Source organism: Dechloromonas sp. A34, assembly GCF_026261605.1.
Lineage (GTDB): Bacteria > Pseudomonadota > Gammaproteobacteria > Burkholderiales > Rhodocyclaceae > Azonexus.
The window spans coordinates 2362646-2477988 of sequence record NZ_CP102486.1; the positions used below are offsets into that span (position 1 = coordinate 2362646).

Genomic DNA, 115343 nt, shown 5'->3' on the forward strand with positions numbered 1-115343 from the left:
GGAGCCTCCGGCCAGTCGGCGGCCAGGGCCGTCTCGGCGTCCTCGATAATCATGTCGCCCATCGGGCAGGCCGGCGAGGTCATGGTCATCGCGATATGCAGCTTTTCGGGGCTGACCTGCACGTCGTAGATCAGGCCGAGGTCGACAATATTGACGCCAACTTCAGGATCGACCACCTTCCGCAAGCTGGTGCGGACCTGTTCAGGGGAGGGCAAGGCGGATGGGGTAAGCGGAGGATTCATGTCGGCTTTAAGATGCAAATGTTGTGCATGTTCAAGTTATCATTCGCTACCTTCAAAAGCAATATTATTTCTACTGCTTATAGCGCATGCATCTCACCACCTTTACTGATTACACGCTACGCGTTCTGATTTATCTGGCGCTCGAACCTGAGCGTCTGGCGACCATTCCCGAAATGGCGAGCGCTTATGGGATTTCCGAAAATCACCTGATGAAGGTTGTGCATCGACTGGCGCGCAGCGGCACCATTGAATCGGTGCGCGGCAAGGGCGGCGGCGTCCGCCTGGCTCGTCCCCCTGCCGAGATCCGGCTGGGCGAGGTGATTCGCGCCAGCGAGGGCGACTCGGCCATCGTCGAGTGCTTTTCCGGCACGGCGAATAGCTGTCGCATCGCTCCGGTTTGCCGGCTGACCAAAATACTCGGCGACGCCTTCGCAGGCCTTTACCAGTCCCTCGATGCCTTCACATTGGCCGATCTGTGCACCAATGACGGCGAAATTCGCGGCCGCTTTCCGGCCAGGGGTAGCCTGGCAATAAAGCAACGGGCGAGCTAGCCGTCATGGCCAACCCATACTGGAAACGATTCAGTCAATTCATCGGCTTGCCACACGCCGGCTACCACGCCAATGAGCAGGTGCTGGCTGGTTTGGGCGGCATGCTCAGCATCCTGCTCATCCTGCTGCTTACCGGCAGCATTGTCGGGCAGCAGGCAGCGCTACTGATCATCCCGTCGCTTGGGGCGTCGGCGGTCCTGATCTTTGCGGTCCCGCACAGTCCGCTGACCCAGCCGTGGTCGGTGCTCGGCGGCCATCTGCTCTCGGCGCTGATCGGCGTCACGTGCTACAAGCTGATCCCGGTGCCGATCCTGGCCGCGGCACTGGCCGTCGGTCTCGCCATCGGCGGCATGCACCTCGCCCGCTGCATTCATCCGCCCGGTGGCGCGACAGCGCTGACCGCGGTGATCGGCGGCAGCTCGGTACATAGCCTGGGCTATTCCTATGCCTTGAGTCCGGTTGCCATCAATTGCTTGATCATCCTGCTCACCGGCTTCGTGTTCAATTACGCCTTCCCCTGGCGACGCTATCCGGCCAGTCTGATGCATTACGCGGTGCCGGTCAGAAAGTCCGATGCCTGGCCGGTCCTCTCGGAGGAGCAGATCGAGGCCGCCATGGATCGGCTGAATGTCGTGATCGACATCAGCCCGGCCGAACTCGGCCAGGTCGTCGAACAGGCGATGCAGATCGCCCGCCAGGGCCGTCAGCACGGCCTGCCGGACGTACAACTCGGCCATATCTACTGCAATGACCAGCCTGGTCCGCAATGGTCGGTGCGCCAGATCGTCGATGAGCGGCCATCGGCCAACCCGGAATTCGATCTGGTGGTTTATCAGGTTCTGGAAGGGGCGGGCAAAAACCGCTTCGGCAGTTGTCCGCGCAGCGAATTCGCCCACTGGGCGAACAGCGAATTGAAGCCTGAGCGTAGCCGCGGGTAGGTGAGATGGCCGCCGGCGCGGGTGACCATTCGATCAGTGGCTGGTGGTGAGGACGCAGCGGGCCGCTCGCAGTCCGCTGCGCACGGCGCCTTCCAGCGTCGCCGGGTATTCGCTCCAGGTGTAATCGCCGGCCAGAAAGAGTCGCCGGCTGGTCGTCGCCGTGCCCGGTCGTTGCAGGCCGGGGTGGCAGGCAAAAGTGGCGCGTTTCTCGCGAATGACCTTGTGCCAGACTACGGCGCCGGGCAGCGCCAATTCCGCCTGCAGGGTGGCGGTCAGCGCTGCGTCATCCAACCTCTCCCAGGCGCCGTGGCCGCTCTGTATGCAGGCGAGCAGGCCGTTGCCGCGGTCGACCACCCATTGGCCGAATTTTCCGCCGAGATTGAGCAGCGGGAAGGGCAGCGCGGTGTCCGGCGCGTATTGCAGGTAGACCGTGGCGATCGGTTCGTAGGCGTCGGCGATGGCGGCGGCCGGCCACAGCCCGGCGGCGTGTTGCGGGGCGGTGGCGAGGATGGCGGCATCGTAGGGCTCGCCGTCGATGCCAATGCCGGCCTCCGACGGCACGATGCTTTTCACCCGGTGGCCGGTGCGTAGCTGGGCGCCATTGGCGGCCAACCAGCGGCCGGCCGGTTCGGGCAGCACGCGGCCGAGGTCGCCTTTGGGCAACAGTAGGTCGGTATCGGCCCGTCGCGAACTGCCCAGGCTGTCGCGCAGCACGTTGGCGAATAGTTGCGCCGAAGCGCGTTCGGCCGGCGTGTTGAGGGCGGCCAGGCAAAGCGGCTCCCACAGATGGCGGCGCAGGCATCCGGTCTGCCCGGCGACATCCAGCCAGTGGGCGACCGTGGTGTCCCGGGGCAGTTGAAAGTGCTGTCGTTTGACGCTTTCCATCCAGCGGGCGGTCGCCAATTTTTCGCCGAGGCCGACGCCCTGTGCGGTCAGCAGACCCCAGGCAACATTGAGTGGGGCGGGCAGTTTCGGCAGGGCCAGCCGGAAACCGTTTCGGCCGCGCACCTGCAGTGGCCGGCGGTCGAGCAGATGGTCGGGGTCGGCGCCGACCCGGTCCATCAGGGCCAGGGTTTCGCGATAGGCGCCGAGCAGGATGTGCTGGCCGTTGTCCAGCGTCCGGCCATCGATGCCGACTGAACGGGCGCGGCCGCCGAGTACGCGGCCGGCTTCAAAGAGGGTGGTCTGCGCCCCGCCTGCCGTCAGTTCGACCGCGGCGGCGATTCCCGCCCAGCCGCCGCCGATGACGGCAATCTTCACGCAAAGGCCCAGGTCTTGCAGGCGATCCAGATCTTGCGGACCGGGGTCAGTGCGATGCGCTGGTGCAGCACCTGGAAGTTCTCGCGCTTGATCTCGTCGAGCAGGGTACGGTAGATCGCCGCCATGATCAGGCCGGGGCGCTGGCTCTTGCGGTCGACGGCCGGCAACTGGGCGAAGGCCTGCTCGTAATACTTCTCGGCGCGCTCGGCCTGGAACTGCATTAGGGCCGTGAAATTGTCGGAGTACTTGGCATTCAGGATGTCGGCGGCCGGGACGTTGAACTGCTTCAACTCGTCCATCGGGATGTAGATGCGGCCGCGCCGGGCATCCTCGCCGATGTCGCGGATGATGTTGGTGAGCTGGAAGGCCATGCCGAGATCGTGGGCGTACTTCTGCGTCTGCCGGTCCTTGAAGCCGAAAATCTCGGCGGCGAGTAGGCCGACGACGCTGGCGACGCGGTAGCAGTAGAGCGACAGACCCTTGAAATCGAGATAGCGCGACTGCTGGAGATCCATTTCCATGCCGTCGATGATTTCCAGCAACTGTTCCTTGGGCAGGCTGAACTGGCCGCCGACACCCTTCAGCGCCAGGCCGACGGGATGCGTCGGGTCGCCGCTGGCGACGCGCTCGACTTCCTGGCGCCACCAGGCGAGCTTGGTCGAGGCGATCGAAATGTCGTGGCATTCGTCGACCACGTCATCGACTTCGCGGCAGAAGGCGTAGAGCGCCATGATGGCGCGGCGGCGCTCGGCGGGCAGGAACAGGAAGCTGTAATAGAAGGAGGAGCCGCTGGCAGCGCACTTCTCCTGGCAGTAGAGGTCGGGATTCATGGGGTCACATTGTAAGGGAACGGCCGGCCAGGACCAGCCAGTCCCATTTGCCGAGCTTGGGACGATATTCGAACATGTTGCCGCGCACCCGGCGCAGGCGCTCGAGAATGCGCAGCCCGCCCTGGACGGTCAAACGGATTTCCCAGCCGAGGCGGCCGGGCAGGGCGCGGACGAGCGGGGCGCCGCGCTGCATCAGGGCCTCGGTGCGATCGATCTCGAAATCCATCAGCGCCGCCCAGTTGGCCGACCAGCGCTGTTGCGCGATGTCGCGTTCGCCGACCTTGAAGTGCGGGAAATCGGTTTGCGGGATATAGACGCGATCCTTCCGCCAGTCGATGGCAACGTCCTGCCAGAAGTTGATCAGTTGCAGGGCGGTGCAGATGCAATCGGATTGCTCCAGATGTTCCGCTTCGGTTCGTCCGAACAGGTGCAGCACCAGCCGGCCGACCGGATTGGCCGAGCGGCGGCAGTAATCGAGCAGTTCCGGGTAGTCGGCGTAGCGCTTCTTGACGACATCCTGGGCGAAGGCGTCGAGCAGATCGCGGAACAACTGGATCGGCAGGGCGTACTGGCCAACGATCTCGGCCAGCGCGACGAAAAGCGGTGTCTGCGGCGGAGTGCCGGCTTCGATGCGGTCCAGTTCCGCCTGATAGTCGGCTAGCGCGGCCAGGCGTTCTTCCGGCGCGGCGTCCCCTTCGTCGGCGATATCGTCAGCGCTGCGGGCAAAACGGTAGATTACCTCGATCGGTCGGCGCAGTATGGCCGGCACGAGCAGGGAGGCTACCGGAAAATTTTCGTAATGTTCGACGGGCATGGGGCGGCAAGTATAGGGTGGAAGGCCGGAGAGTGGTAGAATGCGCGCCGCCTGCCCAGGTGGCGAAATTGGTAGACGCACCAGATTTAGGTTCTGGCGCCGAAAGGTGTGGGGGTTCGAGTCCCTTCCTGGGCACCATCAAGTACAGACAAGGCTTTCAGCGATGGAAGCCTTTTTTGTTTTTAGCCCCGGATATTCATTGTGGAATTCCGACCGCCATCACGTCCCCGGTGGCTAATTCCATAACGCCAGATTCGACCTGGCTGTGGAATATTTAATTATTCATATTGCAAGTTATCCATGCTGCGTTTATGTTTGGGACATAACCAGCGGGAGTGAATATGGGAATCGAGCGCAGAATACGGGTAGAACGGCGGCAATTCGATTTTGGTCCGCCCTGTAATTGTCTCGAACGGCGCAAACGTACCGAACGGCGTTTGCCGATCGCCGAGGAAACAGAGGTTTCGGCCGCTGACTTTGCGGCGTATTTCGGAACAGCCGCCAAGGTATCGACCGCCAACGACTATCTGCTTGACCAGGCCGCAGAAGTCCTGGATCGGGTCCGCGACCGCGATTAGGGGGAGTGATGACATTCGGCGAATCTATCCAGACCTGCTTTACCAAGTATGCCGACTTCTCGGGGCGTGCGTCCCGTTCCGAATACTGGTGGTGGGTCCTGTTCGTGTTTCTGGCGACGATGGTGACCGGCGTCATCAGCGACAAGTTATCCGCACTATTTTCCTTGGCAGTATTGCTGCCTGGACTGGCTGTGGGCGCCCGGCGACTTCATGATATCGACAAGAGCGGCTGGTTACAGTTGCTCTATTTCATCCCGCTGTTGGGCTGGGCGATTCTGGTTTATTGGGCGGTGCAGGAGTGCAAGGAGCCCAACCGGTTCTGAATGGCCTGGCGTTCGGTGATTAGTCGGGTTGCTGGCCGAGCACTTCAGCAATGAATTGCTTGATCGGCATCCGGAAACCGGCAGCATTGCGGTGTCCGCCGCCACCATAGCGAACGGCAATGCTGGCGACGTCAAAGTCCCCCTTCGAGCGCAACGAGGCTTTGACCTCGCCGTTGGCAGCCATCTGCCAGACCAAGGCAAAGGAGCCGCTTTGTTCAGCGAGTAGGTTGCCGAGTTCCGAGGCGAAAAGGACGTTGGCATTGATCGCCACCCCTTTGACGGCCAGCCAAGCCAGGTCGTCATTGACGATGGTCGATTGACCGTGACGCAAGGCTTGCAGGGCATCGACCGGCTCGCCCCGCAATACGGCAGGCGTCTGCAGTTGGCTGTTGGCCAGGCGGTCGACCTCCTTACGGAAGAAAGCCTCGATGGTTTCCCCCTGCTCAAGCATTTCGCGGTAGCGTGATGTGCATAATGTCGGCGCCTGCGCAACGAGTTCGTTCCAGATCAGAAAATCGAAAGGCAGCAGGCGCAATGCGCGACAGAAGGCACGCGTGCCGGGCAAGGCAAAGCGCCACAGATCCTGGTCCTCGATGTGTCGGAGGGTTAGCGGAACGGGTTGTTCCGGCTGAAAATGTTCCCAGGCAAGGCGGGCGCCGGATTTTTCCAGGTCAAAGATGACGGTCAGTGGCAGCCTGGGGTGGGTATGCATTGCCAAGCCGTCGCCGCGGTTCGCCAATTTGCCTTTCCAGGCTTGCTGAGCAGAGGCGTGGTGATCTAGCTGGGTAACCGACTTCGCGCTCGACGCAATGACTTCCAGAGTTTCAGGGGCGAAGGAGAAGTCGAGGATAAAGACATCATGGTTAGCAATTTCCGCGACTTCCCACGCTTCGCCGTGATGCAAAGGACGATAGCTGGCATTGTCGCCGAAGCGACGCCACGCGGCATAGGCGGAACCGAAGCCGTCGAGGCAGTCAGCGTGGTAGAGAACACTGATAGACGAACTTGCGGTCAAGAGGGGCTCTCAGTAATGCGGCGGAATCTCGTCGCGCAAGTCCCGCTGTTCGAGCGGCTCGGCACTCCGTACCTGTTCGCGCAAGATATGGAACTCGGCGATCAGCCGGTCGATCTGCAACTGCTGACGATAGATTGTGCGATTCAGTTCATCCACTAAATCTTCGGTATAGCTGATCTTGATTTCAAGATCGGTCAGGCGTGAATCCACGGTGTTCTTCCTATCGTTGATCATTGCGCCAGTCGCGAAGGGTTTCCTTGGCTGGCGGTAGCGGGGTATTCGAAGGGTGGTCCCGGCGCAGTAGCGGAAGCGCTGCGCCAAGTACAAAAATTACGATGATCCCCAATACTATCCAGCCGTCGTTCATGCTGCTCTCCTCTTTACAGAGCCGAATCTTACTTGCTCGGGCGAGTGATGTCCCGTTGCGTGCTGAAGGCCTGTCTTTGTCTGCCTTTTCAGTGAAAGGGTGTTGACAAGCATTTTTGCATCCTTATAATGCGCGCTTCTTCAGGCGGTTAGCTCAGTTGGTTAGAGCGCCACGTTGACATCGTGGAGGTCGTTGGTTCGATTCCAATACCGCCTACCAAATACCTGACGGAGCTGATTTGAACTCTTTCCGAACTTGCTTTGCAGTTCAGAGACACTAACCGAGTCAGCTTTCGTTCGACCAAAAAAGTGCGGCTCACCCCGCACTTTTTTTTTGCCCAGAGATCCGCCATGCCTGATATCAAACTGCCAGATGGTTCCGTCCGCTCCTTTGAACAGCCGGTGACGATCGCCGAGGTTGCTGCCAGTATCGGCGCCGGTCTGGCTCGCGCGGCGCTGGCCGGCAAGGTCAATGGCGTGCTGGTCGATACCTCTTTTTTGATTGAGGAAAACGTCGATCTGGCCATTGTCACCGACCGCGATGCGGAAGGTCTGGAAGTCATTCGCCACTCGACAGCTCACCTGTTGGCCTACGCGGTCAAGGAATTGTTCCCCGAGGCTCAGGTAACCATTGGTCCGGTTATTGAAAACGGCTTTTATTACGACTTTGCCTACAAGCGTCCGTTTACCCCGGAAGATCTGATCGCCATCGAAAAACGCATGGCTGAACTGGCCAAGAAGGATATTCCGGTCAGCCGCGAAGTCTGGGCGCGCGACGATGCGGTCAAGTTCTTCCTTGATCTTGGCGAGAAATACAAGGCCGAGCTGATTGGCGCTATTCCGGCCGATCAGCAGGTGTCGCTGTATCGCGAAGGCGATTTCATCGATCTTTGCCGCGGCCCGCACGTGCCGACCACGGCCAAGCTCAAGGTCTTCAAGCTGATGAAGGTGGCCGGTGCCTACTGGCGCGGCGACCATCGCAACGAACAACTGCAGCGCATCTACGGCACCGCCTGGGCCAAGAAGGAAGATCTCGACGCCTATCTGCACATGCTGGAGGAGGCGGAAAAACGCGACCACCGGCGTCTGGGCAAGCAGTTCGACCTGTTTCACATGCAGGACGAGGCGCCGGGACTGGTTTTCTGGCATCCCAAAGGTTGGGCGATCTGGCAGGAGATTGAGCAGTACATGCGCGCGGTTTATCGCAACAACGGTTACCAGGAAGTGCGTTGCCCGCAGATTCTCGACAAGACGCTGTGGGAAAAATCTGGTCACTGGGAGCACTACAAGGAGAACATGTTCACGACCTCGTCGGAGAATCGCGATTACGCGGTCAAGCCGATGAATTGTCCGGGGCATATCCAGGTTTTCAATGCCGATCTGCGCTCTTACCGCGAACTGCCGCTGCGTTACGGCGAGTTTGGCTCTTGTCACCGCAACGAGCCGACTGGCGCACTACACGGCCTGATGCGCGTACGCGGTTTTGTGCAGGACGATGGGCACATTTTCTGTACCGAGGATCAGATCGAATCCGAAGTGGCGGCCTTCAATGCGCTGGTCAAGAAGGTCTATGCCGACTTCGGCTTCAACGATGTGGCGGTCAAGCTGGCCTTGCGCCCGGATAGTCGTGTCGGTTCTGACGAAGTCTGGGACAAGGCCGAGGATGCGCTGCGCCAGGGCTTGCGCGCGTCCGGGCTGGAATGGACCGAATTGCCGGGCGAGGGGGCGTTCTACGGCCCGAAGATCGAATTCCACATCAAGGATGCGATTGGTCGTTCCTGGCAGTGTGGCACGATGCAGGTGGACTTCTCGATGCCGGGCCGTCTGGGCGCCGAGTACGTCGATGGCAATGACGAGCGCAAAGTTCCCGTGATGTTGCACCGCGCCATTCTTGGCTCGCTGGAGCGCTTCATCGGAATCCTGATCGAAAATTTCGCCGGAGCACTGCCGCTCTGGCTTGCGCCGACTCAGGCCGTCGTGCTGAATATCTCCGAAAAGCAGGCGGATTACGCCGCCGAAGTGGCACAAAAGCTACATCAGGCGGGCTTTCGCGCCGAGTCGGATTTGCGCAACGAGAAAATTACCTATAAAATTCGGGAACATAGCTTGAACCGGCTGCCTTATCAGCTCGTTGTGGGCGATAAAGAGAAGGCGGACGGACTGGTGGCCGTGCGTACTCGCGGTGGTCAGGATCTCGGACAGATGTCCGTAGATACCCTGATCAAGCAGCTTCAGAATGAAGTTGCGGCGCGTAGTGGCACGGCTTAATTATTGTTGTTTTCGGGGGTTTTACCATAGCTCAGAACAAGGCGCATCGCCTCAACGAAGAAATCACGGTTCCGGAGATTCGTCTCCAGGGTGCTGAAGGCGAACAACTCGGTATTGTCAGCATTCGTGCCGCGTTGCAAATGGCAGAAGAAGCAGGAGTCGATCTGGTTGAGATCGCTCCAATGGCGAAGCCGCCAGTCTGCCGCATCATGGATTACGGCAAGTTCAAGTACCAGGAACAAAAGCGCGCCCATGAAGCCAAGTTGAAGCAGAAGCAGGTGCAGGTCAAGGAAATCAAACTGCGCCCCGGTACTGACGAAAACGATTACCAGATCAAGCTCAGGAACATGACGCGTTTCCTGGAAGAAGAAGACAAGGTCAAAGTGACCCTGCGCTTCCGGGGCCGCGAAATGGCGCACCAGGAATTCGGTATGCGTCAACTGGAACGGATCAAGGCCGACCTCGAAGCCGTCGGGCAGGTCGAGCAGATGCCGAAAATGGAAGGTCGTCAGATGATCATGATCATCGGGCCGGCCAAGAAGAAGCAACCGTAATACAGAGTTTTTATAAGTGCTTTCGGGTATGGAAGCGTTCCCGTCGGGGACCACCTGATGGCATGTCATTAAGGAGCATATAAATGCCCAAAATGAAGACCAAGAGCGGCGCCAAAAAGCGTTTCTCGGTTCGCGCCGGTGGCAGCATCAAGCGCGGTCAAGCCTTCAAGCGTCACATTCTGACCAAGAAGACCACCAAGGTGAAACGCCATCTGCGCGGTTCCGTCGAAGTCAACGCGCGCGATACGGCTTCTGTCCGCGCCATGCTGCCCTACGCATAAGGAGATAGCAGATGCCTAGAGTCAAACGTGGTGTAACGGCGCGCGCGCGTCACAAGAAGATTCTCGTTCAGGCCAAGGGTTACCGCGGTCGTCGCAAGAACGTATATCGCATCGCCAAACAGGCGGTGATGAAGGCCGGTCAATACCAGTACCGCGACCGTCGTCAGCGCAAACGTCAGTTCCGTTCGCTGTGGATTGCCCGTATTAATGCAGCAGCTCGCGAGCTGGGCATGAAGTACAGCACCCTGATGAATGGCCTGAAGAAGGCCAATATCGAAGTCGACCGCAAGGTTCTGGCCGATCTGGCCGTCTTCGATCAGCCGGCTTTTGCTGCTCTCGCCAATCAAGCGAAAGCACAGCTCGGCGCCTGAGCTTAGGCTAGTTAAAAAAAGGAGGCGCAAGCCTCCTTTTTTGTTGGTGGTTCTGTTGGGGGATCTTTATGGACAATCTCGATCAAATCGTTAGTGAAGCCCAAGCGGCCTTCGCTGCCATTGCTGACCCGGACGCACTGGAACAGGTAAAAGCCCGTTTCCTCGGCAAGAGCGGGCAGATCACCGAACTTCTCAAGGGTCTGGGCAAACTGCCGCCGGAAGAGAAGAAAACTGCTGGCGCCGCGATCAACGTCGCCAAAACGGCCGTTGAAGCTGCGCTCAACGAGCGTCGCGAAGCTATTCGCAAGGCGGCGCTGGAAGCACGCCTGGCCGAAGAGGCGCTGGATGTCACGCTGCCCGGTCGCGCTGAAGCGCGTGGTGGTCTGCATCCGGTGACGCGCACGCTGGAACGGATCGAGTCCCTGTTTCGCTCCATCGGTTTCGAAGTGGCCGACGGCCCCGAGATCGAGGAAGACTTTTTCAATTTCACGGCCATGAACACGCCCGAGGATCATCCGGCGCGTTCGATGCACGACACCTTTTACCTGCAGAACCCGGATGGTAGCGTTGCCGACAAGGTGCTGCTGCGCACCCATACCAGCCCGATTCAGGCGCGTTACATGCAGGCGCATGTCGCCAAGTACGGTCAACTGGGAAAAATGCCCGAAATTCGCATCATCGCGCCGGGCCGTGTCTATCGGGTCGATTCCGACGCGACCCATTCGCCGATGTTCAACCAGGTCGAAGGCTTGTGGGTCGGCGAAGGCGTTTCGTTTGCCGACCTCAAGGGCGTCATTGCCGATTTCCTGAAGAGTTTCTTCGAGACCGACGACCTCAAGGTCCGCTTCCGCCCGTCTTTCTTCCCGTTTACCGAGCCCTCCGCCGAAATCGACGTCGCTTTCATGAGTGGCCCACTCGAAGGCCGCTGGCTGGAAATCGCCGGTTGCGGCATGGTGCATCCGGACGTGCTGCGCATTGCTGGCATCGATCCGGAAAAATACACCGGCTTTGCATTTGGCTTCGGTCAGGATCGCCTGACCATGCTGCGTTACAGCGTCAATGACCTGCGCCTCTTCTTTGAAGGCGACCTCCGTTTCCTGAGGCAATTCGCATGAAATTCTCCGAATCCTGGCTACGTACCCTTGTCGACACCCAGCTATCGAGCGAGGACCTTTCCCATCTGCTGACCATGGCCGGCCTTGAAGTCGAAGGCCTGGAGCCGGTCGCACCCCAATTCAACGACGTCGTCGTCGCCCAGGTGCTGGAAGTCGTCAAGCATCCCGATGCCGACCGTCTGAACGTCTGCAAGGTCGATACCGGTCGCGGCGAGCCGACAACCATCGTCTGCGGCGCGCCGAATGTCGCTGTCGGCCTGCGCGTGCCCTGTGCCTTGCCCGGTGCCCAGCTGCCCGGTGATTTTGTTATCAAGGTCGCCAAGGTGCGCGGCATCGAGTCGTCAGGCATGCTCTGTTCGGCCAAGGAACTCGGTATTGCCGAAGAAGCCTCCGGTCTCCTGATCCTGCCGGTCGATGCCCCGGTTGGTCAGTCGATCCGCGAATATCTCGATCTCGACGATAACCAGTTCGAACTGAAGCTTACGCCGAATCGCGCCGATTGCCTGTCGCTGAGCGGCGTGGCACGCGAAGTGGCAGCCATTGCCGGCGCCCAGGCCAAGCTTATCGATGTGCCGGAAGTTGCGGCGACCATCGCCGATCAGCGGGCCGTCGTGCTCGATGCGCCGGTTGCCTGTCCGCTCTATTTCGGCCGCGTGCTGAAGGGGGTTGATGCCAAGGCGCCGACGCCGGAATGGATGAAGCGCCGCCTGGAGCGTAGCGGCATCCGCTCGATTTCAGCGCTGGTTGATGTCACCAATTACGTCATGCTCGAACTCGGCCAGCCGCTGCATGCCTTCGATAACACCAAACTCGAAGGCGCCGTGCATGCCCGCATGGCGAAGCCGGAAGAAAAACTACTGCTGTTGAACGAACAGACCATTTCCATTGATGCAGATATCCTGGTCATTGCCGACGATGCCAAGCCGTTGGCCATGGCCGGTATCATGGGGGCGAGGAGAGCGGTATCACGCTGGAAACCAGCGAGTTGTTCCTCGAATCTGCCTTCTTTGCGCCGAAGGCCATCGCCGGTCGAGCCCGTCGTTACGGTTTCGGCTCCGATGCCTCGCACCGCTTCGAGCGCGGTGTTGATTTCGGCGGTGCCAAGCGTGCCATCGAACGGGCTACGCAACTGGTTATTGATATTTGTGGTGGTGCCGCAGGTCCGGTGACTGAGGCCAAGGCCGAGATGCCGGCGCGTAACCCGGTGCGGCTGCGCACGGCGCGCGCTTGTGCGGTGATCGGAATGGTCTTTTCTCAGGAGCAGATCGCCAGCTTGTTCGCCGGCCTGGGGCTGCCCTTTGTGTGCGAGGGTGATGATTTTCTGGTGACGCCCCCGACCTGGCGCTTCGATATCGAAATCGAGGAAGACTTGATTGAGGAAATCGCGCGCCTGCACGGCTACGACAATATCCCGGCTCCGGCACCGCGTGGCAACCTGAAAATGATGGTGCAGCCCGAGGCGCAACGACCTGCGGCCCGTGTTCGCCAGGTGTTGGTCGACCGCGGTTATCAGGAAGTGGTTAATTTCGCTTTTGTCGAGGAAGTCTGGGAAGCTGACTTTGCCGCCAACACTGACCCGATTCGTCTGGCTAATCCGATTGCCAGCCAGATGGCCGTCATGCGGTCGACGTTGTTCGGTGGCCTGATTTCCAATCTGGTGACCAATCTCAAGCGCAAACAGAACCGAGTGCGTCTATTCGAAGCAGGGCGTGCATTCGAGCGCAATGAGGCAGGAACGCCGGTTGCCGGTTTTGCTCAGCCCTGGAAACTCTCTGGTCTAGCCTACGGTGGTGCCTTGCCGGAAGGTTGGGGTAGTGGTTCGCGCAAGGCCGATTTCTTCGATGTGAAGGGCGATCTTGAAGCCTTGCTGGCTCCGGCGCAATTACGTTTCGAGAAACTAGCGCATCCGGCGCTGCATCCCGGGCGTGCGGCCAGTGTGCTACTCGACGGTCGGGAAATTGGCTGCCTCGGAGAACTGCACCCGGAATGGGTCCAAAAATACGATCTGCCAAATGCACCGGTCGTTTTTGAGGTCGATTTCGATGCTGTGAAGGCGGCCAATGTTCCGGCGTACTTCGAAGTTTCGAAGTTTCCGGCAGTGATCCGTGATCTTGCCGTTATTGTTGATCTGGATCTTGCAGTGCAAACCCTGATCGATGATCTAAAACAGCGATTGCCAAGCCTTGTTCAGGACGTTCAATTGTTCGATGTGTACGTCGGAAGAGGGGTTCCGGAAAACAAGAAAAGTCTTGCGTTCCGTATAGTTATGCAAGATACTCAACGCACTTTGCTAGATTCGGAAGTTGATGCTGCGATGCAGCAACTGGTGTCCTGTCTCGAACAGGCGTTCGGTGCTCAACTGCGTGCCTGATGGAATAATAATGACGATGACGCTCACCAAAGCCGAACTCGCCGACCTCCTTTTTGAGAAGGTTGGCCTCAATAAACGTGAGGCCAAGGACATGGTTGAGGCTTTCTTTGAAGAGATTCGCAATGCACTGGAAATTGGTGATGGCGTTAAGCTGTCAGGTTTCGGCAATTTTCAGTTGCGCGACAAGCCGCAACGCCCTGGGCGAAACCCAAAAACCGGTCAGGAAATCCCGATTACGGCGCGCCGTGTCGTAACGTTTCATGCCAGCCAGAAGCTTAAGTCTGACGTTGAGTTAGCCTTCGATGGAACAGCGGCCTAAAACCCATTCAGGCGACGAATTGCCGCCGATTCCCGCCAAGCGCTATTTCACCATTGGTGAAGTCAGCGAGTTGTGTGGGGTCAAACCCCATGTGCTGCGTTACTGGGAACAGGAGTTCAATCAACTCAAGCCAGTCAAGCGGCGGGGGAATCGGCGCTATTACCAGCATCACGAAGTGCTGCTGGTTCGTCGAATTCGCGAGCTTCTTTACAATCAGGGATTTACGATCAGCGGCGCGCGAAATCGACTGGACGAAGGCGGTGTTCTGGAGGTGCCAGCCGCTGGCAAGCATGAGTTGCCAAAAGCAAGTGGCGGTCTACGTGACGAATTGAATTCAATTATTGAAATGTTGCGGCTTTGATTCGTGGGGTTTTCGGGTATAATGTTTGGCTTGTCGGGGCGTAGCGCAGCCTGGTAGCGCACTTGCATGGGGTGCAAGGGGTCGCGAGTTCGAATCCCGCCGCCCCGACCAAATTAAATAACCGGCTTTTGCCGGTTTTTTAATTTTTACTGTTGATAAATAGAATAAGACAAATTAGATTGTTGCCACCCATTTGTTAACCGGAGGTGATCATGGATTTGTCGACGCTGTCTGTCATTCAATTGCGCGAATTGCAGCAACAAATTCCCGCCGAATTAAAACGCCGCGAGGCTCAGGAAAAGGTCAATATCCTGAATGAGGTTCGCGCCTTTGCCAAAGCCCGTGGTTATGCCATTGAGGATTTGCTGGGCAAGGATGCCAAAGTCAAAGTGGTATCCGGCAATAAAGTCAAAGTTAAATATCGTCATCCCGAAAATTCCGAACTGGAATGGACCGGTCGCGGTCGTAAACCAAAATGGGTTGAGGCCTGGCTAGGGAATGGCGGCAGTCTTGATAATCTACTGGTTTGATTTATGCGCATTCTGCTGAGTAACGACGACGGTTATTTCGCGCCCGGGCTTGCCGCGCTGGCAGAGGCTCTGACCGGGTTGGGGGAAATCGTTGTCGTTGCTCCCGAACAGAATCGCAGCGGGGCGAGCAATTCCCTGACGCTGGATCGGCCCTTGTTTCTGAAACAGGCGGCCAATGGGTTCCATTTTGTGAATGGGACGCCAACCGATTGCGTCCACCTGGCAGTTACCGGCATGCTGGATAACTTGCCGGATATTATTGTTTCCGGAATCAACCTCGGTGCCAACATGGGCGACGATACGATTTATTCGGGGACGGTCGCGGCGGCGACTGAAGGTTTCTTGCTGGGTATTCCTTCGATTGCCATTTCGTTGACCAGTTTCGAAGGCAATAATTTTGATTCGGCAGGTCTCGTTGCGCGGGAATTGGTCGAGCGTTTTATTCGTAACCCGATCAATGAGCCGGTGTTACTCAATGTCAATGTGCCGGATAGACCCCATGCTGAATTACGCGGGATGGAGGTTACCCGGCTCGGGCGTCGGCATAAAGCCGAGCCGGTCGTCAAAATGATTTCGCCGCGCAATGAAACGGTTTATTGGGTCGGCGCGGCGGGGGCGGCGGCTGATTCTGGGGCCGGTACCGATTTCAATGCGGTCGATCGTGGTTTCGTTTCGATAACTCCCTTGCAAATAGATCTGACTCATACGGCACAATTGAATGCCGTTTGTCATTGGATGAAGTGACTGCCAGCGTGTTGCACGGAATTGGAATGACTTCGCAACGCACCCGGGCCCGCATGATCGAGCGCCTGCGCGAGAAAGGGATTCGTAACGAGTCCGTTTTGACCGCCATGGCGGCGGTGCCGCGCCATGTTTTCGTCGAGGAAGCGCTGGCCTCGCGGGCCTACGAAGATACCGCCTTGCCGCTGGGCATGGGGCAGACCATTTCGCAGCCTTTTGTTGTGGCGCGGATGATTGAGTTGCTGCTGAACGGTCGTGCAGGCTTGGGAAAGACCTTGGAGGTTGGGGCGGGTTGTGGCTACCAAGCTGCCGTGCTGGCCCAGTTGACCAATGAGGTGTATGCAGTCGAGCGTCTTGGTCCCCTGCTCGAAAAGGCCAAGTTGCACATGCGGACTTTGCAGCAGTTCAATGTACGGCTGAAGCATGCTGACGGCCAGTTCGGCTTGCCCGAAGCGGCGCCTTTTGACAGTATTATTGTCGCTGCTGCCGGAACCAAAGTGCCGCAGGCGCTACTCGAACAGCTGGCGCTCGGTGGCCGACTGGTCTTGCCAGTTGGGACGACGGAGCAGTATCTTAGCTTCATTGAACGAACCCCTCAGGGATATGCCGAAACGCGGCTGGATGCGGTCCGGTTCGTCCCTCTTCTCGCAGGAACGCAATGATTCGACTGATTGCCTTAGTTTTACCTAGTCTGCTGCTTGCTGCGTGCTCGCAACAGCCGGTGCCGGCGATCGATCGCAACGCCACCGCCCAATCGCGGGCAGCAATTGGTGGCCAGCCGTCCGGGCCGGGTTACTACACGGTGAAGCGAGGCGATACCCTGTATCGCATTGCGCTCGAAAATGGCCAAGATTACCGGGATGTTGCGGGCTGGAACAATATCGTCAATCCTTCTTCGATCAAGGAGGGGCAGGTTCTGCGGGTTGCCCCGCCGAGCGCGCCCGAGAGTGGCGGGGCCGTAGTGGCGAATCCGGTTGCTTCCGGGGATGTGGTTGAGTCGCGATCGCTCGATCAGCCGGTAGCTCAGGCAACGACCACAATGCCCGGCAATGGATCGGTCAAGCGCGAGCCTCGGGTTGGCAAGGAGCCTTATTCCGATGAGGCCTATGCCCGCCTGAACAAAAACGGCGAGCAGTTCGCCTTGGCGCCGGATTCCCGGGTTGAGGCGAAGCCGGATCCGGCTTCGACCGTGCCGGCGGCGACCGCTGGTCCCGACGATGTACCCTGGTTGTGGCCGTCGTCAGGCAAAGTGGTGGCGAGCTACAGCGAAGCGGGCAGCAAGGGCCTGGATTTCTCCGGTCGAGCCGGCGATCCCGTCATCGCCGCTGGCGATGGCAAGGTCGTATACGCCGGTGCTGGTCTGCGCGGCTACGGCGAATTGGTGATCGTCAAGCACAATGCGACCTTCCTGTCAGCCTATGCCCACAACCGGAAGATTCTCGTCAAGGAAGGCCAGCAGGTCAGCCGCGGTCAGAAGATTGCCGAAATGGGCAACACTGATGCGGATTCGGTTAAGTTGCACTTCGAGATACGTAAGCAGGGCAAGCCTGTCGACCCAGCCCAATACCTGCCCAAAAGATGAGCGATTCGGGAGAGGGCCTGGATGATGAGGAGTTCGAAGGTCAGCCGGACGAATCCGTGCTGGTCCCCGAACCCGAAGCGCTCGCTCCGGAGGTCGAGCTTCTCGAAGACGTCACCCAGCTCTACCTGAATGAGATCGGGGCCAAGCCGCTGCTGACCCCAGCAGATGAGCTGGCGACGACGCGTCTGGTGCGCACCGGCGATTTTTCCGCCCGGCAACGGATGATCGAGCATAATCTCCGGCTCGTTGTGAATATCGCCAAGCATTACCTGAACCGCGGCATTCCTTTGCTCGATCTGATCGAAGAAGGCAACCTCGGACTGATCCATGCGCTGGAAAAGTTCGACCCGGAGCGCGGGTTCCGTTTTTCGACCTACGCCACCTGGTGGATACGGCAAAGCATCGAGCGCGGCATCATGAACCAGTCGCGAACCATCCGGCTGCCGGTCCATGTCGTCAAGGAAATCAATCTCGTCCTGCGCGCCATGCGTCACCTGGAATCGGCCGATCGACGGGATTCGACCGTGGAGCGTATCGCGGCGCTGCTAGACCGTACAGAGGACGATGTCCGGCGCATCCTCTCGCTGAACGAACACATCGCCTCGCTCGACGCGCCGCTCGAAATTGACCCCAATCGGACCATGGCGGAAGTGATTGCCGACGATACCGGCGGCGATCCCGAATCCTTGCTGCAATCGAGCGAGGTCGACTCTCTCCTTGGCGACTGGCTGGACCAGTTGACCGAGCGCCAGCGCATCGTCATCGAGCGGCGCTACGGGCTGAACGGCGTGGATGTGGCGACGCTCGACGTGATCGCCACCGATCTCGGCCTGACCCGCGAACGCGTTCGGCAGATCCAGATGGAGGGTCTGGACCGCATGCGCAAGATCATCAAGCGCGGGAATATTTCGCGGGACTCCCTGCTGTAGCCAAGCCCTTCACTGCGGCATCCGCTGGCGGATTTCCTCGGCCAGTTGGAATACCGACATGGCGTAAAAAGTGGATCGGTTGTAGCGGGTGATCACATAGAAATTGTTGAGTCCTAGCCAATACTCCGTGGTTTGGTTCGGTGATGTCAGATCGAGCAGGGCAACCGTCGCCTGCGGGTCGGCGTCGCTGAGTATCCCCTTCTCGGCCAGCTCGGCCACCTTCAGGCTGGGCTGGATGCCGGCCTCGATCAGGCCGGGTTCGGGCTCGCCGACAGTGTGGGCCGGGTAGGCGACCGCCTGTCCGGCCTGCCAGCCGTGCTGTTCGAGAAAGCGGGCAACACTGCCGATGGCATCGGCAACGCTGTTGCTCAGGTCGATTCGCTGGTCGCCGTCGAAATCCACGGCGTATCGGCGCTGGCTACCGGGCATGAACTGCGGGATACCAATCGCGCCGGCAAACGATCCCTTGACGGCGAGCGGGTCCAACTGATTCTCACGGGTCAGCAGCAGGAATTGCTCTAGCTCGGTACGGAAAAACTCGGCCCGGCGCGGATAGTGAAAAGCCAGCGTCGCCAGGGCTTCGAGGACTCCGAAGCCGCCGGTATTGCGACCGTATTCGGTTTCGACGCCGATGATGGCGACAATGATTTCAGCCGGCACGCCGTAGATCGCGCTGGCCCGGATCAGGCTGGCGCGGTTTTCCAGCCAGAAGCCGACGCCGCCTTCGATGCGTCGATCATTCAGAAAACGTGAGCGATAGCGCTCCCATGAACGTTGCAAGGGAGAGGCGGGCGGTTTGATCAGTTGCAGAACCCTGGCGTTGGGCCGGGTACTGGCGAATTGGGCGAGCAGTTCGTCGGCCTTGAAGCCATGGCGTTGTTCAAGGTCAATGGCAAAATCGATGACGGCCGGATCGCTTGCAAAGCTCTGCGTGTTGGCCGAGGCCACTGCGAAACCTGAAAAGGCGGCGAGTAGCAGGGCGCCGAAGGTGTGCTTCAAATTCATCTCCATCAGGGAAGTCGCGCGATTGCCTCGCGCAAGTTTTTCAAATCGTGATTGGTGCCGTAGCGGGCCTGAAGGTAAGCCTCGACGACCCGGTTGAACGGTTCCGCCAGCCCAGGGTGTTGATGTTGTACACGGCGGGCTAAAGCAAGCGGCGTTTCCCAAGGCGCGCAGTTTACCTGCCGGCTGGCCAGATGTCGCAGGGCTTTGTGCCACAGACGGCTGGCCGGGTCGTGGCGCGGTTTCTGGTAGAGCGCCCAAGCGGTGGTGGCGGCAATCAGCAGGCCGGTCGCCAGGCCGAGCAAGGTGGCCAGGTTGCGCCAGTCAACATCGGGTAGGCCGAGGCGGGCGAGCAGCTCGCGCTGGCGCTGCGGATCGTAGCCGAGGATTTGCTGATTCCAGGCGTTGTTGATGGCTTCCCAGCGGTAACGCAGCGTGCGCAGCCAGGTGCTACGTAGTTGAATCAGGCCGGGCAGGGCTTCCCCGGCCGGCAGGGCATCGGCGATGCCGGTCTCGATGCGGGCCGGCGAGACCGCCGCCGTTGGGTCGATGCGCACCCAGCCGCGGTTTTCCAGCCAGACTTCGGCCCAGGCGTGAGCATCGGACTGGCGGACGACAAGGTAGCCATCAACCGGATTGCGTTCGCCACCCTGGTAGCCGGTTACCACGCGTGCAGGGATGCCGGCGCTTCGCATCAGGACGACAAAGGCGGCAGCGAAATGTTCGCAGAAGCCGCGCCGGGTACGAAAGAGGAAGTCGTCGACGCTGTTCGCTCCGAGCAGGGGCGGCTGCAAGGTGTAGGAAAACTCGTTGGCGAACAGCGCGAGGGCCTGCCCGATCATGGCGTCAGGCGTTTTGGCCGTGGCCCGCCAGCTGTCGGCGAGGCGGCGGGCCTGCGGATTGCTGTTGCCCGGTAGTGCCAGATTGCGGCGGATTACTGTGGCCTCTTCAGTCGTGTTGAAGCGGTAGTCGAGGCTCGATACGAGCCGGAAGCGTTGACGGCTGGTCACCGGTTGCCGGCTGGTGGCGGTCAGGGTGCCACTGAGGGCGGTTTCCGGCGGCAGGCCGGTAGTGGCGTCGAGGGCCAGCAGCCAGCGCTGGCTATGGGCTTCGAGCGTGGTTTCGTAGGTGATCGGCGCCGAGATTGTCTCGATGCGTAGCGGGTGGCGAGCGGTAAGCGGCCGCCAGGTGGCACCGTCGAAATTTTCGAGTACCGGACCGCGCCAGTAGAGCTTGTCCCTGGCCGGAATCTCGCCGTCGAAACGGACCCGGAAGGCGATCTCGCTACTCTGCGCCAGATTGGCGATCATCCCCGGCGTCATCGTTTCGGACAGCCCGGTCTTGCCGGCGTGGGCATCCTGGGGCAGCCCCCAGAGCGGTCCGGTGATGCGCGGAAAAAGCAGGTAGAGCACGAGCATGAAAGGCATGGCCTGAACGCAAAGCAGTCCGGCGTAGCGCAGTGTGTGACGAAGCGTTGCCCCGGGGCCGCCGTAGAGGCGAATCAGTGTGCCCGTAACGATCCACATGGCGCTCAGCAACCAGAGTCCGGTCGGGATGCTTTGCGAGTAAAAGTAGTGGGTAAGCAGCAGGAAATAGCCGAGGTTAACGACGACCACGCCATCGCGCCGGCTTTTCAGTTCGAGCAGTTTCATCGCCATGAAGACGACCAGCATGCTGACCCCGGCATCGCGCCCGAACAGCGTGCGGAATTCGGCATAGATGCCGGCGCAGCCTGCAATGACGAGAAGCAACAACAGCCAGCGACCGGGCAGGCGCTGGTCCTGCCACCACAGCCAGCCGCCCCAGAACAGCATCAGCCCGGCAAAGGCGGAGAGCCAGAGCGGTTGATGCTCGAAGTGCGGGGCAATAGTGACCAGCGCTGCCGCAAAAAGCCAGGGGACGGCCTTGTGGTCGAGCGCTTCGCGGGCCGCGGTGCTCATGGCTGAAATAGGGCTAGGGCTTCGAGGCAGCGGTGTTGCTGGGCTGCGCCGTTGCCTGGCGGAATTGAGTGGCCGGGCAATTGCAAGCCGTAGCTGCAGCCTTCTCCCTGGGCTGCGAGAACCCAGCCGGCCATCTGCGACAGCCGGGCTTCGAGCGGCAGGGCCGGATCGGTCAATTGCCAGTCGAGTTGCAGTTCGACCTGGGCGCCGCCGGCAAACTGCTTGATCAGCAACGGCCGTTCGCCCGCGTCGCGGGCGCTGGCCTTCCAGGCGACATGGCGCGGTGAGTCGGCGGGCTGGCGCTCCCGGAAGCCGGCGAAATCCTCCTGCCCGGCGTCGCCGCTATGTTCGCCGCCGGAAGGCGTTGGCGACTGGGCCGGCAAGGGCGACGCGATCGGTTGCGGGTAAACCAGACACCGCATGGCCGGCTGCAGGTAGCTCCAGGCGACGAACAGGCCGAGCGGATAGCGGCTCGACAGGCGGACGCGGGGCAGTTCGAGCCAGCCGCGTTGCCGGGCAGCGATGGGAATGGCGATGGTGGCGCTCGCCCGGGTATCGAGTGCAGTGGTTACCGCTTTGTCCAGTTCGCCTTCGAGTTCGAGGGCGAGACGGGGTGCCGCCCGGTCATTGCTGAGGCTGATCTGGAAATGGGCCGTTTCGCCGGCGAAGACCGGTTCACAGCGGCCCGGCGTGATGACCAGTCCGTACAGGTTGCGGAAGGTGTGCACCATGCCGGTGAGGCCCAGTCCGGCAAGCAGGAAAACCAGCGCATGACCCAGGGCGAGGGTGTAATTGATTGCACCGAGTTGCATGACCACCAGTGCCAGCGCGAAGAGCAGGCCGGCTCGCGTCGGGATGATGAAAACCCGGCGCTGGCCGAGGCGCAAGGGTGCCGTACCGTCGCTCTGCCAGCGGAAGAGTTGTTGTTGCAGTTTGGCGACGAGGCCCACGGCCGGCTAGGGAATGGCGACACTGCGTAGCAGCGTGGCAATGTCTTCGCGGTTGGCGAAGCCGCTACCCTGTGCCGAGCGCAGGCGGTGGCGGGCAACCGCCGGGAGGACGGCCTGAACGTCATCGGGTAGTACCATGTCGCGTCCGGCCAGCCAGGCCCAGGCACGGGCGGCAGCAAGCAGGGCGAGGCCGGCGCGCGGCGACAGGCCATGCTGAAAGCTCGGGTTCAGCCGGGTGGCTTCGATCAGGGCCTGGACGTAATCGATTAGCGGTCCTGCCGCATGGATGCCGGCAACTTCCTTCTGCAGTGCGGGAAGCGCCTCGGCGTCGAAGGCGGTTTCCAATTGATCGGCCTGTTGGCGCTGGCTGCCTGAAGTGAGCAGGGCGCGTTCGGCGGCGCGGTCCGGGTAACCCAGTTCGATGCGCATCAGGAAACGGTCGAGCTGGGATTCGGGCAGCGGAAAGGTGCCGATCTGGTGGGCCGGGTTCTGGGTGGCGATCACGAAGAACGGGCGGGGCAGGTCGCGCGTCTGGCCTTCCGCGGTGACCTGGCATTCTTCCATCGCCTCGAGCAGTGCGCTCTGGGTTTTCGGCGTGGCGCGGTTGATCTCGTCGGCGAGTACCAGTTGCGCGAAGATCGGACCGGGCAGGAAGCGGAATTCGCTCGTCACTCGATCGAAAATCGAGACCCCCGTGATGTCGGCCGGCAGCAGGTCACTGGTGAACTGGATGCGCGAGAAGCGCAGCCCGAGCAGGCGGGCCAGGGTGTGGGCCAGCGTCGTCTTGCCCATTCCTGGCAGATCCTCGATCAGCAGATGTCCGCCGGCCAACAGGCAGGCCAACGCCTGACGGATTTCACCGTCTTTGCCCAGGATGATCTGGCCAGCCCGGGCGAGAACTGCGTCGAAAGGGCGGTGGCGTGCGGGGAGCGGGGAGCCGAACATGCCGGTTTTCCTTGTTGAGTATTGGAACGAATTCTAATGCTTGAAGCTGCGTGGCGAATGAGACGATAATGCCATTTCGACGTGCGCTCTTCGTGCGCCGCTTCGCAGAGAGAGAAGAACAAGTGACAACCACTGCTTTCATCACCCATCGCGACTGCTTGTTGCACGATATGGGTTCGCATCACCCCGAGTGCCCGCAACGTCTCACTGCCATCAATGATCACCTGATTGCCCAGGGGATCGATGCCTATTTCGTCTACCACGACGCGCCGCTGGCCACCTTCGAGCAGCTGATGCGTGTCCATCCCGCCTCGCATCTCGAGCGCATCAAGCGGGCCTCGCCGGAGGCCGGTGTCGTGCACCTTGATCCCGATACCGCAATGAATCCGCACACCTGGCAGGCTGCTCTGCGGGCCGCTGGTGCTGGTTGTCTGGCGGTCGATCTGGTGATGAGTGGAGAATGCGAAAACGCCTTCTGCGCAGTGCGTCCCCCCGGTCACCATGCCGAGAAGAGTAATCCGATGGGATTCTGCTTTTTCAACAATGTGGCGGTTGCCGCTCGTCATGCACTCAAGGTGCATGGCTTGGAGCGCGTCGCCATCATCGACTTCGACGTGCACCATGGCAACGGTACCGAGGACTGCTTTGCCGGCGACGAGCAGGTGCTGATGTGCAGCATCTTCCAGCATCCGTTCTACCCGTATAGCGGGGCTGAAAAGCCGGCCGCCAATATGTGCAACGTGCCGCTTGCCGCCGGTTGCGGCGGCGAGGAGTTCCGCGATGCCGTGCTACAGGTGTGGACGCCGCGCCTGAAGGAATTCAAGCCGCAGATGATCCTGATATCGGCGGGCTTCGATGGTCACTACGAAGACGACATGGGGGGGCTCAAGCTGCTCGAAAAGGATTTCGGCTGGTGTACCGAGCATGTCAAAAAACTGGCCGCCGAAATGTGCCAGAAGCGTATCGTCTCGGTGCTGGAAGGCGGGTATGTGATGACCTCGCTGGCGCGTAGCGTTGGTGCGCATTTGCGGGCGCTGGCCGATCTCTAGTACCAGCCTCCGGGTTCATGGTACTAGGCGCATCTTTCTTTGGAAAAAAGTGGGGCTGGGGTAAAATCCGGCCCACTTTTTCATGTTTCTAACGTTTAACCGGACAAATCCATGGCGTTGATTGTTCAGAAATATGGCGGCACTTCGGTCGGTAATCCCGAGCGTATCAAGAACGTCGCCAAACGTATTGCCAAGTTCCAGGCTCAGGGGCATCAGGTGGTGGTAGTCGTCTCCGCGATGAGTGGCGAGACCAACAAGCTGATTGCCCTGGCCAAGGAAGTTCAGGCCAACCCCGATCCGCGCGAGCTGGACATGATCATGTCCACCGGCGAGCAAGTCACCATCGGTCTGCTGGCCATGGCCCTGAAGGATATCGGTTGCCAGGCCAAGAGCTACACCGGCGGCCAGGTCAAGGTGCTGACCGACAGTACCCACACCAAGGCGCGCATCCTGTCGATTGACGAAGCCAACATGCGGCGTGATCTCGATGCCGGTAATGTGGTTGTCGTCGCCGGTTTCCAGGGCGTCGATGCCGACGGCAACATCACCACGCTCGGTCGTGGCGGTTCCGATACCTCCGGCGTGGCGCTGGCCGCGGCGCTGAAGGCCGACGAGTGCCAGATCTATACTGACGTCGATGGCGTCTACACGACCGACCCGCGTGTCGTGCCGGAAGCCAAGAAGCTCGACACCATCACCTTCGAAGAAATGCTGGAAATGGCCAGCCTCGGCTCCAAGGTGCTGCAGATCCGCTCGGTAGAATTCGCCGGCAAGTACAAGGTCAAACTGCGCGTTCTTTCCAGCTTCCAGGACGAAGGGGAAGGTACGCTGATCACTGTTGAGGAAGACAAGAACATGGAACAACCGATCATCTCCGGCATCGCCTTCAACCGCGACGAAGCCAAGCTGACTGTCCTCGGTGTGCCGGACAAGCCGGGCATCGCCTACCAGATTCTGGGTGCCATTGCCGACGCCAACATCGACGTCGATATGATCATCCAGAATGTCGGTCATGACAGCACGACAGATTTCTCGTTTACCGTCAATCGCGGCGAATATGCCAAGGCCCAGTCTATCCTCGAAACGGTCAAGGCTGAGCTTGGCGCCCGCGAAGTGACTGGCGACAACAAGATCTGCAAGGTCTCCGCCGTCGGCGTCGGCATGCGCTCCCACCCCGGTGTGGCCAGCAAGATGTTCAAGGCACTGGCCGATGAAGGCATCAACATCCAGATGATCTCCACCTCCGAGATCAAGATTTCCGTCGTCCTCGACGAAAAATATCTGGAACTGGCCGTTCGCGTTCTGCACCGGACGTTTGGTCTCGATCAGTAAGGTTTGACCAAAGGGCGCGGAGGCTATATCATCCGCGCCTCGTTGCAGGCAAGGACACGTGGCCGAGTGGTCGAAGGCACACCCCTGCTAAGGGTGCATCCGGGCAAAACCTGGATCCAGGGTTCGAATCCCTGCGTGTCCGCCAAAAAACGAGCAAACAAGCGCCTTTCGGGGCGCTTTTTTGTTTCTGTGATCTGACTGCGGAGCTCAGCGAAATTTGTCGACTGGTCAGGCGGCCTGCAGAATGTCGATGGTACGCGTCAGCGCGCGATCGAAAATGGGTTCGGTGGGTACAATCCTGACTTCGCCGCGCTGCATTTGCAGGCTCATGGCGTCGGGCGAGACGGCAAGGGCGTGCGGCGATTGCGGGTTGGTGAACAGGAATATGCCTCGTTGCGGGCTAATCCATGAAAGCCGATAGCGAATGGCGCTCCCGTCGGGCTGCTGGTATTCAACCCAGTCGCCGCGCTGCAGGTCCTCGACTTCATGGCTGGCAAGCTGCTCTGATACGGGGAGCTTTACCGATATGCTCTCGACCGTGACCTCGCCATCGCCGAGCGCCTGGCTGGTAAAGCGGGGCTCACTGATCGCTGGGGGTAATGCCGGTTCCGCAGCGGCGTCCGACGGTGGTGGTTCCGTTCCCCGCAGGGCCGCTGCATGAAGCCGGAAGAGGGCGTCGAGCAGGGTACGGCGTCGTTCGCCTTCCACCTCCACGCGGTCGAAACCCACACTCAGCTGCTTGATCAGCATTGGCAGTTGGCGGGCCAGGGCCTGGCGTTCTGGAACGTCATTCTTTGGCTGAACACTCTCAACCAGAGCGCCAGCCGTCGCCAAGGTGTTTTCCCACGCCGTGCTGCCGGGGCCTTCCTCCAGGTGGACACGCTTCAGCAGAGAACGCCACTCATGATCGAGCAGATCGCTTACCACCCTGGGTAAGGGGCTTTCCAGCCAGCGCTGCAGTTCGCTGTCGACCGCCATGTCGGCCAGTTCGTCCAGTTCGCGCTGGACGACCAAGAGTGCAGCGCGCGTTACATTGCCGGATGCCGCATCCTCGTACCCGGCCAGGAAGTGCTCGAGATCGTCACAAAGCGTTTCGAAGAGGGCCGTGTCCTGCTTGAAGTTGTTGTGTATGTTGTCAATGATTTCGGCGATCTTGGTATAGATCGGGTCGTCGCGACCGACTTCCCGCCCCAGCGCAACGCTGCCCTGGAGATGAGATCGAGCAGGCGGCGGGTCGGATGTGCCTTGCTCGAAAAGAAGCTTCGGTCCAGCATCGCGACCTTGAGTACCGGAATCTGCAGTTTGCCGACCAGGGCCTTGATCGGGTCGGAAATTTCGCGGTCGTCGAAAATCATGTCGAAAAGCATGGCGACAATATCGACGGTAATGGCATCCAGCTGACCAAGGCTTTGGCCAATCTCGCTGGCGCGGAAGTGGTACAAAACGTTGGCGCTGCCATCTGCCGAGGACTGGGGCGTGAGCGTGCCCTGTGCGGCATGCTGCAAGGCTTCCAGTGAGGCCCAGACATGTGTGGCGGGGGCTGCTGTGCCTGCCATCGCTTCCATCGGACCTGCTGCGTTGCCTGTCGCCGGCATTCCCGGCATAACTCCGGCCGGGGACGCGGTCGCGGGGGTGTTGCCTGAACCAGTGACCAGACGCTGCAGCATCGCGAACATGTCGCCGCCGGCATTTTTTTTCGTTGTCTCCTTGCTGGGATCGTGGCTGGCGGTCCGTCCGTAATCCCGTCTCAGATCGGGCAGGACCTTGTGCTGCAAGAGTTGGGCATTGATGGCGTGAAAGATCGGCCCGATGTGATCGTCGACTAGTGCGTCAAAAATGTGCCACAACTCCAGCCGGCTGTGCAGATCGAAATCCACTTCCCGCAAGGCGCCGCGAAGGGCGCGAGTAAGAACCTCGGGAGCCGCCGGATTTTCGGTCTCGGCGCCTCTTTCCTTGCCAATCAGGTAATTGAAGCGGCGACCCAGGGCATAGAGTTCACCTTCGCATTTGTTGTCGAGTCGGCGAGCCAGAGATTTCAGGGCGAGCTCTTCGTCCATCTCGCCATACTCGACGATTTGCATCTCCTCGAGGAGGATATTCCCAGAGCCAGAGGCCGTGCTATGTGTCCCACGCAAAACCGTATCGAACTCGCGCCCCCAGTGAGCTGCCAGAAGTCCCTCGAGGCGACCGCCTTTCTCGCTCAGTGCGTCGTTAAGACGAAGGAGCATGCGGCGTTCGTCGGAGTCTTTGGCGATGTCGGCGCGCTGGAGCAGAGTCTCGCTGGCCTTTTGCAGCATTTCCCGTAACGCTTCGCGCAGTCGGCGGGCAGCCAGATCCCGGCATTCGAGCAGGATACGATTGGCCGAGGCAGTCACATGAGGACCACCCGGTTGAAGATTGATTACATTGCTGTAGGCCGTTGCCATGACTCGCTCCCTTCGTCGCAGACAGAATACGACGATGCTGCACCTCGATCAAATCGGGCCTGTTCAGCAAACCAACGAAAGCGAAAGAATCAAAAACGCGCTGCCATCTGCGCAATTGGCAATCGCACGAATGTGGATTGTCAATTCCGCCTAGCCTGGCGGTCCCGCTGTCGTGGGGTGCATCCCTTGGATACGACCCGTTAGACCGGTGACTTTGCGTCCCCATCTTTCGAAGGGTTTGCCTTGATACAGTTAGGCCACAAAACGATTCTAGATCATTTCCAGAAAAATCAAACCCCTATATATCAAAGTCTGAGAGAGGCAGCTATAGTATTTAGTTCCTCGCTTGACTCCTCAAGTACTGCGGCAAGTGCGTTATCGGCGATGACCTGCCCGGCCAGGGCAAGCATTTCCGAATGTTCGCTGCTCGATATGGCCGGTTGCAATGGGTTGGTGATGGGCGTCAGGCAATTGGCAAGAAATAGTGTGTCGGCCAGACTCTTCGGGGGTAATGTCACATTCCCTTGCCATTGGGCCCGGACGGCTGTTGCAATGTCGTCCGGGACGGCAAGGGCACGCAATACGGCGTCGCCGACCAGTGCTTCTCCGCCTGCTGCCCACGTTTCGTTGCCGCCGATGTCAATGAGATCGGGGTAGGCGGACGCCCGAGAAATCAGATAGAAACCACCTACCTCATGGACAATTCCGGCAAACATGGCCATGTCTGGATTCTGATGGCTGACCCGTCGTGCCAGTACGTAGCAGAGGGCTGCAACGTGGGAACTGTGCTCCCATAGGCGCGACGCGAGGGTTTCGTGTGCCGCCGTTGGTGTTGCTGAAATCTGCCGCATGATCAGGCCGGTCGACAAGGCGCGCACCAGATTGATGCCGAGTCGTGTCACGGCAGAGCGGATATCCGATATCGGTTTTCCGGAACGGTTGAAGGCCACCGAGTTGGCAACGGCGACAATCCGGGATGCCAGCAAGGGCTCTGCCTGGACAACTTTGGCCGCCTTCTCGAGATGAATGTCCGGGTCATCGAGCGCCAGGCGAACCTGTAGGGCGACATGGGCATGGGTCGAAAAGACCAGTTCCCCCTGTTCCACTTCGGCGATCAGTTTACGGAGCGACTCTTTGCTTTCCATTGCCGGTATCTCTGTCCATGAGCATTTGGGCGTGGTCGGTTACCGGTCGACGCCTGCGCAGACGGCCTTTCCATCGTCCAGAAGGGCCATGGTAAGCGAAGATGCAGACGATGCGATAGCTCTGCACTGCTTGTCCGGATTTGTTCCCTGCTAATCGAGGCTTCTAAGCGTCGTCCGGATTCTTCGTTGGCTGGCCGCCGCCCAATTTGCTGGCGAGAAACTCGTCGTAGCCCTTGCTGACCAGTTCGTAGGTTTTCATAACGCCGCTTTCAATATCCCCGCCAAAGACTTTTAGCCCTTGCAGGATATCTTTCGCTTCATTGAAGCCTTTTTCAAAGCCGCCGCGAATCAACTCGACAAAGTCTTTAGCGAGCTGCCCTGGGTCGTCGTCGGGGTGTTGTGCGGCGTAGGCGTCGAAAAAACCGGTCGATAACGACACAATGCGCTCGGCGGTAGCCTCGGGTGAGTTGTCATCGCCCATCTTTGCCTGAATCGCATCCGGGCCGAGTGTCGGGCTCAGCAGTTCATTGATCCGCTCGATGGCGCTGCGAAACAGCAATGTCTGCGACTGGTCACCGGCCTTCAGCGAGACCTCTGCCGAGGCTTGCAGAATCTGCACATTCAATTCATCGCGGGCATTGCTCCTGTTATCCGAGGCGTTAACCCGTTCGCTTCCGGAGCGGGTCGTGCCCCGGGATTGCTCAGCCTGCGGTAACGCTGAAGTCCGATACAACTGGGTGCTTGCTGATGGATTGAGCATGGCTACATCCCCGCTATTTAAACGCCGAAAATACAAGCGGTAACTGCTTCGCGATTGCCACTTGCGTAGGCCGTACAAACTCATCTTAGGTCACCCTGGACAAAGAGCTAGCGCCGGCGTGCGGGTGCATGGCCGTTGCCAGTCGGTTTGTCGTGACCTGGAGACGGCATGAATCGCGTGAAAACAGGTACTTGCCAATTGCTTGGGTAGAAGTGTCGGCATATGGCGACAGCGGGCCGCTGCTTTCCGGGAATGGGTTTGTAAAACCATATTAAAATCAGTTGCTTAGGTTGTGGCACGTCGCTTGCTGAGTAGTGACGAGTTGAATCTCCCGGCGAGACCTACATGACCATGAATTTCACTGCCCTATCCGCTTTATCAATCGTCATCCTGGTCGGCCTAAACCTGGCTGCCTGGCTACAAATTCTCAAGCTGAGGCGTTCGTGGAGAAATCCGGTTGCCGCCGACAATGCCTATCTGGGCCTGCAACTGTCGGACTTTTCCAAAGATCAGCCTCCCTCCGTGCTGAAAGACCACGACGAGATCGATCCGCTGACCGAGGCGGAAATCTATGTCATCTACGGGCGACGGGGTGATGCGCAAAAGGTGCTGGAGTCTGGTCTTCGGCGTGGGCGAATTTCAGCCGATGAAGTCACGATGTTCTGGGCCGAACAGGAAGCCCTAAGCCATAAATGAAGTCACTCCGAACTGTTGAACCAGAGGTGTTTTGAATGAAGCGTTGTTCCCTGAAGCTGCTTTTGTCTGCTTTCGCCATCGCCATTTCGCTGCCGGCATTTGCCGACCGCGACGACCATGAACGACATGGCCGTCGGCACTATCGTGATCACCACCACCACGATCATCATTATCGGGGCGGTTATCGGGAGTCGCCTTGCCGCGTCGAGGGCTGGTATGGCCGTGGCGGCCGCTATCGCGAGCGGCAGGTTTGCCGCGAAGATCGCGTCAGGATATCGGGGCCGGCAGTTTACTTGCCGCCGCCCCCTACTGTCTTCCTGCAACCCCCTTCTGTCGTGATTCAGCCACCAGGCGTCTTCCTGCGCTGAGCAGGCAGAGGATCCACCCATACGCACTGCCGCACCATCGAGATGCCCTATAATTCGTCCGTTGGCGATTCAGGTGTGATCGACGATAAGGCCTGATTTATTGGTGTACTTTGGGTTCTCCAAAGAAACAAAAAATCCCGCGCTCGACGCGGGTTTTTATTTTGTCGGTTTGAAAATGGATTCCTACGCAATTCTCGGCATACCGCAGGGGGCTTCTCCAGCTGATATCAAGCGGGCCTATCGTCGCCTGGCAATGCGCTGGCATCCGGACCGCAATACCGATCCCGGGGCGACCGAGCGTTTCAAGGCGATCCGCGGAGCGTACGACTATCTGATGGTGGTCGAGCCAGCGGACGAAGCCGGCGATACCGAGAGTGAAGCCGAGACTGAAGCCGAATCCGAGGCTGCGGAGGAGGTCGCCAAGGCCGCCGATATTCGCCTGAATCTGGAAATAGGCTTGGAAGAGGCGGCTGCCGGCTGTAGCAAGACCATCGTCTATACCCGTGGCAAGGCCTGCCCGACCTGCGACGGTTCGGGTGAATACGGGATGTCCCGGACACGTTTTTGTCAGGCCTGTCATGGCAGCGGGCGGGTCCACGACGCCAGACGCGTCCTGGTTCCCTGTCCGGATTGTGCCGGGCGCGGCTTTTTCAGCGAACGGATTTGTCCGGATTGTTCAGGCAGTGGGCGCGAGACGGCCAACGTCAGTCTTGAAATCAGGGTGCCTCCGGGCATGCTGGCGGGAGACGAGTTGCGCCTGGCGGGGCAAGGCGAACCCGGCAATGACGAATTGCCGGCTGGCGATCTCTATCTGACCATCGTGATCCGTTCGCATCCGCTGTTTGAACTGCGCGGACGGGATTTGTATTTCAGTATGCCGGTGAGTGCCCTGCAGATGTTGGCCGGTGGCGAGATCGAACTGCCGACCCTGGGCGGTGTCTTATCGCATCGGTTGGCGGCAGGCCGCCCAGAGCGCAGCGAACTGCGTCTGGTCGGCAAGGGCTACCCGGGGCGTGGCAAGAACCCGCCCGGCGATCTGGTCGTCGAATTGCAGCCGGTCTTCCCGCAGCAGCTCAAGGCGGCCCAGCGCAAGCTGCTGTTGCAGGTCGACGGGGCGCTGATGGGCAATCTTGCCGAATGTTTTCCCGAGATTGCCGCCTGGCGCCAGGCCAACGATCTCGACTGAGCGCTGCCGCCCAGGCAGGGCGGCAGTGTCGGCTGAGAGGAGGTGATGCAATGACCAAGCGAATCCGGATCATCGGTGCCGCCAGTGGAATCGGTGCCCAGGATCGGGCCTGTGCGGACGGACCGGTGGCCTACCATCGCTCACAGGCCTGGCATGAGTTGGAACACCATCCGCAAGTCGATTGGGGCCGCACCCTGTTTGCCCCCGAGGGGCCGGGGATGTCCGCGGCCGGGCGGATCGCTGGCCTTTGTCGACAATTGGCGGACGAGGTGGACCTGGCCTTGCGGGCCGGCGAGTTTCCGCTGGTGATCGGTGGCGATCATTCCGTCGCCATCGGCACCTGGAGCGGCGTGGCGCGGGTGGCCGGGGCGCCGGTTGGCCTGCTCTGGATCGATGCCCACCTCGACAGCCATACCCCGGAAACGAGCTACTCCGGCGCGATTCACGGCATGCCGATGGCCTGCCTGCTGGGGCGGGGCGACAAGCGGCTGCTCAATATCGGCTTGGTGGGGCTACAGGTCAGTGCGCCCCACACGGTGGTACTGGGGCCGCGTAGCTACGAGCCGGAAGAGATCGAGTTCCTACAGCAGATGGGCGTGCGGATCATCGATAGCGACGAGATTCTGGGGCGGGGCTTTGCCGCTTGTCTCGACGAAGCAGTGGCCATCGTAGGCGGTGCGCCGAACGGCTTCGGGGTGACGCTCGATCTCGACGCCATCGATCCCGGACTGGCGCCGGGCGTCGGCAGCCCCGAGCCGGAAGGCTTGTGGGATGGCGATGTGCTGGCCGCCGTGCGGCGTCTGTCGGCTCTGCCCGGCCTGCGCGCGCTGGAAATCGTCGAATACAACCCGGACCGCGACAGCCAGGGCGTCACCGCGGATTTGATCTCGGATCTAATTGCTGAAATCCTGCCCGCTGTGGCGGGCTGAGCCGGCTCAGGGCTTCGGCTGCGGGTTGAAGCGGTAGCGCCGGGCGACGTCGGCCGCCGCCATCGGCTGCAGTGGGATGCCGTGCCAGGTAATGGCGCTGGTCGTACCGTGCATCAGGTCGAGCAGGGCCTGTTCGTCGGCGGGCAGATGGCGCGCGTCGAGGCATTCGCCGAGAAAGGCGGGGAGGTCGCGGTCGTCGAGCAGGCCGATGCCGAGCCCGGTTTCGAGCAGGATGCTGCCTTCATCATCGAGGAAGATGGCCTGCGGCTGTCCCGCCGGCTGGCCGGTATGACTGACGAATTGCTCGCCGTCGCGCCGGAAGACCCAGGGCGTGTAGGCGAGACTGACGAAAACCCGTTGCGGGCCGTTTTGCAGAAACCAGCAGCCTGATTCGTCACACCCGTACTGCCGGTTGATGAAGGCAATCAGGCCGCTGTGCGTGACGCGCTCTCCCTGCAGTCGCCAGTCGCCCCGCCGATCGAGCAACAACCAGTCGTAACAGGCGGGGACGTTGGGCCACTTGGCGATGGCAGAGAGATCGACGGTCATCAGTCGGCGTACGCTTCCATAGGCGGGCAGGCACAGTTCAGGTTGCGGTCGCCGTACACATCGTCGATGCGATTGACGCTCGGCCAGAACTTGTTGGCCGCCACCCAGGGCAGCGGGAAGACCGCCTGCTGGCGGCTGTAGGGATGCTTCCACTCGCCGTCGATGACATCCGCTTGGGAATGCGGGGCATTCTTCAGCGGATTGTTGTCGGCAGTCCAGACGCCGTTCTCGATCTGGCGGATTTCCTCACGAATGGCGATCAGAGCGGCGATGAAGCGGTCCAACTCGGCCTTCGATTCAGATTCCGTCGGCTCGACCATGATCGTGCCAGCCACCGGGAAGGACACTGTCGGCGCGTGGAAACCGTAGTCCATCAGGCGCTTGGCGATGTCGGTTTCGCTGATCCCGGTCGCCGCCTTGAGCGGGCGGATGTCGAGAATGCACTCGTGGGCGACGCGGCCATTCTTGCCGAAATAGAGCACTGGGTAGTGGTCGTTCAGCTTCCTGGCGACGTAGTTGGCATTCAGGATGGCGACCTGGGTCGCCTTCTTGACGCCGGCACCGCCGAGCATGGCGAGGTACATCCAGGAAATGGTCAGGATCGAAGCCGAGCCGAAGGGGGCGGCGGAAACCGCACCCTGGCCGCCATGCGGGCCGTCGATCGGGGCCACGACATGGTTGGACATGAAGGGGGCGAGATGGGCCTTGAGACCGATCGGGCCCATGCCCGGTCCGCCGCCGCCATGCGGGATGGCGAAGGTCTTGTGCAGGTTCATGTGGCTGACGTCGGCGCCGATGAAGCCGGGCGAGGTCAGGCCGACCTGGGCATTGAGGTTGGCGCCGTCCATGTAAACCTGGCCGCCATATTGGTGCACGATGGCGCAGATGTCCTTGACCGCTTCCTCGAACACGCCATGCGTGGACGGGTAGGTGATCATCAGACAGGACAGGTCGTTGGCGTGTTCCTCGGCCTTGGCCCGCAGATCGGCGACATCGACGTTGCCGCTGGTATCGCAATCGACGACGACGACCTTCATGTTGGCCATCTGGGCGGAGGCCGGGTTGGTGCCATGGGCCGACTTCGGGATCAGGCAGACATTGCGGTGTTCTTCGCCGCGGCTGGCATGGTAGCGGTCGATCGCCACCAGGCCGGCGTACTCGCCCTGGGCGCCGGAGTTCGGCTGCATGCAGATGGCGTCGAAACCGGTGACGGTCTTCAGCCACTCGGTCAAGCCGGCGATCATCTCGTGATAGCCAACTGCCTGGTCGCGCGGGGCGAAGGGATGCAGGCCGCCGAATTCCGGCCAGGTGACCGGGATCATCTCGCTGGTCGCGTTCAGCTTCATGGTGCAGGAACCGAGCGAAATCATCGAATGGTCGAGTGCCAGATCCTTGTTCTGCAGCGACTTCAGGTAGCGCAGCATCTCGTGTTCGGTGTGGTGCGTGTTGAATACCGGGTGCTGCAGGATGGCGTCGCTGCGGAACAGGGCGGCCGGCAGGGCCGGGTCGGCGGCGGCGACCTGGGCGTCGATGGACTCCATGTCGAGCGTGACCTGGGCGATCAGCTTGAACAGCACGGTCACATCATTGCGGCTGGTCGTTTCGTCGAAGGCGGCGCCGAGTACTCCGGCCGAAACGCGACGCAGGTTGTAGCCGGCGGCCAGCGCGTCGTTGTAGACCGCTTCGGCGCGGGCGCCGAGGTCGAAATGCACGGTGTCGAAGAACTGCTTGGTCAGCACCGTAACGCCGGCCCGCTTCAGGCCTTCGGCGAGGATCGCGGTCAGCCGGTGAATGCGGCCGGCGATGGTCTTCAGGCCCTGCGGGCCGTGATAGACGGCATACATGCCGGCCATGTTGGCCAACAGCACCTGCGAGGTGCAGATGTTGGAATTGGCTTTTTCGCGGCGGATGTGCTGTTCGCGCGTCTGCAGCGTCATGCGGTAGGCGGTGTTGCCGCGGGCGTCTTTCGAGACGCCGATAATGCGGCCCGGCATCGAGCGGACATGGGCGGTGCGGGTGGCGAAGAAGGCGGCGTGCGGGCCGCCGAAGCCCATCGGAATGCCGAAGCGCTGGCTGGAACCGAGGGCGATGTCGGCGCCCATGGCGCCCGGCGATTTCAGGAGCACCAGCGCCATCAGGTCGCTGGCGACGGCGACCGTGGCGCCGCGGGCCTTGAGACTGGCGATGGTCCCGGTCAGGTCGCGGACTTCGCCGTTGTCGTTCGGATACTGGAGCAGGGCGCCGAAGAATTCGTCGTCCTTGAGGCTGTCGGCCGGCGCGATGACCACTTCGAAGCCGAAGTAGCCGGCGCGGGTCTTGACCACGTCGATGGTCTGCGGGAAGCAGGCGCTATCGATCAGGAAACGGTTGGATTTGGACTTCGAGACACGGCGCGCCATGGTCATCGCTTCGGCAGCGGCGGTGGCTTCATCGAGCAGCGAGGCGTTGGCGATTTCGAGGCCGGTCAGGTCGGTGACCATTTGCTGGAAGTTGAGCAGCGCTTCCAGGCGACCCTGGGCGATTTCCGCCTGATAGGGCGTGTAGGCGGTGTACCAGCCCGGGTTTTCCATGACATTGCGCAGGATGACCTTGGGCGTCAGCGTGTCGTAATAGCCCATGCCGATGCAGGACTTGTTGACCACGTTCTTGCTGGCGATGGCCTTGAGGTCGGCCAGCGCTTCGTGTTCGCGGCGCGGGGCCGGCAGCGCCAGGTCGGCGGGCAGGCGGATGGCGGCGGGAACGGTCTGGTCGATCAGCTGTTCCAGGCTGTCGGCGCCGATGGCGGCCAGCATGGCGGCCATTTCGGTCGGGCAGGGGCCTATGTGACGGGCGATGAACTCGTCACGCTGCTCCAGGGCGGAGAGCGGTTGATTGAGCGGCATGGAGAGTCCTCTTAGTGCTCGTCGGCGGCGGCCTGGTAGGCGGCGGCGTCGAGCATCTTGTCGAGGTCGGCGACGTTGTCCGGGGTCATCTTGAACAGCCAGGCGGCGTAGGCATCCTGATTGACCGATTCCGGCGCGTCGGCGGCGGCCTGGTTGACTTCGCTGACGGTGCCCGAAACCGGGGCGTAGACGTCGGCGGCGGCCTTGACCGATTCGACGACGGCGATTTCCTTCTCGGCATCGAAATGGGCGCCGACTTCCGGCAGCTCGACGAAAACGAGGTCGCCGAGGGCTTCCTGGGCGTGGTCGGTGATGCCGACGGTGACGGTGCCGTCAGCGTTGAGCAGCATCCATTCGTGGGAGGCGGTGTACTTGAGGTTGGCGGGAACGTTGGACATGGTTTTCTCCTGAATGGGGGTGAATTAGATGACTGCCTTGCCGTTGCGGGCGAATACGGGTTTGGTGACCTTGGCCTTGAGCAGCTTGCCGCGGATATCGACTTCGACTTCGTCGCCGATGGCCACGCCGAGCGGCAGGCGGGCAAGGGCGATGGATTGCTGCAGGGTCGGCGAAAAGCTGCCAGAGGTGATTTCGCCTTCGCCCTTGGCGGTGACGACCTTCTGGTGGCCGCGCAGCACGCCCTTGTCGAGCAGGATCAGGCCGAGGAAAGCTTTCTGCTGGCCGTTGGCGACCAGGGCGGCCTTGCCGACGAAGTCGCGCTCGGTATTCAGCGACACGGTCCACGCCAGCCCTGCGTCGAGCGGGGAAACCGTTTCGTCCATGTCCTGGCCATAGAGATTCATGCCGGCTTCGAGGCGCAGCGTGTCGCGGGCGCCGAGGCCACAGGGGGCGACGCCGGACTGGTGCAGGGTATTCCACATAGCTTCGGCTTCGCCGGCCGGGAGCATGATTTCGTAGCCGTCCTCACCGGTGTAGCCGGTGCTGGCAATGAAGTACTGGTCTACTTCGGCGGCAAAGAAGGGCTTGAGGTCAACAATGGCCGCCTTGGCCTGGGGCAGCACCGACCACACCTTGGCGCGGGCATTCGGGCCCTGGACGGCGATGATGCCAAGCGCGTTGTCGCCATTGCGGCGCTGGGTGATGGTGACGTCGAGCTTCCACTCGGCGGCCTTGGCCTGCATCCAGGCCAAATCCTTGTCGGCGGTGCCGGCATTGATGACGATGCGGAAACGGGTGTCGGTCAGGAAATAGATGATCAGGTCGTCGATGACGCCGCCGGCCTCGTTGAGCATGGCGGAGTACAGCGCCTTGCCGGAGACCTTGAGCTTGGCGACATCGTTGGCGACCAGGCGGGACAGAAAGGGGCGGCAGTCGGCGCCGATGACGTCAACCGGGCACATGTGGGAGACGTCGAACATGCCACAGTCCTTGCGCACGGCATGGTGTTCCTCTATCTGCGAACCGTAATTGACCGGCATGTCCCAACCGCCGAAATCGACCATCCGGGCACTCAGTGCGCGGTGGGCGGCATTCAAAACCGTTTTCTTCAGCATATCAGTCCTTTGCAGGCGCTTGTTTGCGCCAGTTCTAGAAACGAAAAAGGGGTGAAACGTAAGATCGCATCTTGCGTTTCACCCCTCTGTCCTCGATACCTGAGAGATTTGCCCCATCGGTGGACGCTGTCTACGCCGCTCTCCAGAGTTTTGGAACTTGCGCTCCAGTTCTGCGGTCCTTTTACCTGAGCGTTTTCGGGTGAAATTGCGCCTTCGGCGGCAGACTTAATCTGCGCTCTCCCACAGAACGGGAGGCACTATATCGGGATGCCAGTTCGCTGGCAACCTGCTGCACTGCACAAGGGAACCCGGGCGGCGGCGGCCTTCGTGATAAACTCCCCATTTGCCTTGCATTTGCCATTTGTGACCCCTACTAATTTCGATTTCCACTGTCATTCGATCGTTTCCGACGGCTTGCTTCCCCCGAAGTGGTGGCGCGCCGGGCGGCGGCCAATGGCGTCGACCTCTGGGCGCTGACCGACCACGACGATCTGGGCGGCCAGGCCATTGCCAGGGCCACGGCCGACGAGGTCGGCATGGGTTTCGTCAATGGGGTCGAGATTTCCATCGAATGGAAAGGCGTGCCAATTCATATCGTTGGTCTCGGCTTCGATGTGGCCGACCCGGCCCTGTCCGGCGGCCTCGATGAACTCCGCATCGGCCGTGTCGAGCGTGCCAAGCGCATGGGCGATGCGCTGGCCGCCATTGGCATTCCCGGGGTTTATGAAGGGGCGCTGTGTTTCGTCACTAACCCGAGCCTGATTTCCCGCGCCCATTTCGCCCGCTATCTGGTGTCGATCGGCATTGCCCGCGATGTGTCCGGCGTGTTTCAGCATTACCTGACCCCGGGCAAGCCGGGTTATGTCGATCACCGTTGGGCGACGCTGGCCGAGGCGATTGGCTGGATTACCGGAGCCGGCGGTGTTGCCGTGGTCGCCCATCCCGGTCGATACAAGATGTCGGGTGGCGACATGCGCAAGTTTCTCGACGATTTCAAGGATCTGGGCGGGCAGGGTATCGAGGTTACTTGCGGCAGCCATTCGCCCGACCACGTGATGCATTTCGCCCGACTGGCCAGGCACTATGCCTTCCATGCCTCGCGCGGCTCGGATTTTCACGGGCCGGAAGAAAGCTACGTCGACCTCGGCAAGTTGCCGCAACTGCCGGAAGACCTCAAACCGGTCTGGCGTCTGATCCGTTAATTTATGGCCCGTGTCGTCAATATTCATCCCGAGTCGCCCCAACCACGCCTGCTCGCTCAGGCGGCTGAGTTCATCCGCGATGGTGGTCTGGTCGCCTTGCCGACCGACTCCTGCTACGCCCTGGGTTGCCGTCTCGGCGACAAGGACGCGCTTGATCGTGTTCGCCTGATCCGCCAGATGGATGAGCGCCATCACCTGACGCTGATGGTTCGCGATCTCTCGGAAATCGCCCATTTTGCCCGTGTCGACAATGCCCAGTACCGCCTGCTCAAGGCGACGACGCCGGGCAGCTACACCTTTATCCTCGAAGGCACCAAGGAATTGCCGCGCCGGGTGCTGCATCCCAAGCGCAAGACCATCGGCCTGCGCGTCCCGGCGCACCCGGTGGCGCTGGCGCTGCTTCAGGAATTGAACGAGCCGCTGCTGACCACGACGCTGCAACTGCCGGGCGACGAATTGCCGCTAACCGAGGGCTGGGAAATTCAGGACCGCCTGGACGATCAGCTCGATCTGATCCTCGATGCCGGCCAATGCGGCACCGAGCCGACCACAGTCATCGACCTGACCGGTTCGGTGCCTGAATTGATCCGGGCTGGACGCGGCTCGCTGGCACCCTTCGGACTGGACTGACCCGAGATGATTGAGAGCCTGATCCAGACCATCGCCGTTGCCGCCTTGCCAGTGATTTTCGCGATCACCCTGCACGAAGCGGCGCATGGTTATGCGGCCCGCTATTTTGGCGATCCGACCGCCTGGCAAATGGGGCGCATCAGCCTCAATCCGGTACGCCACATCGATCTGGTCGGCACCATCATCATTCCGGCGGCGATCCTGCTCTTCTCCGGCGGGACCTTCCTGTTCGGCTATGCCAAGCCGGTGCCGGTAGATTTCACGCGCCTGCGCAATCCGAAGAAGGACATGTTCTGGGTTGCTTTGGCGGGGCCAGGGGCCAACCTGTTCATGGCCTTCTGCTGGGCCGCCATGCTTAAGCTGGCCTGGCTGTTGCCGTCCAATATATTCACCGTCCCGCTTTCCGAGATGAGCAAGATCGGCATCGTCGTCAATTGCGTCTTGATGGTGCTCAACCTGTTGCCGCTGCCGCCGCTCGATGGTGGCCGGATTGCGGTCAGCCTTCTGCCGCATCGATTGGCCTGGAAGTTCGCGAAAATCGAACCGTGGGGCTTTCCGATTTTGTTGCTCCTGCTGTTCACCGGTATTCTCAGCACCATCATGAACCCGCTGGTCATTCTTTCGGCGCGGGCCATCGAAGCCATTTTTGGACTTTATTGATCGACTATGTACGCAGAACGTGTTCTTTCCGGCATGCGCCCCACGGGCGCCCTCCATCTCGGCCATTACCACGGGGTTCTCAAGAACTGGGTCAGACTCCAGCATGAATATCCCTGCCTGTTCTTCGTCGCCGACTGGCATGCGTTGACGACGCACTACGACAATCCGCAGGGTATCGAGCAAGCCACCTGGGACATGATCATCGACTGGCTGGCGGCCGGCGTCGATCCGAACCAAGCGACACTGTTCATCCAGTCCAAGGTGCCGGAGCACGCCGAACTGCATTTGCTGATGTCAATGATGACGCCGCTCGGATGGCTGGAGCGCGTGCCGACCTACAAGGACCAGCAGGAAAAGCTGGCCGGCAAGGACCTGACGACCTACGGCTTCCTTGGCTACCCGCTGCTGATGAGCGCCGACATCCTGATCTACCGTGCCGACAAGGTGCCGGTCGGCGAAGACCAGATTCCGCACGTCGAATTCACCCGCGAACTGGCTCGCCGCTTCAATCACATGTACGGCCGCGAACCGGGTTTCGAGGACAAGGCGCGTGAAGCCGTCAAGAAACTGGGCAGCAAGAAGGCGCGTCTCTACGAAGAGTTGCGCGTTCGCTTCCAGCAGGATGGCGACAAGGAGGCGGTCGAGCAGGCCAAGGCCATTCTCAATGAAATCCAGCATCTTTCTGCCGTCGATCGCGAGCGCCTGTTCGGTTACCTCGAAGGTACCGGCAAGATGATCCTGGTCGAGCCTGGCTACCTGTTGACCGAGGAATCCAAGATGCCGGGACTGGACGGCCAGAAGATGTCCAAGTCCTATCACAACACGATCACCCTGCGCGAATCCGAGGAGTCGGTGGCCAAGAAGGTCAAGAGCATGCCGACCGACCCGGCCCGCGTCCGCCGCCACGATCCGGGTGAGCCGACCAAGTGCCCGGTCTGGCAACTGCATCAGGTCTATTCCAACGACGCTTGCAAGGAATGGGTGCAGCAGGGTTGTCGTACCGCCGGCATCGGCTGCATCGAATGCAAGCAGCCGGTCATTGACGGCATCCTGCGCGAGCAGGCGCCGATGCGCGAACGGGCACAGGTTTATCTGGACGATCCGACGCTGGTCAAGAACATCATCGCCGACGGTTGCGAAAAGGCCCGCGAACTAGCCCGCGAAACCATGCGCGACGTGCGCGAGGCGATGGGGCTGGAATACCATTGATGTTCGGATACGACTGGGAGGCCTTGATCTGGATCGCTATCGGTTTTGGCGGCCAGGGGCTGTTCATGATGCGTTTCCTTGTCCAGTGGTGGTCAAGTGAAAAGGAAAAGCGCGTCGTCGTACCGGTGGCTTTCTGGTATTTCAGCATCCTCGGTGGCGTGGTGCTGACCGTGTACGCCATTCATCGTAACGATCCGGTGTTCATCTTCGGCCAGGGGCTCGGGCTGATCATCTATTTCCGCAATTTGCATCTGCACTACAAGGGTAAGGGCCGCGGCGCGGCTTCCTGAGTATGAATACAGCGGTTGATGCGCCCCAGGCGGTACTTTTCGAGCCGGTCGCCCGCATTTATGGCGAGCCGCTGGCGCATCTGCCGCAGGATCTCTATATCCCGCCCGATGCTCTGGCGATCATGCTCGATGCCTTCGAGGGGCCACTCGACCTGTTGCTCTATCTGATCCGCAAGGCCAATGTCGATATCCTCGATATCCCGATGGCGCCGCTGACCCGGCAGTACCTCAATTACATCGAGAGCATGCGGGCCACCAACCTCGAACTGGCCGCCGACTATCTGGTGATGGCGGCGATGCTGATCGAGATCAAGTCGCGCATGCTGTTGCCGCGGCACAAAGTAGGTGAGGGCGACGAAGCAGAAGATCCGCGGGCTGAACTGGTGCGCCGGCTGATGGAATACGAGCAGATGAAAATCGGCGGCCAGAAGCTCAACGAAATGCCGCAGGCTGAGCGGGAGTTTTTCTGGGTCGAGACGCTGGTCGAGAAGTCGCTCTACGTGCGCTTGCCAGAAGTCTCGGTCGACGATCTCAAGGAGGCCTGGATGGCGGTGGTTCGCCAAGCCCGGTTGAACAAGCACCACAAGATCGGGCGCGAAGAGTTGTCGGTGCGCGAGCACATGGGCATCATTTTGCGTCTGTTGCAGGAGCGCGGCGGCTTCGTGCAATTTGAAACGATGTTCGACCCGGCGATGGGCGCGCCCGGCCTGGTCGTGCATTTCCTGGCCATGCTCGAGCTGGCCCGCGAGAAGCTGGTCGAATTTACCCAAACCGAGGCCTTTGCGCCGATTTACGTGAGAGTGCATCAAGGTGGAACCGAGCCTGGTCAAGAGAGTGCTTGAAGCGGCGCTGCTTGCTGCCCGTGAGCCGATGACGCCGCTCGAACTGCGCAAGATGTTCGATGAGGATCTGTCGGTCGACATCGTGCGCAAGCTACTCGACGAGTTGCGTGAAGAGTGGGCCGAGCGGCCGGTCGAACTGATCCAGCTCGCCTCTGGCTGGCGCTTCAGGACACGGGCCGAGTTTTTGCCTTACCTCGAACGATTGAACCCGGAAAAGCCGCCCCGCTACTCGCGGGCCATGCTGGAAACCTTGGCCATCATCGCCTATCGCCAGCCGGTGACGCGCGGCGATATCGAAGAAATCCGCGGCGTAGCGGTCAACGCCAATGTGATTAAAACGCTTGAAGAGCGAGGCTGGATCGACGTCGTCGGCCATCGCGATACGCCGGGCCGACCGGCCCTGTTTGCCACGACGAAACAATTTCTCGATGATCTGGGTTTGCGCGCTGTCAGCGAACTGCCGCCGCTTGAACAAATCAGCCAGACACTGGAGCTGAACTAATGAAAACTAAACGAAGTCCCTTCCGCCAGTCGCCGAAAAATAGCGATGGCGCCTTTGATAATCGTGTTGTGGTGGCTGCCGTCGATCAAGATGAAGCGCCGCGCCAGCGGGGTGGGCGTCGCAATACAGATGCTGCGCCGGCGGTAGAAGCGCCGGCCAAGCCGAAGCGCCAGCGGATGGGGCCGGCGTCGGGGAGGGCCAATCGCGGCACGGTGGGGCGCAACGGCAAGCTGATACTCGAATCCAAGCCGGAACACCTGCAGAAAGTGCTGGCGCAGGCCGGCATTGGTTCGCGCCGCGAAATGGAGGAATGGATTGCCGCCGGCCGGATCAGCGTTAATGGTGTGACCGCTCAGCTTGGTCAGAGCGTGGTGCCGACCGACAAGGTCAAGATCGGTGGTCGCCTGGTCAATTTGCGCTTTACGACAACCAAGACGCCGCGCATCGTCATGTATCACAAGCCGGAAGGCGAGATTGTTTCGCGTGACGATCCGGAGGGGCGTCCTTCGGTGTTCAATGCCTTGCCGCGTATCCGCGGTGGGCGCTGGATCGCGGTCGGCCGCCTGGATTTCAATACCTCGGGCCTGTTGCTGTTTACCACCTCGGGCGAGTTGGCCAACAAGCTTACGCATCCGAGTTCGGAACTGGTTCGCGACTATGCCGTCCGTGTGCTCGGCGAACTGACTCTCGACGCGCAAAAGCAGCTGCTTGAAGGGATCGAGCTGGAAGATGGTCCGGCTAGCTTCGCCAGCCTGGAAGATGCGGGCGGCGAGGGGGCGAATCACTGGTATCGCGTGACGCTCTATGAAGGCCGCAATCGCGAGGTCCGCCGGATGTTCGAAGCGGTTGGCTGTACGGTCAGTCGCCTGATTCGCGTTCGTTACGGTCCGTTCAACCTGCCGCCGCAATTGAAACGGGGCCGCGTGCACGAATTGAGCGAGCCGGAGGTGAAGGCGTTCGTGCGCGAGCTCGAAAAAATGCTCAAACCGGAAACAATGCTCCCGGAAGGTGCATAAAGTCGGCCTGATTCATTTACTGGAGGGAATAAACTCGTTATAATTCACGGGTTTGTTCCTCCCGTCATTTCTGGCGGGGCATCTTTTTTCGTAAGGTGGGCGTTTCGCCCATTTTTTATTTGTGGCTATGGATTTAAACACGCTGCTTGAAACGACTGTGGTCGGTCTGGGTTATGAACTCGTCGATGTCGAGATGTCGCCGCGCGGCCGCACGATTCGCGTTTTCATCGATACGCCGGGTAAGCCGAGTGGGGTCGATGTCGAGGATTGTGCCAAGGTCTCGAATCAGCTGTCCCGGGTTTTCGAGGTCGAAAACATTGATTACGATCGTCTCGAGATTTCCTCGCCAGGCCTGGATCGTGTCGTCAAGAAAGCGGAAGACTTCGAGCGCTTCGCCGGCCAGGATATTCAAATAAAAATACGTATTCCACAGGGCGGTCGCCGCAATTTCCAGGGCGAGTTGCTGGGTTGTAAGGACGGCAAGGTCGGCCTGCGCCTGGAAAAAGATGATGTGGAACTGGAATTCACCAATATCGAGAAGGCACGTCTGGTGCCTCGTTTCGACTGAAGGACTAGGAGGTTTTAGCCCATGAGCCGTGAAATTTTGTTGCTGGTCGATGCCTTGGCCCGCGAAAAGAACGTCAGCAAGGACATCGTCTTCGGTGCCCTTGAGCTGGCGCTCGCATCCGCGACCAAGAAGCGCATTCATGATGAGGCCGATGTTCGCATCGCAATCGATCGCAATACCGGCAGCTTCGAGTCCTTCCGTCGCTGGCAGGTCGTGCCCGACAATGAGTACGTCAATGAATACCTTGAGGTGCCGCTTTCCGAAGCGCAGAAGGACGATCCGGAAATCGAACCCGGCGATTCCCTCGAAGAGCCGCTGGAGCCGATCGACTTCGGTCGGATCGGTGCCCAGGCTGCCAAGCAGGTCATCCTGCAGAAGATCCGCGACGCCGAGCGCGAACAGATTCTGGCTGACTTCCTGGATCGCAAGGAGCACGTCGTTTCCGGCACCATCAAGCGTATGGAACGTGGCAACGCAATTGTCGAGGCTGGCAAGATCGAAGCCCTGCTGCCCCGCGACCAGATGATCCCCAAGGAAAACCTGCGGGTCGGCGACCGCATCCGCGCCTACCTGCTGCGTATCGACCGCAATGCCCGCGGTCCGCAGATCATCCTGTCGCGCACGGCTCCGGAATTCGTCATCAAGCTGTTCGACATGGAAGTGCCGGAAATTGCCGACGGCCTGATGGAACTGAAAGCCTGTGCCCGCGACCCCGGTCTGCGCGCTAAGATTGCCGTCAAGTCCAACGACCCACGGGTTGATCCGATCGGTACCTGCGTCGGTCTGCGCGGTTCGCGCGTCACCGCCGTGCGTAACGAAATCGGCGGCGAGAACATCGATATCGTGCTGTGGTCGGCAGATCCGGCCCAGTTCGTGATCGGTGCGCTGTCGCCGGCCGAGGTCTCTTCCATCGTTGTCGATGAAGAGAAGCATGTCATGGACGTCGTTGTCGACGAAGACAACCTGGCGATTGCCATCGGGCGTAGCGGACAGAATGTCCGTCTCGCTTCCGAATTGACTGGCTGGACCATCAATCTGATGACCCAGGACGAGTCGGCCAAGCGCTCGGAAGCCGAATATGCGGTGACCCGCGTTACCTTCATGGAAAAGCTCGATATCGACGAGGAACTGGCCGATCTGCTGATCGAGGAAGGTTTCTCGACGCTGGAAGAGGTGGCCTATGTGCCGCTGGCTGAAATGCTCGAAATCGAAGGTCTGGACGAGGATATCGTCAATGAACTGCGTACCCGCGCCCGCAATGTCCTGCTGACCGAGGCGATTGCCGCCGAGGAACAGCTCGAGAATGTGGCCGATGATCTGATCGATCTGGAAGGTATGAGCAAGGAACTGGCTGCAAAACTGGCCGCAAATGGCGTCAAGACCCGCGATGACCTCGCTGAACTGGCGGTGGATGAACTCACGGAATTGACCGGCATCGACGAAGAGCGTGCCAAGGAACTTATTCTGAAGGCACGGGCTCACTGGTTCGAGTGAGCGGGAGGTAGCAAGTATGTCTGCAACAACAGTCTCACAATTTGCCGTTGAACTAAAAATGCCGGTCGCGGCCCTGCTCGAGCAATTGGGCAAGGCCGGCGTGGGCAAGGATGGTTCCAACGATATGCTGAACGATCAGGACAAGGCCAAACTGCTTGATTACCTGCGCCGCGCGCACGGTGACGAGTCGAAGACCAAGATCACCCTGACCCGCAAGCAAACGTCCGAAATCAAGGCCACCGATTCGCATGGTCGCGCTCGCACCGTTCAGGTCGAAGTGCGCAAGAAGCGTGTGCTGGTCAAGCGCGAGCTTGGCGATCAGTTGTCGGACCCTGCGCTCAAGGAAGAAGATGAGCAGCTGGAAGTGCCGGTGGTCGAATTCGTTCCCGAACCGATTCCCGAGCCTGTTCCCGAACCGGTCGTCGAGGTTGTTCCGGAACCCGTTCCCGAACCGGAGGTCGTGACCCTTCCCGAGCCGGAACCGGAACCGGAACCGGAACCGGAACCGGTGTCGACCCCGACCCCCGTCGTTCAGCCGACGGCGCCGACGCGCGCTCAGATCATCGGCGAAAGCGAATTGCGCGCCCGGGAGGAGCAGGCTCGTCGCCACAATCAGTTGCGCGAGATTCAGGAACGCGAGCTGAAGCAAAAGCAGGCCCGCGAAGTCGAGCTGGCCCGCATGCGCCAGCAGGCCGAGGCCGCTGCAGTTGCCGCCAAGGAGGCCGAGCTGGCCAAACAGCAGGCAGCCGCTCAGGCCAAGGCCCAAGAAGGTTCCACCGAAAAAGGTACGCTGCACAAGAAGCCGGATGCACCGGGCAAGGATGCCAAGAAGGGCGGCGGTCGCGCTGACGACGGCAAGAAAAAGCCGGGCATCAAGACGCGTTCGGCCGATACCGGCAGCTCATGGAAGAGCGGGCGCGGTGGCCATAAGAAGCACAGTCATGCGGCCGATGATGGTCAGGGTAGCTTCCAGGCGCCGACCGAAGTCATCGTTCGTGAAATCCATGTTCCCGAAACCATTTCTGTTTCCGACCTAGCACACAAGATGGCCGTCAAGGCGATCGAGGTCATTAAGGTCATGATGAAAATGGGTTCGATGGTCACCATCAACCAGGTGCTGGATCAGGAAACGGCCATGATCGTGGTCGAGGAAATGGGGCACAAGGCGCTGGCTGCGAAACTGGACGATCCCGATGCCTTCCTCGAAATTTCTGCCGAGCACAAGGATGTGCCGCTCGAGTCGCGTGCGCCGGTGGTCACCGTCATGGGTCACGTCGACCACGGCAAGACTTCGCTGCTCGACTATATCCGCCGTGCCAAGGTGGCAGCCGGCGAGGCCGGTGGCATTACCCAGCATATCGGCGCCTACCACGTCGAAACCGAACGCGGCATGCTGACCTTCCTCGATACCCCGGGTCACGAAGCGTTTACCGCAATGCGAGCGCGCGGCGCCAAGGCGACCGACATCGTCATTCTGGTGGTAGCGGCCGACGACGGCGTGATGCCGCAGACCAAGGAAGCGATCCACCACGCCAAGGCGGCCGGCGTACCGCTGGTCGTGGCGATCAACAAGATGGACAAGCCGGATGCCAATCCGGATCGTGTCAAGCAGGAACTGGTTACCGAAGGCGTCATTCCTGAAGAGTACGGTGGTGATTCGCCGTTCGTCGCGGTTTCCGCCAAGAAGGGTACCGGTATCGACGAGTTGCTCGAGCAGGTTCTGCTGCAGGCCGAAGTTCTCGAACTGAAGGCGCAGAAGGATGCTCCGGCCAAGGGCCTGATCATCGAAGCCCGTCTCGACAAGGGGCGCGGTGCCGTGGCGACCATGCTGGTCCAGTCCGGTACGCTGAAGCGCGGCGACGTCATCCTGGCCGGTCAGGTTTCCGGACGGGTTCGCGCCATGCTCGATGAAAACGGCAAGCCGATCAACGAGGCCGGTCCGTCCATTCCTGTCGAAATCCTCGGTCTGTCCGATGTTCCGGCGGCTGGCGAAGAAGCCATCGTGCTGGCTGACGAGAAGAAGGCCCGCGAAATCGCCCTGTTCCGTCAAGGCAAGTTCCGCGACGTCAAGCTGGCCAAGCAGCAGGCGGCCAAGCTGGAAAACATGTTCCAGCAGATGGAAGAAGGCGAGATCAAGACACTGGCCCTTATCGTCAAGGCCGACGTGCAAGGTTCGCAGGAAGCTCTGGTTCAGACGCTGGCCAAGCTGGCCAACGAAGAGGTCCGGGTCAACGTCATTCACGGTGCCGTCGGTGCGATCAGCGAATCCGACGTCAATCTGGCGCAAGCCTCCGGTGCCGTCATCATCGGCTTCAATACCCGGGCCGATGCGGGTGCCCGCAAGCTGGCCGAAACTTTCGGCGTCGATATCCGTTACTACAACGTGATTTACGATGCGGTCGATGAAGTCAAATCTGCACTTTCCGGCATGCTGTCGCCAGAAAAGCGTGAGCAGATCACCGGCATGGTGGAAATTCGTCAGGTCTTCCACGTTTCCAAGGTTGGCGCCATCGCCGGCTGTTATGTTCAGGAAGGTTTCATCAAGCGTAATTCCCGTGTCCGTCTGATCCGCAACAATGTGGTGCAGTGGGATGGCGAACTCGACTCCCTGAAGCGCTTCAAGGATGACGCCAAGGAAGTTCGCAGTAACTTCGAATGTGGTCTATCGCTCAGGAACAACAACGACATTCTCGTTGGCGACCATCTCGAAGCCTATGAAATCCAGGAAGTGGCGCGCTCGCTGTAATGAAGAAAAAGGGTTTTCAGCGTAGCGATCGGGTCGCGGAGCAAGTGCGCCGCGACCTGGCCGATCTTATCCGGACCGAGTTGAAGGATCCACGGGTTGGCATGATCAGTCTGACCGCCGTCGAGTTGACGCCGGATTATGCCCACGCCAAGGTCTTCTTCGCGACGCTCAATGACGAGCATCTGGAGGAAATCGAGCGCGGCCTGAAGCGCGCGGCCGGCTTCCTCCGTCGCGAACTGGGACGGCGAATCCATATCCATACCTTGCCCGAGTTGCATTTCGTCTACGACAACTCCATCGAGCGCGGCGCTAGCATGTCGCTGCTGATCGACCAGGCCAAGGCGATCAGCGACCAGACGCCGGAAGACTGAGTTTTCATGCAAGTCAAGAAGACCTGGCAACGGGTCGACGGCGTTCTATTGCTCGACAAACCGATTGGGCTGACCTCAAACGATGCGTTGCAGAAGGCGCGGCGCTTGTTCTCGGCCGCCAAGGGCGGCCATACCGGCACCCTCGATCCGCTGGCCACCGGTCTGCTGCCGCTCTGCTTCGGCGAAGCGACCAAGTTCTCGGCCGACCTGCTCGATGCCGACAAAACCTACGAGGCTGTTCTCAAGCTCGGCATTACAACCGACTCCGGCGATGCCGAGGGGCAGGTCATTGCGACAACTGCCGTAGATGTCGCCGAAAGTGACGTTCTTCGGGTGCTGCCGCAATTCACCGGCGATATCCAGCAAATTCCGCCGATGCATTCGGCCCTCAAGCGCAACGGCCGGCCTTTGTACGAACTGGCTCGCCAAGGCATTGAGGTTGAGCGTGCCGCACGGGCAGTGACTATTTACGCCATCGATCTGCTGGCTTTTTCCGGCGACGGCCTTACCTTGCGCGTCGCATGCAGCAAGGGCACCTACATCCGCGTTCTGGCTGCCGACATCGGCTTGGCGCTGGGTTGCGGCGCGCATCTGGCCGCCTTGCGGCGGACCGTGGTCGGCGATCTTGATCTGGCGCACGCAGTGACGCTGGCCGAACTGGAGGTGCTCGACGAAAGCGGCCGGGCAGGGCATCTGCAAGCCGTCGATGCGTTGCTGCATACCTTGCCGGTCGTGACGGTCGAAGGCGAGGCCGCCGAGCGTTTCCGTCATGGCAATCCGGTCGATCTGCCGGAAGGCTTGTCCGGGAAGATTAGGGTCTACGCCGATGGTCTTTTGATCGGGGTTGGCGAGCCGGGCCCTGACGGTCGCCTGTGGCCGAAACGACTGGTGCAATTGGCCGCGTAAGCTGGTACAATCGCGCGCTTTCCGTCGCCAACGGGAAAAATTCAATCAACTTGGCGCTCGCTCTATCAAACCGGGGCAGCGTCGTAACCATGAAAGAGGGTTTTGAGATGGCATTCACCACCGAAATCAAGGCCGGCATCGTTGCCGAATATCAGCGCGCTCAGGGCGACACCGGTTCCCCGGAAGTGCAGATCGCTCTGTTGACCGCCCGCATCAACGACCTGACCCCGCACTTCAAGGAGCACAAGAAGGACCACCACTCCCGTCGTGGTCTGCTCCGTCTGGTTAGCCAGCGCCGCAAGCTGCTGGACTACCTGAAGGGCAAGAACGTCGATTCTTACCGTACCCTGATTACCCGCCTCGGTCTGCGGAAGTAAGCCAGACTGAAGCCTCCGAGAGAGCGGCCCGGATGATTCCCGGCCGCTTTTTTGTTTTTTGATGTTGTCTGTTGTGTTGTGTGAAGTTCATTGTGATGAGAGTGAAAGGAAAATATGTTTAATGTCGTGAAAAAGACGTTCGCCTATGGGGACCATCAGGTCACCCTGGAGACCGGCGAAGTTGCCCGCCAGGCTGGCGGTGCCGTATTGGTTTCGATGGAAGAGACCGTTGTTTTGGTAACTGTCGTTGCCGCCAAGAATGCCAAACCAGGTCAGGATTTCTTTCCGCTGACCGTCGATTACCAGGAAAAAGTGTACGCAGCCGGCCGTATCCCCGGCGGCTTCTTCAAGCGCGAAGGTCGTCCTTCCGAAAAGGAAACCCTGACCTGCCGCCTGATCGATCGTCCGATTCGCCCGTTGTTCCCGGACGGTTTCTATAACGAAGTCCAGGTCATCGCGACCGTCGTCTCACTGAACCCGGATGTCGATTCCGACATCCCGGCCCTGCTCGGTGCCTCCGCCGCTCTGGCGATCTCCGGCGTGCCGTTCAACGGCCCGATCGGCGCCGCCCGCGTCGGCTACATCGACGGCCATTACGTGCTGTGCCCGACCCTGAGCCAACTCAAGACGAGCCAGCTCGATCTCGTCGTCGCCGGTACCGAAGCTGCCGTGCTGATGGTTGAGTCCGAAGCCGACCAGCTGTCCGAGGAAGTTATGCTCGGTGCCGTCGTGTTCGGCCACACCGAAATGCAGAAGGCGATCAACGCAATCAACGAACTGGTCGAAGAAGCCGGCAAACCGGAATGGGAATGGCAAGCCCCGGCCAAGGACGAAGCGCTGGTCGCCAGCCTGTCCGCGTTGGTTACTGCCAAGCTCGAGGAAGCCTACAACATCACCGTCAAGCAAACGCGTAGCCAGGCCGTCAAGCTCATCCGCGCCGAAGCCATCGCCGCGCTGTGCACGGGCGAAGGTGCCCCGGACGAGAATACCGTCGGTAACCTGTTCCACGAAATCGAAGCTTCCATCGTTCGCGGTCGCATCCTGAGCGGCGCGCCGCGGATCGACGGTCGCGACACCCGCACCGTGCGTCCGATCACCATGCGTTCCGGCGTCCTGCCGCGCACCCATGGCTCGGCTCTGTTCACCCGTGGCGAAACCCAGGCCCTGGCTGTTGCCACCCTCGGCACCAACCGCGACGAGCAGATCATCGACGCCCTGGCCGGTGAATACCGCGACCGCTTCATGCTGCACTACAACATGCCCCCGTACGCCACCGGCGAATGCGGTCGTGTCGGTACGCCGAAGCGTCGCGAAATCGGTCATGGCCGTCTGGCCAAGCGCGCACTGCTCGCCGTGCTGCCGAAGCCGGAAGATTTCTCCTACTCGATGCGCCTGGTGTCGGAAATTACCGAATCCAACGGCTCCTCCTCAATGGCTTCCGTTTGCGGCGGCTGTCTCGCCCTGCTCGACGCCGGTGTGCCGCTCAAGGCGCACGTCGCCGGCATCGCCATGGGCCTGATCAAGGATGGCAACCGGTTTGCCGTGCTGACCGACATCCTCGGCGACGAAGATCACCTCGGCGACATGGACTTCAAGGTGGCTGGTTCGACCGCAGGTATTACTGCGCTGCAGATGGACATCAAGATCCAGGGCATCACCAAGGAAATCATGCAGGTTGCGTTGGCTCAGGCGAAGGATGCCCGCATTCATATCCTCGGCCTGATGCAGGAATCGGCTGCTGGCCCGCGTGAAGAAATGTCGGCCTATGCACCGCGTCTGTACACCTTCAAAATCAATCCGGAAAAAATCCGTGACGTGATTGGCAAGGGCGGCGCTGTTATCCGCGCCCTGACTGAAGAAACAGGCACTACGATCGACATCCAGGATGACGGCACGATCACCATCGCCGCCACCAGCGGCGAAGCCGCTGCGCTGGCGCGTTCGAAGATCGATGCGATCACGGCGGAAGTCGAGATCGGCAAGATCTACGAAGGTACCGTATTGAAGATTCTTGATTTCGGCGCAATCGTTTCAGTCCTGCCGGGCAAGGATGGTCTGCTGCACATCTCCCAGATCGCCCAGGAACGAGTCAACAAGGTCGAAGACTACGTCAAGGAAGGTCAGATCGTTCGCGTCAAGGTTCTCGAGACCGACGACCGCGGCCGCGTCAAGCTGTCCATGAAGGCGGTCGCCGCAGAAGAAGGTGGCGTCGCACCGGTTCAGCAGGAGCAGCAACAGCAGTAATCGTTTGCGGATGATTCGCGCGCCAGCGTGAGTCATCGCTTCGGCAATAAAAAGGGCGCCGCAGGGTGCCCTTTTTTCATGTCGTAAGGTTTATTACGTATGCTATTTGGCTGTCTTGCATCGTGAATATTGACATAACGAAAATGGCGAAGCCAAGCTTCGCCATTTTTGCGCTGACCGAAATTGATGTTCGGTCCTGGCCGGAAAAGACTTGGCGATTTACTTCGCCATCTGTTTCTCTTTCATCTCGTCCAGCGTCTTGCAGTCGATGCACAGCGTGGCCGTAGGGCGGGCTTCCAGGCGCTTGATGCCGATCTCGACACCGCACTTGTTGCAATAGCCATAGTCGCCGTTTTCGATGCTGCTGAGTGTCTCGTCGATCTTCTTGATCAGCTTGCGTTCGCGGTCACGATTACGCAGCTCGATGGCGATGTCGGTCTCCTGGCTGGCGCGATCGTTGGGGTCGGCAAATACCGTGGCCTCGTCCTGCATGGTGTGCACAGTGCGGTCGATATCCTCGCTCAACTCCTTCTTGAGCGTTTCGAGAATCTTGCGGAAATGCCCGAGTTGTTTCGCGCTCATGTAGTCCTCACCCACTTTGGGTTCGTACGGAGCGAAATGTTTATGGAGCAGGTCTTCTGCCATTTTCTTTGTGCGTCCTGGTGGCGAAAAAGGCGATTAAATATCAGAAAGGCGCCAGCTAGGCAAGGAAAGTTTATTTGCCGAAGATAGGCTCTTGATCTGGTGCGGGTTTCCGCGAGGTGCTAAAATCCGTTTCCTCGTGTCGGGGCGTAGCGCAGCCTGGTAGCGCATCTGCTTTGGGAGCAGAGGGTCGTGAGTTCGAATCCCACCGCCCCGACCAATTTCTTCCCTGTTTTTCCAGCATCACCCTCAAGTGCCCGTAGCTCAACTGGATAGAGCAGCTGCCTTCTAAGCAGCAGGTCGGGGGTTCGAGTCCCTCCGGGCACGCCAGTCTTTCACTGGCAACATGGGCAGACCGGTTTCCAAGGTTTCATTTCCCCTCCTTAATCAGGCAGAATAAAGGGCTGAAGACAATTGGCCGGCAAGCGTCTGTGCGGCAATCTTGGGAGTGAAAATGATTCTGGTCACCGGCGGCGCGGGTTATATCGGCTCACACACAGTTGTTGAATTGCTGTCAGCAGGCCATGAACTACTGATTCTCGACAATTTTTCCAATAGTTCGTCGCGGGTGCTTGAGCGAATCGAGCAGATTTCCGGACGGCGGCCATCCGTCATAGAGGGGGATGTCCGCGATGGCGCCTTGTTGGATAAGCTGTTCGCCACCTATCCCGTCACTTCGGTAATTCATTTCGCCGGCCTGAAGGCAGTTGGTGAATCGGTCGAGCAACCGATGCGCTATTACGACAACAATGTCGTCGGCTCCCTGCGCCTCTTCGAAGCTATGGCCAGGGCGGGGGTCTACCGGCTGGTATTCAGTTCCTCTGCCACGGTCTATGGCGATCCGCACAAGGTTCCCATCGACGAAAGCTTTCCGCTCCAGGCGACCAACCCCTATGGACGCAGCAAACTGATCATCGAGGATATGCTGCGCGACATGGGCCGGGCCGATCCGCAATGGCGGGTCGTGCTGCTCCGTTATTTCAATCCCGTCGGCGCGCACGCCAGCGGCTTGATCGGCGAAGATCCGCAAGGCATCCCCAACAACCTGATGCCGTTTGTCGCCCAGGTAGCAGTTGGCCGGCGGGCCGAGCTCAGTGTGTTTGGCGGCGACTACCCAACCGTCGATGGCACTGGGGTGCGCGACTATATTCACGTGGTCGATCTCGCCCGTGGCCATTTGGCGGCGCTGGCAGCGCTGGAGCGGCAGGGCGGGGTCGTTCCGGTCAATCTGGGTACGGGGCGCGGCTACAGCGTGCTGGAGGTCGTCAAAGCGTTTGAGAAGGCCAGCGGCCAAGCCGTGCCTTGCCGGATTGTCGACCGCCGGCCTGGCGATATCGCTGCCTGCTATGCCGATCCCCGGCGTGCCAAGGAGTTGCTCGGTTGGTCGGCCGAGCGCGATATCAATGCCATGTGTGCCGATGCCTGGCGTTGGCAGTCGGCCAATCCTCTGGGGTTCAACGGTTGAGTCGGAGCATGCGCCAAGCCAACGGACCCGCATGCTGACCGCGCCGATTTCCACGGAAAAACTGGTCGAGGTATTGCAGGCTAGTCGGGTCTTCGGTGTCCTGGATGAGGCTGTCCTGCTCGATTTTGCCAGCGAACTGGAACTGCTGTCGGTCAAGGGCGGATGCCCTGTTCTTCATGAAGGCGAAAACTCTGAAAGCATGCTGATTCTGGTCAGCGGCCGCTTGCGAGTGTCGCGGCGCAATGCCGATGGTTCGCTCCTGCTTTACAACGAAATTTGTCCGGGCGAGACGGTCGGCGAAACCGGCATGGTCCTGCAGCAGGCGCGATTTGCCGATGTCACGGCGCTTCGCGACTCGACCATTGCCCTGCTACGTCGTGAATGCTTCGAGGAGCTTCTCGGCCGCCACCCGGTGCCGCTGAATCGTGTTTTTGCCCAGGCGGTCTATCACCAGTTGCGCCATACCCCGCAATTAATGGAGCAGCAACGCGCCCACACCATCGTTATCGTGCCGCTCCGCGATCCTAATCTGGGAGCAGCGGTGGCCAGCGCCCTGACGAGTGCGCTGGAGTCGATGGGACGAACCCGGAAAGTCGGTCAGGAAGACCTCGATCTGCTTCAGTTGGACGCACTGGAGAGCGAGTACGAATTTATCGTGCTGGAAACGGATGCCAGCGATTCGGAGCGTACCCACCTGGCTTTTCGGCAGGCTGATCAGGTGGTCTTCGTCGCTTCCGAAGACGAGTCGAATGAATTGTCCGAAGTCGAGTGCGGTCTTGCCCGAGAGGCCGGCTTCCTGATGAAACGCAAGCATCTGGCGCTTTGCCACAAGGCCGATGCCGAAGGGCCAGGGGATATGCCGGCCTGGCTGCACGGGCGCGACATCGAACGGGTTTATCCGCTGCGGGCGGGGCGCCAGCGGGACTATGCCCGTTTGGCGCGTTTCCTGACCAGCAGTGCGGTGGGCCTGGTGCTGGGCGGCGGCGGCGCGCGCGGATTCTCGCACCTCGGGGTGCTGCGGGCGCTCGAGGAAAACGGGATTCCCGTAGATATTATTGGCGGCAATAGCATGGGGGCACTGATCGGGGCGCAATACGCTTGTGGTGTGCCGATCGACGAAATTCTTGAGCGGACACAGCGCTTTGCTTTGGGCGGCGAGCGTCCGACGTTGCCGTTGATCTCGCTGCTTTCCGGCAAACGACTGGAACGTGATCTGCACCGTATGTTTGGCGATATTCGCATCGAACAGTTGTGGCGTCCTTTTTTCGCGGCGGCCTGCAATCTCAGTCGGGTCTGCACGACGGTTCAGGACAACGGCCTGCTCTGGCGGGCGGTGCTGGCCAGCAACTCGCCGGCCGGGCTGCTGCCGCCAGTGATCTACAACGGTGACCTGCTGGTCGATGGGGCGATTCTCGACAACGTGCCGGTTAGCGCCATGCGCGGACGGCTGGGGACGCCGCTCGAACGGCGGCGGGGAAATGGAACGGTCATCGCGGTGGACGTCGATGTGCGCGAGAACCTGTGCGTCGATCCTGAATTGTTGCGACTTTCGGTCTGGCGAACCTTGAAAGGCTATTTTCGGGCAACCGGGGAAGGTGCGCCTTCCATCGGGGCTATCCTTTACCGGGCGGGGCATATCGGCGGCATGCACGAGCGGGCGCGGACGATGGCGATGGCTGACTTCTGCCTTGAGCCGCCGGTGGCGGAATTCCCGCTGATGGCTTACCGCCGTGCCGACGAAATTGCCGAAGCCGGTTACCGTTATGCGATGGAAGAGATTGCCCAATGGGACAAAACGATACTTCGGCGCTAGCAGGCGATGTCCTTCCGCTTTCCTTGAGCCAGCAGGAAGTCTGGCTCGACCAGCGGGCCTGGCCGGGAAGCACGCATCTCAACATCGGTGGGGCGGGGTATATCGATGGCCCGTTCGACCTGGCGTTGTTTCGTCGGGCGTTGGCGCATCTGGTGGCCGAAAGCGAGGCCTTGCGGCTGGTTCCGCTGGCCGATGGCGGGCAGCGCCTGCTGGCGGCCTACGAAGCCCCGTTGAAAGAGGTCGACCTGTCGACAGCCGCCGAGCCTTTGTCGGCAATGCGTACCTGGTGGCAGAATTGGATGGTCGAGCCCTTTGCCTTCGATGGAACACCACCCTGGCGCTTTGCGCTGCTACGCTACAGCGACCGTCTGCATGGGCTGACCATTCAGTTTCACCACCTGATCATGGATGGTTGGGGTACTTCGCAGGTCATGCAGCGCTGGGCAGCCATTTACAATGCTCTGGTTCGTGGCGAAAAGCCGGCGCCGACCTCCGATCCGGGATATCGCCGGTTTGTTGCCGAATCCCTGGAATACCGTAGCTCATCGGCTTTTGAGAAAGATGCCGCATTCTGGCAGGAACAGGTCCCGGCCTTGCCACCACCCCTGTTCGAACGGCGCTGTCGGCTCGAAACGCAGGGCGGGCTGCCATCTGCTCACCTCCACACCGAGAGCTTGCCACGGGCGGACTATGATCGGCTGGCTGCCGTGGCAATGGGCCTGGGGGCGACGCACTTCACTTTTCTGATTGCCGTTCTCGCCGCTTATTTTTCCCGGGCATACGGTCGGCAGGAGGTGCTGATCGGACTGCCCAGTCTCAATCGTTCCAGCAAGCGTTATCGCGAGACCCAGGGCATGTTTGTCGGGGTGTTTCCATTGCTTGTCCGGGTCCAGCCGGGCGCGACGTTTCGCGAACTGCTTGACTCGGTCGGCCTTGCCCTAAAGGCGGCGATACGCCATCAACGTTACCCGATCAGTGAAGTCGCGCGCAGTCTCGGGGCCATCCGGCAGCGTCGCGACAGCATATTCGATGTCCTTTTTTCCTTTGAGCGGCAGGACTACGATCTGAACTTCGGGGAGGGGCGCTCCTTCGGTTCGCGACAGATATTTTCAGGACTCTCCAGGTATCCCTTGGGTATCACGCTGTGCGAGTTCCAGTCGGTTCAGGATGCGGAGCTGACCTTGGAAGCCAGTCCGGCCTGCTTTTCGGAAGGCGAAGTCGCCTTCCTCGGCAAGCGCCTGGTGCACTTGATGCTGGCGATGGCCGAGGACCCCGCAGGGCGGGTAGCTGACTTCTCCCTGGCCGCGCCAGTTGAGTTGCAAGCGCTACTTAGTGGCCAAGGGGCATCCTCGTCCATTCCTGTGCTGGCGGAGCCATATATCCGGCAATTCAAACGACAGGCCGAAATATCTCCGCAGGCAGTTGCGCTGGTCTGGGATGGCGGGCAATTCGACTATGCTACCTTGGACTCTTGGTCGGACTGTCTGGCCGGGCGCCTGCAAAGCGTGGGCGCGGGCCGGGACAAAATCATTGCCCTGGCCATGGGGCGCTCCCCCGAACTGGTGGCAGCCTTGCTGGCGGTTAGTAAGGTCGGTGCGGCATTTCTGCCGCTTGATCCGGATGCCCCCTTACCCCGATTACAGGCCATCGTCCGGGATAGTGGGGCGCTGGCCCTGCTCGTTCAACCTGAACTTCATGAGCGGTTTTCGCCGCTGCATTCGACGGTGATGGCCATTGCGTCGATACCGGAGCAGGGAGCGGTACTGTTTGGCGGAGTGCAGGCAATGCCGGGTGACCTGGCCTATGTGCTGTTTACCTCCGGATCGACCGGGAGAGCGAAGGGAGTGATGGTCGAGCATGGCGCATTGGCTTTGAGGCTGGCATGGATTGCCAAAGCCTGGGGTGTGCAGCCTTCCGACCGCACCGGGCAGTGCACGCAGGCGACCTTCGATCCTTCGCTGATCGAGCTGTTCGTGCCATTAATCAAAGGCGCCAGCATTGCCTTGTTGCCACCCGGGCGAATGTTGCCGAGTGCGTTTGGGCCATTTGCCGTGCGCAACGAGGTTACGATCATGGCACTCGTGCCATCGACGCTAAGCGGCTTGCTCGAATCGCTCGCCGATCGCTCCCGACTGAAGCTGCGGGTTGCCTGTTGTGGCGGGGAGGTGTTGCCGGCCGACCTGGCTAACCGTTTTCTCGATGAAACCGGTGCCCGCTTGTTCAATGTCTATGGGCCGACTGAAACGGCGATTTTCGCCACGGCTTGGGAGTGTGTTCGCCAGTTGGGCAAAACCACCTTGCCGGTTGGCCGAGCGATCGATGGTTCCCGTATTTACGTTCTCGATGCCGGCCGCCAGCTATTGCCGTTCGGCATTTCGGGAGAAGTCTATATAGCCGGCCAAGTCGTTGCACGTGGCTACCTCAATCAACCGGAAACTGATCGCGAAGCCTTCTTTGACGATCCGTTCTTTCCCGGCGAGCGGATGTATCGAACCGGTGATCGAGGCTGGCTGGCTTGCGATGGCAATTTGCATTTCATGGGCCGTCTTGATCGCCAGATCAAACTACGCGGTTACCGCATTGAATTGGGTGAAATCGAGTCCGTTTTGCTTGCCCTCGATGGCGTTCAGCAGGCCGCTGCCAAGGTGCTGGATCGAGAGGGGAGGGCAATTATCCATGTCTGGCTGGCCGGCTCGCCACACATCTCGGGGAAGCGGGTCCGGCAGCATTTGGCTAGCAGCTTGCCGGACTACATGTTGCCCTCAGGTATTTCATGCCTACCTGAACTTCCCTTGAGCAGTACCGGGAAAATTGCCTATGATCTGCTTCCTGATCCCGATGAGCAGTTGCAAGCTGTTGCCCACCCTGTACCCTCCAATGCTATGGAGGGGGCCTTGCTGGCGCTATGGAAGGCGGTTCTCAAACGTGATGTCTTGGGGGTGAGCGACAATTTTTTTGATATCGGAGGCGACTCCCTGGCAGCCGTCGATATCCTCGCTGGCATAGAAACGCTGGTCGGTCGGGCAGTTCCACTTTTCCTGTTAACTGAAAATCCAACGGTGGAGAGTTTGGCGCGAGCAGTTGGAGGAGGTACCGATAGTGGTCTACCGCCCAACGATATCATGCTGGCGCTCGGTCAAAAGTCGGGCAGGATGGCTCTTTACATGGCAGCCTCCGGCCATGGTGATCTGATTCGTTTCCAGAGGCTTGCCGATGCTTTATCCGGTGTCTGCAGTTTCTACATGTTGCAGCCGCCAGCAGGGAGGCCATTCGCCAGCATTTCCGATCTTGCGAATACTTACGCGGAGCAGATCGTGCAAAATGGCCAGCCTGGTGTTATAGCGGGTTTTTCCGTCGGTGGTATTGCGGCCTTGGAAACGGCACGCGTCTTGCGGTTACGCAATGCTCGCGTCCACAGTGTGTGCCTGATCGATGTTGTATTCCCCGGTCGAATATTTCGCAGTGCCATTTTCTGGCGCTCTCTCGGCTGGCTTGCTCGTCAGCTCAATGCCTATGAACTCAGTATGAACGGGAGGCATTTGGGGGCGCTGTTTAGCGATCCGGGGCTTGTCGCCCAGATTTACGCGATGGAGAGTTACAGCCTCAAGCCATACCAAGGGTCAGTGGTTCAAATCAACTCATCAGGACTGATGCGCTGGGATCGATGGGTATTTAAGCCTTGGAAGCGCTATGTTTCTCCAGTTCTTGACAGTTACATCGTCCCGGGCCTGCATGGTTCCATTTTTGATGAGTCAAGTATCAATTCGCTTGCTGCGGCCTTACGCTCGGTTCTTGATGGTCTGACAATTGATAATCTCACTCGCAAGCCGCAATAGCATTTCGGCAGCTGTTACGGACTAGTGGAGCAAATTGCCATGCAAAAGCAGGTTTTTAGTAGGGTATCTTGAAGAGAATGCTGGATGCCAGATCCTATTTGCGGCGAGCGTGGCTGCTCTTGTTTCTTTTGGTTTGTTTGTTGGCGATGGCCCTGGCATGGCAATGGATGCCTTTGCAGAGCTATCTCGATGTCGAGAGAGGTAGTCTGCATCAGTCAATTGAATGGATGCGGCGTTTTCCGTTGTTGGCCATTGCTGTTGTTGCATTGGCCAGTACTTTGGCCATTCCGCTTGCAGTGATCATTGTTATTGGGGTCCTCATTTTTGGGCCACTTCTTGGTTCCGCTTACATTTTATTGGGTGCCGAAATTGGTGCGGTCACCAGTTTTTTGCTTGGTAGATATCTGGGACATGCGGCATTGAAACTCTTTGCCAGTGAAAAGACCAATTCCATCAGTCAGCGCTTGGGCCAACGAGGATTCATTTCAATCGTGTTAATTCGGCTGATTCCTGCCGCGCCGTTTGCGGTAGTGAATATGATTGCCGGAGCTTCACATGTCAGGCTCCGGGATTTTCTCGCAGGAACGCTGGTTGGCATGCTTCCCGGTATCCTTGTTATCGGTATTCTCGCCGACCAGATTGCGGAAGCGATTAACAGTCCCGACTGGCGAACCGGAGTTGGCGTATTGGTTGTCGTATGCCTAGCCGTGGCAGGCGGCATTGCCTTTCGGAAATGGCTTCAGAAGCCGCAGAAGATCACCCGGGATATGGAGTGATTTGGTCCAGTTTAATATGTGGGGTAGTCGCCTATTGCCGGTTTTTTTCTGAGATGAACATCTTCCGTAGTAAATGGGGGACTAGTAAGTGCAAGGGCATGCGTAGGTAGTGAGAGCGGACAAACACCAAGAAATTTGCTAGCGACGTCATTGGCCGTTTTTCAAATTCAAAAACAGAGCCAATTGACCGGATCAGAATGTAGGTCGTGTAGGCTGCGACAGGACTCGATGGCTTTCCGCACGAATTTGTCAGGTGCAGCGCGTTATCGGGAATGCTTGTTCCTAAAAAGTAACGACAGCAATAAAGTGCGTAATAGAGAGGTCGGCTGAGATCCAACTCTATGGCTCGACCGGTTAGTTCCGCCCAGAAACTTTCTGTGATGGCAAACTGACTTAGCAAGCTGTCAATGTCGACAAGATCGCGCAGGCCGTGCTCCATTTCACCATCATGAAATAGGTGTGTGGCGCTGTGAAGAATCATATCGATTGGCGCCAGGGTGAGAGCACCGGAGATTTCTTTCAGCGGCATTGCCTTGTGCCAGAGTTGATTGACATCGGGTTTTAGTGCTGCTGTCGGCGGCAGTATGGTGTGATGAACGTCAAGTGTTGTACCGCGTCCAAGATGGCGCAAGGGGGGGAGTTCATGCATCCAAGTTCGATAGTAGCGCTGGTCATATGCATCGAGTTTTCCTGGAAACCACCCGTTTCCAACAAGCGCCCGCTCAGCCTCGAGGATCATTTTGTGGGGCACCATAATGTCAATGTCCGACAAAACGCGGCCATTGCCTGCATCGTGGCCCGTAATGATGTAGGCGCCGCCTTTAAGCACCACGAAGGGGATGTTATGAGGGTGCAGGGTATGCTGGATTTGGGTTATTTCCCAGGCAACACTGCGATATTGACTCTCTGCAACGCGTAGTGCGCTGGATATGTGCGGTATGACTTTCTTAGGGAGTGCGCTGAGCAAATCAGCTTGGCGAGCAAGGTGAGCGACACGACTCAGCAGGTATCCACGACGTGCGGTTCGAATGAGCAAATCCCAGTCGGTGGCCGAAAGGTCTTTGAGTGCGGCATGAGGAGAGCGCAGGAAGCGGATTAGTGGATGGTTCTTTATCATTCAAGAAGCATCGTTTCCAGAGCGTCAATAGCTTCGTTCAGGTGGGAGTAATGCAATGTTCTTCCAGCGCATCGATCAGCGATGCTGGCCAGGCAGTGAAATCCGTCAACGCCAAGGACCGGGTAATTGAAGCAGTTTTCTGCCAACTTCATCATGGTCGTCCCCTTGCTTATCGGCTCAAAATCGAGGGTTGAGTCCTTCTGGTACCGTGGAAAAACGACGGCAAAGGGGAGGGCATTCTGGCTACTGGCATCGACGCTCGAGTTCGGAACCAGCATATGGGCAACGTTGCCCTTGGCCGTATCCTTGATGACATCTCCAAATACTACGTTTTCATCAAACTGCTGGATAACCTCAATCGAGTTGTTCTTTAGGCCAATAGGTCGTGGAAATGGATAGATTTGGTGGTCTTCCAGCGAGATGAGGGCCATTTCATCGGAGAGTAGTCTCCAACCTCGACATGTCAAGGCCGCGCAGAGAGTGCTTTTTCCACTCCCCGGGGTTCCTGGGAAGATGATCCCTTTGCCATCCTTTTCGACGACTGCCGAATGGATAATGGCAAATTGATGGCAATGATTGGCGACAACCCAGTTCAAGCCCCACTCGAACATGGCAAAGGCTTGATTTAAAGGTAGTGGCTTGAAAGGGAAATGCCGATCGCATGAAAAATTGACTTGGGGGCGAACCCATCGGCGGAGCATTGATGGTGAGTCAATTTCGATACGGAAATCTATAAATTCGCCCTCAGCGGCCAAGGAATAGTTTGCGTAAAGTAGTGACAGTCCGCGCGCGACCTGTGGCAACGACGAACGGATCGAAATGTCAAAACCGGCCAAGGAGATAAGAAGAGATCCTTCTCGGAGACGTTTCCGAATCTCTTGCTGGGACAGCGATGATAGCTTCACAGAGCGGCGGGGGGGATTAAACCAATGGTGCGAAACTGGTTTAGTGTCCGGTCTATAAAATCCTCGATTTCCTGTTCGCTGCCTTCAACATATGGGGCTATATCGTTGCACAACATGCCCCGCTCTTTAGGGCTTTCTTTTAATAGAGCCAATACGACCGAAGCCGGAGGGAAGACGAAATGCGTTTCGCCAGAAAGCTTGTCAAAAATGACCATGTCTTCACCAAGACAGTGTTCTATAAAACGCTGAGTATTGGCAACGAGAACTAACAATGGTTAAGGTCAATGCGTTAAATGGCGACTGTTCAGCCCCAAGTTGAGCCGAGGAAGTCTTGTAGACCGCTATAGGTCGGGGAAGCGGCGCACCACCGGCCAAGTCCAGTACCTGTTGTGCCGTCAAGATGTAGTTGAAATTTGGATCGACGCTACTATACAGGGCGTTGAAATAGGCGCAAACAAGATGTCGCGTCAATGGATAGGAGCTATTATCTTGCAGGATATCGCGGATGGGGGTGCCCGACAGTACGCCTTCTTTGATCAGTACGCCCGGCAGGGCCTCTACTGGTGAGCCATCTTTGTAGCACGCTGTTACGTTTAGCTTCGGAGAACCATGTTTATAGCAAGAACTATCCTCCGCTTGGGTTTTGAAGGTGCCGAAGGTGAATCCAATGAGTGACCAAGCCTGAATAGTCGTGTTCTGGCCGAGCCTCCCGCCAGAGGTTCCCCATTGACCAGGACTCCAGCCTTTGCTGCAATTGCTGTCGCGATTTGGATCGGACAGGTTTCCAGACAGCATGTTGGAAAGACACTGTCCAGCCAAAACTGAACGGCTGGCAAGTGTCAAGATCACTGGCACTCCAACACCAAGCCCAGTCAACTTGCGTCGTCCTGAATTCTTTACTGCTTCGTATTGTGAGGCAGGAGGAAAACTGTCGGCTGGAGCCGCGGTATTCTGAGGCTGCTTAAAATCATCGTTGCGTAGTGACATAACTAACTCCAAACCCCAGGGTCTAATAGGCTAACTATAAAGAGCAATATTCACGCCAAGCATTTATTTTATTGATTTTTATGTATTAATTATATTTTTTTGGGTGGTGTGTTGTTGTGCTTACGTTGAGTGTAAAAAAAACCGACACTTCCAATTGACCACTCGAACGAGAACACTTCACTTGGGATTATAGGTTTACATGGGACTAGCGGGCAGACTGTTTGACCAGTTCTGTGAGGAAATTCGCAGGAATAGCGTAAGAAATGCCAGAAGGGTGGGTCAGTGCGGCTTCTTTGCTGCCTTTTACAAAAACCATGTTAATGACTCCGATTACCTCACCGGTCTCCTCATTGAAAACGGGGCTTCCACTGTTGCCGGGATAGGCGGTTGCATCCAGTTGAAAAATGTTGAACGTGCCACTCTTCAACTGGCGAATGAGATTGGAGTTGATCTGCTGGGCATTTCCGGCAGGTAATGCGATTGGAGTAATTGAGGAAACAATGCCGCGATGTGTCACCGGTGAAAAGCCCAGCGCGCCGCCAATCGGGAAGCCGGTAAAGCCGATAGCCTGCCCCTCACGGACGGCGTCCGAATTGTGAAGTTTCAAGGTGGGCAGGGCCGGGCCTTCAATACGTAAGACCGCAAGGTCATGCTCCTTGTCTCGGCTGGCCAGAAAGGCGCGTCGGACCTGAGGGTCGCCATTGGCACCCCGTGCCTGGATGACCAAAGCCGGTGCATCGGGTTCAGCGCTGTCAGGTACGACGTGAGCATTGGTTGCCACCAGATTTCCGTTGCCGATGACAAAGCCGGTACCGCGCAGGACAAACTGGGGGCTGCTGGTCTTTTTGTAGGTGCCGACGACCACGATTGAGGGCTTGATACGTTCGATGGTATCGGCCAGTTCAGCCAGTGACGGGGTGGTAAGGAAAAAGGCAAGAGACGTAAACCAGCGCACCGCCGGTGCGATGACGAGGCTCACATCAGCCTGCGCGAGGCGATTCTAGGCATTTCGGGGGAGGGAGTGGTGACACCGGGGTCGAATGGGTGATCCTCGCGTTTGAAAATTTCCCTAATTCGTTTGACGTAGCCCTGAGTTTCTGGGAAAGGCGGAATGCCACCAAAACGGTTAACCGCGCCTTCGCCCGCATTGTAGGCAGCAGCGACGAGCATTACATCACCTTTGAAGTAGGCGAGAAGCCAGCGCAAATAGGCCAGGCCGCCACGAATATTCTGTTCTGGATCGAAGGGCTTCTTGACGTTAAAGCGATCGGCGGTTTCTGGGATCAACTGCATTAAGCCTTGGGCATTCTTTGGGGATACCGCTGCCGGGTTGAAGTTGGATTCAGCGCGAATGATGGCCATCGCCAGCCGGGGGTAAATGCCATACTCCGGGGCCAGTTTGAGTACCAGATCCATAACTTTCTTGTGTTCCGGCATGGCCTTGTCAACGATGTCGTTGCCATCGCTGTCGAAGAGACATTCTGGTGGCTTGGTAGGTGGATCACCGACCTGGCGCAACATGCGTTGGGAGAGTACGTCGCCCTGTTTGGCCGCCATTGCAAAAAAGTAAGCAGCAGTTTCATCATCGCGGGTTATCCCGCGGCCGTTTGCGTACATCCAACCAAGGTTGTACTGCGCCTCGATGTCCCCCAAGCGTGACGCCTCGCAGTACAGCTGAACCGCCTTGAGCGTGTCGCGCGGCACGCCATTGCCGTGCTCGTGATTTCGCGCTTCGCTGCGCAGGCTGGCCGCCCGCTCACTTTTCGTCGCATCAGCCAGCGCGGGCCTGCCCAAGACACTGAGGACCAGCAAAACACAAAGCGCCCAAGGCTTGCGGCGATGCCAATGGTTCAGCCTTGAGCGCTTCATGTTTGCCTCCTAGAGACGCCAGATATCTACGCCGGCAGCAGCAAAGGCCACCGGGTCCAGCATACTTTTCACGTCGGTGATCACGCCGCACTCTTCTAGTTTAGACAAGAAATCGGAAGTTGGCCGGGATTTGAATTGGCGATGGTTGACGGCAGCCACAATGGCTCCAGCCTTGGGTAGATCGTCCCAGGCGACAAGGTCAACCCCATATTCGTGACGAGCTTCCCCGGTGTCGGCCACCGGATCGTGCACGACGACCTTGGCTCCATAGGATTCCAGTTCGCGAATGACGTCGATGACTCGTGAATTACGCAGATCGGGGCAGTCTTCCTTGAAGGTGAGGCCAAGAACGATGATTGGGCGATCCTTGACCGGGTGGCCGTTACGGATTAGTTGCTTGATGGTTTGTTCGGCTACGAACTTGCCCATGCCGTCGTTGATGCGCCGACCGGCGAGAATGACTTCCGGGTGATAACCGAGTTTCTGTGCCTTGTGCGTCAGGTAATACGGGTCGACGCCGATGCAATGGCCACCCACTAGGCCCGGACGGAAAGGCAGGAAATTCCACTTGGTACCTGCGGCCTGCAGGACTTCCAGCGTATCGATGCCGATCTTGTCGAAGATGATGGCAAGCTCGTTCATCAGGGCGATATTAAGGTCGCGCTGGGTATTTTCGATAACTTTAGCGGCTTCTGCTACCTTGATGTTCGAGGCTGGGTAAACACCGGCGGTGATGATGCTGCCATAGATCTCCTTGACCGTGGCCAGGGTTTCCGGGGTATCGCCGGAAACAACCTTGACGATCTTGGTCACCGTGCGTTCCTTGTCGCCCGGATTGATCCGTTCCGGCGAATAGCCGACGAAGAAATCCTTCTTCCAGGTCTTGCCGGACTCACGCTCGAGGATGGGAATGCAGACTTCTTCCGTGGCACCAGGGTATACCGTTGATTCATAGACGACGATGGCGCCTTGTTTGAGGTTCTGACCGACGGCTTTTGAGGAACCGACCAAGGGGCTGAAATCCGGCTGGTGGGCGTCGTCGACCGGTGTCGGTACGGCGACGATGACGAAATCCGCCTCCTTCAGCGCGGCGGGGTCGGTTCCAACCTCAAGCCGGGTCGCGGACTTGAGATCATCGCTACTGACTTCGCCTGTCGGGTCAACATGCCGCTTGTAAGCGGCAATCTTCTCGGTGGAGAGATCGAAACCAATGGTGCGAAACTTTTTCCCGAATTCGACAGCTAGGGGCAAACCCACGTAGCCCAGTCCAACTACAGCGATTGTTGTCATCTTTTACCTGTTTCAGATAGGGTGAATATAGAGTGTTAATGGAAAATTTTATAGCGCTTGCAGGAGTTGGCTGACCTCGGCGTGTCCAGGGAATTTTTCACCGAGTTTGGCGATCACTTCAAGTTCCTTGCGCGCGTCATCCTTCTTGCCGGCGCTGATTAGCACTTTGGCAAGGTTCAATTGTATCGCCGCGGCCTGGGGCGCAATACTCATAGCCTTGCGCAACAGATCGATGGCCTTGGCGGTATCCCCTTTTTCGGCCAGCAACATGGCTAAGGTATCCATAAATGGCGGTTGATTAGGGGCAAGCCGGTTGGCCCTTTCGGCATACTCAATGGCTTTCGGTGCCTTCGACTGGCCGGAAATCCAGGCCAGGTTGTTCAGCACCACGGGGTTGTTGGGCTGGATTTCCAGCGCTGTGCGGTAGTGCTGGAGTGCTTGCGCAAAGTCCTTGCGGCTACTTGCCATATCGCCCAGGTGCATTCGGAGAGAGATATCTTTTGGATGTTCCTTGAGCCAAGTGCTTGCGGTCTTTTCGGCTTCGGCGATATTTCCGGAAGCGATTAGGGCTATATGCAATTTGACCGCAAGTTCCGGGGCGGGAAGTTGCTTCAGACCGTTGCGATAGGCAGCAAAGGATGCCGGCCAATTCTTTTGCGAGCCGTGAATGTCACCTTCCTGTATGTAGCCAACAGCTTCTTTCGGTCGCTGTTTTTGCATCTGACGAGCAATTTCAAGAGCTTCCCCAATGTTCTCTCCATCCATGGCAAGCAAAATCAAGGCTCTCTGAGCCTCAACAAGGTTCGGCTTGATTTCAATAGCCCTTCTCAAGCTTTTAATTGCTTCGACCCGGTTATTGCTGGCGATATAAATTTCGGCCAGGCGCATCTGACCCAGGGGAGATGCGGGTTGTATGGCGGCAAGCTTGCCGTAAGTTGTCAATGCTTGGTTGAGGTCGCCAGATACTTGTTGGGTGCGCCCCAAAGCGTCGAGTATTTCCGGTTTGTCGGGAATTGCGGCAATGGCCTCGTTGGCCGATGTCATCGCTTTCTTGAGATCCTTGGTGTTGAGGTAGTACTGAATCAGGGCTAACCGTGGTGCGGCTTCACTGGGATTGGCGGAAATGGCCTTATTGATCAGGCCGGCAACTTCGTCAGAGGGGGCGCTATTGGCCGCACGTAATTCTGCAAGCGCAAGCATGGCCTGGAGGTTCTTCGGATCGGCGGCCAATATGGAATCGAAGCGCTTGCGGGCTTCTTCCGGCTTTTTGTCTGCCAGATCGAGTGTCGCCAGGCTGGCCGCTGCCGGGAAAAAGGTGGGATTGACGGCTAGTGCTTTTTCAAAGTTGGCTCGAGCTCCTTGGGTATCTTTTTTTGCAAGCAGGGTGCGTGCCCGAAGGTTATAGGTGGTCGGATTGTCCGGCTGCTTTTTTTCGAGACTGTCGATGGCTTTCAGCGCTTTGTCGGTCTGATTGGTGCGCAAGTACGTTGAAACTAGTGCGAGATCTGCCGTCGTGCCTTTGTCGCCGAGCGCGATTTGCTCCAGTTCCGTCGTGGCGCCGGCAGCGTTGCCTTGAGCCATATGGGCCAAGGCCAGAGATGTTCTTTTGGCGGCATCATTCGGGTCGAGTTTGCTGGCCTTGGCAAAATACTCGGTTGCGCGGTTGGCGTCGCCGTTTTGTAGAAAGGTTTCTCCTGCCAGCGACAGCATCGCAGGGTCTTTATCAATGCTATCGAGTATTGGTTGCATCGTGTTCAGGGCCTTGGCTGGCTGACCGGCGCGAAGATAACTGGATACCAGCAGTTTGCGGGCCAGCGGCAGGCTGGGGAGCAGCTGCAGCGCCTTGCTCAGATACGTTTCGGCCTGAATGTACGAACGCAATTGGTATTCGATTGCTCCAGCCAACTGCAGTGTATTGGGGTTGTTAGGCGCAGCTTTCAGCAGCCTCTGGGTTAGTTCTCGTGCAGTCTTGTAGTCTTTGCGTTGATAGTCTGCCTGCGCCTCTAGGTAAATCGTCTGTGGGTGCTTGGGGGCTATTTTTTTCAGAGCCTCAATCTGTTTTTCGGCCTCGTCATGCTTTTGTTGCTGGAAGTAGGTGTAAATGATCGCCGAATGGGCCAACAGGAAGTCTGGTTTTGCCTCGATTGCCTTGCGGTACTGGCTGATTGCACTGTCGGGGTTACCTTTGGCGGCCAGCAGGGTGCCATTCAGCAACAATGCATCGTGGTTATTCGGGTTTTTGACCAGAACATTATCGATTATGCCCTGCGCTTCATCGAAGTTTCGGTTGGCTGCGCGCTTGCCGGCATCGGCCAGTTGGGCCGGTGCGTAATCAGGTTTGGCAGTCAGTGCAGCAGACAGTGCCTTCTGCGCTGCGTCATGATTACCCAGAGCGGCGTAGGCCGTGCTTAGGATAGTTTTAAGATTGGCCGTGGGCTCGCCGGGGGAGAGTTCTGTGTTGCCAAATTCGTCGGTTACCTTCTTGGCGTGACCTGTTGCCAGTAGTGCTTTAGCAAGAAGGGGAATGACCTGGTCATTGGCAAATTTAAGTTCAGTTGCCTTGCGTAGTTCCACCTCCGCCCCCACTGCGTCGCCGCTTTCCAGCAGTGCCTTGCCCAGAAGAAAGCGGGCCTCACCCAGATTGGGATCCTTTTGCAAGGCGTTCTTCAACTGGATGATGGCCGCCTTGTTGTCATTCTTGGCGAGAAAGTCCCTGCCCGACGCAATCAAGGCCTCAGGATTCTCGCCACCGCAACCGCCCAGAAAGGCCGCCAACAGAGCAGTGGAAATTGTGGTGGAAATGATCGAAGTGCGCTTTTTCATAACGAGTTCTTTCAATGGTTGACGGCTATTTCAAGCCCAGGCGATGCATCAGGTCGTAGAGCGTGGGGCGGCTGATGCCAAGGATTTCCGCAGCACGAACGACGTTTCCGTTTGCGCGGCCGAGTGCAGTTACAACGGCACTGCGTTCGGCGTCGTCGCGGATACGGCGCAGGTCGATAAATTCCGAGTCTGCACCCTCAGGTGTTTCCAGTCCGATATCCTCGCGCGTGATTTGCAATCCGTCGGCCATGATGACGGCACGCTTGATGCAATTCTCCAACTCTCGAACATTGCCGGGCCAAGAGTGGAGTTCGATGGCGCGAATGCTGTCTTCAGTGAGTGTCATATTGCCGCGGTTCTGTTCGCTTGCAAAGCGTCGAGCAAAGGCATGAGCGAGCAAGGTGGCATCACCTTGACGGTCGCGCAGCGGCGGGATGTTGATGACGATTTCGGCCAAGCGATAAAAGAGGTCTTCCCGGAACCGGCCTTCCTTGATCAGCGTCTTGAGATCCTGATGTGTGGCGCAGACGATGCGGACATCAACTGGGATTTCCTGCCGCCCGCCGAGTCGCTCGACCACGCGTTCCTGCAGAAAGCGCAACAATTTTGCCTGCAAGGGGTGAGGGAGGTCGCCGATTTCGTCCAGCATCAAGGTGCCGCCATTGGCACTTTCGATCTTGCCCGGTGTTGTCTTGGCGGCCCCGGTAAAAGCTCCCTTTTCGTAACCAAACAGTTCGCTCTCCAGCAAGTTGTCTGGAATTGCAGCACAGTTGATGGCGACGAAACGCTCGTTCTTGCGCTGCGAAGTCTCATGCACCCCACGCGCCAGTACCTCCTTGCCGGTGCCACTTTCGCCGAGTAGCAAAACCGTGGCATTACTGCTTGCCACTTTTTCGACGGTACGGCAAACCCGCAGCATTTCCGAACTTCGCGTCAGCAGTCCGGCTAGTGCTGCCGGATGCTGGATAGATTGCAGACGGCGATTTTCCTGTTGCAGATCGTAAAGGCGAAATGCCCGTTCGATGGTCAACGAAAGCAATTCGGGTTCGAACGGCTTGGCGAAAAAATCATATGCACCCAAGCCGATGGCGCGTAAGGCATTGGTTCTGTCATTCTGACCAGTCAGGACGATGACCTTGGTATCTGGCGCAACGGAGATGATCTGTTCAAGTAGCCGGAACCCCTCGGAAACCGAGTCGGCATCGGGCGGCAAACCAAGGTCCATGGTCACCACCGGCGGATTGTGGCGGTGGACCAGCGTGAGGGCGCTTTCCCGATCGCCGGCGGTCAGCGTCTCGAACTGGTCAAAGGACCAGCGTAACTGCTTCTGAAGCGCCGGATCGTCTTCGACAATCAGCAGGGGGCGCAGCTTTTCTGAGCTCAAGCGAGTTCCTTTGTGTGCAAGTCAGATTCGGTACGTACTTCAAAAAGCGGAAGAATCACCGTGATACGGGTTCCGTGGCCAGGCTCACTGTCTACATTCATCTCACCACCCAATTCGCGAATGTATTGGGCACTTTCATAGGCGCCAATACCCATTCCAGCTTGTTTTGTGCTCTGAAACGGCTTGAAAAGTCTCTCGCGAATGAACTCGGGACTCATACCATGGCCGGTGTCGCCGACTTCCAGTGCGGCACGATCACCGCGCTTCTCAAGGGCAACCCAGACCCTCCCGCCAGGGTCGGTTGCATCCAGTGAATTCTGCACCAAATGGCCAATGACACGTTTCAGCCGCTCTTCGTGGCCACGCGTTGCCAGGCGATCCCTGAGATCGAGCTCCACTGATCGCCCCTGATCACTTTTTTCTTTTTGAATCCGTTCAATGATCTCAGGAAGATTAACACCGCAAGCGGTTCCCGGGGGGTTGCACCCTCCCGCAATTGCATCATCAATTGGCGCATGCGCTCGACTGCATGATCAACCGTCATCAACATGTCCTGCTGGAATTCGGGATTGTCGCGGTGGCGCTCGGCATTCTTTAGCATCAAGGCAAGTTGGGTGACGATATTTTTCAGGTCATGGACCACGAATGCAGACATTTTGTTGAAAGCGTCGAATTTGCGTGCTTCAAGTAGTGCCTCCGTCGCCTGCATGTTGGCCAGAAACCCTGCCGCCTGACAACCCGCAGTTCGCAATAGGTCGTTGACCTCCCAATTAACATCGATCTGGGTTCGTGAACTCGCCAGGATAACGAATCCGTCCATCTGGCTACCTACCATCAGGGGAATAACCAACCAGGCATTCGGAACGTCGGAAAGCCAGGAGGGGATTTCCAAATCGCCATAGCGACCAGGGAAGCAGCGATACTCTTCCAGATTGATTACCCAGCCGCTGCGTAGCAGAAAGCTGGATAGGGGCGAATCCACCGTTTCGACGGCATCGTTGGCCGGGATATTCCAGCGCGCCGTCTGGCGGTAGCAATCCTGGCCTCCATCCCGTAACCATAGCCCTCCACCTGGACTTTCGACCATGTTGGCGAGGCCTCGGATAACCTGTTGCCCCAGGGCCTGCGGCGAGTCTTGGGCGGATAGGGTCTGGGTAAAGCGCAGCCACTCCTCCCGGTAATCGTAGCGATAACTGAAAAAGTGCTTGCCGACCAGAACTCGCAGCTTGGCCCGCATCGATCCGGATACGACAATCACACCCAGTCCCAGTAGGGCGGCGCAAAGGGTAGCCAATTGCAAGGCACGTCCCCAGTCACCGCCAAAATAGCGAACGTAGTACCCAACACTCGCCATGAACAATAGGTAGAGTCCGGCAATTAATAGCGTCGCCGAATGGAAGGCCGCTTTCTGGGAGAGATGGATCTTCGATGTCCAGTCGCGACTGCGCAGGGTGCTAAGAAGAAGAAGCGGCGTGGTAATGGCATGAACGATGCCACGTATGCTTGCGGCATCGGCATCGATCCGGTTGAACATCAGTGCATCGGAAAACAGATAAATATCGAACACGAATTGGCCGGCCAGGCCAAGGCAAAGTGGCTTGATATTCCAGACTGAATCATCCGAAACCGCACGAAATAGCTGCTCGATCAACATCAGGCCAATGACTGGCATGGCAAGAGACTGGAACAGTGCAGCGCGAAACCATTGCTCGGCGGGCAGTATGCCGAAGGCCAGCGAAAGCTGGAGGGCGATACCCCACAACGCAGCTCCCCAGCAGGCTGGAATCAGCCAGGGCGGTAGCAAGGCTCGCCCATTCGTCTGGGCGGGTTCGGGAATCAAGAGGTAAGCGACAAAGGCAAACCAGATTCCATATCGCAGGATGTCCGTTAATGAGGCTAAAAGAAGCAATAACGAGAGGGTGCTGGTGATAGCAAAAAACGATAGACCAGCCCAAAGTGTGGAAGCCGATACAGCGAGTAACATCATCCTGGCGCGAAGACCCGCCCGCCATTCCTTGCCGAGTGCAAGCAGGTAAATCGCCAGCAGGGTATAGGTGCCGGCAGCGATACCCAGGCTCCAGACGATCAGGGTGACGGATTCAGTAGCCATGCACTATCAATGTGAGCGTCTCGACGGAGCTGTGGCGCAGATGATCAGTGGGCACCCTTGCCGGTCAGCACGACACCCACTGTGTCAAACAGGACAAGAATGTCGAGAAAAAGCGAGTGGTTCTTGACATAGTACAAGTCATACTGGAGCTTTTCGGCAGAATCCTCGACCGTCGCCCCATAGTGGTAGCGAACCTGAGCCCAACCGGTAACGCCCGGTTTGACGCTGTGGCGTACTGCATAGAAAGGAATTTCTTTGGTCAGTTGGTCGACAAAGAAAGGACGCTCGGGGCGGGGGCCAACCAGACTCATGTCACCTTTGAGGACGCTGAAAAGCTGGGGCAGTTCATCAATCCGAAGTTTGCGAATGATTTTGCCGACCTTGGTGACCCGATCGTCCTGGGCTGCCGCCCAGATCGGCTTGCCATCTTTCTCTGCATCGCGGCGCATGCTGCGGAACTTGATGACATTGAACAGACGACCGTTGAGGCCGACACGTTCTTGACGATAGAGAATGGGGAAACCGTTTTCGACCACAATGGCGACCGCGGCCACTGCCATTACCGGTAAGGCGAGCAGAATCAGGATCAAGGCACAAACGACGTCGAAAATACGCTTGACGAGGGTGCGCATAGTTCCTTGGCGGAAACCGTCGCCGAAAATAAGCCAGCCGGCGTAGAGCGATTCCAAGCGAATCTGGCCAAGGGTTTGTTCGAAATGGCTAGCCAGATCCAGAACGCGAATGCCCTGCAATTTGCAGTCAAGCAGTTCGCGTAGCGGCATCGACCCTCCTCGGCGTTCGGTCAGGGCAACCACGATTTCGTCGGCCTTCATCGTGATGGCGGTATCGGTCAGGGAGTGGTTTCGGGAAAGGACCATGTTGTCGGGCACAGCGATTTCTTCTTCGTTCGGGCTGGGGAAAAACCCGAGGATTTCCGCTGAAGGGTCTGATTTGTTGAGAGCACGCTTGACGCCCAGTGCTCGAGCCCCTGTTCCAAAAACTAGGATTCTCCGGGTCAGTATGTTGGTTGTAGTGGCGTGGGTGGCGCTAACACGGGTGACCAGCATGCCGAACACTGCTGACATGGCGGATAGTTGGAGAAATTCCTGGTTGACCCCGGTCAGTGGAAGGAGGGCGAAAATGCCATAGGCCACGGGGACCGCAAGGTAGAGTGAGAGAACGGCCCGCGCCCGGCTTTCCATGACACTTCGGCTATTGAAACGCTGATAAAAACCCAGCCAAGAGTTGATGACCAGCATGGCCACTCCGAGCAGGAGGCCGAAGATCAGGACTTGACGGTGATTGATCGGAAGGCCGTTGTGAATCCACATCATGGCGATGACGATTCCGACAATGACGAAGGAAAAGTCGAATAGCATCTGAGCTAGTGAGCGCCAGCGTAACCAATGATTGAATAGCCTGATTGAATCGCCCCGGTTTCCGTGGAGGCCGGTTGGTTTAAGTCAGGCCACGATGGCGGCCTGATCGGCGAGTTGCCTGTAGTAGTTTGCCTCAGCTTCTGCGGGGGGGATATAGCCAATCGGTTCAAGCAGCCTGTGGTGGTTAAACCAAGACACCCATTCCAGAGTTGCCAGCTCCACGGATTCCCTGGTTTTCCAAGGGGCGCGCCGGTGGATCATCTCCGCCTTGTACAAGCCATTAATCGTCTCGGCTAGCGCGTTGTCGTAGCTGTCGCCCTTGCTGCCGACTGATGGCTCAATCCCGGCTTCGGCCAGTCGCTCGCTGTAGCGGATCGAGACGTACTGCGAGCCCCTGTCCGAGTGGTGGATCAAGGCCTCGTCGGGACTCGGCTGACGGGCGTACAGCGCCTGTTCCAGCGCATCGAGCACGAAGTCCGTATGCATGGAACTGCTCACTCGCCAACCCACGATACGGCGGGCAAAAACGTCGATGACAAAAGCCACATATAACCAGCCTTGCCAGGTCGAGACATAGGTGAAGTCCGAGACCCACAACTGATTGGGACGGTCGGCCTTGAACTGTCGATTGACCCGATCCAGCGGGCAAGCCGCTTTGCTGTCGCTGATCGTGGTGCGCACCACCTTGCCGCGCATGACTCCGCGCAAACCTTGACGCCGCATGAGTCGCTCGACCGTACAACGGGCCACCGCGATGCCTTCGCGGTTCAGTTGCCGCCAGACCTTGTCGGCACCATAGACCTGCAGGTTGGCCTGCCAGACGCGCTTGATCTCGGGCACTAACACCTCGTCACGCCGCACTCTCTGACTGCGCTGTTCAGGATTGCGCCGCCGAGCGACATGACGCCGGTAGCCCGACGGGGCAATCTGCAATTGCCTGCAGATCGGCTCGACCCCGAAGGCAGCACGATGCTCGTCGACGAAAGACCTCAAGACTTGAATCGGCGGTCGAGCTCCGCCTGGGCGAAAAACGCGCTGGCAAGCTTGAGGATCTCGTTGGCTTTGCGCAGCTCTTTGACCTCGCGCTCCAGTTCCTTGACACGCTTCTGGTCCGCCGTGGTCGGCCCTTCGCGCTGGCCGGCATCTCGTTCGTGCTGACGCACCCAGGTCAGCAGCGTCTGCGGCGTGCAACCGATCTTGACCGCAATGGATTCAACGGCTGACCACAGCGACGGATGATCGGCACGGCTTTCGGCAACCATGCGCACGGCGCGCTCACGAAATTCGGGGGAGAACTTAACTGACTTCTTCATGGCTCTATCTTCTCAAGAGTTAGAGCCTCCACCAAACCCGGGGCGATTCAGATCATGATCAGTCCCCGTCCTTAAGCTGTGCCACGCAAAATATCAAAGAGTCGGGCTGTGCAGGAATTACCTGCAAACATACCTTTGTTGCATCTCGCCAATCACCATTCGCCTGTTGGCCAATGATGAGCATTTGCGACTGATTGTAAGAGCGGCGTGTCATGATGCCTGTGCAGTATTTCACGGAGGCTACGATTTCTTAATATTGTTTGCTGTGATATTGCGATCAACAAATTTGCGCTTAATTGTTTTAATTAAATCAATTGCTTATTGAATAAGCAATGAGTGCCAAAAGCTATAAAATCATCTATTTTGATAAATTACGCAATCTAGACCACAGTCAGCAATTGAGGCGCATTGCGCCATTCCTCATTAGCTTTGAGGGGCAACGAGTGTATACCTTGATTCTTAAAAAAGCTTTATCACGAAAGTTATAGTTTTATCTGGCTTGATTCGATTAGATCCGCACGGGTTGATTTGGTCGGGGGTGGTGTATAACTGTAGATATCCAAACAACATCGGTATCGAGCGTGCGGAGGTTATTTCGATGAAAATCAGTTCGATCAGGGTGTTGAGAAAGTTCCTGCATCAGACTATGCGTCGGGTGATCGCTGCTTTGCCGCGTGAGGCGCGTTTTGCAGTCTATCGTTCGTTTGTTGATTGCGACCCTGCCCCCAGTGATCGCTTGGTTCTGAAGATCGCCGATAGTCGAGAGGAGTTGGAGGCCTGCTTCTCCTTGCTTCACGATGCCTATGTCGATAGCGGCTTCATGCAGCCCGATCCCTCGGGAATGCGTGTCACGATTTATCATGCATTGCCGACGACGACTACGCTCTGCGCTATTTGGGACGGCGAGGTGGTCGGAACCATCTCCTTGATTCGAGAGAGTGCTTTCGGATTTCCTTTGCAGAAGATTTTTGATCTGAGCGCGGTGCGGCAGAAGGGTGGGAACCTGGCGGAGGTGTCAGCGCTGGCTGTGCATCCCAAGTTCCGCAAGACCGGCGGTGCCATCCTCTTTCCGCTGATGAAATTCATGTATGAGTATGCGACCGAATATTTCGACACGCGCCATTTGCTGATTGCGGTCAATCCGAATCGCATCGAAATGTATGAATCGCTCCTTTTCTTTGGGCGACTGACGGCCAATGTGGTCGAGAACTACGATTTTGCGAATGGTGCGCCAGCGGTCGGGGCGGCGCTTGACCTCTATCAGGCGCCGGGCGTCATGGCTCACGCCTACGCCAACAAGCCACCACGCAAGAATCTGCTCGCTTACTTTACCGAAATCCGTCTGCCGAACATCAAGCTGCCTAACCGGCGGTATTTCACGACCAACGATCCTGTCTTAACGCCGGAGCTGATCGACTATTTCTTCAATCAGCGCACCCCTGGCTTTGCCAGTCTCGATCTGCGCAAACAGGCGCTGCTCCATTCGATCTACGACCTGCCGGCCTATCGTTCGGTATTGCCCGACCAGCCTTCACAACAAGGAGGGGTCCAGTTACGGCAACATCAACGTTTCTCCGTCAAATGTCCGGGACGGTTGCGGGTCGATGCCGTGGGGGCCTCTTCTGCCGAGTTCGAAGTCCAGGTCATCGAGGTTTCTGAATTTGGCTTCCAGGCTTACGCCAAGGTCGAGTTGCCGCTCAATATCTGGAGTCTGGCGACGGTCTACCTCGGCAAAGCCGAAATGTCAGTCATAAAGGCACTCGCAGTGCGCGACAAGGCAAACGGCTTTAACGGCTTTTATGGTTTTCGCGTCGGCGAGCCCGACCTGATCTGGAAAAAATTCGTCAATGCGCTGAACCAAGGGCGTACGCACGAAGATCTGGAACATGCAACCATGTTTCTGGCGTAGTCGCGCCGATCTAGACCAGCACCTCGGCGACTTCGGGATGTCCCAAAAAGCCCTGCGGGCTGGCGCTGGCACCGTATGCGCCTGACTGGAAAATAACCACCAGATCGCCGGGACCGGCTACTGGAAGTTCCATGCGGTCCGCCAGAAGGTCGAGCGGCGTACACAACGGGCCGACGACGGTGGCAATCTCCGTGTTTCCGGCATTCATGCGATTTCCGATGGCTACCGGATAATTCTTGCGGATTACCTGACCGAAGTTTCCCGATGCTGAAAGGTGGTGATTCAAGCCGCCATCGACCACCAGAAAGATCTGGCCGCGCGAAACCTTGCGGTCAAGGACCTGGCTGACGTAAATCCCTGCCTCGCCGACCAGATAGCGGCCCAGTTCAATGACCAAGTCGGCGGCGGGCATGTCGATCGCAGCGCGGGCGGCCAACTGCCGCAAGTTGTCGCCGACAGACGCCAGATCAAGATGCTGCTCGCCCGGAAAATAGGGAATACCGAAGCCGCCGCCCAAATTGAGAAAACGGACGGGCGATGGTGCGTGGGTCGACAGCCGCAGCGCGAGCTCGTAAGATTTTTGCTGCGCTTCACAGATCGACTCGGCTTTCAGGTTTTGCGACCCAGCGAACAAGTGAAATCCCTCGAACTGCAATCCAGCGGAGCCGATTGCCGCCAGTAGTTCCGGCACTTGCTCGGCGTCGACCCCGAACTGCTTGGGCCCGCCGCCCATCTTCATGCCGGAGCCCTTCAGCTCGAAGTCGGGATTGACCCGGACTGCCACGCGCGCCGGCAGTTGCAGTGCGGCAGAGATGGCAGCGAGTTCCCCGACTTCGCGGAAGGACTCCAGGTTGATCAGGACGCCGGCTGCCACGGCCTGCCGCAGTTCGACCTGGCGCTTGCCGGGGCCGGCGAAGCTGATCTCATGCGGGTCGGTTCCGGCGTCGAGGGCGACCTTCAATTCGCCTGCGGAAGCAACGTCAATCCCGTCGACCAGACCGGCCATGAAAGCGACCACCGTCGGCATGGGGTTGGCCTTCATGGCGTAATGCAGCTTGATCGACGGAGGCAGCGCGGCACGCAGGTCGGCCACCCGTTTGGCGAGCAGCTTTCGGTCGTAGGCATAGAACGGGGTCTGGCCGACGCGGGCGGCAAGGCGTTGAAGCGGGATGTCACCGATCAGAAGTTGGCCATCGGCGACGGCAAACTGCAGCATCGGGGCATGGACGGGGAGGGGGCGTGGCACGGTGGTCATTGCTCGGACTTCCTGTTCTGACAAACCGGATTAGCCGGCATGTTTTTCGACCCACTCAGTCGACAGCGTCTTGCGGTCGATCTTTCCATTCGGATTACGCGGCAGCGGGCCATTGCGGACCTCAATGCCGGCGGGGACCATGTAGGCCGGCATTCGCACCCGGCATTCGGCGAGAAGGGCGGCGACATCAAGATCGCCGTCGGCCGGCGGGGTGGCGATGATTTGGATGGCCTGGCCGAGCCGGTCATCATCGACGCCGAAGGCGACGCATTCGCCAACCAGCCGGGTGGCATAGAGGATTTCCTCGACTTCTGTCGGACTTACCCGGTAGCCGGAGGTCTTCATCATTTCGTCGCGGCGGCCAATGAAATAGAGGAAGCCTTCCTCATCCATGCGCACCGTGTCGCCCGAAAAAACGGCAATTTCCGGCAGCACCAACCCTGCCTCGCGGCCTGGTGCATGTACTGGCAAAGCTTTGTAGCGCTCGGCCGTTTTTTCCGGATCGTTCCAGTAACCCATGCCGACCAGCGCGCCACGGTGCACCAGTTCGCCCGGCTCGTGCGGCGCACAGGGGGAACCATCCTCGCGCAATACGAGGATTTCGGCATTGGGGATGGCCTTGCCGATCGAGTCCGGTCTACGGTCAACTTCTTCCGGTGGCAGGAATGTCGAGCGGAACGCCTCGGTCAGCCCGTACATCAGGAAAGGCTTGGTCTTGGGTAGGTGCCGGCGTAAGGCGTCCAGCGTCTCGCGGGGCATGCGGCCGCCGGTGTTGGCGAAGTAGCGCAGGTGTTCGGTGATCGATTCAGGCCAGGCGAGTTGCGTCAGCTGGATGTAAAGCGGTGGCACGGCGGTCAGCCCGGTGACCTTCTCCCGTTCGATAGCTTTGATCACATCGCGCGGCAGCAGGTAATTGAGCAGCACGACCCGCGCACCGACATGAAAGGCGGTGGTCAGCTGGCTGAAGCCGGCGTCGAAGGAAAGCGGCAGGGCGGCTAAAAGGGTGTCGTCGGCACGATTCTCCAGGTAGCTGGCCACACTCTTGGCTCCGGCCACCATATTGCGGTGCGAAAGCACGACGCCCTTTGGTTTTCCCGTGCTGCCGGAAGTGTAAAGAATCCCGACAACATCGGTGTCGATCACCCGATGGCCGGCGGCTGGCGAAGCATCTAGCAGCTCGCTCCAACGACAGATGTTCTGGCAACCGAATGTTGGTAACGAGTCGGTTGCGTCGGTGATAACTACGATATTTCGCAGGTCATGGCATTCCGGCAGCGTCTTCTGCAGCAACGCCAGACGCTCGGGCGAGGTTACCAGTGTCCGGACATTACAATCGCGCAGGATATAACCGACTTGCTCTGGCTTCAAAAGCGGGTTCAGCGGTACGAAAACGCCACCAGCAGCCGGCGTTCCAAAGCTGGCAATCACCGTCTCGAAGCGCTTTTCCAGATAGATGGCAACGCGCTCGCCACGCTGGAGGCCGAGGCCAAGCAGTCCACCGGCAAAGCGGGTTACGGATTCTTGTAACTTGCCATAGCTTAGATGCGCTTTGCCGTAAGAAATAGCCAAGGCATCCGGAGTGCGCGATGCCGATTTGGCGATTAGTTCGTGCAGAAGGAAGGATTCGGACATGGGGCAGGTGGCTTGGTTTGTGATGGTTATGTCGCTCGAGAGAACTTGCCCTCGATCTGAGCAACAAATTCACCAGGCGTTATCGGGGTTTCTCGAAGCGAGGAACGCCAAGATCATACATCACGCCCTATCGACAATGTATTATCGAGTAGGTCGGAATATGACACTGTGGCTTATCTCACAGGCAAAACCGCATTCTGCCCCTATAATGCGACCTTTGAAATCCGATGTCGCTGGAGTAAGGCTTGAATACCGAAAAAGAAGTGCTGTCCTTGCTGGACGAAATCCTCAGTCTGAATGGGCGATCTGCTGAATTCACCCCAAGCACCCCCCTACTCGGTGCCATTCCCGAGTTGGATTCGATGGCCGTTGTTGCCTTGATTACCGGTTTTGAAGAGCGGTTTGGCTTTACGGTTGATGATGACGAAATCGAAGGTAGTACGTTTGCAACTGTCGGCTCCCTCGTAGAGTTCGTCGAAGGCAAGCTGGCCGCTTGAGTCTTAGTTCTGGAAATCAACATGCGGCCCTTCTTTCTTCCCGGCGAAGGGGGGCAGCGATTTTGCCTCTTCCACGCACCTCAGACGCAGCCCCGCGGTGCAGTGATTTATCTGCATCCGTTTGCGGAGGAAATGAACAAATCTCGCCGCATGGCCGCCTTGCAAGCGAGGGCAATGGCCGAAGCTGGTTATGCCGTGCTGCAGATCGATCTGCTCGGTTGTGGCGACAGCGCCGGAGATTTCTCGGACGCCACTTGGCAAGCGTGGCAATCTGATGTTCTACTTGCGTATCGCTGGCTTCGCACACAAACCCAGGCGCCATTGACACTTTGGGGCTTGCGGGCCGGTTGTCTTGTCGCTGCCAGCGTGGCCAGCCAATTACCCGAGGCGGTCAGTTTTATCTTCTGGCACCCGGTCATTTCCGGCAAGCAGCACTGGCAACAGTTCATGCGCTTGAAAATGGCTGGCGAGCTGGCTTCCGGGAATGCAAAAGGCGTAACCGAACAACTCCGAAATCAACTTGCCGCCGGCCAGGCTGTCGAAATCGCTGGCTACTCGGTTTCTCCCAGTCTTGCCGAGGGCTTGGCGAGTGCGATCCTGCAAGCACCAATCGAACATGTCGGAAAGCTGAGCTGGTTCGAACTATCGGTGAAGGACGATACGGAGCTCACCCCGGTCTCGCAAAAGCGCATCGGACAATGGCAAGACGCCGGCTTTGAGGTCTATTCTTCAGTTGTTCGCGGACCTGCTTTCTGGCAGACCACCGAGGTCGAGGAGGCACAGGAACTCATCAAGGCGACACTTGCTGTGCTCAAGGATCGTGAATGAACCATGCCGAACAAACCTTCGTCTTTTCGTGTGGCGGTGAAAGTATGGTCGGCGTTGTTGCACAGCCGCCAATGTCGGGCAAGGTGGGAATCCTGATTGTCGTCGGCGGACCGCAATACCGCGTCGGCAGCCATCGCCAGTTTCTCCACCTGAGCCGGGCACTTGCAGCGGCAGGATATCCTGCGATGCGCTTCGATTGCCGGGGTATGGGCGACAGCACGGGCGAGCCGCGCAACTTCGAATCGCTGACCGAGGACATCGCTGCGGCGATTGCTGCCTTTACTCTTAACTGCCCACAGGTCGAGCGCGTGGTGCTGTGGGGGTTGTGTGATGCCGCCTCGGCCAGCCTCATGTACTGGGATGAAACCCGTGATCCCCGCCTGAGTGGCCTCGTGCTGCTGAATCCCTGGGTGCGTTCTGAAGCTACCCTCGCACGGGCGCACATCAAGCATTATTACGGGCAACGCCTCCTTCAGGTGGAGTTCTGGCGCAAGATGCTGACTGGAAATCTTGGGCTCGGGCGTGCTTTATCAGGTTTTCTCGGCAGCCTTAAAAATGCGCGCCAGGAAAAAAGCCAAGGCACTCAAGACGAAGCGCTATCCTTCCAAGAGAGAATGGCACGCGGATTCGACTTGTTCCCTGGGCCGGTATTGCTGCTCCTGAGCGGAAACGACTACACCGCCAAGGAGTTTCTTGAAGCGGTTCTGGCCGATCCAAAATGGACTTCCGCTCTCCGGGAGCCTCGAATTACCCGATCTGACATTGTGGGGGCCGACCATACGTTTTCGTCGCGCGCATGGCGGGAGCAGGTCGAAAATATCACCAAAGAGTGGCTGGATGCGAAGGTTGCTCGATGAAGCGCGTATTGATGGTAGCCTATCATTTTCCTCCGCTGGCGGGCAGTAGTGGCATTCAGCGCACCCTGCGCTTTGTCCAGCACCTGCCGAAATTCGACTGGGAACCCTTGGTATTGTCGGCTGATCCGCTCGCATATGAGCGGACGAGCAACGACTTGATGGCAGAAGTGCCGGAAAGCGTGATCGTCAAGCGGTCCTTAGCGCTCGATACCGCCCGGCATCTGTCCATTTTTGGTCGCTACGTTGCAGCAATGGCGCGGCCGGATCGCTGGGTCAGCTGGAAATTGGCTGCGGTTTTGGATGGTTTGCGAATGATCCGCAAATTGCGTCCATCCGTGATCTGGAGCACCTATCCGATCGCCACGGCCCATCTGATCGGCGCCGAGCTGCATCGCCGAACAGGCCTGCCCTGGATTGCCGATTTCCGTGATCCGATGGCCCAGGAAGGTTACCCGGTGGATCCGGCGACCTGGAACGCCTACAAGAAAATTGAAGAAACTGCAGCCAAACACGCGGCATTCTGCATTTTTACGACGCCCGGTGCTGCGGCACTGTACAAGGCCCGGTATCCAGATGCCGCCGAGCGTATCGTTGTTCTGGAAAATGGCTATGACGAAGAAACGTTCGCATCTCAGCAACAGGATCGCGGGCGTGCCGGGCCACTCAATCCGGACATTGTGACGTTGTTGCACAGCGGTATCGTCTATCCCGACGAGCGGGATCCGACACAATTGTTCGTCGCACTCCGAAAATTGAAGGACGGGGGCGGGGCGGGCGGACTGCAATTCAGAATCCGCTTTCGCGCGGCAGTCCATGACGACTTGCTGAAAGCGTTGGGGGTTCAATACGATGTTTCCGAATATATCGAGCTTTGCCCACCGATTTCTTACCGCGATGCTCTTGCCGAAATGCTCAGGGCGGATGTGCTGCTGGTCATGCAGGCGGCAAATTGCAATGCCCAGATACCAGCCAAGATCTACGAGTACTTGAGGGCAGGGCGTCCCATTGCCGCACTGACGGATTCGTCGGGCGACACGGCCGGCCTCTTGCGCAATGCGGGGATCGACTGGATTTCCCCCCTGGATGACAGTGACGCCATTGCCTCGCGCCTGCTCGAGATCGTCCATGCAGTGGCCAGCAACACTGCCCGTCTGCCGTTGCCTGAGGCTGTCGCAAGCGCTTCACGCCTCAGTCGTTCGGAGGTCCTGGTGCAGTTCCTGGAACGCTGCACCACCTCGCCAGGCTGATCAGCTGCCTAAGGGAAAACTGCTTCACGCGCCAACCATGCTCAAACCATTCAAGTCAGCCATCAGCAGCCTTGGGGTCGCGAATGGCATCCTTTATCTGTTCGGGCGTGCCATGCAGGCGCTAAGCAAGGGACGCTGCTACCTGATCCGCTACTACCTGGTTGCCCAGCCCGTCCCGAATCCGTTTGTTCCGGTGTGTCGCCCCTCCGAGAGCGACAAGATTGTGGAAGCGAGTAGCCACGATTCACTTGTCGAACATTTTCCGAGACCCGATTTCGTCATTCGGGAACGCTTCGCGAAAGGTCATGTTTGTCTGGCCGCCACCCACAAAAACGTCTTCTCAGGATTTCTATGGTTTGCCCGCGGAAGTTACGACGAGGACGAAGTTCATTGTCGGTTTCTCCTCGCCGAACCCGCTACCACCGCTTGGGACTTCGATGTGCACGTCGAACCCCGTTTCCGCTTGGGCAGAACCTTCGCCAGGTTGTGGGATGGGGCAAACGAGCGTTACTCGGCAAGTGGAATCAAATGGAGCATCTCCCGGATATCCGCTTTCAATCAGCAGTCCCTCCAGTCACATGGACGTATGGGGATTCGACGTCTGCATACGCTGACATTTTTTTGTCTGGGCAAGTTACAGGTTGGGTTTATGTCATGCAATCCATACTTGAGTCTTGCCTGGCGCGAAAAAAATCGCCCGACGGTAACAATTTATCCGCCGGACAGTGGAAATTCAAAATTCAATTTGGTGCAATGAAGTTGGATTCGTGTGCCGATAACCACTGTTCCAGCATCATCAATATCCAGACCATCTCACCGTAGTACCCGGGGTGTTCCGGCAAGTGCGTAGCAAATAGTTCGCGGACGAATTCGCCGCGCACCAACCCGCGATCGACCAGATTGTCCAGTGAACGGTTGGCAAGCTGGCGAAGGCCGGCGTGGCGAACAGTCCAGGGGCCAAAGGGCAGGCCGAAGCCGTGTTTCTTCTTGGAGATGATTTCGTCCGGCAGAAAGCCGCGCAGGCTTTCCTTGAAAAACCAGCGCAGCTTGAGGCGCTTGAGTTTCCACTCCGGTTCCAGGGCGAGAGAGAAATCTGTAAGCGCATCGTCGAGCAGGGGAAAGGCGACGCTGATGCCCGCCATGCGCGTTGCTCCGCGAACCTTGGGAAGGTCGCTGTCGGCTAGGGTGAACTTCCAGTCATAGGCCAACATACGGTTGATCAAAGTGTCCGCCTGGCAGTTGTTCCAGGTTTCTCGCCTTTGCTCAAGCGGTGCGCCACGGTCAACGCCGGCGAGAAAGTCTGCAGTAAGAATATTTTCCGGCCCCAGGCTGTCAATCAGATTGAAGGTCTCCATGCGGTCGGGCAAGGGAATACGGGAGTGGCGCATGTAGCCGCCAGCCTGACGTAGGCCAGGCACCTTACGTGGCCATGAAGTGTTAGCAAGGAGGGGTTCGAGCACGTTGTGTCGCAGTGCTTGCGGCACGTAGCGATAGGCATCGAACAGCCGCTGCATGGCATAGCGGGAATTGCCCCCAAACAGCTCATCGCCGCCATCCCCTGCCAAAAGACGTGTCATGCCGTCAGCCTTGGCCATGCGCGCGCAGAAATACGCAGGAACAGCCGATGAGTTGCCGAATGGCTGATCATGATATTGGGCAACGGCTGGGATGCCGCTTACCAGGTCGTCGGGAGTTACATAGTACTCATGGTGACGGGTCCCGAAATGACGGGATGCGATGCGGGCATACTCCATCTCATCGTAGCCCTCTGAGTCGAAACCGATGGAGTAGGTGTCGCATGAAGCCCCAGTTGCACGACAGAGCATTCCGGCAACCGTAGAACTATCCGTTCCCCCGGAGAGAAAGGCACCCACGGGCTCCTTTGATATGTCGCGCCGGACGGCATTTTCGACGAGCAGAAGGAATTCGGCTTGAGCCGCCTTGAATTCCATGCGTTTGTTTTCGTTGAAGCTGGCTTGCCAGAAGGGGGCCTGCTTGAAGTTGCCACCTGCAATCGTGACTCGGTGAGCCGGGTTGAGACGTCGAACCTTAGTAAACACTGTTCGCGGTGCGGGAATCATGTGAAAGTGCAGGTAATGGTAGAGACTTTGCTGATCAACGCTGCAGTCGAGTGCCGGGACCTCATCGGCGCGCTCGGCAAAGGCGATCCGCGTACCTTCCTTGGCGTAACAGGCTGTCTGAATTGAGAAGCGATCCACCGCCAGGATCAACTCCCCTTGGCTTGGCGACACCACGATTACGCTCCAGCCACCCGAAACCATTGCCATCCCCGAGTCGCCGTGCATGCCGATAAAGGAGAGCCAGCGGGCAGCATCATTCTCGCCGGGCACCATTGCGGGAAATATCGGGCGTCCAGCGCTAACGCAAAGCTTGCCATCGCTGCTCGCAAAACTGGCTTCACGAGATTCGCTCCAGGACAACTCACCCCCATTCCAATGGATTCGGCCTGGCTCGGTACGCAGGGTTTCTGTGGATGATTGCAGGGAGTGGTCGAGATATCCGGAAAAATGAGATTTCATTGATTTCAAGGAAGGGAGTTGTTGTCGAATAACGAGAGAGCGGAGTTGGGAAAGGACGACGCTATGTTCCCAAATTGAGATGTCTGAGTCTCAAGGAAAAATTCTACAATTTCCTTTGTCTAGTGAAGCAGCGATGCACCCGCATTGCGAATATGTCACGCGAGTCGAGTCGCCGACATCGTTCAGGCATATCCGGATTGTATACTGACCATGTAAGCTTACTCATCGACTTGAGCAGAAAGGTCATATGATTCATCTCTTGAACACTCTCGAAAGAGTTTTCGAGAGGTAAGCGATATCGTGGGTCATGGATATTTTGCAAATAGTTTATTTGCGACTTAGGGCTTCTGCGTTGTTTTCGCAAGATTAAATCGGGTTGTTTAGTAGTACTGGAGCGTAAGATGCTTGCAAGAAGATTGTTGCTTCTCGGATTTTACTTTTTTCTATTTGCTGCTTTGCCAGCATCGGCGGATGTTTTGCGGGGGAAGCTCAGTGCGGTGCACTGACCACTGTTGCCTCGGGGGTCGATTGGGGACCGCTTGATTACCGTAGTGCCCCTGATTCCAATAAGAGAAGAGTTGAAAACTTTCACTTTCCTGCAAAGGTTGAGCAACTTAAGGAAGGGGTCAGCAGTGCCTATATTGGTGCAGACCTTGACTTTGTGCTTCGGTATTTCCCAAATCATGTTAGAGCATTGATAGCGATGACAAATCTCGCGAAACGGGACAAAACAGACCAGCCTCGCGGTTCGCGCCATAAGCTTGACTGTTGGTATGACCGTGCAGTGCGCATGGCACCAACGGATATGCAGGTTAAGGTACTGTATGGCTACTGGCTCGCAAAAAAAGGAGAGCGCACCTTGGCGCTGGAGCAACTGGATCAGGTAACTGAAGAGCATCAGGAGTCTGTCAACATGACCTATAACTTGGGCCTCGGTTACTTTGAGGTTGGTGCATTTGACAAGGCACTGACTGCAGCGCACCGGGCTTATGGAAGAGGGTTTCCCTTGCCAGGTTTGCGTAATCGCCTGGAGCGTGCCGGCAAATGGCGAGAACCCACAGCGGAAATTGTCAAAACGGATGATGTGACAGAGCCCGTTGAGGATAATTCAGAAGACAAGTGATGGTCTGCAGATTGTTGTCAGCGCAGATAGATTGAATGGAGCCACCAGGCAAGCGTTGCCCAAGCAAGAAGAACCGCGAGATTTGCCCGGCGTGGCCAGCGTCTTCGGGTTGATAACAAGGCAATCGCCGTTTCAGTGATGACCCAAAGAATGGGAATGGTTATATATAAGCGTTGCCGGAATTTGCCCAAGTCTCGCCAGTGAGGGTAGCGATCAATTGCATCGTTCATGGCGGTGCGGAGTGTTTGTCCTTCTCTGGTAACGGATGGCGGTTCCATCAAGACAATACTTTGCTGCTGGCCCGGAGACGTAGTGGTCAACGCTTTGCCTCGCCGTACCACTGTCACGGAATTGTCTGGCTCATTGATGAGAACGGTCCAGTTTTCACTGTCGCTATCAGGCGAGATGGCCAGGCTTTCAAATTCCTCCGATTTGGAAACTGAGATAAGTGTTGCTGTTATTCCTTGTGGGGCAACTTGTTCCACCCGTAGCGTCGAAGCAGGGCTCGGTTTGCGTCCGACAACTACCCAGCCTGCAAATGGAGAACGATTGCCGCGGAAGAGCTGGGTATTGGCAGGCTGGTTGTTTGGCTTGGCCACGGTGAGATGCAGTACGTCGCCAGCATCGGTCCGGGTACTCATGAAATGCTGTTGATCCGCAGACCTTAGTGTCAGACGACGATCGATCGTCCAGAATGTTTCTACCGAGTCCTTCGCGCCATCAACAATGTCCAATACCAAGAGTCGTTCAGGAGAAAGTTGAACAATTTGTCGGCGAATACGCAAGCCATTATCACGCTGGTTTTCGATGTCGATGGCTTGAATCTCGTTGTTTTCACTAGAGCCAACAAGACGCACACTACGTGGTGATTTTGTCGTTTCGCCAACCACATGCGGTGCGTTGGATCCTGGCCAGCCGTTAGCTTCGGCATATCCAGCTTGATCGTATGGCCAGTATCCTGAGGCAGTAATCCAGTCATATCCTCGTGACCAAAAATGGAGGCTGGGCTCATCGGCATGCTTGTGCCCGTGGTGCTTATGATTGGCCCAGGCAACGAGGGTTTGTGATGGGGAGCCTTCGCCGTTCCACCACAAGGCATAGCCGGAGAGGGGTAACAGCTGAGCGCCTGGGGCCTGTGCAGGAAAAGGGGGGGGGGTGCGAGTGACAGGGAGTTTCCCATCCTTTGCCGCTACAACAAGCGCATTGGTATTGCCTGACACTGTGTTGCCAAATAGGGGAAGGCTACCATCAGGCCGCAGGAGTTTTCGCGCGAAGGCAGATGTTCCCTGTGCTGCAGAAAGCAAGCGTTTGGATGATTCCAGGCCATTCAGGTGTATTAGTCGTAGCGCGTAAGCAAGCAGTTCGGTCCCTAGAATGTGATATTCGGCTGAGTGCTCCAGAACCACACCTTCTTTTGATACGTAAAACCCCAATTGCAACTCGAGCCGATTTATGGCGAGTGAGCGCCACAGCGGAACTTGTGGAAGTGACGGAAAGGCAGCGCTAATTTGCAGAAGAGCAAGATTCTGCATGACTCCGTGGTTGGTCCTGACGGTGAAGTGGCTATCCTTCGCCAGCAACCCTCCGCTACGAGTGACTAGGGCAATCAGGTTGATGCGTTGCTCGTCGGTAGCGGTTTCATCGGCCCTGAGGTGATTCCACAGACGGATCAGAACTGGAGTTCTAGCGGCAATAGCATGGTCATTCCAAAGAAAGGCGGTTGGCTTCCTTTGCTGTTCTTCCCAAGCAGAAAAGCTAAGGATTCGCTCTCTAGCCGCAATGTAATACTCGCGTTTGTTGGTTCTCTCATATTCCTCAAGCAGCAAGTCTTCCAGAGCCAAGCTGGCCATCACCAGTTGGAACGTCAAACCATCCTGTTGCAGATCTTGAGGCCAGCCCAATAGTTTTACTGGAATTGCCGAGAATACCGGTACATCAAATTGCCCGCCCAAAATTTTCCTCGCTGTCTCTGGGCGTTCCGATCGATCAATCTCTAGAGGAACCGCAAGGCTCATGCTTGCGATCTCCGCGAGGGTTTCATTTTTTGGGGTGTGCGATAGCGAGGTGGCTAGCGCCTGATCTGGTTGACTCGGGCTAACTCGAAAATGCGTCAAGTCGGGCCATGCTATCGAAAATATGATGGTTAATGGGACTAACGCTCGAACAGCAGCCAGTGTCCATCGCCATTCTTTCGGTTTGTGAACAAGCATGCTCGCTGTCATGACTGGCGTCGTATGAATGGCATTAACTTGCCGAGGATATAAGATTCACCACCTGTTGGGCGCCCAGAGATAAGCCATAAACCGATCAAAAATACAGTATATGAGGCACCTCCCAAGCAGCAGCGCAATAGCAAGGAAGCAAGAGGAGTTAGGTCATCGAAAGGTAATGCGTAAAGCACTAACGCCATCATGACTGTGGCTATCGATGGCCGCCACACCGCAGCGAGAATATGCTGTGCTTTTAACGTTTCGACACTTATTACGACCATGGCAACAAAGCCCATAACGCTACAAGCGGTTACGACCAGTCTCCACTGAGCGATTGCCAACGGCGTCGAATGGAGAAAGAAAGTAAGTGCTCCAAGCGCGAACAGGCCAACTTGTATCCAGATAAAAATGGCCATGCTTCGAATTTTTCCGAGGGTAAGCAGTAGGTATCCCGCTGCATGAGAAATGGCGGTAACGCCATATATCATGGCCAGTGTTTCTACAAACGGTATGGCGCTGATCCATCGTTCGCCGAGAAGCACCACGACTGCGTCATCTGCCACCAGTGCCAGCCCAGTCGCGGCAGGTAATGCGATCATGGCCTGAACGGAGAGAGCTAGTAGAAAGGAGCGCTGGAGTTCTTGCGGTTTATCCCGTGCTTCTACAAAGGCCGGAAACAATACTCGCCCTAGCGGTGCCAGAAGTTCGCTGGAGGGCATGGCTGCTATTTCGTCTGCAAGGCTGTAAGCGCCGATAGTGGCAGCGTCAGAGCGGCCACCGATGATTAGCTTATCCAGGCGACTGTCGAAATATGCACCAATGCTGCGGATGAGCATCCATTTTGAAAGTGACCAGATACTATGGAATCTCTTCAGCGTCAGTCGTGGGCGCAACGGGTGCATTGAATAGCTGAGTGCTACCCCGGTCAGGCGTCCAATCAGTGCCCCAATGGGAAGTGCCCAATACGATTCAAAATACCAGGCAAAAGCAAGGGTAGATACAAAACCGGCGATACGACGCAAGAAGAAGAACTGGAAATCCAGGCCGAATTTCATATCTTTCTGGAAGGCCACAATCCCAATATTTTCAAAGCCACCGACAACCGTTGTCGCGGCCATTAAGAAAAGAACTAACGTGACACGCTGATCGTTGTAGTAGTTGGCAACAAATTGGGCTGTGGCGCAAATAATAAGAGCCGCCAGTGCAGTCTGGAGTAGTCGCACAGTCCACGCGGTACTATAGTCGTCGGAATCGCATTTGCCCTTGTGAATCAGTGCGGCCACAACACCGAGATCGAGAAGAACATCGATTAAGCCAGTGTAAATTGATGCCATGGCGACTACGCCAAAGTCATCCGGAACCAGCAAACGAGCAAGGACAAGGGTGCTCACCAAACCAACCAAGCGATCAGTCCAGCGCATAGCGACAACAATTATCGCTCCGGTGAATATTTTTCCGGACATGAGAGTCTCGTTTGGCTCAGTTGAATAATGAGCAGTTAATGACAAACCGTTTTATGGGCAGGTTTTTGAATGCAACGGCAACCGCCATGTTCAATGCCCGGGCGGGGGGTGTCACTATAGTCACAAGGACTGCATATAGCAGAATGGTTCTCTAGTTCGGTGGAATCGTCGCAGAGTAAGCGGTGCCGCCATCTTGAGCATGGGTGAGCGTATTCGCCAAAATACGTGCTGCATCGTCGAAGCTATATTTTTGGGCGTGAGAGAGAATTGCCCCTGCGTCGTAAGAAACGGAGATTGCGTGTTCGAGCGCTTTAGCCAAACCGTCTGGGTCGGAATGAGGGAATAGTATACCGGCCTCCAGAGAGATGACGTCCTTCAAAAAGCCCAAGTCAACGGAAATGAGTGGTTTGCCGAAGCTAAGGGCGAGCATGGCTGTTCCAGACGTAAGAATTTCCTTATATGGAACCACGACGAAATCGCAAGCTTGAAGATAATACTGAATCCTGTCGTCAGGAATGAAGCCCTCGTGAATGTGGATTCGAGAATCTGGTTTGGCCAATTCGCAAACGCGCTCCCGGTACCCTATGTCGCTAAATTTTCCAGCGATCAGAAGTATTGCATCCAGGTTATTTGCACGAAATGTCGTGATCAATTGTTCTAGATTTTTGTAGGGCTTGCACAACCCAATAAATAAATAAACTATTTTTGATTGCGGTATTCCCAAATCATCCCGAGCCGTGGTGCTGGTGATTGATGTCGGGTAATAACCAATCCAGTGACCATGAGGGATCAAGACAAGTTTTTTCTTTGCCTGAGGAAATCGTTCACATAAAGCTCCGGCTGCTCCTGGACCATGAACGAGTATGTATCGCGAAATTCCGATCAGGAATCGACGCCCGAAAATGTCCAGCCAGGGAAGTTTGCAACGATCATGGGGAAGGAGATTGTGCGCAGTCCATATTAATTGTGCGCCTTTTAATCGGACTAGGCAGAGTAAAGCGACAAAACGGAAAAACCATAGCAGCAAACGCAAGCGTCCTCCCGCTACGTTGTATTCAAAGGATGGCCAATGCAGATGAAGCCAATTACCGGGCTGCACATTCGCGCGAATCCAGCCTCCACTGAATATTCCATCTATGACTTCAATGCCTTGTGATTCCAATGCTCGGTAAAAACAGTCGTTGTAGGAAATCCCACTCTTCGGAAATGCGATAATCTTCATGTGTAGATGGGCTATGCAATCTGCGAATTAACCAAATTGGTTGGGTGTTTGACCATAACACAGTCGAATTCTACTGCCCGCAAGTGTTCGTCCTGACTAATTGGAAACATGCCGGAGAGGTCATAACCATGGTTCTCGACAGTTTTTAACATGTCGAGATGGTGTGGTACATCAGAATAAATGCGCTGCACTGCAAGTTCGAACTGCATAGCCTTGGTTTTTTCTAAGGTTCTATTCGCGCCGCGAAGTACTTCGATGTCGAATCCTTGAGTATCCACCTTCATGTAGCAACATTCTCGATCAAGGTCGACGAGATCGGCAATGAGATCATCCAAGCGGCGAACGGGAACAGACGCTGTATCGACGATCGTGTTGCTGGACGCGAATTTCAATGTTGCGGAATTGTCCGGATTTCGGAAGGAACTAAAGGTATCCCGAGCCATAATGTTTAGCGTGAGATTGCCATTTTCGTGCCCCAATCCCATATTGTGAATTGTCCAGAGTGGGTCCTCTGTGCCCCGCGCCATTAGTTTCGAAACCAGCTGCGGATTGGGTTCGAAGGAGTGTATGGTCCCGGAGAACCCCACCCGGTGCCTCAGGAAATCCCGATACTGCCCCGCATTGGCACCAATATCCAGGACCACCGTAATGCCGTAATGGTCAAAGAGTTTCGCCAGATGTTGCTCCAGCGCCAGATCGTTCATTTTCCATGTGGGGTAGACAACATAGCCCATTTTTTCCACGACAGAGGAGAAAGCGGAGTGGAGATTTGTTTTCATTGGAAACTCGTATTTAAGAGCGTCTGGACTACTCGAAAACCCGTACCTTCTATGGTCAGGATCGATTATCTTGTAGTCAGAGCGAATGCTATATGGGTATAGGCCGGAAGGTTTATCGTGGAAGATTTCCCTTCTCATCGGCCAGGCGGTAGAGGAATACGTTCTGTCGATTTCCATTGATAATGATGTAGGCATTGTACTCTGGCATATAGCGAAAGCGCCCCCATGTCCCACGGATGCCCCGGGTGTTGGCGGGGTCGCCAGGTAAGACATCCCCTTTGCCTACATGGCGCATCCAGATACGAGTTTCCAGGTTGAGTGAATAGACGTCGCCCTTTCCGCACCATGCAACGAGACGGTCAGCCTTGGAGTCATAGACAAAGCCTGGCGCGTAGCATTGTTCGATTTCCTTGTCACCAGTAGAGTCCAAGGCCTGAGGGTTGCCCAGCTCTCCATTCTTGCCAATGCTATAGAGCTCGCTGCTGCCACCGCCAATAACAACAAATTTTCGGCGCTTGGGGTCAAGTTCCCCCACCGAACCCAGTCGGCGCGAAAGCAGGCCTAAATTGGCAACAGTCCACTTTTTAGTGAGTGGGTCGAAGGTTCCCGCCTTCGTATAGCCCCGCATGATGATCTTTTGGGTTGCCGGGTCATACGCCGTGGACATGTTGTATTCGTAGAGTCCATAGGCCTTGCCGGGGATGGGGTCGGCTTGTTGCCAGCCCGAAGAGGTGTTTTTCGAAAGATCGAACAGCCACGTAAGACTCGTCGCGTATCCGTTGGCACTGTAAGTTGCCCCGCCTGCAGCAAACAACATGTTTTGTTCGGGCAGATACTCAAGTTGGTCGTACGAATGAACCGATATTGGCGTTGGTGGATATGCCGGATCATGCCAAGGCTCGGTGAGTGGGGAGGAACGTTTTGTCTCTTTGTCGTATTCACTTTCAAGCAATGGTGGAGTGGGTTCAGTGACACGACTCCATTTTCCTTCGGTTAGCTCGAATGCATATATCTCATTTCCAGCATAGCCGGAGTGCCCCCCTCCCCAGACGATAAGTCGGTGTCTTTTTGTGTCATACGCCCCCCCGCTGTAGGCCATGATGATGTCTGGGTTGCAACCGATAGTGCCGTTTCCGATGCGGTCGTAGGCTTTCTGGATAGCAGTTGCCTTACATGCATCGACCTGTACCCGGACCATTTCGGAACGGGGTATTTCGAGCCAGCTCCCAGGTTGCAACACTTGAATCGCATTGAGAAGCTGGAAACCAGTCATTCCGGACTTGGCTTCCCTCGGAAAATTGGTGTCCGGTGCAGGGATCTGGCTTTGCTTCGGGAGGTCGGCTGTGTTTGTACGGGCAAGCAAAACGGCCTGTGGCGTAATTGGCGCAGGTATTTGTAGTGTAGGCGGCCGAGTGTCCAGTTGTGCCGATGGCGATGGTGGTTTGCACTGATTTGGAATGGGCTTGCCTGGAGCGGCTATCTGACAACGTGAGACGATGACTTCGTCAAACCACGTGGAGGAGGTTGCCGTAATCTCCGTTGGGTCTTTGTTGGTCATGTAAGGAAGTAGCCACAATTTACCGAACTTGGCATTTGGGTGAGCGTCTCCCGGCCCCCAGCCAGACTTGTAAGACGATGTTTGGCTTGGATCACCACCCTGATAATACTGGCCTTTGGGAATCACAATCCCTGTCTGCCGATGTAGTGCCTGGAAATCCTCTCCCGGATAGGCCCCGTAAAGTTCGTAGGTTGAGTTGATGTATCCGGGTTGTTCTTGTCGCGATACCGAACTGATGCCCTTTCCCTCTGGCCCCAGCTTGAGATGGACCATGTAGGTAATCCATTGGTCAGCCATGTAGGTAAAACAACCGCTTTGATCCAGCGTGTTGGGGTGGGCGATACAGGACGACTGTCCTTTGGCGTTAGTCCTCATGTTTTGCCGGGTGATTGGTGCACTTCCCTGCGCGCTGCCGGCATACGATCCTGGCTTGAGAGCTTCTTCGAACCCCCGATAACGCGCGCACTCGATATATCCAATAGGAAATGTCGATCTGGTTCCGGGGGGCGAACTGACGATAACGACCTGCGCTTCACTACAGGCATTGCCTGCAATCATTTTCTTGCCGTCGGCCGTGCGGACGTCACCCTGAGCAATGATGACCTGCTTGGCATTGGCGAAACCGCTTCCTTGCGCCTTATAGCCTGCGATAAAGCGCTTGTCCATGCGTTGTCGCCAGGAAACCCAAAACTCACTGTTGGCACCGAAGTGGCTGGATTCGTCATTGCCGAACGGAAAACGATGTTCCCCCCAGAACCTTGTGCTGTTTGGGAAAGTATGTCGAAGCGGACCGAGCCTGTGCCGGATGCGCGGACATTGGGATCCCACGCATTGTCCCGGCATCCTGCTTTCGTGCCTTTCACATAGACTTGGTATGCTGAGTTGCAGTTGCTTCGGTCCCAACTGAATTTCGCCCAGTCCCCAATGTCATCGAAGCCAACGGCTACGACGACACCGGGGGCAGTAGACCGGCGCAACCAGTCCGTATCTGCATCAGTCGGCGCAGCGCTGCTTTGGGTAGCCAAAACCAGACTGGATAGGACAGCTACACGCAGCAAATGGAAAGCTTTGGTGTTCATATGGATCCTGTTCAATCTGACTGCGGGAAATGTTTTGGCAGTTGTCCTAGATCATGCCGCTCGAAAGAAGAAAAACTGCTGGGTACTCATAAATCTTCTGGCTAGCAGAGATTATTCTGTCGAAATATTATCCTGAAAGTGTGACTGCAATGCTGTTGCATGACGCCGAGGCTAGCCGCGTAGCCGCCAAGGTCGGAGATCGTCGTTTAAGTGGAGCAGGAATTCGTAAGACTTAAATAGCATAAAACGGGGTGGCGGTGCTCAAGGCTAGGCAGCGTTGATGCGCATATAGTTGTGGGTCAGGCGTAGCGCAAAACGCAGTGGACTCTTGTCCCATGGGGTGAAACGCGGAACCTGAAAAACATCGGTATTGGGGGTTACGGTTCCCCATGCAGTGCTGAATGCCGCACGGTAACCTGTCTCCTTGATCATCTTTGGATGTTCGGGAAGATAGTCACGACCGGGCTTGCCATTAGGGTAGGCAAAAAGTCGGGGGGCTGTCCCAAAAGATCCGTCAGTCGTTCCCTGTCCTCCCCGATTTCCCGGCGTGCGTGCTGCAGATCGATTCGCGCAAGTATGGGGTGCCCAACTGTATGGCCGCCGATTCCCATCCCGGCATCGCGCATTTCGCGTACCTGGGCCGTCGTCATCATCAGGTCACGCGGGACGTCACCGCCAGTAATCGTCCTCAATTCGTCCAGCGCTACCCGTCTTTCCGCCGGTTCCCGGTATTTGAGCGAGTTCAGCAAGCGCTCAAGCAATGCGGCTCGTTCGGTAACCGTGGCGCTTGGCAGCAGATCTATCCCCAAGGATTGAAGGTCCAGCGTGTCGCCTCGGTAATTCCGAACCAGTTCGATGGCCTCGTCGTTCCACATGCATCCGCCGTCGAGAAAGCCGCTGGCCACGAAAAAGGTGGCTGTCAGGCCGTGACGTTGGAGTATCGGCAAGGCTTCCGTACGGTTGTCAGAATAGCCATCGTCGAAGGTGATCGCCACGGCATTCTTCGGCAGGCGCTGACGGCTGCCCAGCATGTCTATGGCCTGATCGAGTGGAAGGCAATTGAAATTCTCGGCAACCATGCGCATGCATCGGTCGAACTCGATGCGATCGGGTTCGCCCGGAAACAATGGGTCTCTCACCGGACGCACACGATGAAAGATCAGGACGTTCAGGTGCTGTCTGGCTGCCGGCATCAATATGCGCGTGACCAGGGTCGAGAAGGTCTGAATTGTCCAGTTGTCGAGCGCGGTCGTCATTTAATCCTCACTTCTCCAGCCAAGAGGTCGCTCCGGCGCCTCCGGGTGATTCTTGCGGTCACTGGAGGCTCCCCGGTAGCGCGACATGGCTGACGACATACCTGAATTTTCCGGACTTTTCCGGCGCTATCTCATCAACGCGGCTGATCGTTATGCCAACCTGCTGTCCGAGCCTGGCTTTATAGTCCCGGACGATCCGCGCTTCAGCTTCACTATTAAATGGATTGCCTGCAACCAGCTGGACTTCGACATGGTCGAGAGAATGCTGGATGATTTTGAAACGCTCGACCCCGGGCAGGTCGCGTACCGTGTAAATCAATGCCAGGCCATGCATGATGGTACCGTCGGCAGCGACCACAAAATCGGTCGTCCGGCCGTGGATTTCGGCTATGAGGGGCAGGGTGCGACCGCAAGCGCAAGCTTTGTCGGAGAGCGTGCCGATATCTCCAGTGCGATAGCGCAAGAAAGGAAAATCATGTGTCGCGGTGTGGGTCACGACGATTTCTCCGGGGTGGCCGGGGGCGAGTACCTCGCCGGATGGAGAAACGATTTCAATGATGACATCCTCGGCCTGCAGATGCATGCCACCGTGGGGGCACTCGTGTGCGATGAAGCCGGCATCTCGCGCACCATAGCCATTTGCGACCGGACAACCAAAGGCTTCCGATATCAGGGTGCGTTGCTCGTCGTAGAGCCGCTCACTGGTCACGAAGGCTACGCGTATTCCGATATTGTCCATGCGGATGTTCCGTCGCCTGGCGTGATTCGCGATCAGCGATAGTGCGGATGGATAACCGAATAGCATGGCCGGCCGCCGTTTCGTGATTGCAGATACAAACTGATCAAGCTTGGCCTCGGACATTTCGAAAGCGGGCAATAGATCGGTGCGCAAAATCGTGTCACGTACTTGCTTGATACGGTCCTGCGCCCCCAGTTCGATGGGACTTCCCCAGACAACAATTTCCGGATCGCCAATATCCACCCCCCACCAGCGGGTGACGCGCCATTTTGCCCCGACATCATGGCTCTTGCGGTCCTTGCCGATATAAAAAATCAACGGTTCGCCCGATGACCCCCCCGTGTTGTAACGCATTAGCGGCCCGGCACTTTCCGAGCGGAGCCGGTCACCGGCAGACTTCATTAATTTTTTGTCGGTAAGCGGCAGGGACTGTAGATCGGCGATGTTGCGCAAGCCACTGGGGTCGAACTTCAATTGGGCGAAGAGATCCCTGTAGTACGGTACCGACGAACCGATACGCTGCAAAAAGATGCGTAGTTGGCTGACACGCCATTCCTCCAGCTTTTCGTGAGGCCAGCGCTCCTGGGCCTCCAGGCGTTTACGCACGGCGACAGATGTATGTGATTTCAACCGCTCATGTATTGGAAAGAGGATCGAACCACATATCGATGTATAGATATTCATCACACTTGCTCCACAACACGCGGCACTTTAATGAGATACGCTGCCACTGGCCAACACCTGATCGCTCTTGGGGAGCGACTGGATAACATCTCTCCCGACCATTGCCACAATCGCCACGAGATAGTAGGGGAGGTCATAGTTGACGAGATTGACGAAGAATCCTCCGGCGGCGAATCCCACCAAGGACACCTGAATCATGCGCATCAATTGTGGAACCCAGTCCTTATCTGGGCCATCTCGGGTCTGATTTGCAATTTTCGATGCGTAACGCCATGTAATGATGCCGATGGCAAGGTAAAGAAATAGCCCCACAAAACCGTGCTCAGCGAGTGCCTGGAAATAGATACTGTGAGGAGAATAGGCTTTCGCATATGCGGTCACCGCATATTGTTCCCAGGTTGTCATATTTTCCGTAACGTTGTACCCGCCGCCGGTAATCGGATGGTGCAGGGCCAGGTTCCAAATCATTTGCCAGGTGTAAATCCGACTTTGCGCGGAATGGTCCTCGTGCGTCGAGATGGTTGACATCTTGTTCGACCACTGCTCGGGCAAGAATGCGACAGCACCAACCAGAAGGGTGGCCATGATGCCAAGCGTCAAAGCTTTCCGCTTACTCTTCATGCCCAGGAAAAATGCCATGGTGACTGCCGCCAGGAATGCTCCACGGGAATAGGTGCCAAGGGTGGCTAAAACTGTCAGTCCGATCACGAGCATCAATGCTCGCCGATACCAGACGTTTTTCTGCTCGCCGAGCAAGTAATACATGAGTGGAATAACCATGATGAACGCAAGAGCGAGATGGTTAGTCCCTTCTATAAAACTGCCGGAAGGGCCCCAAACCATACCGCTACCACCGTGTGTCAGCGTGTAGATTCCACCTTTGACCCCATAAAAAGCAACAGAAAGAGACAGCACCGCAAGCAACAGATTTATGGTCTTGCGCCCGCCAATCAACATCATGGTCACAAAAAGCATGATCTGTATTTTTGCGACCTTCATCCACATGTCAAATACGACACTCGGGGTATTGAATGACACCAGTGATGTCACCGAGCACCACAGGAAGAAAACTACCAATAGAATCGCCGGCGCGCTGCGTGGAAAAGGAAACTTCTTCTTGGTGGTCAAGAAAATGAGTAGCGAGGTTGCCGCAGCGATTTGGGCAAATGGCAAGTTGAAGGCAAAACTAAAGGTCAGCCGGTGGGGGCTCATCATGCTTATCCAGGCCCACAGCAGTGGCCCTATGTAGGGATAGCGAAAACAATACAGCCACAAGGTAAAAAATACTCCGACGAGAAGCAGGTCACGCATGACTGACTACCCCTTGTCGCTCTGCATTTTGCCGATAAGTATCCAGCCACAACTCGCGAATGGCCGACCAAGCGTACGCCTGCGCTGCGATCAACCCGTTGGCGCGAAATTTTGCTGCAAGACCGCTGTCGGCCAGGAGGGAGATAGTTGCCTGTGCCATCGCATTGGCATCGCCGATGGGAACCAGCAATGCATTCTCGCCATTCTTGGCAATGAATGGAATGCCCCCCGCATTGGTCGATACAACGGGAACGCCACTGGCGAACGATTCAAGGATCGATATTGGCATGTTGTCCACTGTACTCGGGTTGAGGACTACGTCCGCCGAGGCATATAGGGCCGGGATTTCATGATTCGGGATTCGGCCGGCAAATAAAACAGCCTCGGCAACGCCGAGGCTAGCTGCCAAATCTTTTAGTCGCGCCTCTTCCGGTCCGCTGCCCGCTATCGTGAGGCGAGCATTTGGATAGTGTTCGACAACCTTGGCGAAGGTTCGCAGCGCGGTTGGAATGTCGTAGATGGGCTCGAGATTGCGGGTAACAATCAGGTGCACACCATCATCATCTTTCCTGTTTTGAGATGGCGAGAATCTTTCAAGATTGATGATATTTGGAATGATTTGAACAGCAAATCCAAGGGCGCGGAATACCCCGGCCAGATACGCCGACGGTGCGACGATGGTGCTTGCTAAAGCCAGGCTGCGACGGACCCAGGCGGGCGATGATCGGAAGAAGGTTTCGGCTTCGCCGCCTCGGTAATTGACAATACAGGGAACGCCACGTACCCGAGACAAGACGATGACCGGCATGCAGAATAGATACCAGGCTTTGCCGGAATTTGCAAAAAGGTGAACCACTTGGCTGCGGCCTAGTGTGGCCCAAACATGCCAGAGATAGGGGACGAGGCGGAACACGGCGCGAATCGAGGTCAGCGAAGAAATCCATGAAGGCCAATAGGGCGCATTGGTTTGCACGAAATTGACGCGAATACCTTCGGCACGCAGCAGCGTATGCAGTTGCTCGCATTGGTTGGCCATGCCGCCCGAGGGCGGGGGGAGAGGACCAACCAGCATGACAATGGGGAAAGCCCCTGATCTGTCAGCAATTGACTGTTGCTTTGAGGTAAGCCATGCAGATATGAAGAGCAATAACGACGCGAGAGCAGAAATTACCATTAGTGGCAGTTCGATCATGAGGCTTGTTCTCAGCCGGTGCATTTTATCGACGGCAGCGCGATTCTCTGGGGTTTCGAGAATCGATATCCGTGGGTGCACTCCGGTCAGGATCGCCAAGGCCTGTTCAACGTGCCGCGATACCCTGCCCAGGAGATGAACGACGGGCTGCGCTTCGTAGGATTGTGTATTAGTACCCAGCAAAAGGAACCAGCCTTGTACACCGCGCTCGTAGTATTTCCAGAGGACGGGTTCTCGGATGAATCCCGGACGCCCGGGGCCATTCGGATGAATGCTTACGTCGCTGGTTTTCTGAAGAATCGCCTGGCGCCACTCGGCTGCGCTGAGTGGTCGATTGGCTGTATCCCTGACGTGAAAATTGTTGAAAACATCCAGGAAAACCCATTGCTGATGCTGGCGATCATAGATTTCGACGACTGCGTGACCTTTACCCCCGAAGCCGTCGAAAGAAAATCCCCACTCCCTGACCGGTAAGTCGGCGGCATGGGCCAAGGCCAGGAAGGTCTGGGTGAAGTCGGAGCAGTACCCCCGCCCCTGGCGGATAAGCTGGTAGGCGGTCCAGGTATCGGACTGGATCGGTCCGAGATCCTTGGCTGTCTCGGACAGATGGCTGGCGATACGGAGCGCGCGCCGGAGGTCATCTCCCTGATCCGCGCCGATCCGTTTGATGATCTCCAGAAAACGGGGATCGGGGGCTGCGTTTCGCGCTTGAAGATGGCTGGGTAGTCAGGGGGCGCCCAATCGATCAGGCTGGCGCTCTCCGGAACGATCAACAAGGCGTTCCGGAGTCGTACCGCCTCGGAGGATGGCCGAGCAAGAAGGAGCAGGTGAGCGCCGAGTACCGCAACAACGAGCGCCGTTGCCCATGCCATCCTCAGCCTAAAGTTCTTTCCATTCGAGCTGCTCATTGATCTCTTTCATCGTGCTTGGTGCGAGATGCTCTGGCCTGGTTTTGACCAGCCGCGAGGCATGTTGCTGCCGAGCCTTGCAGCGCCTGCTGTGCGGCCAATGCGGCAATATGGTGACCGCGCCAGTTCCAGTGCCGATCGTTCGGAAAGTAATCAAATTTCTTTTTCTCCCTGGCGTAGTCGGCTGCGAACACGGGGGCCAGATCGATGACGGTCAGTCCGGCTATGCTGGCCTCGGCCACGAAGCGATCTCGTAACTCGGGGGGGTCAATCGGTGCAGATGCTTGTCGCTTGTCGTAAATCGCGTATCGGTCGGTATCCAGCAAAAAAATATGGCAGGAGGGGGGGAGCCCTGTGGCTTTAGGCAGCATGTCGACAAATTGCTTGATTGCGGATATCTCGAAAGCCCTCTGTGCCGGTGCAACTGAAGCGGTAGGTGCAGTTTTCGTTGGCGAGCTACTCGCCGCGGCAAAGTCGAACGATATCCCGAGGTTGCCTTTCAGGTAGCGATACAACGAGGATGATGCAAGGAGGTTGCTTACCCATGAACGCTCTCCTTCCCGCTCCGGTACATAGACTGGCCAAGTAGAACTTGCCGCCGGAAAATGATGCCACCCTTTTCGTCGTGTGACAGCTTCGCTCAAGTCGTTGTCGACGATCACGTAAACATAGGCAGTGGGCTTGAATTCGGTAGCGGCCTGTCTGGAAAGAGTCAGGTAATCGGCGATCGAAAGGCCGTTTGCACCTAGGCCGTAGACCCTGCCCTGAAGCCCCAGCATGTTACCCAATTGCGCTTGTAGCGTATCGTTGAAGCGATTCATCCGTGCTTCGATGTAACTGTCACCGATGACGGCTATGGCAGCGCCATTCGGTTCGTAGTCAAAACTGGCCAAATGCCCGTAGTTGTTGCTACGCCCATTCTGGGGATTCAACAGAGACCAGTTGCGAGAATAGCTGTAGGGCTCATGCGGGCGATAGTTCGTAAGAGGCCAGTCGGTTGCTGGGTCGAGACGAACCAAACCCCTGTTTACCGGGAGCAAACGGAAACAGACCTCAAGCGCCAGCAGCCCCAGGAGCATGCCGAGGGCCAGTAGCAGAAGAGGAAGGATTCGGCGCAGCACGCTAAAAATTGAAATAGATAAATTCCGAAACGCCACGCGAATCGTTGATTACGGCCAGGAGCAAAAGAAGAGACAGGCTTGCCCCGGTAAAAATCCAGCGGATTCGCAACTTGTTTGCGATGCCGCCACCGCTGACCCAACGCCAGACAATCTGCTGCGAGTTTGGCAAAAACCAGGCAAATGAAAGAAGGGTGACGATCCAGCCGATTTGACGCCAGTCTATCTCCATGTTGGCATTAACCTGCAGGCCAATCCAGTGTGCAATATCCAGTCCGGGAATGGCCGGGAATAGGATGTCATTCATGCCGAACATGCCCGACAATACGTTGAGGGCGGCATTCAAGCTGGTTGCCCGGAAGAATACCCAGGCAACAACCACCGACAGGAAGGTCAGCAAGCAGGCCGCTACAGAACCGATCATGCCCATTGATGGAAACTGCAGTACGCCTCTCTCTCTTAACGCAACCCAGGCATGGTTGATCACGAGATAGATGCCGTGCAAGCCGCCCCAGATGACGAAGGTCCATCCTGCGCCATGCCACAGGCCGCCGAGCAGCATGGTGACGAGCAGGTTGACATAGCGCCGGAACGGCCCCTGACGATTTCCCCCCATCTGGATGTACAGATATTCACGGAGAAAACGCGACAAGGTCATGTGCCATCGGCGCCAGAAGTCGCTGATATTCCGGGCCTTATAGGGCGAGTTGAAATTGAGCGGGAGGTCTACGTTGAACATCTTGGAGAGACCAACTGCCATGTCTGAATAAGCTGAAAAGTCGAAATACAGTTGTAGCGTGTAAGCCAGCGCACCGCCCCAGGCAGCAAAGAAATGCGGGCTTCCGCCTCCGTCGAAAACTGGTCCGACGTAAGGCTGTATGCCGTCAGCCAGAACGACCTTTTTGAACAGTCCGACGACGAAGAAGGCCATGCCGATCACGAAATTTTCGGGGACGAAACGATAGGTTTCGCGTCGAGCGAACTGAGGCATCATCTCGGCGTGATGCAGGACAGGGCCGGCAATCAGATGTGGGAAGTAACTGACGAAAAGCACGTAATTGATGGCATCCTGTTCCTTTACCTTGCCCTCGCGGCAATCGACCAGGAAAGCGATCTGGGTAAAGGTGAAGAAAGAGATGCCGATTGGCAGGACGACATCCAGCATCGGTGCATTCCAGCTCGACAGTGCGCGGGCGGTGTCCAGAAAGAAATTTGCGTACTTGTAATAGGCAAGAACCAGTAGATTCAGGGTGACGGCAGCAAACAGCAAGCGCGACGCCTGTTTGTCCTGGCCGGAAAGTGCCTCCCGCGTGATTGCCTTGCCGGTCAGGAAATTGACTGCGATCGACCCGAGCAGTAGCAGCAAATACTGCGGTGCCCAGTAGCCATAGAAAAACAGCGATGCCAGTGCCAGCAAGGAGGCTGCGGCGCGGTGCCAGGAAAGCGCTGAGAGCGCGAAAAACCCACCAAGGGTCAGTGGCAGGAAGGCAAATAGAAATTCGTACGAATTGAAAAGCATGGCTTTACCAAAACCCGCGGCTAGGCATCACAAGCATGGCGCGGACCGGCGCAGGATTTCTGACCGGTCCGGGCGCCGGGCTTTACCAGCAGAGCCCCTCCACCCGTCCGCAAAGGGATTCGGGATTGGGCAGGCCAACGAGGTCGAGAACGTAGTGCTTTTCCGTTACATACTGTTCTAGGGCGGAAAATATTTCTTTGGTTGCCAGGCCGATGACCAGCACATCGCATTCGGCGGCAACTTCGGCCAGGTTTTCCCGCATCAATTCGCCCAGGTGGGGGACGTGCTTCTCGATGAAGCGGCGGTTGGCGCCAAGCAGGCGCGACAGATGAACTTCCGGGTCATAGACCCGTAGTTGCACACCTTTGCCGACCAGTTGTTCGGCCAGCGTGACCATTGGCGATTCGCGCAGATCATCGGTGCCTGTCTTGAAGGACAGTCCGATAAAACCCACTTTGCGCGAGCCGGTAGCCAGCACCTTCTGGATGGCGTGTTCGACGTGGATTTTGTTGGAGGCGAGAATGCCGGCGTGCATCGGCAGGTCGATGTCACGCTGCTTGCCGAGATAGACCGTAGCGCGCAGGTCCTTGGGCAAGCACGAGCCACCAAAGGCATAGCCGGGTTTCAGATAAGCCTTGGAGATATTGAGTTGGGAGTCCCGGCAGACCAGGTCCATGACCTCGAAGGGATCAACGCCGAGGACTTCGCAGAGGCGGGCAGTTTCGTTGGCGAAGGTGATTTTCAGGGCGTGGAAATTGTTGCAGCAGTACTTGACCATTTCTGCCGAACGTACGCTGGTACGGTAGAACTCGCAGGGCAAGTGGCCGAACAGGGAACGCAGGCGGTCGGCCGGGTAATCGTGATTGCAGCCGACGATGGTGAACGGGGGCTTGTCGTAGTCGCGGATCGAACTGCCTTCGCGCAGGAATTCCGGTTGGAAGCAGCAGAAGAAATCGACGCCATCCTTCTTGTCTGAGGCTGCCTCGATAATCGGGCGGATGACATCTTCGACCGTGCCTGGCACCAGAGTGGAACGAAAAACGAAGACATGCGGGGCTGTCTTGTCACGCATCGCCTCGCCGACCTGCTGGGCCAGACGCAACATGGCGCTTTGATCCTGGCTGCCATTGGCGGCCGATGGGGTTCCTACGCAGACGAGCGAAATATCGGAGTCGGCAACTGCTTTGGCGGCATCCTGGGTAACCGATACCAAGCCCGAGGCGACGGCGCTCTGCATGAGGTCGACCATGCCTTCTTCGACAACCGGTGTATTGCCGCCGCTAATCAGGTCGAGCTTGGATTGATCCACATCGACCCCAATGACCTCGTGGCCGTCTCGGGCGAGACAAGCCAGCGACACCGCACCTACGTAACCCAAGCCAAATATGCTGATTTTCATCGGATTGTCCTATTTATATGAATTGAAATTCTAGTTGGATTTTTGGCGCGCCATCAGACGCTCGATGATGCTATCGAGGCGTCGCATGGATGCCTGCCAGTCATGATTGGTCAGCATGCGTTCACGACCGGCTACCGAGAAACGGGCGCGTTCATCGGCGTTCTGCATTAAACGCAAACAGGCCTCGGCATAGGCGGCAGGATTGTCGCCGACGAGGAAGTGGAGGCCATCCTGGGCATCGACGCCGCCCGCTCCGGCCGGGCTGGTGACGACGGGAACACCCATTGCCATGGCCTCGAGAATCTTGTTCTGGGTGCCCCGGGCGATGTTGAGCGGAGCCACCATGGCGGCCGATCGAAGGATGTAGGGCCGAACATCGGGAACCGATCCGGTAACCGTGACGCCAGGCAACTCAGCCAGCTTGCGGACAGCCGGCGTTGGATCTGCACCGACGATGAGCAGCTTGGCTTGCGGGCGCCTGGCCTGAATCAGGGGCAGCGTGTTGCGACAGAAGTCGAACATGCACTCCTGATTCGGGTAATAGTCCATGCGCCCAATAAAGGAGAGGGTATCGGCATCGTAACCTTCGCCGTCCGGTTTGAAGAAACCAGCATCTACTCCGTTGGGGAACCAGTCGGTAGCTGGTGCCGTACCATAGGACTGCAGGGTTTCCCATTCGGCACGGGTAGTGGCCGTGCTGAGGTCGAATTTTCTCGCCAAGCGCTTTTCCGCCAACTCCATCTTTGTTCCTTCAAGGCGGTAGCCGAGGGAGAGCGGGAAAGGTTTGTAATTGGCGTATTCCAGCCACTTCTGCGAATCCATGTCGCCGAAATCAAGAACTTTCGGGATGCCCTGAACATCCTCGACATACTGCGCCACTGAAGAGCAATGGACAAAGATGAGATCGAATTGTTCACTGGCGAGCAGGGCGTCGACGCGGCGTTGGAGATCCGGCGAATAGAAGAAACCCATGGAGGACGGTGTTGCCAGCGGCAGGCGGACAACCATCCGTAACATCTGGATCGGGTTTCTCACCGAAGCCATTTCGAAACGCTGGCAATGGCCGGCAATGCCTTCGCCTTCCTTGGCTTCATCCGGGGTACGGGCAAGGGAGCAGACCGTCACTTGGTGGCCCTGCGCTGTGAAATGGCGAATCATGTTGAAGGGGCGAATTTTTCCGCCCCGCTTGGGCGGAAAGGGGAAACGGTGACAAACGTAAAGAATCTTCATGCAAGCATTCCTTGCAATTCGGCAGTCACGTCTTCGTGGCTACGGTGGTCCAGATAAATCCGTGCCCAGATCTCGAAGTTGAGCAGGGCGATCAGTGCGTCCGTATAGTCTTGGCGATTGGCGCGGTGGTCGGCTACCAACTGGGATACCACCGCGGCATCGAATAGCCCTCGGGCGCGAATGGCTTCCGGGGAGAGGATGCGGTCGAGCAGGCGACCCAGTTCGCCCTTCAGCCAGGCACCCATCGGCGTTCCGAAGCCGCGCTTCTTGCGGTGCAAGATATCCGGCGGCAAGCGGCCCGCCAATGCCTTCTTCATGGCTGCCTTCAGTACGCCTCCCTTGATCTTGATCGCCTCCGGCATGGTCGCCGCCATTTCCAGCAGTTCATGGTCAAGCAGGGGAACGCGGCACTCCAGCGAAACCGTCATGCTCATCTTGTCGGTCAACATCAACAGGTCATCGGGCAATTGCGACGCCATGTCTACCGCCAGCATGTGGTTGCAGGGATCGTCCTGCTTGCTGTCGGCGAATGCTGCCAGCAGGGGGTCCCAGGTCGAGCCGCTGCCGCCCAGGAGAAGGCGGCCGGCCAGTGTGCGGTCCATGATCTGCAGATAGGCGCGGTAGCGCTCTTCGAAGGAGAGTTCGGCTGTCGCCAGGAAACCCTTGGCCAAGCGTGCGATATTGAGCCATTTCGAGTGGCGGTCGGCCGGTAGTATCCGGCCTATGCCTTTGGCCGCAGCCTGGAGAGGGCGCGGCAAGCGGCAAAAACGCTCGGCATAGTGATTGCCGAGGTAGCGCCGATAGCCACCGAACAGCTCGTCGCCGCCAACGCCGGAGAGGATAACGGTGACATCCTTGCGAGCAAACTGGCTGACCAGGTAGGTGGTGATGAAGGCGGTATCTGCGATCGGCTCGTCCATGTGCCAGAGGAGTCGTGGCAGGAGTGCAACGACGTCGGGCTTGACGACGATTTCGTGGTGATCGGTACCGAATAGTTCAGCTACGCGCCGGGCATAGGGCAATTCATTGTAGAAATTGTCTGCCGCTGAGCCACCGAACCCAATCGCGTAGGTCTTGACCGGCTGCGAGGCTGCCTCTGCCATGCAGGCCACCACTGCCGAGGAGTCGATACCTCCGGAAAGGAAAGCGCCGATTGGTACATCTGACACCATCTGCATGCGTACCGAGCGCTCGATGCCGCTGGCAATGCGTTCGATCCAGTCTTCCTCACTAATCCCCGCTTCCACTTTTTCGGGTAAAGACCAATAGCGGCTGGTTGTAACTATTCCAGCCTCGATGCTCATCAGGCTAGCCACCGGCAGTTTGGCAATTCCCTCGAACATGGAGTGCGGCGCGGAGACGTAGCCGAGGTTGAGGTAGCTGGCGAGAGCGGTTCGATTCACGCTGGCGCTTACGCCGGGGAGGGCCAGTAGTGCCTTTGCTTCGGTGGCGAAAGCCAGGCGCTGGCCGTCCTGCCGCCAGTAGAGCGGTTTGACACCAATCCGGTCGCGGCCGATCAGGAGGCGACGGCGCCTGGCGTCCCAAAGCGCAAAGTTGTACATGCCATTCAGGTGTAGCGCGAAATCGTCGCCCCAGGCTTCATAGCCATGCAGAATCACTTCACAATCCGAACCTGTGCGGAAGCGGTGACCAGCCGTGGTCAGTTCTTCGCGCAATTCGCGGAAGTTGTATATCTCGCCGTTACAGACCAGCCAGAGCGTCTCGTCTTCGTTGGTCAGGGGTTGATGGCCGCCGGCCAAATCGATAATGGAGAGGCGCCGCATGCCGATGACGCAGTTGCCATCGTGGTGCCAGCCATGATCGTCGGGGCCGCGGTGCAAAATGATGTCGCCCATGCGCGCCATGAGTGCCGGTTCGGTGGGACTGCCGTCGAGATGAACGATGCCGTAGATGCCACACATGTCAGTGCTCTCGCAATCAGCAGGCGCCAGCGGTGTCGACCGCAGCACGCCGGGTGGGAGGGAGCACCTCGCGATAGACCGAGCGGTAATTGGCTGCGCTGCGCGCCCAGGTTCGCTCATTCTCGACGAAAGCTCGTCCCGCCTGGCGTATGCATTCCCATTGGTCGCGACTGGCCAGCATGCGGCTGACAGCCGCCGCCAGGGCCCCTGCATCGCCTGCTCTGAATAGAGCCCCGGTCTCGCCGTCGCGGATCAGTTCGCGATGACCGCCAACGTCCGAAGCGACTAGGAGCTTGCCTTGGGCCATGGCTTCCAGGGGTTTGAGCGGCGTTACCAGATCGGTCAGGCGCATGGACTTTCTGGGGTAACAAAGGAGATCGATCTGTCCGTAGTAACGTTGTACTTCGGCATGGGGAACACGCCCGGTAAACACGACTCGGTCGTCCAGCCCAAGATCATTCACCTGTTTTCGCAGAGCGGACTCTTGGGGGCCGCCGCCAACCAGCAGAACCTTGAGATCCGGATGTTTGGGGAGTAGTTGCTTGGTAGCATCAAGCAGTAGATCGAGCCCTTCGTAACCATAAAACGAACCTGCAAAGCCGAGCACGATGCAGCCGTCGAGGCCGAGGGCGGTGCGAAGCTTCGGTTCGGCAGCTGGCCCGTAGCCAAAAGAGTCGACATCGACGGCATTGGGAATGACGGTTACCTTGCTTGGTGGAATCCCGCCACGGGATAGGATGTCGTTACGCAGGCCTTCGCAAATGGTGGTGATGGCATCGGCCCTGCGTAGCGCCCAAGTTTCGAGCGAGCGGGAAATCCTGTAGCGCAGGCTGCCTTCAATCGTCGTGCCATGGTCGACCGCGGCGTCTTCCCACGAGGCGCGCATTTCATAAACCACAGGCAGGCCCAGCTTGCGCCCGGCGCGAATGGCGGGAATGGCATTGAGTACTGGCGAATGCGGGTGAATGATGTCTGGACGCAGGTGTTTGACGAGATCTTCGATGCGCTTCTGGGTCGCGGCCATCTGGCCGAAATAACCGCGGAAACCCGTCATTTTTCGATCGGTCTGGGTGCGGTGAAACAACCAGCCATCAACCTCTTCCCGATCGGCTGCCGCGGTGCCCTGCTTGGGCGTGGTCAGGTGCAGGGTCTCCCAACCCATGCGTCGCTGCTCTGTGAGCAGAGCGAGCGAGCGGAAGGCGTAGCCGCTGTGCAGGGGAATTGAATGGTCGAGAATATGCAGAATCCGCAACGAGTCAGCCTTTTTTTGCGAATGCTGTTGATCGAAGGTCATGCCGCCAGGCTCCCCCGGTCAAGTACGGCATTGTCACCGGCATTGCGAAGGAAAGCCTCGAACATCAGTAGGGTCCAGATTGGGGCGCTGTAATCGCGGCTGCCATTGTTGTGATCATTGACTAGCTGCTGCAGATAGTTGCGGTTGAACCAGCCGGTATCGGCCAGCCGGGGGCCGAGGATTGCTTCCTGGACGCGCTGTTTGAGCGGGCCGCGGAACCAGCGGGCGAGTGGTACCGAGAACCCCATTTTCGGGCGGTAGAGCACGTCCGTCGGGAGGTAAGGTTCCATTGCCTTCTTGAGCAGATATTTTCCTTCCTGGCCGCGAATTTTTTGCGATGAACGCAGGGTGGCAAGCCATTCGACCAGCTCGTGGTCCATCAATGGCTCGCGAACTTCCAGCGAGTGCGCCATGCTGGCCCGGTCAACCTTGGTGTTGATGTCGCCGATCAGGTAAGTCTTGAGATCGAGGTACTGGATCAATGCCAGCGGATCGTCAGTGCCGGCTTTTGCAGCATGGCCATTGAATATTTCGCTGGCGTCGTAGCCGCCAAGGGCGGATTTCAATTGGTCGCTGAACAACTGGTTGCGCATGGGGGCGCGCAGGATGGACACGGAATGAAAGTAGGCTTCGACAGAAGTCCGCGCCATGCCTTCGAAGGTGGTCTTCGCCCTGAAAATGCGTGGTGCCCAGTCCGCTTTCGGGTACAGCTTGCCCAGGGTACCAAACACTGGCCGGCGAAGGGCCAAGGGCAGGGCCGAGCGCATCTTCTCTTCCATCAGATGCAAGCGGTAGCGGCGGTAGCCGCCGAAACTTTCATCGCCGCCATCGCCGGAGAGGGCGACGGTAACGTGCTTGCGGGCGAGCTGACAGACGCGATAGGTGGGGATGGCGGAGCTGTCGGCGTAGGGTTCGTCGTAGAGCTTTGCCAGTGTATCGATGAGGTCGAAATCGTCGCTTTCGACCACATCCAGGTAATGGTTGGTCTGGTAGCGGTCGGCCACCATTTTGGCGAATTCGGATTCGTTGAAGGCCGGGTCGGAGAAGCCGATCGAGCAGGTGTTAACCGCCTTGTTTGAAAGGCCGGCCATCATTGCGACCACGGCGCTCGAGTCGACGCCGCCGGAGAGGAAGGCGCCAAGCGGGACTTCGGAGATCATCCGCAGGCGGATTGATTCTTCGAGCCGATGGCTGAGTTCGGCCTGGGCGTCGGCGTCGCTGATCGGGTTGTCGAGGGTGAAGCGGACATCCCAGTATTCGCGGGGTTCGCCAAGCGGCTGGCCGCGGCGGAGCAGCAGGGTGCTGGCGGGTGGCAACTTTTTGGCCTGCTTGAAGATGGAGCGTGGTTCGGCGACGTAGCCGAGGGCGAAGTATTCTTCGACGGCGCAGGGGGCGATCTCGCGCTTCAGGCCGCCATGGGCGAGCAGGGACTTGAGTTCGGAGCCGAACAGGAAGTGGCCGTCGTCGAGCAGGGCGTAGAACAGCGGCTTGACGCCCAGGCGGTCGCGGGCCAGGAACAGGGTTTCGCGGTTGCGGTCCCAGAGTGCAAAGGCAAACATGCCGCGGAAGCGGTCGACGCAGCTTTCACCCCAGGCTTCCCAGGCATGCACGATGACTTCGGTATCGCTGCGGGTGTGAAAGGTGTGTCCGAGTGCCTGTAGTTCCGGGATCAGTTCCTGATAATTGTAGATTTCGCCGTTGAAAACGACGCAGACGCTCTGGTCTTCGTTGTAGAGCGGTTGCTGGCCGGTCGACAGGTCGATGATCGAGAGCCGGCGGTGGCCGAGCCCGACGCCGGGTTCGACATGGGTGCCGCCTTCGTCCGGGCCGCGATGGAGCTGCGATTCGTTCATGCGGTGGAGTACCGCACGGTCGATCTCGCGCTTGCCTCGGGTGTCAAAAATGCCGGTAATGCCGCACATGGGAGTGTCCTGTCAATGCCTGGGGTTTGCACCGGTGCGGCGCAAGAGCTTGTCGTAGGTGCCCTGGTAGGCTGCCACCATGGCGTTCATGCTGAATTTTTGTTCGATTATCTGGCGTCCGGCTTGGCCCATCGCTTTGACCAGGGCCGGGGCATTGGCCAGGCGGACAATTTCCTTGGCCATGGCCTCGGGATCGGCGGCGGGAACGATTTCACCGCTTTTTCCGGCGACCACGAGATCGGCGTTGCCGCCGACGGCGGTGGCAATCACCGGCAGTCCGCAGGCCATGGCTTCGAGGATAGTGTTGGAGATACCTTCGGCCAGCGAGGGCAGGACGAAGCAGTCTAGTCCCCGCATGATTTCGGGAATGTCGCCGCGCTCGCCGGGAAGCCAGGCCAGTTTGGCAACGCCGGCCTCGTCGAGCAATTTCTGGCATTCGGCCCGCAAGGGGCCGCCGCCGACCATGACCAGGCGCAGGCATTCCTTAAGCGACGGGTCAATCTCGAGCGCGCGGATGAAGGCGCGGGCTAGGGTGGGCTGATCCTTGACGGTTTGCATGCGCCCGACCGTGCCAATCAGCCAGTGGCCGGGGCGTGCAAACGGGCAACCGGCAGCTGTCTGCTCGGCCGAACCGGGATGAAAGCGCACGGAGTCGACACCGTTATAGACCTGGAGCACCTTGTTTTGGGGAACGCGAATTATACCGGTCAGATATTGGGCAAGATCGCGCGAGAGGGCGAGGTAATAACTCACGAACGGGCGGTAGAAGCGCCGGACGCGCTGATAGGTGACGTTGGATCCATCGAGGTCGCCGACATCCCGGCCATGTTCGCCATGAATGCGGGCCGGGACGCCGGCTGCCCAGGCCGGCAGCTGAACCTCGAGCGCCGCCAGGTTCCGGCTATGGACGATGGCCGGGCGCAACTGGCGAAAGAGGCGATAGAGCTTCGGGAATAGCCAGATTCCGTGACCGGGGGCCTTGTTCAGGGAAATGAACTGGACGTCGTCGCGCAGGATGCGTTTGCGGAAGTCGGTGACTTCGGTTAGGGCAATGACGGCGTGCCGATAGTGCTCGGCCGGCATGTGGTTGATCAGGTTGACGACGCCGTTTTCCAGACCGCCTGTGTCGAAGCGGTACATCACGTGGGCAACGAGCGGGCGCGGGTCCTTGGTCATCGGGCTTGGCGGGTGGCGTCGAGCAACTGGTTGATCGGGGCAATGGCCTGAGCGGCGAAATCGGGAAGCGTATCGGCGGCCGAGTCGAGGGGGGCGTAAAGCATGATCACCGCCGAGTCATCGCCGTGGCCGGACAAGCGTGAGAGTGCAGTATGGAATTTGGCTTCGAAATCGGATGAAGTCAGCTTGCCGTTGATCCAGTACCACTGCCAGACCACGAGGCGGGATTCTGGACTGGTGTCTTTGCCCAACAGTTCAGCAGTCTGGATGCGCGCAGGGAGACCATTCAGATTGGTTGCGGCAAGCTTCCTGGCGACTACCGACCAGACTTTGTCATTGCTCACCGCCAAGGTGTTTGTGGAGGTAACCAGCTTGCGTTGGTAGTCCTGGTTCCGGTAATAGCTGATGTAGAGGCCGACCGGTTTTCCCTGCCGGACGACGGCAATCTGGAGTTCGTCGGACGGGTTGGCATAGGCTGGTTTCCAGCTGGCGAACTGCTGGGTCTCCTCCCATTCGACCGGCAGTTTCAGTTGTTGCAGGCTAGGTGGCGCCGCCTGATCGGACTTGTTGATGGCGAAATAGCCGAGTGGGCCGACGATGGCCAGAAAAGCAATGACCAAGGTGGTCAGCCAGATATTTCGGACTGGGAGCGCTGGTTCGGCGGACGGGGTATCTGGCGTGCTGGCCTGTTCTGAG

At 58.0% G+C, this 115343-nt stretch carries 100 protein-coding genes, 6 tRNA genes, 3 pseudogenes, 3 riboswitches and 1 other annotated feature (2 of these 113 running past the window's edge); of the genes and pseudogenes, 56 read left to right on the forward strand and 53 right to left on the reverse strand.

The window, feature by feature from the left end; all coding sequences use genetic code 11:
• Positions 1-242 carry the 5' portion of a metal-sulfur cluster assembly factor gene (locus NQE15_RS11810; protein ID WP_265950021.1) on the reverse strand. Its footprint begins 85 nt before the window's first position, so the window shows 242 of its 327 coding nt (coding positions 1-242); its start codon is at positions 240-242; its stop codon lies off the left edge, out of view.
• Between the two features lie 86 nt (positions 243-328).
• Between NQE15_RS11810 and NQE15_RS11815 the strand changes: the two genes are divergently transcribed.
• Together NQE15_RS11815 and NQE15_RS11820 are read left to right on the forward strand one after the other, a co-directional pair.
• On the forward strand, positions 329-793 hold the full coding sequence (locus NQE15_RS11815) for an RrF2 family transcriptional regulator (protein ID WP_265950023.1): 465 nt from the start codon (positions 329-331) through the stop codon (positions 791-793).
• A gap of 5 nt (positions 794-798) precedes the next feature.
• The gene (locus NQE15_RS11820; protein WP_265950026.1) at positions 799-1731 is read left to right on the forward strand and encodes an HPP family protein; all 933 of its coding nucleotides are present in this window, start codon (positions 799-801) and stop codon (positions 1729-1731) included.
• A gap of 33 nt (positions 1732-1764) precedes the next feature.
• Here the strand turns inward: NQE15_RS11820 and hpnE are convergent, their stop codons facing one another.
• Genes hpnE through hpnC form a run of 3 tightly spaced genes read right to left on the reverse strand, consistent with a single transcriptional unit; the run spans position 1765 to position 4635 of the window.
• On the reverse strand, positions 1765-2991 hold the full coding sequence (hpnE, locus tag NQE15_RS11825; protein WP_265950029.1) for a hydroxysqualene dehydroxylase HpnE: 1227 nt from the start codon (positions 2989-2991) through the stop codon (positions 1765-1767).
• Positions 2988-3821, reverse strand: a complete 834-nt coding sequence (gene hpnD / locus NQE15_RS11830; RefSeq protein WP_265950032.1) for a presqualene diphosphate synthase HpnD — start codon at positions 3819-3821, stop codon at positions 2988-2990. Before hpnD ends, hpnE begins: the two co-directional genes overlap by 4 nt.
• Before the next feature lie 4 nt (positions 3822-3825).
• Complete coding sequence (gene hpnC, locus NQE15_RS11835) at positions 3826-4635, reverse strand: squalene synthase HpnC (RefSeq protein ID WP_265950034.1); 810 nt, start codon at positions 4633-4635, stop codon at positions 3826-3828.
• 53 nt (positions 4636-4688) lie between these two features.
• On the opposite strand from hpnC, the gene NQE15_RS11840 reads away from it, so the two are divergent.
• From NQE15_RS11840 to NQE15_RS11850, 3 genes are all read left to right on the forward strand, one after another.
• Positions 4689-4773: transfer RNA gene (locus NQE15_RS11840), tRNA-Leu, on the forward strand.
• 203 nt (positions 4774-4976) lie between these two features.
• Positions 4977-5213, forward strand: coding sequence for a hypothetical protein (locus NQE15_RS11845; protein ID WP_265950036.1), 237 nt, complete (start codon positions 4977-4979; stop codon positions 5211-5213).
• A gap of 8 nt (positions 5214-5221) precedes the next feature.
• Positions 5222-5536: a DUF805 domain-containing protein gene (locus tag NQE15_RS11850; RefSeq protein WP_265950038.1), complete on the forward strand. Its 315-nt coding sequence runs from the start codon at positions 5222-5224 to the stop codon at positions 5534-5536.
• 19 nt (positions 5537-5555) lie between these two features.
• Here the strand turns inward: NQE15_RS11850 and NQE15_RS11855 are convergent, their stop codons facing one another.
• On the reverse strand, positions 5556-6551 hold the full coding sequence (locus NQE15_RS11855; protein ID WP_265950041.1) for a DHH family phosphoesterase: 996 nt from the start codon (positions 6549-6551) through the stop codon (positions 5556-5558).
• 9 nt (positions 6552-6560) lie between these two features.
• Complete coding sequence (locus NQE15_RS11860; protein ID WP_265950043.1) at positions 6561-6761, reverse strand: SlyX family protein; 201 nt, start codon at positions 6759-6761, stop codon at positions 6561-6563.
• A gap of 299 nt (positions 6762-7060) precedes the next feature.
• On the opposite strand from NQE15_RS11860, the gene NQE15_RS11865 reads away from it, so the two are divergent.
• The 15 genes and pseudogenes from NQE15_RS11865 to rpoS all read left to right on the forward strand — a co-directional run bounded on the left by NQE15_RS11865 (position 7061) and on the right by rpoS (position 18339).
• Positions 7061-7137, forward strand: a tRNA-Val gene (locus NQE15_RS11865).
• Positions 7138-7268: 131 nt separating this feature from the next.
• Positions 7269-9185 carry a threonine--tRNA ligase gene (gene thrS / locus NQE15_RS11870; RefSeq protein ID WP_265950045.1) on the forward strand — a complete coding sequence of 639 codons (1917 nt, stop codon included), beginning with the start codon at positions 7269-7271 and terminating at the stop codon, positions 9183-9185.
• 26 nt (positions 9186-9211) lie between these two features.
• Entirely contained in the window at positions 9212-9739 is a 528-nt protein-coding gene (gene infC, locus NQE15_RS11875) for a translation initiation factor IF-3 (protein ID WP_265950259.1), read from the forward strand.
• 83 nt (positions 9740-9822) lie between these two features.
• The gene (rpmI, locus tag NQE15_RS11880; protein ID WP_265950048.1) at positions 9823-10020 is read left to right on the forward strand and encodes a 50S ribosomal protein L35; all 198 of its coding nucleotides are present in this window, start codon (positions 9823-9825) and stop codon (positions 10018-10020) included.
• Positions 10021-10031: 11 nt separating this feature from the next.
• Complete coding sequence (gene rplT / locus NQE15_RS11885) at positions 10032-10391, forward strand: 50S ribosomal protein L20 (RefSeq protein WP_265950050.1); 360 nt, start codon at positions 10032-10034, stop codon at positions 10389-10391.
• Positions 10392-10459: 68 nt separating this feature from the next.
• Entirely contained in the window at positions 10460-11506 is a 1047-nt protein-coding gene (gene pheS / locus NQE15_RS11890; protein ID WP_265950053.1) for a phenylalanine--tRNA ligase subunit alpha, read from the forward strand.
• Positions 11503-13877, forward strand: a pseudogene (gene pheT, locus NQE15_RS11895) (phenylalanine--tRNA ligase subunit beta). The gene pheS and the pseudogene pheT overlap by 4 nt, the downstream one beginning before the upstream one ends.
• A gap of 10 nt (positions 13878-13887) precedes the next feature.
• A complete protein-coding gene (locus NQE15_RS11900; RefSeq protein ID WP_265950056.1) occupies positions 13888-14196 on the forward strand; it encodes an integration host factor subunit alpha in 309 nt (102 codons plus the stop codon).
• On the forward strand, positions 14180-14557 hold the full coding sequence (locus NQE15_RS11905; RefSeq protein WP_265950058.1) for a MerR family transcriptional regulator: 378 nt from the start codon (positions 14180-14182) through the stop codon (positions 14555-14557). The genes NQE15_RS11900 and NQE15_RS11905 overlap by 17 nt, the downstream gene beginning before the upstream one ends.
• A 34-nt stretch (positions 14558-14591) precedes the next feature.
• Positions 14592-14668, forward strand: a tRNA-Pro gene (locus tag NQE15_RS11910).
• A gap of 101 nt (positions 14669-14769) precedes the next feature.
• Positions 14770-15087 carry an H-NS histone family protein gene (locus NQE15_RS11915; protein ID WP_265950060.1) on the forward strand — a complete coding sequence of 106 codons (318 nt, stop codon included), beginning with the start codon at positions 14770-14772 and terminating at the stop codon, positions 15085-15087.
• A 3-nt stretch (positions 15088-15090) separates the two neighbouring features.
• Positions 15091-15831: a 5'/3'-nucleotidase SurE gene (surE, locus tag NQE15_RS11920; RefSeq protein ID WP_265950062.1), complete on the forward strand. Its 741-nt coding sequence runs from the start codon at positions 15091-15093 to the stop codon at positions 15829-15831.
• Positions 15832-15857: 26 nt separating this feature from the next.
• A complete protein-coding gene (locus NQE15_RS11925) occupies positions 15858-16490 on the forward strand; it encodes a protein-L-isoaspartate(D-aspartate) O-methyltransferase (RefSeq protein ID WP_265950065.1) in 633 nt (210 codons plus the stop codon).
• 59 nt (positions 16491-16549) lie between these two features.
• Positions 16550-17410: a peptidoglycan DD-metalloendopeptidase family protein gene (locus tag NQE15_RS11930; protein ID WP_265941592.1), complete on the forward strand. Its 861-nt coding sequence runs from the start codon at positions 16550-16552 to the stop codon at positions 17408-17410.
• A complete protein-coding gene (gene rpoS / locus NQE15_RS11935; RefSeq protein ID WP_265941594.1) occupies positions 17407-18339 on the forward strand; it encodes an RNA polymerase sigma factor RpoS in 933 nt (310 codons plus the stop codon). The genes NQE15_RS11930 and rpoS overlap by 4 nt, the downstream gene beginning before the upstream one ends.
• Before the next feature lie 9 nt (positions 18340-18348).
• Here the strand turns inward: rpoS and mltB are convergent, their stop codons facing one another.
• From mltB to NQE15_RS11955, 4 genes are read right to left on the reverse strand one after another with little or no spacing between them, the layout of a single operon-like run.
• Positions 18349-19344, reverse strand: coding sequence for a lytic murein transglycosylase B (mltB, locus tag NQE15_RS11940; protein ID WP_265950260.1), 996 nt, complete (start codon positions 19342-19344; stop codon positions 18349-18351).
• A 5-nt stretch (positions 19345-19349) separates the two neighbouring features.
• Positions 19350-21281 carry a transglutaminase TgpA family protein gene (locus tag NQE15_RS11945; RefSeq protein WP_265941596.1) on the reverse strand — a complete coding sequence of 644 codons (1932 nt, stop codon included), beginning with the start codon at positions 21279-21281 and terminating at the stop codon, positions 19350-19352.
• Positions 21278-22231, reverse strand: a complete 954-nt coding sequence (locus NQE15_RS11950; protein WP_265941598.1) for a DUF58 domain-containing protein — start codon at positions 22229-22231, stop codon at positions 21278-21280. The genes NQE15_RS11945 and NQE15_RS11950 overlap by 4 nt, the downstream gene beginning before the upstream one ends.
• A gap of 6 nt (positions 22232-22237) precedes the next feature.
• Entirely contained in the window at positions 22238-23176 is a 939-nt protein-coding gene (locus tag NQE15_RS11955; protein WP_265941600.1) for an AAA family ATPase, read from the reverse strand.
• 122 nt (positions 23177-23298) lie between these two features.
• Here NQE15_RS11955 and NQE15_RS11960 point away from each other — a divergent pair, with 122 nt between their 5' ends.
• From NQE15_RS11960 to NQE15_RS11970, 3 genes are all read left to right on the forward strand, one after another.
• Positions 23299-24225, forward strand: coding sequence for a histone deacetylase family protein (locus NQE15_RS11960; protein ID WP_265941602.1), 927 nt, complete (start codon positions 23299-23301; stop codon positions 24223-24225).
• 111 nt (positions 24226-24336) lie between these two features.
• A complete protein-coding gene (locus NQE15_RS11965) occupies positions 24337-25557 on the forward strand; it encodes an aspartate kinase (protein ID WP_265941604.1) in 1221 nt (406 codons plus the stop codon).
• 52 nt (positions 25558-25609) lie between these two features.
• Positions 25610-25702: transfer RNA gene (locus NQE15_RS11970), tRNA-Ser, on the forward strand.
• 83 nt (positions 25703-25785) lie between these two features.
• Here the strand turns inward: NQE15_RS11970 and NQE15_RS24065 are convergent.
• From NQE15_RS24065 to NQE15_RS11990, 3 genes and pseudogenes are all read right to left on the reverse strand, one after another.
• Positions 25786-27983: pseudogene (locus NQE15_RS24065) on the reverse strand (DUF1631 family protein).
• 154 nt (positions 27984-28137) lie between these two features.
• A riboswitch (cyclic di-GMP riboswitch) is annotated at positions 28138-28236 on the reverse strand.
• Between the two features lie 52 nt (positions 28237-28288).
• The gene (locus NQE15_RS11985; RefSeq protein WP_265941608.1) at positions 28289-29128 is read right to left on the reverse strand and encodes an HDOD domain-containing protein; all 840 of its coding nucleotides are present in this window, start codon (positions 29126-29128) and stop codon (positions 28289-28291) included.
• A 163-nt stretch (positions 29129-29291) separates the two neighbouring features.
• Entirely contained in the window at positions 29292-29888 is a 597-nt protein-coding gene (locus tag NQE15_RS11990; protein WP_265941610.1) for a DUF5610 domain-containing protein, read from the reverse strand.
• 345 nt (positions 29889-30233) lie between these two features.
• Here NQE15_RS11990 and NQE15_RS11995 point away from each other — a divergent pair, with 345 nt between their 5' ends.
• The 4 genes from NQE15_RS11995 to NQE15_RS12010 all read left to right on the forward strand — a co-directional run bounded on the left by NQE15_RS11995 (position 30234) and on the right by NQE15_RS12010 (position 33067).
• Entirely contained in the window at positions 30234-30584 is a 351-nt protein-coding gene (locus NQE15_RS11995; RefSeq protein WP_265941612.1) for a hypothetical protein, read from the forward strand.
• A gap of 35 nt (positions 30585-30619) precedes the next feature.
• Positions 30620-30952: a hypothetical protein gene (locus NQE15_RS12000; protein WP_265941613.1), complete on the forward strand. Its 333-nt coding sequence runs from the start codon at positions 30620-30622 to the stop codon at positions 30950-30952.
• 175 nt (positions 30953-31127) lie between these two features.
• Positions 31128-32138 (forward strand): J domain-containing protein, encoded by a 1011-nt coding sequence (locus NQE15_RS12005; RefSeq protein ID WP_265941615.1) that lies wholly within the window; start codon positions 31128-31130, stop codon positions 32136-32138.
• Positions 32139-32188: 50 nt separating this feature from the next.
• Positions 32189-33067 carry an arginase gene (locus tag NQE15_RS12010; protein WP_265941618.1) on the forward strand — a complete coding sequence of 293 codons (879 nt, stop codon included), beginning with the start codon at positions 32189-32191 and terminating at the stop codon, positions 33065-33067.
• 6 nt (positions 33068-33073) lie between these two features.
• Here NQE15_RS12010 and NQE15_RS12015 read toward each other — a convergent pair whose 3' ends face one another.
• The 4 genes from NQE15_RS12015 to gcvT are packed head-to-tail and all read right to left on the reverse strand — an operon-like array spanning position 33074 to position 38012.
• On the reverse strand, positions 33074-33616 hold the full coding sequence (locus NQE15_RS12015) for a DUF2946 family protein (protein ID WP_265941620.1): 543 nt from the start codon (positions 33614-33616) through the stop codon (positions 33074-33076).
• Positions 33616-36498 carry an aminomethyl-transferring glycine dehydrogenase gene (gcvP, locus tag NQE15_RS12020; protein WP_265941622.1) on the reverse strand — a complete coding sequence of 961 codons (2883 nt, stop codon included), beginning with the start codon at positions 36496-36498 and terminating at the stop codon, positions 33616-33618. Before gcvP ends, NQE15_RS12015 begins: the two co-directional genes overlap by 1 nt.
• 11 nt (positions 36499-36509) lie before the next feature.
• Positions 36510-36896 carry a glycine cleavage system protein GcvH gene (gene gcvH, locus NQE15_RS12025; RefSeq protein ID WP_265941624.1) on the reverse strand — a complete coding sequence of 129 codons (387 nt, stop codon included), beginning with the start codon at positions 36894-36896 and terminating at the stop codon, positions 36510-36512.
• A 24-nt stretch (positions 36897-36920) separates the two neighbouring features.
• Entirely contained in the window at positions 36921-38012 is a 1092-nt protein-coding gene (gene gcvT, locus NQE15_RS12030; RefSeq protein WP_265941626.1) for a glycine cleavage system aminomethyltransferase GcvT, read from the reverse strand.
• Between the two features lie 76 nt (positions 38013-38088).
• Positions 38089-38168: riboswitch (glycine riboswitch) on the reverse strand.
• A 7-nt stretch (positions 38169-38175) separates the two neighbouring features.
• Positions 38176-38265: riboswitch (glycine riboswitch) on the reverse strand.
• Between the two features lie 175 nt (positions 38266-38440).
• Here gcvT and NQE15_RS12035 point away from each other — a divergent pair.
• The 15 genes from NQE15_RS12035 to pnp all read left to right on the forward strand — a co-directional run bounded on the left by NQE15_RS12035 (position 38441) and on the right by pnp (position 53069).
• The gene (locus tag NQE15_RS12035) at positions 38441-39214 is read left to right on the forward strand and encodes a PHP domain-containing protein (RefSeq protein WP_323054890.1); all 774 of its coding nucleotides are present in this window, start codon (positions 38441-38443) and stop codon (positions 39212-39214) included.
• Positions 39215-39217: 3 nt separating this feature from the next.
• On the forward strand, positions 39218-39844 hold the full coding sequence (locus NQE15_RS12040) for an L-threonylcarbamoyladenylate synthase (RefSeq protein WP_265941628.1): 627 nt from the start codon (positions 39218-39220) through the stop codon (positions 39842-39844).
• Positions 39845-39853: 9 nt separating this feature from the next.
• Positions 39854-40504 carry a site-2 protease family protein gene (locus NQE15_RS12045; protein ID WP_265950262.1) on the forward strand — a complete coding sequence of 217 codons (651 nt, stop codon included), beginning with the start codon at positions 39854-39856 and terminating at the stop codon, positions 40502-40504.
• A gap of 6 nt (positions 40505-40510) precedes the next feature.
• On the forward strand, positions 40511-41713 hold the full coding sequence (locus NQE15_RS12050; protein WP_265941630.1) for a tryptophan--tRNA ligase: 1203 nt from the start codon (positions 40511-40513) through the stop codon (positions 41711-41713).
• The gene (locus NQE15_RS12055) at positions 41713-42003 is read left to right on the forward strand and encodes a lipid-A-disaccharide synthase N-terminal domain-containing protein (RefSeq protein WP_265941632.1); all 291 of its coding nucleotides are present in this window, start codon (positions 41713-41715) and stop codon (positions 42001-42003) included. Before NQE15_RS12050 ends, NQE15_RS12055 begins: the two co-directional genes overlap by 1 nt.
• A 2-nt stretch (positions 42004-42005) precedes the next feature.
• On the forward strand, positions 42006-42845 hold the full coding sequence (locus NQE15_RS12060) for a segregation and condensation protein A (protein ID WP_265941634.1): 840 nt from the start codon (positions 42006-42008) through the stop codon (positions 42843-42845).
• 28 nt (positions 42846-42873) lie between these two features.
• Complete coding sequence (gene scpB, locus NQE15_RS12065; RefSeq protein ID WP_265950263.1) at positions 42874-43347, forward strand: SMC-Scp complex subunit ScpB; 474 nt, start codon at positions 42874-42876, stop codon at positions 43345-43347.
• Positions 43347-44363, forward strand: coding sequence for a 23S rRNA pseudouridine(2605) synthase RluB (rluB, locus tag NQE15_RS12070; RefSeq protein WP_265941636.1), 1017 nt, complete (start codon positions 43347-43349; stop codon positions 44361-44363). The genes scpB and rluB overlap by 1 nt, the downstream gene beginning before the upstream one ends.
• Positions 44364-44490: 127 nt before the next feature.
• Entirely contained in the window at positions 44491-44931 is a 441-nt protein-coding gene (rimP, locus tag NQE15_RS12075) for a ribosome maturation factor RimP (protein WP_265950264.1), read from the forward strand.
• Between the two features lie 21 nt (positions 44932-44952).
• A complete protein-coding gene (gene nusA / locus NQE15_RS12080; RefSeq protein WP_265941638.1) occupies positions 44953-46425 on the forward strand; it encodes a transcription termination factor NusA in 1473 nt (490 codons plus the stop codon).
• A 16-nt stretch (positions 46426-46441) separates the two neighbouring features.
• Positions 46442-49171 carry a translation initiation factor IF-2 gene (gene infB / locus NQE15_RS12085; RefSeq protein ID WP_265941640.1) on the forward strand — a complete coding sequence of 910 codons (2730 nt, stop codon included), beginning with the start codon at positions 46442-46444 and terminating at the stop codon, positions 49169-49171.
• A complete protein-coding gene (rbfA, locus tag NQE15_RS12090) occupies positions 49171-49542 on the forward strand; it encodes a 30S ribosome-binding factor RbfA (RefSeq protein ID WP_265941642.1) in 372 nt (123 codons plus the stop codon). Before infB ends, rbfA begins: the two co-directional genes overlap by 1 nt.
• Before the next feature lie 6 nt (positions 49543-49548).
• Entirely contained in the window at positions 49549-50448 is a 900-nt protein-coding gene (gene truB, locus NQE15_RS12095; protein WP_265941644.1) for a tRNA pseudouridine(55) synthase TruB, read from the forward strand.
• 107 nt (positions 50449-50555) lie between these two features.
• Positions 50556-50825 carry a 30S ribosomal protein S15 gene (rpsO, locus tag NQE15_RS12100; protein WP_265941646.1) on the forward strand — a complete coding sequence of 90 codons (270 nt, stop codon included), beginning with the start codon at positions 50556-50558 and terminating at the stop codon, positions 50823-50825.
• A 114-nt stretch (positions 50826-50939) separates the two neighbouring features.
• Positions 50940-53069: a polyribonucleotide nucleotidyltransferase gene (pnp, locus tag NQE15_RS12105; RefSeq protein WP_265941648.1), complete on the forward strand. Its 2130-nt coding sequence runs from the start codon at positions 50940-50942 to the stop codon at positions 53067-53069.
• Positions 53070-53288: 219 nt separating this feature from the next.
• Here the strand turns inward: pnp and dksA are convergent, their stop codons facing one another.
• On the reverse strand, positions 53289-53714 hold the full coding sequence (gene dksA / locus NQE15_RS12110) for an RNA polymerase-binding protein DksA (RefSeq protein ID WP_265941650.1): 426 nt from the start codon (positions 53712-53714) through the stop codon (positions 53289-53291).
• 140 nt (positions 53715-53854) lie between these two features.
• On the opposite strand from dksA, the gene NQE15_RS12115 reads away from it, so the two are divergent.
• The 6 genes from NQE15_RS12115 (at position 53855) to NQE15_RS12145 (ending at position 61601) form a co-directional block, all read left to right on the forward strand.
• Positions 53855-53931 (forward strand) — tRNA-Pro (locus NQE15_RS12115).
• A gap of 33 nt (positions 53932-53964) precedes the next feature.
• A tRNA-Arg gene (locus NQE15_RS12120) sits at positions 53965-54041 on the forward strand.
• Between the two features lie 118 nt (positions 54042-54159).
• The gene (gene galE / locus NQE15_RS12125) at positions 54160-55176 is read left to right on the forward strand and encodes a UDP-glucose 4-epimerase GalE (protein ID WP_265941652.1); all 1017 of its coding nucleotides are present in this window, start codon (positions 54160-54162) and stop codon (positions 55174-55176) included.
• A 31-nt stretch (positions 55177-55207) separates the two neighbouring features.
• On the forward strand, positions 55208-56989 hold the full coding sequence (locus NQE15_RS23885; protein ID WP_323054891.1) for a patatin-like phospholipase family protein: 1782 nt from the start codon (positions 55208-55210) through the stop codon (positions 56987-56989).
• Positions 56962-60825, forward strand: coding sequence for a non-ribosomal peptide synthetase (locus NQE15_RS12140; RefSeq protein ID WP_265941654.1), 3864 nt, complete (start codon positions 56962-56964; stop codon positions 60823-60825). Before NQE15_RS23885 ends, NQE15_RS12140 begins: the two co-directional genes overlap by 28 nt.
• Positions 60826-60902: 77 nt before the next feature.
• Positions 60903-61601, forward strand: a complete 699-nt coding sequence (locus NQE15_RS12145; RefSeq protein ID WP_265950265.1) for a TVP38/TMEM64 family protein — start codon at positions 60903-60905, stop codon at positions 61599-61601.
• A gap of 31 nt (positions 61602-61632) precedes the next feature.
• Here the strand turns inward: NQE15_RS12145 and NQE15_RS12150 are convergent, their stop codons facing one another.
• From NQE15_RS12150 to NQE15_RS12210, 13 genes are all read right to left on the reverse strand, one after another.
• Positions 61633-62718: a nucleotidyltransferase family protein gene (locus NQE15_RS12150; protein ID WP_265941656.1), complete on the reverse strand. Its 1086-nt coding sequence runs from the start codon at positions 62716-62718 to the stop codon at positions 61633-61635.
• Positions 62715-63554 (reverse strand): HprK-related kinase A, encoded by an 840-nt coding sequence (locus NQE15_RS12155; protein ID WP_265941659.1) that lies wholly within the window; start codon positions 63552-63554, stop codon positions 62715-62717. The genes NQE15_RS12150 and NQE15_RS12155 overlap by 4 nt, the downstream gene beginning before the upstream one ends.
• 65 nt (positions 63555-63619) lie before the next feature.
• A complete protein-coding gene (locus tag NQE15_RS12160; protein WP_265941660.1) occupies positions 63620-63838 on the reverse strand; it encodes an HPr-rel-A system PqqD family peptide chaperone in 219 nt (72 codons plus the stop codon).
• Positions 63839-63842: 4 nt separating this feature from the next.
• Positions 63843-64610, reverse strand: coding sequence for a hypothetical protein (locus tag NQE15_RS12165; protein ID WP_265941662.1), 768 nt, complete (start codon positions 64608-64610; stop codon positions 63843-63845).
• Positions 64611-64815: 205 nt separating this feature from the next.
• Entirely contained in the window at positions 64816-65589 is a 774-nt protein-coding gene (locus NQE15_RS12170; protein ID WP_265941664.1) for a S1C family serine protease, read from the reverse strand.
• Positions 65586-66479, reverse strand: coding sequence for a transglycosylase SLT domain-containing protein (locus NQE15_RS12175; RefSeq protein WP_265941667.1), 894 nt, complete (start codon positions 66477-66479; stop codon positions 65586-65588). Before NQE15_RS12175 ends, NQE15_RS12170 begins: the two co-directional genes overlap by 4 nt.
• Before the next feature lie 9 nt (positions 66480-66488).
• Positions 66489-67769: a nucleotide sugar dehydrogenase gene (locus NQE15_RS12180; RefSeq protein ID WP_265941669.1), complete on the reverse strand. Its 1281-nt coding sequence runs from the start codon at positions 67767-67769 to the stop codon at positions 66489-66491.
• Positions 67770-67817: 48 nt separating this feature from the next.
• Positions 67818-70592 (reverse strand): XrtA/PEP-CTERM system TPR-repeat protein PrsT, encoded by a 2775-nt coding sequence (gene prsT, locus NQE15_RS12185; protein ID WP_265941671.1) that lies wholly within the window; start codon positions 70590-70592, stop codon positions 67818-67820.
• A 25-nt stretch (positions 70593-70617) separates the two neighbouring features.
• The gene (gene prsR / locus NQE15_RS12190) at positions 70618-71976 is read right to left on the reverse strand and encodes a PEP-CTERM-box response regulator transcription factor (RefSeq protein WP_265941673.1); all 1359 of its coding nucleotides are present in this window, start codon (positions 71974-71976) and stop codon (positions 70618-70620) included.
• Positions 71973-72374, reverse strand: coding sequence for an ATP-binding protein (locus tag NQE15_RS12195; RefSeq protein WP_265941675.1), 402 nt, complete (start codon positions 72372-72374; stop codon positions 71973-71975). The genes prsR and NQE15_RS12195 overlap by 4 nt, the downstream gene beginning before the upstream one ends.
• A complete protein-coding gene (gene prsK, locus NQE15_RS12200) occupies positions 72320-74086 on the reverse strand; it encodes an XrtA/PEP-CTERM system histidine kinase PrsK (RefSeq protein WP_265941677.1) in 1767 nt (588 codons plus the stop codon). The genes NQE15_RS12195 and prsK overlap by 55 nt, the downstream gene beginning before the upstream one ends.
• Positions 74087-74130: 44 nt before the next feature.
• Positions 74131-75465, reverse strand: coding sequence for a TIGR03013 family XrtA/PEP-CTERM system glycosyltransferase (locus NQE15_RS12205; protein ID WP_265941679.1), 1335 nt, complete (start codon positions 75463-75465; stop codon positions 74131-74133).
• Positions 75466-75549: 84 nt separating this feature from the next.
• A protein-coding gene (locus NQE15_RS12210) for an IS3 family transposase (protein WP_265941681.1) occupies positions 75550-76778 on the reverse strand; the annotation gives its coding sequence in 2 pieces (ribosomal slippage) (positions 75550-76490 and positions 76490-76778; 1230 coding nt in all).
• Positions 76384-76500 (reverse strand) — a sequence feature (AL1L pseudoknot). Its footprint overlaps the gene before it by 117 nt.
• 598 nt (positions 76779-77376) lie before the next feature.
• Between NQE15_RS12210 and NQE15_RS12215 the strand changes: the two genes are divergently transcribed.
• Complete coding sequence (locus NQE15_RS12215; RefSeq protein ID WP_265941682.1) at positions 77377-78687, forward strand: GNAT family N-acetyltransferase; 1311 nt, start codon at positions 77377-77379, stop codon at positions 78685-78687.
• Between the two features lie 10 nt (positions 78688-78697).
• Here the strand turns inward: NQE15_RS12215 and NQE15_RS12220 are convergent, their stop codons facing one another.
• Both NQE15_RS12220 and NQE15_RS12225 read right to left on the reverse strand, forming a co-directional pair.
• A complete protein-coding gene (locus NQE15_RS12220) occupies positions 78698-79942 on the reverse strand; it encodes a pyridoxal-dependent decarboxylase, exosortase A system-associated (protein ID WP_265941684.1) in 1245 nt (414 codons plus the stop codon).
• A 30-nt stretch (positions 79943-79972) separates the two neighbouring features.
• Positions 79973-81574 (reverse strand): acyl-CoA ligase (AMP-forming), exosortase A system-associated, encoded by a 1602-nt coding sequence (locus NQE15_RS12225; RefSeq protein WP_265941686.1) that lies wholly within the window; start codon positions 81572-81574, stop codon positions 79973-79975.
• A 245-nt stretch (positions 81575-81819) separates the two neighbouring features.
• Between NQE15_RS12225 and NQE15_RS12230 the strand changes: the two genes are divergently transcribed.
• From NQE15_RS12230 to NQE15_RS12250, 5 genes are read left to right on the forward strand one after another with little or no spacing between them, the layout of a single operon-like run.
• A complete protein-coding gene (locus NQE15_RS12230) occupies positions 81820-82071 on the forward strand; it encodes an acyl carrier protein (RefSeq protein ID WP_265941689.1) in 252 nt (83 codons plus the stop codon).
• 21 nt (positions 82072-82092) lie between these two features.
• Positions 82093-82899, forward strand: coding sequence for a hydrolase 2, exosortase A system-associated (locus NQE15_RS12235; RefSeq protein WP_265941691.1), 807 nt, complete (start codon positions 82093-82095; stop codon positions 82897-82899).
• Entirely contained in the window at positions 82896-83756 is an 861-nt protein-coding gene (locus tag NQE15_RS12240; protein ID WP_265941693.1) for a hydrolase 1, exosortase A system-associated, read from the forward strand. Before NQE15_RS12235 ends, NQE15_RS12240 begins: the two co-directional genes overlap by 4 nt.
• On the forward strand, positions 83753-85003 hold the full coding sequence (locus NQE15_RS12245; protein ID WP_265941695.1) for a glycosyltransferase: 1251 nt from the start codon (positions 83753-83755) through the stop codon (positions 85001-85003). The genes NQE15_RS12240 and NQE15_RS12245 overlap by 4 nt, the downstream gene beginning before the upstream one ends.
• Before the next feature lie 37 nt (positions 85004-85040).
• The gene (locus NQE15_RS12250) at positions 85041-85760 is read left to right on the forward strand and encodes a GNAT family N-acetyltransferase (RefSeq protein ID WP_265941697.1); all 720 of its coding nucleotides are present in this window, start codon (positions 85041-85043) and stop codon (positions 85758-85760) included.
• Here the strand turns inward: NQE15_RS12250 and NQE15_RS12255 are convergent.
• On the reverse strand, positions 85744-87543 hold the full coding sequence (locus NQE15_RS12255) for an asparagine synthetase B family protein (protein WP_265941699.1): 1800 nt from the start codon (positions 87541-87543) through the stop codon (positions 85744-85746). The two genes, NQE15_RS12250 and NQE15_RS12255, sit on opposite strands and share 17 nt — an antisense overlap.
• A 790-nt stretch (positions 87544-88333) precedes the next feature.
• Between NQE15_RS12255 and NQE15_RS12260 the strand changes: the two genes are divergently transcribed.
• Positions 88334-88666 (forward strand): tetratricopeptide repeat protein, encoded by a 333-nt coding sequence (locus tag NQE15_RS12260; RefSeq protein WP_265941700.1) that lies wholly within the window; start codon positions 88334-88336, stop codon positions 88664-88666.
• Positions 88667-88683: 17 nt separating this feature from the next.
• Here NQE15_RS12260 and NQE15_RS12265 read toward each other — a convergent pair whose 3' ends face one another.
• The 9 genes from NQE15_RS12265 to NQE15_RS12305 form a co-directional block, all read right to left on the reverse strand.
• Positions 88684-90681 carry a heparinase II/III domain-containing protein gene (locus NQE15_RS12265; RefSeq protein WP_265941701.1) on the reverse strand — a complete coding sequence of 666 codons (1998 nt, stop codon included), beginning with the start codon at positions 90679-90681 and terminating at the stop codon, positions 88684-88686.
• A 203-nt stretch (positions 90682-90884) separates the two neighbouring features.
• The gene (locus tag NQE15_RS12270) at positions 90885-92339 is read right to left on the reverse strand and encodes an oligosaccharide flippase family protein (RefSeq protein WP_265941702.1); all 1455 of its coding nucleotides are present in this window, start codon (positions 92337-92339) and stop codon (positions 90885-90887) included.
• A 151-nt stretch (positions 92340-92490) separates the two neighbouring features.
• Entirely contained in the window at positions 92491-93561 is a 1071-nt protein-coding gene (locus NQE15_RS12275) for a glycosyltransferase (RefSeq protein ID WP_265941703.1), read from the reverse strand.
• A gap of 11 nt (positions 93562-93572) precedes the next feature.
• Positions 93573-94340, reverse strand: a complete 768-nt coding sequence (locus tag NQE15_RS12280; protein WP_265941704.1) for an FkbM family methyltransferase — start codon at positions 94338-94340, stop codon at positions 93573-93575.
• A gap of 112 nt (positions 94341-94452) precedes the next feature.
• Positions 94453-96564, reverse strand: coding sequence for a hypothetical protein (locus tag NQE15_RS12285; protein ID WP_265941705.1), 2112 nt, complete (start codon positions 96562-96564; stop codon positions 94453-94455).
• A gap of 841 nt (positions 96565-97405) precedes the next feature.
• Complete coding sequence (locus tag NQE15_RS12290; RefSeq protein ID WP_265941706.1) at positions 97406-98233, reverse strand: polysaccharide deacetylase family protein; 828 nt, start codon at positions 98231-98233, stop codon at positions 97406-97408.
• Between the two features lie 58 nt (positions 98234-98291).
• A complete protein-coding gene (locus NQE15_RS12295) occupies positions 98292-99656 on the reverse strand; it encodes a phenylacetate--CoA ligase family protein (RefSeq protein ID WP_265941707.1) in 1365 nt (454 codons plus the stop codon).
• Between the two features lie 27 nt (positions 99657-99683).
• A complete protein-coding gene (locus NQE15_RS12300) occupies positions 99684-100967 on the reverse strand; it encodes a putative O-glycosylation ligase, exosortase A system-associated (protein ID WP_265941708.1) in 1284 nt (427 codons plus the stop codon).
• Positions 100960-102159, reverse strand: a complete 1200-nt coding sequence (locus NQE15_RS12305) for a glycosyltransferase family 4 protein (protein ID WP_265941709.1) — start codon at positions 102157-102159, stop codon at positions 100960-100962. Before NQE15_RS12305 ends, NQE15_RS12300 begins: the two co-directional genes overlap by 8 nt.
• A gap of 18 nt (positions 102160-102177) precedes the next feature.
• Here NQE15_RS12305 and NQE15_RS12310 point away from each other — a divergent pair, with 18 nt between their 5' ends.
• Positions 102178-102633: a hypothetical protein gene (locus NQE15_RS12310; protein WP_265941710.1), complete on the forward strand. Its 456-nt coding sequence runs from the start codon at positions 102178-102180 to the stop codon at positions 102631-102633.
• Here NQE15_RS12310 and NQE15_RS24070 read toward each other — a convergent pair.
• The 10 genes and pseudogenes from NQE15_RS24070 to xrtA all read right to left on the reverse strand — a co-directional run.
• A pseudogene (locus NQE15_RS24070) lies at positions 102589-102837 on the reverse strand (transglutaminase-like domain-containing protein); the annotation flags it as partial. The gene NQE15_RS12310 and the pseudogene NQE15_RS24070 sit on opposite strands and share 45 nt — an antisense overlap.
• A 226-nt stretch (positions 102838-103063) precedes the next feature.
• Positions 103064-104146 (reverse strand): hypothetical protein, encoded by a 1083-nt coding sequence (locus tag NQE15_RS12315; RefSeq protein ID WP_265941711.1) that lies wholly within the window; start codon positions 104144-104146, stop codon positions 103064-103066.
• A 43-nt stretch (positions 104147-104189) separates the two neighbouring features.
• Positions 104190-105704: an MBOAT family O-acyltransferase gene (locus tag NQE15_RS12320; protein ID WP_265941712.1), complete on the reverse strand. Its 1515-nt coding sequence runs from the start codon at positions 105702-105704 to the stop codon at positions 104190-104192.
• A gap of 82 nt (positions 105705-105786) precedes the next feature.
• Positions 105787-107103 (reverse strand): nucleotide sugar dehydrogenase, encoded by a 1317-nt coding sequence (locus tag NQE15_RS12325; RefSeq protein ID WP_265941713.1) that lies wholly within the window; start codon positions 107101-107103, stop codon positions 105787-105789.
• Positions 107104-107133: 30 nt separating this feature from the next.
• On the reverse strand, positions 107134-108333 hold the full coding sequence (locus tag NQE15_RS12330) for a TIGR03087 family PEP-CTERM/XrtA system glycosyltransferase (protein WP_265941714.1): 1200 nt from the start codon (positions 108331-108333) through the stop codon (positions 107134-107136).
• Positions 108330-110255 carry an asparagine synthase (glutamine-hydrolyzing) gene (gene asnB / locus NQE15_RS12335; RefSeq protein WP_265941715.1) on the reverse strand — a complete coding sequence of 642 codons (1926 nt, stop codon included), beginning with the start codon at positions 110253-110255 and terminating at the stop codon, positions 108330-108332. The genes NQE15_RS12330 and asnB overlap by 4 nt, the downstream gene beginning before the upstream one ends.
• A gap of 16 nt (positions 110256-110271) precedes the next feature.
• A complete protein-coding gene (locus tag NQE15_RS12340; RefSeq protein ID WP_265950266.1) occupies positions 110272-111507 on the reverse strand; it encodes a TIGR04063 family PEP-CTERM/XrtA system glycosyltransferase in 1236 nt (411 codons plus the stop codon).
• 38 nt (positions 111508-111545) lie between these two features.
• On the reverse strand, positions 111546-113471 hold the full coding sequence (locus tag NQE15_RS12345; RefSeq protein WP_265941716.1) for an XrtA/PEP-CTERM system amidotransferase: 1926 nt from the start codon (positions 113469-113471) through the stop codon (positions 111546-111548).
• 12 nt (positions 113472-113483) lie between these two features.
• Complete coding sequence (locus tag NQE15_RS12350) at positions 113484-114647, reverse strand: TIGR03088 family PEP-CTERM/XrtA system glycosyltransferase (RefSeq protein ID WP_265941717.1); 1164 nt, start codon at positions 114645-114647, stop codon at positions 113484-113486.
• Positions 114644-115343, reverse strand: the final stretch of a protein-coding gene (xrtA, locus tag NQE15_RS12355; protein WP_416336459.1) for an exosortase A. Its footprint extends 725 nt past the window's final position; 700 of the gene's 1425 nt are visible here — the last part of the coding sequence; the start codon falls outside the window, past its right edge; it ends in the stop codon at positions 114644-114646. The genes NQE15_RS12350 and xrtA overlap by 4 nt, the downstream gene beginning before the upstream one ends.

Excerpts from the sequence above, each read along its gene's own strand:
- NQE15_RS11815 (WP_265950023.1), top strand. The coding sequence starts at position 329 with ATGCATCTCACCACCTTTACTGATTACACGCTACGCGTTCTGATTTAT.
- NQE15_RS11820 (WP_265950026.1), top strand. The coding sequence starts at position 799 with ATGGCCAACCCATACTGGAAACGATTCAGTCAATTCATCGGCTTGCCA.
- hpnD (WP_265950032.1), bottom strand. The coding sequence starts at position 3,821 with ATGAATCCCGACCTCTACTGCCAGGAGAAGTGCGCTGCCAGCGGCTCC.
- hpnC (WP_265950034.1), bottom strand. The coding sequence starts at position 4,635 with ATGCCCGTCGAACATTACGAAAATTTTCCGGTAGCCTCCCTGCTCGTG.
- NQE15_RS11845 (WP_265950036.1), top strand. The coding sequence starts at position 4,977 with ATGGGAATCGAGCGCAGAATACGGGTAGAACGGCGGCAATTCGATTTT.
- NQE15_RS11850 (WP_265950038.1), top strand. The coding sequence starts at position 5,222 with ATGACATTCGGCGAATCTATCCAGACCTGCTTTACCAAGTATGCCGAC.
- thrS (WP_265950045.1), top strand. The coding sequence starts at position 7,269 with ATGCCTGATATCAAACTGCCAGATGGTTCCGTCCGCTCCTTTGAACAG.
- rpmI (WP_265950048.1), top strand. The coding sequence starts at position 9,823 with ATGCCCAAAATGAAGACCAAGAGCGGCGCCAAAAAGCGTTTCTCGGTT.
- rplT (WP_265950050.1), top strand. The coding sequence starts at position 10,032 with ATGCCTAGAGTCAAACGTGGTGTAACGGCGCGCGCGCGTCACAAGAAG.
- pheS (WP_265950053.1), top strand. The coding sequence starts at position 10,460 with ATGGACAATCTCGATCAAATCGTTAGTGAAGCCCAAGCGGCCTTCGCT.
- NQE15_RS11900 (WP_265950056.1), top strand. The coding sequence starts at position 13,888 with ATGACGATGACGCTCACCAAAGCCGAACTCGCCGACCTCCTTTTTGAG.
- NQE15_RS11905 (WP_265950058.1), top strand. The coding sequence starts at position 14,180 with ATGGAACAGCGGCCTAAAACCCATTCAGGCGACGAATTGCCGCCGATT.
- NQE15_RS11915 (WP_265950060.1), top strand. The coding sequence starts at position 14,770 with ATGGATTTGTCGACGCTGTCTGTCATTCAATTGCGCGAATTGCAGCAA.
- surE (WP_265950062.1), top strand. The coding sequence starts at position 15,091 with ATGCGCATTCTGCTGAGTAACGACGACGGTTATTTCGCGCCCGGGCTT.
- NQE15_RS11925 (WP_265950065.1), top strand. The coding sequence starts at position 15,858 with ATGACTTCGCAACGCACCCGGGCCCGCATGATCGAGCGCCTGCGCGAG.
- rpoS (WP_265941594.1), top strand. The coding sequence starts at position 17,407 with ATGAGCGATTCGGGAGAGGGCCTGGATGATGAGGAGTTCGAAGGTCAG.
- mltB (WP_265950260.1), bottom strand. The coding sequence starts at position 19,344 with ATGAATTTGAAGCACACCTTCGGCGCCCTGCTACTCGCCGCCTTTTCA.
- NQE15_RS11945 (WP_265941596.1), bottom strand. The coding sequence starts at position 21,281 with ATGAGCACCGCGGCCCGCGAAGCGCTCGACCACAAGGCCGTCCCCTGG.
- NQE15_RS11955 (WP_265941600.1), bottom strand. The coding sequence starts at position 23,176 with ATGTTCGGCTCCCCGCTCCCCGCACGCCACCGCCCTTTCGACGCAGTT.
- NQE15_RS11965 (WP_265941604.1), top strand. The coding sequence starts at position 24,337 with ATGGCGTTGATTGTTCAGAAATATGGCGGCACTTCGGTCGGTAATCCC.
- NQE15_RS11985 (WP_265941608.1), bottom strand. The coding sequence starts at position 29,128 with ATGGAAAGCAAAGAGTCGCTCCGTAAACTGATCGCCGAAGTGGAACAG.
- NQE15_RS11990 (WP_265941610.1), bottom strand. The coding sequence starts at position 29,888 with ATGCTCAATCCATCAGCAAGCACCCAGTTGTATCGGACTTCAGCGTTA.
- NQE15_RS11995 (WP_265941612.1), top strand. The coding sequence starts at position 30,234 with ATGACCATGAATTTCACTGCCCTATCCGCTTTATCAATCGTCATCCTG.
- NQE15_RS12000 (WP_265941613.1), top strand. The coding sequence starts at position 30,620 with ATGAAGCGTTGTTCCCTGAAGCTGCTTTTGTCTGCTTTCGCCATCGCC.
- NQE15_RS12005 (WP_265941615.1), top strand. The coding sequence starts at position 31,128 with ATGGATTCCTACGCAATTCTCGGCATACCGCAGGGGGCTTCTCCAGCT.
- NQE15_RS12010 (WP_265941618.1), top strand. The coding sequence starts at position 32,189 with ATGACCAAGCGAATCCGGATCATCGGTGCCGCCAGTGGAATCGGTGCC.
- NQE15_RS12015 (WP_265941620.1), bottom strand. The coding sequence starts at position 33,616 with ATGACCGTCGATCTCTCTGCCATCGCCAAGTGGCCCAACGTCCCCGCC.
- gcvP (WP_265941622.1), bottom strand. The coding sequence starts at position 36,498 with ATGCCGCTCAATCAACCGCTCTCCGCCCTGGAGCAGCGTGACGAGTTC.
- gcvH (WP_265941624.1), bottom strand. The coding sequence starts at position 36,896 with ATGTCCAACGTTCCCGCCAACCTCAAGTACACCGCCTCCCACGAATGG.
- gcvT (WP_265941626.1), bottom strand. The coding sequence starts at position 38,012 with ATGCTGAAGAAAACGGTTTTGAATGCCGCCCACCGCGCACTGAGTGCC.
- NQE15_RS12040 (WP_265941628.1), top strand. The coding sequence starts at position 39,218 with ATGGCCCGTGTCGTCAATATTCATCCCGAGTCGCCCCAACCACGCCTG.
- NQE15_RS12050 (WP_265941630.1), top strand. The coding sequence starts at position 40,511 with ATGTACGCAGAACGTGTTCTTTCCGGCATGCGCCCCACGGGCGCCCTC.
- NQE15_RS12055 (WP_265941632.1), top strand. The coding sequence starts at position 41,713 with ATGTTCGGATACGACTGGGAGGCCTTGATCTGGATCGCTATCGGTTTT.
- NQE15_RS12060 (WP_265941634.1), top strand. The coding sequence starts at position 42,006 with ATGAATACAGCGGTTGATGCGCCCCAGGCGGTACTTTTCGAGCCGGTC.
- scpB (WP_265950263.1), top strand. The coding sequence starts at position 42,874 with ATGACGCCGCTCGAACTGCGCAAGATGTTCGATGAGGATCTGTCGGTC.
- rluB (WP_265941636.1), top strand. The coding sequence starts at position 43,347 with ATGAAAACTAAACGAAGTCCCTTCCGCCAGTCGCCGAAAAATAGCGAT.
- rimP (WP_265950264.1), top strand. The coding sequence starts at position 44,491 with ATGGATTTAAACACGCTGCTTGAAACGACTGTGGTCGGTCTGGGTTAT.
- nusA (WP_265941638.1), top strand. The coding sequence starts at position 44,953 with ATGAGCCGTGAAATTTTGTTGCTGGTCGATGCCTTGGCCCGCGAAAAG.
- infB (WP_265941640.1), top strand. The coding sequence starts at position 46,442 with ATGTCTGCAACAACAGTCTCACAATTTGCCGTTGAACTAAAAATGCCG.
- rbfA (WP_265941642.1), top strand. The coding sequence starts at position 49,171 with ATGAAGAAAAAGGGTTTTCAGCGTAGCGATCGGGTCGCGGAGCAAGTG.
- truB (WP_265941644.1), top strand. The coding sequence starts at position 49,549 with ATGCAAGTCAAGAAGACCTGGCAACGGGTCGACGGCGTTCTATTGCTC.
- rpsO (WP_265941646.1), top strand. The coding sequence starts at position 50,556 with ATGGCATTCACCACCGAAATCAAGGCCGGCATCGTTGCCGAATATCAG.
- pnp (WP_265941648.1), top strand. The coding sequence starts at position 50,940 with ATGTTTAATGTCGTGAAAAAGACGTTCGCCTATGGGGACCATCAGGTC.
- dksA (WP_265941650.1), bottom strand. The coding sequence starts at position 53,714 with ATGGCAGAAGACCTGCTCCATAAACATTTCGCTCCGTACGAACCCAAA.
- NQE15_RS23885 (WP_323054891.1), top strand. The coding sequence starts at position 55,208 with ATGCTGACCGCGCCGATTTCCACGGAAAAACTGGTCGAGGTATTGCAG.
- NQE15_RS12140 (WP_265941654.1), top strand. The coding sequence starts at position 56,962 with ATGGGACAAAACGATACTTCGGCGCTAGCAGGCGATGTCCTTCCGCTT.
- NQE15_RS12145 (WP_265950265.1), top strand. The coding sequence starts at position 60,903 with ATGCTGGATGCCAGATCCTATTTGCGGCGAGCGTGGCTGCTCTTGTTT.
- NQE15_RS12150 (WP_265941656.1), bottom strand. The coding sequence starts at position 62,718 with ATGATAAAGAACCATCCACTAATCCGCTTCCTGCGCTCTCCTCATGCC.
- NQE15_RS12160 (WP_265941660.1), bottom strand. The coding sequence starts at position 63,838 with ATGGTCATTTTTGACAAGCTTTCTGGCGAAACGCATTTCGTCTTCCCT.
- NQE15_RS12165 (WP_265941662.1), bottom strand. The coding sequence starts at position 64,610 with ATGTCACTACGCAACGATGATTTTAAGCAGCCTCAGAATACCGCGGCT.
- NQE15_RS12175 (WP_265941667.1), bottom strand. The coding sequence starts at position 66,479 with ATGAAGCGCTCAAGGCTGAACCATTGGCATCGCCGCAAGCCTTGGGCG.
- NQE15_RS12180 (WP_265941669.1), bottom strand. The coding sequence starts at position 67,769 with ATGACAACAATCGCTGTAGTTGGACTGGGCTACGTGGGTTTGCCCCTA.
- prsT (WP_265941671.1), bottom strand. The coding sequence starts at position 70,592 with ATGAAAAAGCGCACTTCGATCATTTCCACCACAATTTCCACTGCTCTG.
- prsK (WP_265941677.1), bottom strand. The coding sequence starts at position 74,086 with ATGGCTACTGAATCCGTCACCCTGATCGTCTGGAGCCTGGGTATCGCT.
- NQE15_RS12205 (WP_265941679.1), bottom strand. The coding sequence starts at position 75,465 with ATGCTATTCGACTTTTCCTTCGTCATTGTCGGAATCGTCATCGCCATG.
- NQE15_RS12215 (WP_265941682.1), top strand. The coding sequence starts at position 77,377 with ATGAAAATCAGTTCGATCAGGGTGTTGAGAAAGTTCCTGCATCAGACT.
- NQE15_RS12220 (WP_265941684.1), bottom strand. The coding sequence starts at position 79,942 with ATGACCACCGTGCCACGCCCCCTCCCCGTCCATGCCCCGATGCTGCAG.
- NQE15_RS12225 (WP_265941686.1), bottom strand. The coding sequence starts at position 81,574 with ATGTCCGAATCCTTCCTTCTGCACGAACTAATCGCCAAATCGGCATCG.
- NQE15_RS12235 (WP_265941691.1), top strand. The coding sequence starts at position 82,093 with ATGCGGCCCTTCTTTCTTCCCGGCGAAGGGGGGCAGCGATTTTGCCTC.
- NQE15_RS12240 (WP_265941693.1), top strand. The coding sequence starts at position 82,896 with ATGAACCATGCCGAACAAACCTTCGTCTTTTCGTGTGGCGGTGAAAGT.
- NQE15_RS12245 (WP_265941695.1), top strand. The coding sequence starts at position 83,753 with ATGAAGCGCGTATTGATGGTAGCCTATCATTTTCCTCCGCTGGCGGGC.
- NQE15_RS12250 (WP_265941697.1), top strand. The coding sequence starts at position 85,041 with ATGCTCAAACCATTCAAGTCAGCCATCAGCAGCCTTGGGGTCGCGAAT.
- NQE15_RS12255 (WP_265941699.1), bottom strand. The coding sequence starts at position 87,543 with ATGAAATCTCATTTTTCCGGATATCTCGACCACTCCCTGCAATCATCC.
- NQE15_RS12260 (WP_265941700.1), top strand. The coding sequence starts at position 88,334 with ATGGCACCAACGGATATGCAGGTTAAGGTACTGTATGGCTACTGGCTC.
- NQE15_RS12265 (WP_265941701.1), bottom strand. The coding sequence starts at position 90,681 with ATGAGCCTTGCGGTTCCTCTAGAGATTGATCGATCGGAACGCCCAGAG.
- NQE15_RS12270 (WP_265941702.1), bottom strand. The coding sequence starts at position 92,339 with ATGTCCGGAAAAATATTCACCGGAGCGATAATTGTTGTCGCTATGCGC.
- NQE15_RS12275 (WP_265941703.1), bottom strand. The coding sequence starts at position 93,561 with ATGAAGATTATCGCATTTCCGAAGAGTGGGATTTCCTACAACGACTGT.
- NQE15_RS12280 (WP_265941704.1), bottom strand. The coding sequence starts at position 94,340 with ATGAAAACAAATCTCCACTCCGCTTTCTCCTCTGTCGTGGAAAAAATG.
- NQE15_RS12285 (WP_265941705.1), bottom strand. The coding sequence starts at position 96,564 with ATGGACAAGCGCTTTATCGCAGGCTATAAGGCGCAAGGAAGCGGTTTC.
- NQE15_RS12290 (WP_265941706.1), bottom strand. The coding sequence starts at position 98,233 with ATGACGACCGCGCTCGACAACTGGACAATTCAGACCTTCTCGACCCTG.
- NQE15_RS12295 (WP_265941707.1), bottom strand. The coding sequence starts at position 99,656 with ATGAATATCTATACATCGATATGTGGTTCGATCCTCTTTCCAATACAT.
- NQE15_RS12300 (WP_265941708.1), bottom strand. The coding sequence starts at position 100,967 with ATGCGTGACCTGCTTCTCGTCGGAGTATTTTTTACCTTGTGGCTGTAT.
- NQE15_RS12305 (WP_265941709.1), bottom strand. The coding sequence starts at position 102,159 with ATGATCGAACTGCCACTAATGGTAATTTCTGCTCTCGCGTCGTTATTG.
- NQE15_RS12315 (WP_265941711.1), bottom strand. The coding sequence starts at position 104,146 with ATGCTCCTGGGGCTGCTGGCGCTTGAGGTCTGTTTCCGTTTGCTCCCG.
- NQE15_RS12320 (WP_265941712.1), bottom strand. The coding sequence starts at position 105,704 with ATGCTTTTCAATTCGTACGAATTTCTATTTGCCTTCCTGCCACTGACC.
- NQE15_RS12325 (WP_265941713.1), bottom strand. The coding sequence starts at position 107,103 with ATGAAAATCAGCATATTTGGCTTGGGTTACGTAGGTGCGGTGTCGCTG.
- NQE15_RS12330 (WP_265941714.1), bottom strand. The coding sequence starts at position 108,333 with ATGAAGATTCTTTACGTTTGTCACCGTTTCCCCTTTCCGCCCAAGCGG.
- asnB (WP_265941715.1), bottom strand. The coding sequence starts at position 110,255 with ATGTGTGGCATCTACGGCATCGTTCATCTCGACGGCAGTCCCACCGAA.
- NQE15_RS12345 (WP_265941716.1), bottom strand. The coding sequence starts at position 113,471 with ATGTGCGGCATTACCGGCATTTTTGACACCCGAGGCAAGCGCGAGATC.
- NQE15_RS12350 (WP_265941717.1), bottom strand. The coding sequence starts at position 114,647 with ATGACCAAGGACCCGCGCCCGCTCGTTGCCCACGTGATGTACCGCTTC.